Origin of the sequence: Agrobacterium sp. SORGH_AS_0440, assembly GCF_031453135.1 — a bacterium.
GTDB classification, from domain to species: domain Bacteria; phylum Pseudomonadota; class Alphaproteobacteria; order Rhizobiales; family Rhizobiaceae; genus Agrobacterium; species Agrobacterium pusense.
Genome location: NZ_JAVIYR010000003.1, coordinates 1 through 111,398, shown reverse-complemented (window position 1 = coordinate 111,398; position 111,398 = coordinate 1). Strand labels below are relative to the sequence as shown.

General features: G+C 58.4%; 116 protein-coding genes, 6 pseudogenes and 1 other annotated feature (1 of these 123 running past the window's edge). Of the genes and pseudogenes, 75 read left to right on the top strand and 47 right to left on the bottom strand.

Translation table 11 applies throughout. The features are described from left to right. The 3 genes from QE453_RS23355 to QE453_RS23345 all read left to right on the top strand — a co-directional run. Positions 1 to 417, top strand: the 3' portion of a protein-coding gene (locus tag QE453_RS23355) for a nitrate reductase cytochrome c-type subunit (RefSeq protein ID WP_034499927.1). It extends 75 nt beyond the left edge of the window; 417 of the gene's 492 nt are visible here — the last part of the coding sequence; its start codon lies off the left edge, out of view; it ends in the stop codon at positions 415 to 417. Continuing rightward, on the top strand, positions 414 to 1,115 hold the full coding sequence (locus QE453_RS23350; RefSeq protein WP_081859578.1) for a cytochrome c3 family protein: 702 nt from the start codon (positions 414 to 416) through the stop codon (positions 1,113 to 1,115). Before QE453_RS23355 ends, QE453_RS23350 begins: the two co-directional genes overlap by 4 nt. A 660-nt stretch (positions 1,116 to 1,775) precedes the next feature. Continuing rightward, positions 1,776 to 2,018 (top strand): hypothetical protein, encoded by a 243-nt coding sequence (locus QE453_RS23345; protein ID WP_182591045.1) that lies wholly within the window; start codon positions 1,776 to 1,778, stop codon positions 2,016 to 2,018. Between the two features lie 1,385 nt (positions 2,019 to 3,403). On the opposite strand, the gene QE453_RS23340 is transcribed toward QE453_RS23345, so the two are convergent. The 4 genes from QE453_RS23340 to QE453_RS23325 form a co-directional block, all read right to left on the bottom strand. Continuing rightward, positions 3,404 to 3,817, bottom strand: coding sequence for a hypothetical protein (locus QE453_RS23340; RefSeq protein WP_182591046.1), 414 nt, complete (start codon positions 3,815 to 3,817; stop codon positions 3,404 to 3,406). Between the two features lie 90 nt (positions 3,818 to 3,907). Continuing rightward, the gene (locus QE453_RS23335; RefSeq protein ID WP_309778287.1) at positions 3,908 to 4,684 is read right to left on the bottom strand and encodes an SOS response-associated peptidase; all 777 of its coding nucleotides are present in this window, start codon (positions 4,682 to 4,684) and stop codon (positions 3,908 to 3,910) included. A 294-nt stretch (positions 4,685 to 4,978) separates the two neighbouring features. Continuing rightward, positions 4,979 to 5,935 (bottom strand): DUF808 domain-containing protein, encoded by a 957-nt coding sequence (locus QE453_RS23330; protein ID WP_006699059.1) that lies wholly within the window; start codon positions 5,933 to 5,935, stop codon positions 4,979 to 4,981. Positions 5,936 to 6,010: 75 nt separating this feature from the next. Next, positions 6,011 to 6,976 (bottom strand): magnesium and cobalt transport protein CorA, encoded by a 966-nt coding sequence (locus tag QE453_RS23325; protein ID WP_006699058.1) that lies wholly within the window; start codon positions 6,974 to 6,976, stop codon positions 6,011 to 6,013. Between the two features lie 675 nt (positions 6,977 to 7,651). On the opposite strand from QE453_RS23325, the gene QE453_RS23320 reads away from it, so the two are divergent. The 4 genes from QE453_RS23320 to QE453_RS23305 are packed head-to-tail and all read left to right on the top strand — an operon-like array spanning position 7,652 to position 13,539. Continuing rightward, complete coding sequence (locus QE453_RS23320) at positions 7,652 to 8,416, top strand: ImuA family protein (protein WP_044460192.1); 765 nt, start codon at positions 7,652 to 7,654, stop codon at positions 8,414 to 8,416. Further along, positions 8,337 to 9,848: a DNA polymerase Y family protein gene (locus QE453_RS23315; protein WP_182590861.1), complete on the top strand. Its 1,512-nt coding sequence runs from the start codon at positions 8,337 to 8,339 to the stop codon at positions 9,846 to 9,848. Before QE453_RS23320 ends, QE453_RS23315 begins: the two co-directional genes overlap by 80 nt. Then, positions 9,845 to 13,102, top strand: coding sequence for an error-prone DNA polymerase (locus QE453_RS23310; RefSeq protein WP_309778285.1), 3,258 nt, complete (start codon positions 9,845 to 9,847; stop codon positions 13,100 to 13,102). Before QE453_RS23315 ends, QE453_RS23310 begins: the two co-directional genes overlap by 4 nt. Continuing rightward, the gene (locus QE453_RS23305) at positions 13,099 to 13,539 is read left to right on the top strand and encodes a hypothetical protein (protein WP_142187750.1); all 441 of its coding nucleotides are present in this window, start codon (positions 13,099 to 13,101) and stop codon (positions 13,537 to 13,539) included. Before QE453_RS23310 ends, QE453_RS23305 begins: the two co-directional genes overlap by 4 nt. On the opposite strand, the gene QE453_RS23300 is transcribed toward QE453_RS23305, so the two are convergent. After that, positions 13,536 to 14,120 (bottom strand): DUF3800 domain-containing protein, encoded by a 585-nt coding sequence (locus QE453_RS23300; RefSeq protein WP_182590859.1) that lies wholly within the window; start codon positions 14,118 to 14,120, stop codon positions 13,536 to 13,538. The genes QE453_RS23305 and QE453_RS23300 overlap by 4 nt on opposite strands. Positions 14,121 to 14,317: 197 nt before the next feature. Here QE453_RS23300 and QE453_RS23295 point away from each other — a divergent pair, with 197 nt between their 5' ends. Together QE453_RS23295 and QE453_RS23290 are read left to right on the top strand one after the other, a co-directional pair. Beyond that, positions 14,318 to 14,563, top strand: coding sequence for a BrnT family toxin (locus tag QE453_RS23295; protein ID WP_077986022.1), 246 nt, complete (start codon positions 14,318 to 14,320; stop codon positions 14,561 to 14,563). Continuing rightward, complete coding sequence (locus QE453_RS23290; RefSeq protein WP_142187748.1) at positions 14,563 to 14,886, top strand: BrnA antitoxin family protein; 324 nt, start codon at positions 14,563 to 14,565, stop codon at positions 14,884 to 14,886. Before QE453_RS23295 ends, QE453_RS23290 begins: the two co-directional genes overlap by 1 nt. Positions 14,887 to 14,969: 83 nt before the next feature. On the opposite strand, the gene QE453_RS23285 is transcribed toward QE453_RS23290, so the two are convergent. From QE453_RS23285 to QE453_RS23270, 4 genes and pseudogenes are all read right to left on the bottom strand, one after another. Further along, positions 14,970 to 15,179, bottom strand: coding sequence for a phage holin family protein (locus QE453_RS23285; protein ID WP_286086147.1), 210 nt, complete (start codon positions 15,177 to 15,179; stop codon positions 14,970 to 14,972). A gap of 6 nt (positions 15,180 to 15,185) precedes the next feature. Beyond that, a pseudogene (locus tag QE453_RS23280) lies at positions 15,186 to 15,629 on the bottom strand (MFS transporter); the annotation flags it as partial. After that, positions 15,626 to 16,312, bottom strand: a complete 687-nt coding sequence (locus QE453_RS23275; RefSeq protein ID WP_142187747.1) for a YbhB/YbcL family Raf kinase inhibitor-like protein — start codon at positions 16,310 to 16,312, stop codon at positions 15,626 to 15,628. The pseudogene QE453_RS23280 and the gene QE453_RS23275, both read right to left, overlap by 4 nt. Positions 16,313 to 16,417: 105 nt before the next feature. After that, positions 16,418 to 17,233 carry a helix-turn-helix domain-containing protein gene (locus tag QE453_RS23270; protein ID WP_142187861.1) on the bottom strand — a complete coding sequence of 272 codons (816 nt, stop codon included), beginning with the start codon at positions 17,231 to 17,233 and terminating at the stop codon, positions 16,418 to 16,420. Between the two features lie 314 nt (positions 17,234 to 17,547). On the opposite strand from QE453_RS23270, the gene QE453_RS23265 reads away from it, so the two are divergent. The 7 genes from QE453_RS23265 to QE453_RS23235 all read left to right on the top strand — a co-directional run bounded on the left by QE453_RS23265 (position 17,548) and on the right by QE453_RS23235 (position 24,950). After that, the gene (locus tag QE453_RS23265) at positions 17,548 to 19,671 is read left to right on the top strand and encodes a ParB/RepB/Spo0J family partition protein (protein WP_142187746.1); all 2,124 of its coding nucleotides are present in this window, start codon (positions 17,548 to 17,550) and stop codon (positions 19,669 to 19,671) included. Positions 19,672 to 19,772: 101 nt separating this feature from the next. Then, the gene (locus tag QE453_RS23260) at positions 19,773 to 20,429 is read left to right on the top strand and encodes a hypothetical protein (protein WP_309778282.1); all 657 of its coding nucleotides are present in this window, start codon (positions 19,773 to 19,775) and stop codon (positions 20,427 to 20,429) included. 72 nt (positions 20,430 to 20,501) lie between these two features. Further along, positions 20,502 to 21,692, top strand: a complete 1,191-nt coding sequence (locus QE453_RS23255) for a DUF932 domain-containing protein (protein WP_182590857.1) — start codon at positions 20,502 to 20,504, stop codon at positions 21,690 to 21,692. A gap of 104 nt (positions 21,693 to 21,796) precedes the next feature. Continuing rightward, positions 21,797 to 22,051: a DUF6117 family protein gene (locus QE453_RS23250; RefSeq protein ID WP_142187744.1), complete on the top strand. Its 255-nt coding sequence runs from the start codon at positions 21,797 to 21,799 to the stop codon at positions 22,049 to 22,051. Positions 22,052 to 22,177: 126 nt separating this feature from the next. Then, on the top strand, positions 22,178 to 22,630 hold the full coding sequence (locus QE453_RS23245; protein ID WP_142187743.1) for a hypothetical protein: 453 nt from the start codon (positions 22,178 to 22,180) through the stop codon (positions 22,628 to 22,630). A 12-nt stretch (positions 22,631 to 22,642) separates the two neighbouring features. Further along, on the top strand, positions 22,643 to 23,680 hold the full coding sequence (locus QE453_RS23240) for a toprim domain-containing protein (protein ID WP_142187742.1): 1,038 nt from the start codon (positions 22,643 to 22,645) through the stop codon (positions 23,678 to 23,680). Positions 23,681 to 24,008: 328 nt separating this feature from the next. Then, the gene (locus tag QE453_RS23235; RefSeq protein ID WP_309778280.1) at positions 24,009 to 24,950 is read left to right on the top strand and encodes a DUF2493 domain-containing protein; all 942 of its coding nucleotides are present in this window, start codon (positions 24,009 to 24,011) and stop codon (positions 24,948 to 24,950) included. A gap of 439 nt (positions 24,951 to 25,389) precedes the next feature. Here QE453_RS23235 and QE453_RS23230 read toward each other — a convergent pair whose 3' ends face one another. Together QE453_RS23230 and QE453_RS23225 are read right to left on the bottom strand one after the other, a co-directional pair. Next, positions 25,390 to 25,809, bottom strand: coding sequence for a type II toxin-antitoxin system VapC family toxin (locus QE453_RS23230; RefSeq protein ID WP_309778279.1), 420 nt, complete (start codon positions 25,807 to 25,809; stop codon positions 25,390 to 25,392). Then, on the bottom strand, positions 25,806 to 26,060 hold the full coding sequence (locus QE453_RS23225; RefSeq protein ID WP_006699039.1) for a FitA-like ribbon-helix-helix domain-containing protein: 255 nt from the start codon (positions 26,058 to 26,060) through the stop codon (positions 25,806 to 25,808). The genes QE453_RS23230 and QE453_RS23225 overlap by 4 nt, the downstream gene beginning before the upstream one ends. 168 nt (positions 26,061 to 26,228) lie before the next feature. Here QE453_RS23225 and QE453_RS23220 point away from each other — a divergent pair, with 168 nt between their 5' ends. Then, positions 26,229 to 26,459 (top strand): hypothetical protein, encoded by a 231-nt coding sequence (locus QE453_RS23220; protein ID WP_142187739.1) that lies wholly within the window; start codon positions 26,229 to 26,231, stop codon positions 26,457 to 26,459. A 51-nt stretch (positions 26,460 to 26,510) separates the two neighbouring features. Here QE453_RS23220 and QE453_RS23215 read toward each other — a convergent pair whose 3' ends face one another. Next, on the bottom strand, positions 26,511 to 27,017 hold the full coding sequence (locus QE453_RS23215) for an RES family NAD+ phosphorylase (protein ID WP_006699037.1): 507 nt from the start codon (positions 27,015 to 27,017) through the stop codon (positions 26,511 to 26,513). Next, complete coding sequence (locus QE453_RS23210) at positions 27,014 to 27,499, bottom strand: antitoxin Xre/MbcA/ParS toxin-binding domain-containing protein (protein ID WP_077986010.1); 486 nt, start codon at positions 27,497 to 27,499, stop codon at positions 27,014 to 27,016. The genes QE453_RS23215 and QE453_RS23210 overlap by 4 nt, the downstream gene beginning before the upstream one ends. A gap of 405 nt (positions 27,500 to 27,904) precedes the next feature. Between QE453_RS23210 and QE453_RS23205 the strand changes: the two genes are divergently transcribed. Then, positions 27,905 to 28,228 carry a DUF736 family protein gene (locus QE453_RS23205; protein WP_006699035.1) on the top strand — a complete coding sequence of 108 codons (324 nt, stop codon included), beginning with the start codon at positions 27,905 to 27,907 and terminating at the stop codon, positions 28,226 to 28,228. A gap of 102 nt (positions 28,229 to 28,330) precedes the next feature. On the opposite strand, the gene QE453_RS23200 is transcribed toward QE453_RS23205, so the two are convergent. Both QE453_RS23200 and QE453_RS23195 read right to left on the bottom strand, forming a co-directional pair. Beyond that, complete coding sequence (locus QE453_RS23200) at positions 28,331 to 28,561, bottom strand: hypothetical protein (protein ID WP_182590855.1); 231 nt, start codon at positions 28,559 to 28,561, stop codon at positions 28,331 to 28,333. 123 nt (positions 28,562 to 28,684) lie between these two features. Continuing rightward, a complete protein-coding gene (locus tag QE453_RS23195; RefSeq protein ID WP_175477733.1) occupies positions 28,685 to 28,978 on the bottom strand; it encodes an HU family DNA-binding protein in 294 nt (97 codons plus the stop codon). A gap of 376 nt (positions 28,979 to 29,354) precedes the next feature. On the opposite strand from QE453_RS23195, the gene QE453_RS23190 reads away from it, so the two are divergent. Beyond that, positions 29,355 to 29,519, top strand: a complete 165-nt coding sequence (locus QE453_RS23190) for a hypothetical protein (protein WP_022557193.1) — start codon at positions 29,355 to 29,357, stop codon at positions 29,517 to 29,519. Between the two features lie 190 nt (positions 29,520 to 29,709). Here QE453_RS23190 and QE453_RS23185 read toward each other — a convergent pair whose 3' ends face one another. Next, positions 29,710 to 29,913 (bottom strand): WGR domain-containing protein, encoded by a 204-nt coding sequence (locus tag QE453_RS23185; protein WP_376784495.1) that lies wholly within the window; start codon positions 29,911 to 29,913, stop codon positions 29,710 to 29,712. 1,668 nt (positions 29,914 to 31,581) lie between these two features. Here QE453_RS23185 and QE453_RS23180 point away from each other — a divergent pair. The 14 genes and pseudogenes from QE453_RS23180 to QE453_RS23115 all read left to right on the top strand — a co-directional run. Then, positions 31,582 to 32,043 (top strand): hypothetical protein, encoded by a 462-nt coding sequence (locus QE453_RS23180; protein WP_142187738.1) that lies wholly within the window; start codon positions 31,582 to 31,584, stop codon positions 32,041 to 32,043. Between the two features lie 120 nt (positions 32,044 to 32,163). Beyond that, positions 32,164 to 33,336 (top strand): lytic transglycosylase domain-containing protein, encoded by a 1,173-nt coding sequence (locus QE453_RS23175; RefSeq protein ID WP_309778276.1) that lies wholly within the window; start codon positions 32,164 to 32,166, stop codon positions 33,334 to 33,336. Next, complete coding sequence (locus tag QE453_RS23170; protein ID WP_142187737.1) at positions 33,333 to 33,692, top strand: TrbC/VirB2 family protein; 360 nt, start codon at positions 33,333 to 33,335, stop codon at positions 33,690 to 33,692. The genes QE453_RS23175 and QE453_RS23170 overlap by 4 nt, the downstream gene beginning before the upstream one ends. Positions 33,693 to 33,694: 2 nt before the next feature. Further along, positions 33,695 to 34,021, top strand: coding sequence for a VirB3 family type IV secretion system protein (locus QE453_RS23165; RefSeq protein WP_142187736.1), 327 nt, complete (start codon positions 33,695 to 33,697; stop codon positions 34,019 to 34,021). A 3-nt stretch (positions 34,022 to 34,024) separates the two neighbouring features. After that, positions 34,025 to 36,544, top strand: a complete 2,520-nt coding sequence (locus tag QE453_RS23160) for a VirB4 family type IV secretion/conjugal transfer ATPase (protein ID WP_142187735.1) — start codon at positions 34,025 to 34,027, stop codon at positions 36,542 to 36,544. Further along, positions 36,522 to 37,694, top strand: a complete 1,173-nt coding sequence (locus QE453_RS23155) for a lytic transglycosylase domain-containing protein (protein ID WP_142187734.1) — start codon at positions 36,522 to 36,524, stop codon at positions 37,692 to 37,694. The genes QE453_RS23160 and QE453_RS23155 overlap by 23 nt, the downstream gene beginning before the upstream one ends. A gap of 23 nt (positions 37,695 to 37,717) precedes the next feature. After that, positions 37,718 to 38,509 carry a conjugal transfer protein gene (locus QE453_RS23150; RefSeq protein WP_142187733.1) on the top strand — a complete coding sequence of 264 codons (792 nt, stop codon included), beginning with the start codon at positions 37,718 to 37,720 and terminating at the stop codon, positions 38,507 to 38,509. 211 nt (positions 38,510 to 38,720) lie between these two features. After that, positions 38,721 to 39,797 carry a type IV secretion system protein gene (locus QE453_RS23145; protein ID WP_309778272.1) on the top strand — a complete coding sequence of 359 codons (1,077 nt, stop codon included), beginning with the start codon at positions 38,721 to 38,723 and terminating at the stop codon, positions 39,795 to 39,797. 102 nt (positions 39,798 to 39,899) lie between these two features. Beyond that, entirely contained in the window at positions 39,900 to 40,634 is a 735-nt protein-coding gene (locus tag QE453_RS23140) for a virB8 family protein (RefSeq protein ID WP_100911733.1), read from the top strand. After that, on the top strand, positions 40,631 to 41,464 hold the full coding sequence (locus tag QE453_RS23135; protein ID WP_142187731.1) for a TrbG/VirB9 family P-type conjugative transfer protein: 834 nt from the start codon (positions 40,631 to 40,633) through the stop codon (positions 41,462 to 41,464). Before QE453_RS23140 ends, QE453_RS23135 begins: the two co-directional genes overlap by 4 nt. 10 nt (positions 41,465 to 41,474) lie before the next feature. Next, positions 41,475 to 42,791, top strand: a complete 1,317-nt coding sequence (gene virB10, locus QE453_RS23130; RefSeq protein WP_309778268.1) for a type IV secretion system protein VirB10 — start codon at positions 41,475 to 41,477, stop codon at positions 42,789 to 42,791. Continuing rightward, positions 42,788 to 43,837 (top strand): P-type DNA transfer ATPase VirB11, encoded by a 1,050-nt coding sequence (gene virB11 / locus QE453_RS23125; protein ID WP_142187729.1) that lies wholly within the window; start codon positions 42,788 to 42,790, stop codon positions 43,835 to 43,837. Before virB10 ends, virB11 begins: the two co-directional genes overlap by 4 nt. Beyond that, a complete protein-coding gene (locus tag QE453_RS23120; RefSeq protein WP_142187728.1) occupies positions 43,806 to 46,589 on the top strand; it encodes a type IV secretory system conjugative DNA transfer family protein in 2,784 nt (927 codons plus the stop codon). Before virB11 ends, QE453_RS23120 begins: the two co-directional genes overlap by 32 nt. Before the next feature lie 199 nt (positions 46,590 to 46,788). Further along, positions 46,789 to 46,912, top strand: a pseudogene (locus QE453_RS23115) (helix-turn-helix domain-containing protein); the annotation flags it as partial. A 255-nt stretch (positions 46,913 to 47,167) separates the two neighbouring features. Here the strand turns inward: QE453_RS23115 and QE453_RS23110 are convergent. Continuing rightward, positions 47,168 to 48,076, bottom strand: a complete 909-nt coding sequence (locus QE453_RS23110; RefSeq protein WP_142187727.1) for a LysR family transcriptional regulator — start codon at positions 48,074 to 48,076, stop codon at positions 47,168 to 47,170. A 371-nt stretch (positions 48,077 to 48,447) separates the two neighbouring features. Here QE453_RS23110 and QE453_RS23105 point away from each other — a divergent pair. From QE453_RS23105 to QE453_RS23050, 12 genes and pseudogenes are all read left to right on the top strand, one after another. After that, positions 48,448 to 48,669, top strand: a pseudogene (locus tag QE453_RS23105) (aldo/keto reductase); the annotation flags it as partial. A gap of 76 nt (positions 48,670 to 48,745) precedes the next feature. Then, a complete protein-coding gene (locus QE453_RS23100; RefSeq protein ID WP_309776123.1) occupies positions 48,746 to 49,132 on the top strand; it encodes a transposase in 387 nt (128 codons plus the stop codon). Next, the gene (tnpB, locus tag QE453_RS23095; protein WP_309776121.1) at positions 49,129 to 49,473 is read left to right on the top strand and encodes an IS66 family insertion sequence element accessory protein TnpB; all 345 of its coding nucleotides are present in this window, start codon (positions 49,129 to 49,131) and stop codon (positions 49,471 to 49,473) included. The genes QE453_RS23100 and tnpB overlap by 4 nt, the downstream gene beginning before the upstream one ends. Before the next feature lie 73 nt (positions 49,474 to 49,546). Next, positions 49,547 to 51,136: an IS66 family transposase gene (gene tnpC, locus QE453_RS23090; RefSeq protein ID WP_309776119.1), complete on the top strand. Its 1,590-nt coding sequence runs from the start codon at positions 49,547 to 49,549 to the stop codon at positions 51,134 to 51,136. Positions 51,137 to 51,273: 137 nt separating this feature from the next. Continuing rightward, a pseudogene (locus tag QE453_RS23085) lies at positions 51,274 to 51,935 on the top strand (aldo/keto reductase). Positions 51,936 to 52,181: 246 nt separating this feature from the next. After that, positions 52,182 to 52,799 (top strand): NAD(P)H-dependent oxidoreductase, encoded by a 618-nt coding sequence (locus QE453_RS23080; protein WP_142188019.1) that lies wholly within the window; start codon positions 52,182 to 52,184, stop codon positions 52,797 to 52,799. Positions 52,800 to 52,848: 49 nt separating this feature from the next. Further along, entirely contained in the window at positions 52,849 to 53,625 is a 777-nt protein-coding gene (locus QE453_RS23075; RefSeq protein WP_309778263.1) for a carboxymuconolactone decarboxylase family protein, read from the top strand. A gap of 76 nt (positions 53,626 to 53,701) precedes the next feature. Next, entirely contained in the window at positions 53,702 to 54,163 is a 462-nt protein-coding gene (locus tag QE453_RS23070; protein WP_142188018.1) for a cupin domain-containing protein, read from the top strand. Positions 54,164 to 54,328: 165 nt separating this feature from the next. After that, positions 54,329 to 54,799: a cyclophilin-like fold protein gene (locus QE453_RS23065; protein ID WP_309778260.1), complete on the top strand. Its 471-nt coding sequence runs from the start codon at positions 54,329 to 54,331 to the stop codon at positions 54,797 to 54,799. 32 nt (positions 54,800 to 54,831) lie between these two features. Beyond that, complete coding sequence (locus QE453_RS23060) at positions 54,832 to 55,206, top strand: DUF2255 family protein (RefSeq protein ID WP_142188017.1); 375 nt, start codon at positions 54,832 to 54,834, stop codon at positions 55,204 to 55,206. Between the two features lie 11 nt (positions 55,207 to 55,217). After that, positions 55,218 to 56,207, top strand: coding sequence for an aldo/keto reductase (locus tag QE453_RS23055; RefSeq protein WP_142188016.1), 990 nt, complete (start codon positions 55,218 to 55,220; stop codon positions 56,205 to 56,207). A 386-nt stretch (positions 56,208 to 56,593) separates the two neighbouring features. After that, positions 56,594 to 56,935, top strand: a complete 342-nt coding sequence (locus tag QE453_RS23050; RefSeq protein ID WP_142188015.1) for a helix-turn-helix domain-containing protein — start codon at positions 56,594 to 56,596, stop codon at positions 56,933 to 56,935. Between the two features lie 32 nt (positions 56,936 to 56,967). Here the strand turns inward: QE453_RS23050 and QE453_RS23045 are convergent, their stop codons facing one another. The 6 genes from QE453_RS23045 to QE453_RS23020 are packed head-to-tail and all read right to left on the bottom strand — an operon-like array spanning position 56,968 to position 60,114. After that, positions 56,968 to 57,501 (bottom strand): hypothetical protein, encoded by a 534-nt coding sequence (locus tag QE453_RS23045; RefSeq protein WP_309778695.1) that lies wholly within the window; start codon positions 57,499 to 57,501, stop codon positions 56,968 to 56,970. A 27-nt stretch (positions 57,502 to 57,528) separates the two neighbouring features. Beyond that, the gene (locus tag QE453_RS23040) at positions 57,529 to 57,903 is read right to left on the bottom strand and encodes a hypothetical protein (RefSeq protein ID WP_142188014.1); all 375 of its coding nucleotides are present in this window, start codon (positions 57,901 to 57,903) and stop codon (positions 57,529 to 57,531) included. An 8-nt stretch (positions 57,904 to 57,911) separates the two neighbouring features. Next, positions 57,912 to 58,226, bottom strand: coding sequence for a hypothetical protein (locus tag QE453_RS23035; protein WP_309778257.1), 315 nt, complete (start codon positions 58,224 to 58,226; stop codon positions 57,912 to 57,914). Then, positions 58,227 to 58,850: a thermonuclease family protein gene (locus QE453_RS23030; protein ID WP_142188012.1), complete on the bottom strand. Its 624-nt coding sequence runs from the start codon at positions 58,848 to 58,850 to the stop codon at positions 58,227 to 58,229. Continuing rightward, positions 58,847 to 59,482 (bottom strand): thermonuclease family protein, encoded by a 636-nt coding sequence (locus tag QE453_RS23025; RefSeq protein WP_142188011.1) that lies wholly within the window; start codon positions 59,480 to 59,482, stop codon positions 58,847 to 58,849. Before QE453_RS23025 ends, QE453_RS23030 begins: the two co-directional genes overlap by 4 nt. A gap of 17 nt (positions 59,483 to 59,499) precedes the next feature. Then, entirely contained in the window at positions 59,500 to 60,114 is a 615-nt protein-coding gene (locus tag QE453_RS23020) for a nuclease (RefSeq protein ID WP_309778255.1), read from the bottom strand. Positions 60,115 to 60,304: 190 nt separating this feature from the next. On the opposite strand from QE453_RS23020, the gene QE453_RS23015 reads away from it, so the two are divergent. From QE453_RS23015 to QE453_RS22990, 6 genes are all read left to right on the top strand, one after another. Further along, the gene (locus tag QE453_RS23015; RefSeq protein WP_142188009.1) at positions 60,305 to 60,706 is read left to right on the top strand and encodes a hypothetical protein; all 402 of its coding nucleotides are present in this window, start codon (positions 60,305 to 60,307) and stop codon (positions 60,704 to 60,706) included. Between the two features lie 122 nt (positions 60,707 to 60,828). After that, positions 60,829 to 61,575 carry a ParA family protein gene (locus QE453_RS23010; protein WP_142188008.1) on the top strand — a complete coding sequence of 249 codons (747 nt, stop codon included), beginning with the start codon at positions 60,829 to 60,831 and terminating at the stop codon, positions 61,573 to 61,575. Position 61,576: 1 nt separating this feature from the next. Beyond that, the gene (locus QE453_RS23005) at positions 61,577 to 61,981 is read left to right on the top strand and encodes a hypothetical protein (protein WP_142188007.1); all 405 of its coding nucleotides are present in this window, start codon (positions 61,577 to 61,579) and stop codon (positions 61,979 to 61,981) included. A gap of 24 nt (positions 61,982 to 62,005) precedes the next feature. Beyond that, positions 62,006 to 62,380, top strand: a complete 375-nt coding sequence (locus tag QE453_RS23000; RefSeq protein WP_309778252.1) for a hypothetical protein — start codon at positions 62,006 to 62,008, stop codon at positions 62,378 to 62,380. Then, positions 62,370 to 62,717 carry a hypothetical protein gene (locus QE453_RS22995; RefSeq protein WP_309778251.1) on the top strand — a complete coding sequence of 116 codons (348 nt, stop codon included), beginning with the start codon at positions 62,370 to 62,372 and terminating at the stop codon, positions 62,715 to 62,717. The genes QE453_RS23000 and QE453_RS22995 overlap by 11 nt, the downstream gene beginning before the upstream one ends. Further along, on the top strand, positions 62,671 to 64,362 hold the full coding sequence (locus QE453_RS22990; protein WP_309778249.1) for a relaxase/mobilization nuclease domain-containing protein: 1,692 nt from the start codon (positions 62,671 to 62,673) through the stop codon (positions 64,360 to 64,362). Before QE453_RS22995 ends, QE453_RS22990 begins: the two co-directional genes overlap by 47 nt. On the opposite strand, the gene QE453_RS22985 is transcribed toward QE453_RS22990, so the two are convergent. Continuing rightward, positions 64,359 to 65,045, bottom strand: a complete 687-nt coding sequence (locus QE453_RS22985) for a hypothetical protein (RefSeq protein ID WP_309778247.1) — start codon at positions 65,043 to 65,045, stop codon at positions 64,359 to 64,361. The two genes, QE453_RS22990 and QE453_RS22985, sit on opposite strands and share 4 nt — an antisense overlap. Next, a complete protein-coding gene (locus QE453_RS22980; protein WP_022557226.1) occupies positions 65,042 to 65,260 on the bottom strand; it encodes a helix-turn-helix domain-containing protein in 219 nt (72 codons plus the stop codon). The genes QE453_RS22985 and QE453_RS22980 overlap by 4 nt, the downstream gene beginning before the upstream one ends. A 262-nt stretch (positions 65,261 to 65,522) precedes the next feature. Here QE453_RS22980 and QE453_RS22975 point away from each other — a divergent pair, with 262 nt between their 5' ends. Beyond that, positions 65,523 to 65,765 (top strand): helix-turn-helix domain-containing protein, encoded by a 243-nt coding sequence (locus tag QE453_RS22975; RefSeq protein ID WP_142188003.1) that lies wholly within the window; start codon positions 65,523 to 65,525, stop codon positions 65,763 to 65,765. Between the two features lie 25 nt (positions 65,766 to 65,790). Here the strand turns inward: QE453_RS22975 and QE453_RS22970 are convergent, their stop codons facing one another. After that, positions 65,791 to 66,012 (bottom strand): helix-turn-helix domain-containing protein, encoded by a 222-nt coding sequence (locus tag QE453_RS22970; RefSeq protein WP_111814975.1) that lies wholly within the window; start codon positions 66,010 to 66,012, stop codon positions 65,791 to 65,793. 128 nt (positions 66,013 to 66,140) lie between these two features. On the opposite strand from QE453_RS22970, the gene QE453_RS22965 reads away from it, so the two are divergent. Genes QE453_RS22965 through QE453_RS22940 form a run of 6 tightly spaced genes read left to right on the top strand, consistent with a single transcriptional unit; the run spans position 66,141 to position 72,310 of the window. Continuing rightward, positions 66,141 to 66,941, top strand: a complete 801-nt coding sequence (locus QE453_RS22965; protein WP_142188002.1) for an IclR family transcriptional regulator — start codon at positions 66,141 to 66,143, stop codon at positions 66,939 to 66,941. Continuing rightward, a complete protein-coding gene (locus tag QE453_RS22960; protein WP_142188001.1) occupies positions 66,928 to 68,118 on the top strand; it encodes a Xaa-Pro peptidase family protein in 1,191 nt (396 codons plus the stop codon). Before QE453_RS22965 ends, QE453_RS22960 begins: the two co-directional genes overlap by 14 nt. Beyond that, positions 68,115 to 69,398 carry a threonine synthase gene (locus tag QE453_RS22955; RefSeq protein ID WP_142188000.1) on the top strand — a complete coding sequence of 428 codons (1,284 nt, stop codon included), beginning with the start codon at positions 68,115 to 68,117 and terminating at the stop codon, positions 69,396 to 69,398. The genes QE453_RS22960 and QE453_RS22955 overlap by 4 nt, the downstream gene beginning before the upstream one ends. 34 nt (positions 69,399 to 69,432) lie before the next feature. Then, on the top strand, positions 69,433 to 70,377 hold the full coding sequence (locus QE453_RS22950; protein WP_404977903.1) for a tripartite tricarboxylate transporter substrate binding protein: 945 nt from the start codon (positions 69,433 to 69,435) through the stop codon (positions 70,375 to 70,377). Beyond that, complete coding sequence (locus QE453_RS22945) at positions 70,374 to 70,802, top strand: tripartite tricarboxylate transporter TctB family protein (RefSeq protein WP_142187998.1); 429 nt, start codon at positions 70,374 to 70,376, stop codon at positions 70,800 to 70,802. Before QE453_RS22950 ends, QE453_RS22945 begins: the two co-directional genes overlap by 4 nt. Continuing rightward, entirely contained in the window at positions 70,802 to 72,310 is a 1,509-nt protein-coding gene (locus QE453_RS22940) for a tripartite tricarboxylate transporter permease (protein ID WP_111815065.1), read from the top strand. The genes QE453_RS22945 and QE453_RS22940 overlap by 1 nt, the downstream gene beginning before the upstream one ends. 275 nt (positions 72,311 to 72,585) lie before the next feature. On the opposite strand, the gene QE453_RS22935 is transcribed toward QE453_RS22940, so the two are convergent. Beyond that, positions 72,586 to 72,915 (bottom strand): hypothetical protein, encoded by a 330-nt coding sequence (locus QE453_RS22935; RefSeq protein ID WP_142187997.1) that lies wholly within the window; start codon positions 72,913 to 72,915, stop codon positions 72,586 to 72,588. 323 nt (positions 72,916 to 73,238) lie between these two features. Beyond that, on the bottom strand, positions 73,239 to 73,562 hold the full coding sequence (locus tag QE453_RS22930) for a hypothetical protein (RefSeq protein ID WP_142187996.1): 324 nt from the start codon (positions 73,560 to 73,562) through the stop codon (positions 73,239 to 73,241). A gap of 111 nt (positions 73,563 to 73,673) precedes the next feature. Here QE453_RS22930 and QE453_RS22925 point away from each other — a divergent pair, with 111 nt between their 5' ends. Further along, on the top strand, positions 73,674 to 73,922 hold the full coding sequence (locus QE453_RS22925) for a helix-turn-helix transcriptional regulator (protein ID WP_142187995.1): 249 nt from the start codon (positions 73,674 to 73,676) through the stop codon (positions 73,920 to 73,922). Positions 73,923 to 73,974: 52 nt separating this feature from the next. Here the strand turns inward: QE453_RS22925 and QE453_RS22920 are convergent, their stop codons facing one another. Together QE453_RS22920 and QE453_RS22915 are read right to left on the bottom strand one after the other, a co-directional pair. Beyond that, positions 73,975 to 74,979 (bottom strand): PLP-dependent cysteine synthase family protein, encoded by a 1,005-nt coding sequence (locus QE453_RS22920; protein WP_280171435.1) that lies wholly within the window; start codon positions 74,977 to 74,979, stop codon positions 73,975 to 73,977. 2 nt (positions 74,980 to 74,981) lie between these two features. After that, entirely contained in the window at positions 74,982 to 75,950 is a 969-nt protein-coding gene (locus tag QE453_RS22915; RefSeq protein WP_142187993.1) for a kinase, read from the bottom strand. Between the two features lie 828 nt (positions 75,951 to 76,778). Between QE453_RS22915 and QE453_RS22910 the strand changes: the two genes are divergently transcribed. Beyond that, entirely contained in the window at positions 76,779 to 77,279 is a 501-nt protein-coding gene (locus QE453_RS22910) for a hypothetical protein (RefSeq protein ID WP_309778240.1), read from the top strand. Here QE453_RS22910 and QE453_RS22905 read toward each other — a convergent pair. Next, positions 77,276 to 77,920, bottom strand: a complete 645-nt coding sequence (locus tag QE453_RS22905; protein ID WP_135856911.1) for a response regulator transcription factor — start codon at positions 77,918 to 77,920, stop codon at positions 77,276 to 77,278. The genes QE453_RS22910 and QE453_RS22905 overlap by 4 nt on opposite strands. Continuing rightward, on the bottom strand, positions 77,917 to 79,350 hold the full coding sequence (locus tag QE453_RS22900; RefSeq protein WP_142187991.1) for a sensor histidine kinase: 1,434 nt from the start codon (positions 79,348 to 79,350) through the stop codon (positions 77,917 to 77,919). Before QE453_RS22900 ends, QE453_RS22905 begins: the two co-directional genes overlap by 4 nt. 276 nt (positions 79,351 to 79,626) lie before the next feature. On the opposite strand from QE453_RS22900, the gene QE453_RS22895 reads away from it, so the two are divergent. Next, complete coding sequence (locus QE453_RS22895) at positions 79,627 to 80,268, top strand: hypothetical protein (protein WP_309778236.1); 642 nt, start codon at positions 79,627 to 79,629, stop codon at positions 80,266 to 80,268. A 250-nt stretch (positions 80,269 to 80,518) separates the two neighbouring features. On the opposite strand, the gene QE453_RS22890 is transcribed toward QE453_RS22895, so the two are convergent. Continuing rightward, positions 80,519 to 81,715: an IS256 family transposase gene (locus QE453_RS22890; RefSeq protein WP_037095158.1), complete on the bottom strand. Its 1,197-nt coding sequence runs from the start codon at positions 81,713 to 81,715 to the stop codon at positions 80,519 to 80,521. A gap of 818 nt (positions 81,716 to 82,533) precedes the next feature. Beyond that, positions 82,534 to 82,589 (top strand) — a sequence feature (sul1 is cis-regulatory element that is thought to sense ions involved in sulfur or methionine metabolism; They are found in Alphaproteobacteria). Positions 82,590 to 82,664: 75 nt separating this feature from the next. Here QE453_RS22890 and QE453_RS22885 point away from each other — a divergent pair. Continuing rightward, entirely contained in the window at positions 82,665 to 84,152 is a 1,488-nt protein-coding gene (locus QE453_RS22885; protein WP_309778235.1) for a SulP family inorganic anion transporter, read from the top strand. Positions 84,153 to 84,599: 447 nt separating this feature from the next. Beyond that, positions 84,600 to 84,992 carry a GFA family protein gene (locus QE453_RS22880; RefSeq protein WP_309778693.1) on the top strand — a complete coding sequence of 131 codons (393 nt, stop codon included), beginning with the start codon at positions 84,600 to 84,602 and terminating at the stop codon, positions 84,990 to 84,992. Positions 84,993 to 85,080: 88 nt separating this feature from the next. Here the strand turns inward: QE453_RS22880 and QE453_RS22875 are convergent, their stop codons facing one another. Continuing rightward, positions 85,081 to 85,731 (bottom strand): LysE family translocator, encoded by a 651-nt coding sequence (locus QE453_RS22875; protein WP_064263073.1) that lies wholly within the window; start codon positions 85,729 to 85,731, stop codon positions 85,081 to 85,083. A 489-nt stretch (positions 85,732 to 86,220) separates the two neighbouring features. Next, positions 86,221 to 87,015: a DUF2243 domain-containing protein gene (locus QE453_RS22870; protein WP_309778234.1), complete on the bottom strand. Its 795-nt coding sequence runs from the start codon at positions 87,013 to 87,015 to the stop codon at positions 86,221 to 86,223. A gap of 432 nt (positions 87,016 to 87,447) precedes the next feature. On the opposite strand from QE453_RS22870, the gene QE453_RS22865 reads away from it, so the two are divergent. Beyond that, the gene (locus QE453_RS22865; protein WP_135856918.1) at positions 87,448 to 87,885 is read left to right on the top strand and encodes a hypothetical protein; all 438 of its coding nucleotides are present in this window, start codon (positions 87,448 to 87,450) and stop codon (positions 87,883 to 87,885) included. Between the two features lie 364 nt (positions 87,886 to 88,249). On the opposite strand, the pseudogene QE453_RS22855 reads toward QE453_RS22865, so the two are convergent. The 3 genes and pseudogenes from QE453_RS22855 to QE453_RS22845 form a co-directional block, all read right to left on the bottom strand. Then, positions 88,250 to 88,798: pseudogene (locus QE453_RS22855) on the bottom strand (ABC transporter permease); the annotation flags it as partial. After that, complete coding sequence (gene oppB, locus QE453_RS22850; protein WP_309778233.1) at positions 88,791 to 89,714, bottom strand: oligopeptide ABC transporter permease OppB; 924 nt, start codon at positions 89,712 to 89,714, stop codon at positions 88,791 to 88,793. The gene oppB and the pseudogene QE453_RS22855, both read right to left, overlap by 8 nt. A 51-nt stretch (positions 89,715 to 89,765) precedes the next feature. Then, positions 89,766 to 89,936 (bottom strand): annotated as a pseudogene (locus QE453_RS22845) (peptide ABC transporter substrate-binding protein); the annotation flags it as partial. 630 nt (positions 89,937 to 90,566) lie between these two features. Between QE453_RS22845 and QE453_RS22840 the strand changes: the two are divergent. Beyond that, the gene (locus QE453_RS22840) at positions 90,567 to 91,676 is read left to right on the top strand and encodes a PAS domain-containing protein (RefSeq protein ID WP_309778231.1); all 1,110 of its coding nucleotides are present in this window, start codon (positions 90,567 to 90,569) and stop codon (positions 91,674 to 91,676) included. Positions 91,677 to 91,895: 219 nt separating this feature from the next. Here the strand turns inward: QE453_RS22840 and QE453_RS22835 are convergent, their stop codons facing one another. The 4 genes from QE453_RS22835 to QE453_RS22820 form a co-directional block, all read right to left on the bottom strand. After that, entirely contained in the window at positions 91,896 to 92,897 is a 1,002-nt protein-coding gene (locus tag QE453_RS22835) for an IS30 family transposase (protein ID WP_309777454.1), read from the bottom strand. A 387-nt stretch (positions 92,898 to 93,284) separates the two neighbouring features. After that, entirely contained in the window at positions 93,285 to 93,740 is a 456-nt protein-coding gene (locus QE453_RS22830) for a Rid family hydrolase (RefSeq protein ID WP_112540347.1), read from the bottom strand. Between the two features lie 262 nt (positions 93,741 to 94,002). Beyond that, positions 94,003 to 95,376 (bottom strand): ISNCY family transposase, encoded by a 1,374-nt coding sequence (locus QE453_RS22825; protein ID WP_182590814.1) that lies wholly within the window; start codon positions 95,374 to 95,376, stop codon positions 94,003 to 94,005. 107 nt (positions 95,377 to 95,483) lie between these two features. Beyond that, positions 95,484 to 95,855 carry a hypothetical protein gene (locus tag QE453_RS22820; RefSeq protein ID WP_309778230.1) on the bottom strand — a complete coding sequence of 124 codons (372 nt, stop codon included), beginning with the start codon at positions 95,853 to 95,855 and terminating at the stop codon, positions 95,484 to 95,486. Between the two features lie 1,169 nt (positions 95,856 to 97,024). Here QE453_RS22820 and QE453_RS22815 point away from each other — a divergent pair. The 6 genes from QE453_RS22815 to QE453_RS22790 all read left to right on the top strand — a co-directional run bounded on the left by QE453_RS22815 (position 97,025) and on the right by QE453_RS22790 (position 103,284). Further along, positions 97,025 to 99,583: a PAS domain S-box protein gene (locus QE453_RS22815; RefSeq protein WP_309778228.1), complete on the top strand. Its 2,559-nt coding sequence runs from the start codon at positions 97,025 to 97,027 to the stop codon at positions 99,581 to 99,583. After that, positions 99,583 to 99,945 (top strand): response regulator, encoded by a 363-nt coding sequence (locus QE453_RS22810; protein WP_309778226.1) that lies wholly within the window; start codon positions 99,583 to 99,585, stop codon positions 99,943 to 99,945. Before QE453_RS22815 ends, QE453_RS22810 begins: the two co-directional genes overlap by 1 nt. A gap of 189 nt (positions 99,946 to 100,134) precedes the next feature. Then, complete coding sequence (locus QE453_RS22805; RefSeq protein WP_309778222.1) at positions 100,135 to 100,431, top strand: hypothetical protein; 297 nt, start codon at positions 100,135 to 100,137, stop codon at positions 100,429 to 100,431. 15 nt (positions 100,432 to 100,446) lie between these two features. Then, positions 100,447 to 101,421 carry a TIGR03885 family FMN-dependent LLM class oxidoreductase gene (locus tag QE453_RS22800; protein ID WP_309778221.1) on the top strand — a complete coding sequence of 325 codons (975 nt, stop codon included), beginning with the start codon at positions 100,447 to 100,449 and terminating at the stop codon, positions 101,419 to 101,421. A gap of 58 nt (positions 101,422 to 101,479) precedes the next feature. Beyond that, positions 101,480 to 101,755, top strand: coding sequence for a SemiSWEET transporter (locus QE453_RS22795; protein WP_309778220.1), 276 nt, complete (start codon positions 101,480 to 101,482; stop codon positions 101,753 to 101,755). Between the two features lie 365 nt (positions 101,756 to 102,120). Beyond that, positions 102,121 to 103,284, top strand: coding sequence for a DUF1214 domain-containing protein (locus QE453_RS22790; RefSeq protein WP_309778218.1), 1,164 nt, complete (start codon positions 102,121 to 102,123; stop codon positions 103,282 to 103,284). A gap of 465 nt (positions 103,285 to 103,749) precedes the next feature. Here the strand turns inward: QE453_RS22790 and QE453_RS22785 are convergent, their stop codons facing one another. Next, entirely contained in the window at positions 103,750 to 104,574 is an 825-nt protein-coding gene (locus tag QE453_RS22785) for a manganese catalase family protein (protein WP_309778216.1), read from the bottom strand. A 165-nt stretch (positions 104,575 to 104,739) separates the two neighbouring features. Here QE453_RS22785 and QE453_RS22780 point away from each other — a divergent pair, with 165 nt between their 5' ends. Next, on the top strand, positions 104,740 to 105,249 hold the full coding sequence (locus QE453_RS22780; protein WP_309778215.1) for a ferritin-like domain-containing protein: 510 nt from the start codon (positions 104,740 to 104,742) through the stop codon (positions 105,247 to 105,249). Positions 105,250 to 105,387: 138 nt separating this feature from the next. Further along, the gene (locus QE453_RS22775) at positions 105,388 to 105,639 is read left to right on the top strand and encodes a hypothetical protein (protein WP_309778213.1); all 252 of its coding nucleotides are present in this window, start codon (positions 105,388 to 105,390) and stop codon (positions 105,637 to 105,639) included. Between the two features lie 583 nt (positions 105,640 to 106,222). On the opposite strand, the gene QE453_RS22770 is transcribed toward QE453_RS22775, so the two are convergent. Next, a complete protein-coding gene (locus tag QE453_RS22770; protein WP_309778210.1) occupies positions 106,223 to 106,627 on the bottom strand; it encodes a VOC family protein in 405 nt (134 codons plus the stop codon). A 336-nt stretch (positions 106,628 to 106,963) separates the two neighbouring features. Beyond that, on the bottom strand, positions 106,964 to 107,233 hold the full coding sequence (locus tag QE453_RS22765) for a hypothetical protein (RefSeq protein WP_309778208.1): 270 nt from the start codon (positions 107,231 to 107,233) through the stop codon (positions 106,964 to 106,966). 400 nt (positions 107,234 to 107,633) lie between these two features. Between QE453_RS22765 and QE453_RS22760 the strand changes: the two genes are divergently transcribed. Both QE453_RS22760 and QE453_RS22755 read left to right on the top strand, forming a co-directional pair. Then, positions 107,634 to 107,924, top strand: a complete 291-nt coding sequence (locus tag QE453_RS22760; protein ID WP_156510787.1) for a hypothetical protein — start codon at positions 107,634 to 107,636, stop codon at positions 107,922 to 107,924. 782 nt (positions 107,925 to 108,706) lie between these two features. Further along, a complete protein-coding gene (locus QE453_RS22755) occupies positions 108,707 to 109,273 on the top strand; it encodes a DUF1003 domain-containing protein (protein WP_309778205.1) in 567 nt (188 codons plus the stop codon). Positions 109,274 to 109,706: 433 nt separating this feature from the next. Here the strand turns inward: QE453_RS22755 and QE453_RS22750 are convergent, their stop codons facing one another. Then, on the bottom strand, positions 109,707 to 110,006 hold the full coding sequence (locus QE453_RS22750) for a DMT family transporter (RefSeq protein ID WP_309778203.1): 300 nt from the start codon (positions 110,004 to 110,006) through the stop codon (positions 109,707 to 109,709). A gap of 423 nt (positions 110,007 to 110,429) precedes the next feature. Continuing rightward, positions 110,430 to 111,398 (bottom strand): sensor histidine kinase (locus QE453_RS22745; protein ID WP_309778201.1); only part of this gene is annotated, 969 nt, incomplete at its 5' end.

Sequence of the window (111,398 nt, the reverse complement as noted above, 5' to 3'; positions counted from 1 at the left end):
TTGGCGACGGGGGCCGTTGCGCAGATGGTGCCGGAATTGTCCGGCCCACGCGGTGACGCCATGCAGACCGAACCCGCCAAACCCCTGCCGAAATGGGTGGTCGACGATTTTAGACGCATGCGCGCTTACCCGGAGCAGCCGCCGGTCATCCCGCATTCGATCGACGGTTACCAGCTTTCGGTCAATGCCAACCGCTGTCTTTCCTGTCACAAACGCGAGTTCACGCAGGATTCCGGCGCGCCGATGATCAGCGTCACCCACTATATGACGCGCGAAGGCCAGATGCTGGCGGACGTTTCGCCACGCCGTTATTTCTGCACCGCCTGCCATGTCCCGCAGGCTGATACCCGACCGCTTGTGCCCAGCACGTTTGAGGACATGAGCACGATGGGCGTCAAACCGGCGGGTAGCGAATGATGATTACCCGTGTGAAGAAACTTCTCGCCTGGTTATGGGCGGTTCTGACGACGCCGGCTGGCACGCTCAGCCTCGCCTTCCTGACGCTAGGCGGCTTCGTCGGTGGCGTGATGTTCTGGGGCGCCTTTAACACCGCGCTCGAGATGACCAACAAGGAAGCCTTCTGCATTTCCTGCCACGAGATGCGTGCCAATGTGTATGAGGAGCTGACTCGAACGGTGCATTTCTCCAACCGTTCCGGCGTGCGCGCCTCCTGTCCCGATTGCCACGTGCCGCATGAATGGACCGACAAGATCGCCCGCAAAATGCAGGCCTCCAAGGAAGTCTGGGGCAAGATTTTTGGCACAATCGACACCCGCAAGAAGTTTCTAGACAAGCGGCTGGAACTTGCCCAGCACGAATGGTCGCGCCTCAAGGCCAATGACAGTCTGGAATGCCGCAACTGCCACTCCTCCGTCGCCATGGACTTTACCAAACAGACACAGCGCGCCGCCGATATCCATTCCAAATATCTGCTGACGGGCAAGGCCACCTGCATCGACTGCCACAAGGGCATCGCCCATGAACTGCCGAACATGGAGGGCATCGACCCGGGTTGGAAAATGCCGCCGGCCCTCAACGATGAACCAGGACAGACGGCATCTGCGATCGATGATCTGCGGCGGGCGATGAGCGATGTGCACCGCAACGTATTCTAGGCCCCCTGGTTCCAAAGAGAGCCTTCGATCGCCGCGCCGTCTGTGCGGGCGTCGAAGCCTATGAGGCAGCCGGGCCGTGCGGTCATGCGCGATCCGTTCGAACAGGACACCGGTGACGATCGTTAAACCGGAAATCCTCCGCCAGGAGGGAAGCTGCGCGAACTATGGCCCGGAACCCGTGCTGATCTGCTCGAGGTCGGGTGCAATCGTCTTGAAAAAATAATCGTCTTTCAGGAGGACGGTAGCGGCATTCGGCTCACCATCGAGGCGATATATCCATAATAGTGATATCCAGCTCATGCGCAGGCGAGACCAGTTCGTTTTACCGGATTTCTCACAAGCAAAATCGAGGGCAGTAACAACCGTTTATCAGGACATCGCTGATGAACATGGTTCTTCGCATGAAATCCTGGTAACGCCGCTTTGCGTAAGGTCGGCGTGGGTACTTGCTGGACAAGCACATGCGGTTCGCGAATTTTCGAGAGAGACGGCAATCCATGAATTTCCAACGGGTCTCCGCCAAGACTAATCTGACGGAGCCCGGGTTAGCCGCACTTCGGAATTTTGCCGTGGTGTTAACCATACATAAAATCGCCGCTCCAAGGTCTCTTCGGTTATGTTAACAGTTGGTGAAAATCCCGATCGGGTTGGACCAACGACGTGAGCTTTGTGCTGGAGAAACACTGGGATCGGCTCCTTAAGGAGATTGCAGCGTGTGAAGTGGCGGTTCGAGAAATCGAAACCGACCTTCGACTTCGTGCTATGTCGAACGACGCCAGCGACAAGGAGTTGGCTCTCTTGCGGCGGCTGAAACATGAAAAGGCCGATTTGCTTTATCGTTGCCAAAACCTCCGAGAAGCCTTCATCGCGTTGCTGGATAAAAGCAGTATCGCGGCCGAATAGGTTCAAGGTCGGAGTTGCGGCTAACTTTGGACCTACTTTTATCGATTTTGTCAGGCGTTCGTCGTCCCGGCTTTGGAGACGTGGCCCGAAGCTCGCACTGGGTCATCCCTGCCAAGCTCTCCGGCTGGCCCTGGGCGGCTTGCAGTTTCCAAATCGGCAACCATGCCGGCGCGAGGCGGCGATGGGCCGAGGCTGGCAGCGTCTGCCCTGGAGGCTCGGCAGAACGCGCGCATAATTAATACTGCCTCATGCAAACAGTCGCGAGGCGTTCCCCATACCCGAGCCACGCTCCGCCTCGAGCCACCTGAGGATATGCCCGTGTTGCGAGCGTTTCGTGGGAAGCTGTTCATCGTAGAGCAGCGCCTTATACACACATTTGCGTGCCGTCAGCGGCTGCAGGCAGCAGCAGCCATCGTCCTGGGCTCGGTTCGATCAACACGATGCGTGCTCAGTCCGTTACTGGAGTGGGACGTTGACGCCGCAATCGTTGACGTGGAGATCCACGATCAGACACTACTGAATGTGTCGATTGTACTGGAGAGACGTCAAAATGCCGTTCGTTTTCGCGAACCGGGCCAAATCGAACGACTGCGGTTAACTCTATGACCGGCGATAGCGCGGAGCTTCGCAATTAGCCGATGCGCTTTTCGGTCCACCCGGAACGTCGTCCGCTATCACTGACAGTCGCTCGACAATCGATCGTTGTCGGAACGACGCTCAATGCCTGGGCGAGGATGAGTAGTGAATTCCCGCAAAGCGACGCCTCGCAATGTCGCGAGTAACTCTACATCGATCCTGGAGTCGGGATCGGCGCCCGGAAAATCCCGGATGACCTCGCCTATCGTTTTTTCAACAAGCCGGCTCTGCATCCGCTCGTCAGCGGTAAACCGCGCGGCCCAGCGAAAAAGGAGGCGTCGAAGTGGACATTCCTGGAAATTGGATGGTTTGGGCACGCAGCCGTCCTCCACACGATATAGGCGGGAGCACGTAGTAACCCTCAGGTGCCACCGCCTATGTATTCGGTTGGCGACAATGCAAAAAGTGTAACACGTCTCGTGGAAGAGTCGAGCGATTAGATTTCAAGGATACGGAGTTGCAGCCCTGTAGCAGGCCGTCGCTGGCGGTCTGAACCGCTTTTGAAGGCATAACTTGCTTGCGATGTGAGCAAAAGGAAACCCTCCAGAGCGGAGGGTTCGAAGGTGTGCAACCATGACAGGCTGCAAGCGCATGGACGGGGGAAAGACCATCCGCCTACCCAACCGTCGCTGTGATGATTTGTTCCTAAAAATTCGATCCTCAATTGAGGTTATTGCGGCGCTTGCAGCCGGTATGCTTGCACCACTGGTTCTCATGAATGCCCTTGCCGGCCTTACTGCTCTCAACGTTCATTGATGGGCATCTCCGATTATATCGACTGGCCCTCTCGATGTTTCCATCAGCGGCCAGCGGACCTTCTTCTTCCATTCAGTCAAGGCATCGGCGGGTGAGGTGCAGAATACCCACTCAATGAAAGCATCGGATATGTTGGGATGGTCATAGAGGAGGGCGGCGATGCCTTTCCGGTCGCTGAACAATATCTCAATCCTCGCTCCCGTCGGAATGTCGTCATCATCTGCCCAGAGTTCCATGGCGACATATCCGGAATAGGCAGTCAGGTCGGATTCCCGGTCGACTTCGGCGACCAGCCTTTGGTCGAGATTATCGTGAGTGGATTTCCGCACGCCGAAGAATTGACCATCCTCCAGAAATCTCTTGGGATAGACACCATGATTTTCGAGAATGTAAGGGTGGATATGCATCTTCCTTCTCCTCTCTCCGAACAGTTCGGCGGGTTTAGTCTCCTCACGACAGGGCTGTGGCCCAGGCAGTGGTGAGGTAATGGCCGCCGATTATAAAAGGCGTCCTTGCTCCTCCACCGGTTCTCCACTTTGCGAAACGATCGTTGATCCGTACGGTTCGCGTGACGAAATGATCAGCGCGCCATTCGGTAGCGGGCGGGCGAGCTCCTTTGCCTCATTCCACGGAGCCCGCATCCAGACTTCGGTTTCTTCCCTCGTCAGCAGCAGGACCGGCATGGCCTTTTCATGGATTGGCTTGACGAGGTCATTCGGATCGGTCGTCAGGAAACCGTATAGGTCGTCGGTTGTGAGCCCATCCCTGACCTTGCGGACGCTTTTCCATTGCGGCACGTGGACGCCGGCAAAGAACATCAGCGATTTCGCATCATCACGGGCAAACCAGGCGTTGGGCACATTGCCACCCTCCTGTTTGCTCATCGGATCCGGTTCGGCAAAGCTTGTGACCGGAACAAGGCACCTGTGCTCGACGCCGAACCATCGCGTCCAGTGAGGGAGATTGAGTTTGCGCACATTCGTCACGCCACGGTCCGGTTCCATGCGGATGAGTTCATCCATATCGACGGCCTGACCTTTGGCCTTCAGTTTTCCCGCTCTCGCTTCCGCAGCTTTCTTCTGCACAAAAATCGGCGAGGGCAGGCCCCATCGTGCATGAACCAGCTGCTTCTTGCCGTCCGTCGTGTTTCGGACGATCGGCCCCATCTGGTCGGGGTTCATCTGATAGGCCGGCATCAGGTTGATCAGGCTTTCGGCGTCCTGGGCCCACTTCGAGACCCCGTCCTTGTCTTCCATCCGATAAAGGTTGCACATGCTGGCAGTTCCCCTTGGTCCGGATGCAATGTGTTCACCGCATCACGTGCGCTTCACTAGTGGAGCATATAAACGCGGGTATTGTCATGCCGTTCCCCCATACCTGGTAGGAGCCCGTCGCACTTTTGTCGTAAGCCGTCCACAAGTGCGGCCACTGTGGCGCCGGACATAACCCAATGCGGAAGGCCCTTGCGCCTCCGTCAAGTCTGGCAAGGTCGGTCCATCCAGAACGACCATAGCAGCGACACGTGCGTAATCCACCGCACCTGGTTCTATGAAACCAGCGACGGAACGCTAGCTGGTCCTGGTGTCGCCAGGAATGAGTTGCTTCCAGATAGACAGGAGCAGGATTGCAATTGCGCCTGTCGCAATGCCGATGATTGCCTGGGCCAAAGAGGTGGCCAGCCACTTGGTGATTTGCGGAAGAACCGCCACTGTGTGTTCGATATTAGATGCAAACGTTTCAATCAGATGCTCTGGTTGATGCAATCCAAGCCCCGCCAGACTGTGCACGATGATGCTTCCACCTACCCACAGCATTGCCGCAGTCCCGACGATAGCCAATGTCTTCAAAAGCACGGGCACGCCTTTCACGAGGCCCGCTCCGACTTTGCTTGCTAAAGGGCTTCCTGCCTTTGCCAGGTGCAGTCCCACATCGTCTGCTTTGACGATGATGGCCACGACACCATATACTGCAGCGGTGATCAGGATGCCGACGGTTGCCAGCACCGCGGCTTGCGAATAGATGCTCAATGTCGAAACCCCGGCAAGCGTAAGCGCCATGATCTCGGCTGAGAGGATAAAGTCGGTCCGGATCGCGCCGGAAACTTTGCGGTTTTCGAGATCCGCCGCGTCGAGCGCCGCGTTCTGAGCCTGATCGTGCTTCGTGACGTGAGGAAAGAAGGCCTCGTGAAGCTTCTCCGCGCCTTCAAAGGACAGATAAATTCCGCCGATCATGAGCAGGGGGGTAATGAGCCATGGAGCAAAATATCCAAGCACAAGACAGATCGGCAGGAGAAAGATCAGCTTGTTTTTCAGCGATCCGAGCGCAATCTTTCCGATAATCGGAAGCTCACGTGCAGGAGCCAGGCCGATAACATAGGTCGGAGTAACGGCAGTATCGTCGATCACAACGCCCGCCGCCTTCACGCTGGCTTTCGCTGTCTGCGTTGCGATGTCGTCCAACGAGGCAGCTGCCGCCTTCGCGATGGCTGCAACGTCGTCAAGCAATGCGATCAGTCCAGTGGCCAAATCCAACTCCTTTACGGCTTCAGTGCGATGCGATTTTAGGCTGTGCGCTCGATAGTCTTGAGAGACGGGATTACACTACAGCCACCCTGTTTTTTTGAAACTGGAATACAGGATAGCGCAAAGTGTAAGAATGACACCGATTACGACATAATAGCCATATTCCGATTTCAGCTCCGGCATATGCTCAAAATTCATTCCATAAATGCCAGCTATCGCCGTAGGCACGGCGAGAATCGCGGCCCAGGCAGCAAGCTGCCGGGTGATTGTTCCCTGACGCTGCTGTTCCAGAAGGTTTGAGGCTTCGAACACGGAGGTGATGATTTCTCGCAGACCTGACATCATGAACTCGACGCGCCGAACGTGGTCGAGCACATCCCGGAAATAGGCCTTGGCATTGTCGTCGATACAGGGCAGTTCGAGGTTTGTCAGCTTGCCCACGACCTCGGCCATCGGGCCGAGGATGCGCTGAAACCGGATGACCTGTCGGCGCATGCGAAAAAGCCGTCTGATCTGCTCGCGTTCGAGAAAGGAGATCAGCATATGCTTTTCCATCTCGAGCACCTTGTCCTCCAGAGCCTCGACCATCGGAAGATAGCCGTCTACCACGAAGTCGATGATACCGTGCAGGACATAGTCGGGCCCGTGATCCAGGAGTTGTGGAGACTGTTCGAGCTGTTCCCGTAACTCCCTGTGTGAGCGCGCGGAACCATGACGAACGGAGATCACATGGTGCCGGCCGACAAAAATACAGGTCTCGCCATAGGCAATCTTGTCTCCTTCGAGATGGGCGGTCTTGATGATGACGAACAGCTGGTCGCCATAGACTTCGACTTTGGGCACCTGTTTGCCATTGAGGGCATCTTCTACCGCCAACGGATGCAGATCGAACATCGACTTGAGGCATGCCATTTCATCGGGTGTCGGGTCGGCAATGCCGATCCAGGCAAATTCGCCGTCGGTCTCTTGGAACGGGTCGCCCGTCAAGGGGAGTTTCTCAGTGCGCTCGCCGAGCCGATAGATGTAAGAGGCTATAACTGTCATGAAGGTCGCTCTCTAATGGCAATGGCTTGCGATGTGGCACCCAGCTACAGCCGTGGCAAGAGGGCGACGCAAAGTCTAAATGCCAGGACTGTGTCCATAGGGCGTCATCAGCCACTTTGCTACTGCATCGAAGCAGGGAAACGCTGCTGCAAATCTGAAGTTCGTTAAAGGGAAACCGGCTTCAAACTGATCTCGATGCGGAACAGGCACTTTAACGAGACGTTTCGACAGCGATGGAGTACGGCCAATGTCAGCTTCGTTCAGTCCCCTAAACGACGTGAGACGGGTCGCGCCCCGCAAGGTCTTCCGGTTCGAGATCCGCAGGATCGCGTTTCGTTGCCCGCAGAACCCGTTGAAAAAGAGAAATCCGGGGACATCGCGCTGTACCCAACGCCAATGTAATCGCCGCAACGTGCACTTTTCGCACTGGCGACAACCATGTCCGTCGCCGCGACAATACCGCGTGGGGTCGACAATAGGCACATGCCAAAAAAATTCTTTTGCTTCCTACGTGCTTGAATCTTTTTCGAATCTTCGATCTTGCTAATATTGGGATAATATTCCTCAACTTTGTAGTGCTTGACTCTTTTGCACTATAGGAACAAACAATGAACAGATAGCCCGTACGACATGATGTCGATCCTTTGAACACGACCTTGAAGGGAGCCGTGAACGATGACTGCTGCCCGCCCCAAGGGGGTAACAGATCTGATCTGTGACTTGCGTGACCGCATCGCCTCGATGGAGGGCGCAGCCGCGAAGCGGGCCGGAACGCTCGCCTTCGGTGTCCCAAAGATCGATGCGGCCTTGCCTGGCGGCGGGCTTGCCTATGGAGCCCTGCATGAGTTTGCGGGCGGAGGATCCGGTACGGTCGATGGCGCAGCAGCAGCGCTTTTTGTGGCGGGCATTGCCGCGCGAACCAGAGGCCCGGTCATCTGGTGTCTGACGCGACCGGATCTGTTTTTTCCGGCGCTTGCCCAGGTCGGTCTCCATCCTGACCGCGTTATTTTTGTCGAGTCCGACAGGGAAGAGGATGTTCTGGCCAATATGGAGGAGGGACTGTCGTTCGGCGGTCTCGGGGCGGTCGTCGGCGAACTTGTCCGCCTGCCGATGGTCAGTTCCCGCCGATTGCAGCTAGCCGCCGAGCGAACCGGGACGATGGCTCTTGCCGTCCGGCGATGGCGACGGCAGACCGAGGCGAATGATTTTGGCCAGCCGACGGCGTCAACAACCAGATGGCGGGTCAGTGTGATGCCATCGGAAGAGCTGCCGGTACCGGGGGTGGGCAGGCCTCAATGGTTTCTTGAATTGATGCGCGTGAAAGCGGGTGAGTGTGCTGAGTTTCTCGTGAGGGCGTGTGATGACAAGGGTCGTCTCGATCTATCTTCCGGATCTGCCGACGGATCGTATTCGGCGGGCGGATCCCTCCATTTCGCCTGAACAGCCAATTGCCGTGATCGCAAGAAGCGGGTCGAAGCGATGGGTTTCGGCTGCCGACCTGGCTGCCAGGGCGGCAGGCGTGCATGTCGGCATGCCGGCGGCAAAGGCGCAGTCGCTGTTTCATGGCCTGATGATGGTCGACGCCGATATCGAAGCCGATCGGGTAGCTCTCGAACGCATCACACTGTGGGCACTGACGATCTATTCACCAATCGTTGCCGTCGACGGGAACGATGGCATCGTGATGGATACCGAAGGCGCCGACCACCTGCAGGGCGGCGAGCTGCCAATGGTGACAAAGATCGCCAACCAGTTTCTGGGCAGGAAGCTGACTGCCCGCGTGGCGGTCGCCGATAGCTGGGGTGCAGCCCATGCCTGCGCCCGCGCCATCAACCGCGAGACGATCGTCATTCCGCCGGGTGAGACAGTGCGGGCCGTTGAAAAGCTGCCGATATCGCTCCTGCGTCTGCCGGCAAAGATTGTCAGCGATCTCCGCATTCTCGGATTTCAGACGATCGGGGAGCTTGCCAATACCCCGCGCGCGCCGCTGACGTTGCGCTTTGGACCGGAGGTTGGGCGCCGTCTCGATCAGATGCTCTGTCGCATCGCCGAGCCTATCGAGCCGATCCGCACGCCTGAGCTGGTCGAGGTTTCGAAAGCCTTCGCTGAACCGATTGGCGCTGCCGAAACGATCAACAAATATGTCGGCCGCCTCGTCGTCCAACTGGTCGATGAGCTTCAGAAGCGCGGCCTTGGGGTGCGCCGCGCCGACCTGATCGTCGAGAAGGTCGACGGCACCAGACAAGCCATTCGCGCAGGCACTGCCAAACCTGCCCGCGACGTTGCCTGGCTGACGAAACTGTTTCGGGACCGGACGGAAAAGATCGAGCCGGGTTTCGGGATCGAGAGGCTCACCCTTGTCGCCGTCATGGTAGAGCCATTGGAGGAGGCGCAGAAAGTCTCTGCTCTGGTCGAGGATGACATCACCGATGTGACACCGCTCATCGATATCTATGGAAATCGGGGCCAGCGGGTCTATCGCGTCGCGCCGGTTGCATCCGATGTGCCGGAACGTTCCGTCCGGCGGATCAGTCCCGTTGCTGAACCGATCCCTGTTGCCTGGGTGAGCCATTGGCGCCGTCCAGTCCGGCTTTTGCCACGACCCGAACTGATCGAGGCGATTGCGCTGATGCCGGACCGGCCGCCTGTTTCCATCGTCTGGCGCGGCAAGCGCCGTAAGGTCAAACGCGCCGACGGCCCGGAACGCATCTTCGGGGAGTGGTGGCAGCGCGACGCCGAAATGGACGCGGTACGGGACTACTTTGTCATCGAGGACGAGGCAGGCGAGCGCTTGTGGGTGTTCCGCTCCGGCGACGGAGTGGATCCCGAGACCGGGTCCCATCGCTGGTTCTGCCACGGGATCTTCGCATGAGCTACGCCGAGCTCCAGGTCACGACCCACTTTTCCTTTCTGCGCGGCGCCTCCTCTGCACAGGAATTGTTCGAGACGGCGAAACAGCTGGGCATCGAAGCACTCGGCGTCGTCGATCGCAATTCGCTGGCCGGGATCGTCCGCGCCCTGGAAGCATCTCGCGCCACCGGTTTGCGCCTGGTCGTCGGCTGTCGGCTCGATCTCGCGGATGGGATGTCTGTGTTGGTCTATCCCATGGACCGATCCGCCTATTCGCGCCTCACTCGCCTCATCACGCTGGGCAAATCGCGCGGCGGCAAGAACAACTGCATCCTGCACTGGGACGATATCGTCGCTTACTCCGAGGGGATGATCGGCATTCTGGTGCCGGATCTGCCGGATGATCTTTGCGCGATCCAGCTTCGAAAAATGGCTGAGGTGTTTGGTGATCGCGCTTACGTCTCTCTCTGTCTGCGTCGGCGACCGAACGACCAGCTGCGGCTGCATGAGATTTCCAACATGGCGGCTCGGTTCAAGGTCAGAACCGTCGTCACCAATGATGTGCTGTTTCATGAGCCGGGCCGGCGGCAATTGCAGGACATCGTTACCTGTATCCGGCACAACACCACGATCGACGATGTCGGTTTCGAGCGCGAACGCCACGCCGACCGCTACCTCAAGCCACCGGAGGAAATGGCACGCCTGTTTCCGCGCTACGCGCAAGCACTCGCGCGAACCCTGGAAATCGTGCATCGCTGCAAGTTCTCGCTTGAGGAGCTGACCTATCAGTACCCGGAGGAAGCCATCGTTCCGGGCAAGGATGCTCAAGGATCGCTCGAGCATTATGTCTGGGAATGTGCGCCGGACCGGTACCCGGAAGGTCTGCCGCCGGATGTGTTGAAGACCGTACGCCACGAGCTCGATCTCATCCGCACCATGAAATACGCCCCTTACTTCCTGACGGTGTTTTCGATCGTGCGCTTTGCCAGAAGCCAAGGCATTCTCTGTCAGGGAAGGGGATCGGCAGCCAACAGTGCTGTTTGCTATATTCTCGGCATCACCTCAATCGATCCCTCGACCAATGATCTGCTCTTCGAGCGTTTCGTCAGTCAGGAGCGCGACGAGCCGCCGGACATTGATGTCGACTTTGAGCATGAACGGCGCGAGGAGGTCATCCAGTGGATCTACAAGACCTACACCAAGGATAAGGCGGCCCTCTGCGCCACCGTTACGCGGTACCGCGCCAAGGGCGCGATCCGCGATGTCGGTAAGGCACTTGGCTTGCCGGAGGATGTCATCAAGGCGCTATCGTCAGGCATGTGGTCGTGGTCGGAAGAAGTACCCGACAGAAACATCCGTGAGCTCAATCTCAACCCCGACGACCGGCGCTTAGCGCTCACCCTGAAACTCGCGCAGCAGCTGATGGGTGCTCCGCGGCATCTGGGGCAGCACCCCGGCGGTTTTGTTCTTACCCATGACCGGCTGGACGATCTCGTGCCGATCGAGCCGGCGACGATGAAAGACCGGCAGATCATCGAATGGGACAAGGACGATGTCGAGGCACTGAAGTTCATGAAGGTGGACGTGTTGGCGCTCGGGATGCTCACCTGCATGGCCAAGGCCTTCGATCTGATCCGCGAACACAAGGGCGAGGATCTCGATCTGTCGAAAATCAGCCAAGAGGATGCCGCAACCTATGCGATGATCCGCAAGGCCGATACGCTCGGCACGTTCCAGATCGAAAGCCGCGCGCAGATGGCGATGCTGCCGCGGTTAAAACCGCGCACCTTCTACGATCTCGTCGTGCAGGTGGCGATCGTGCGGCCGGGTCCAATCCAGGGTGACATGGTGCATCCCTATCTCCGTCGTCGCGAAGGCAAGGAACCGGTCGAATATCCGACCCCTGAGCTGGAGGCAGTGCTCGGCAAGACACTTGGTGTGCCGCTGTTTCAGGAGAGCGCCATGCGTGTTGCCATGGTCTGTGCCGGCTTTACCGGCGGTGAGGCCGACCAGCTACGCAAATCCATGGCGACCTTCAAGTTCACCGGCGGCGTCTCGCGCTTCAAGGACAAGCTGGTGTCAGGCATGGTCAAGAACGGATATTCGGCCGAGTTCGCCGAAAAGACCTTTTCGCAGCTGGAGGGCTTTGGCTCATACGGCTTTCCGGAAAGTCATGCGGCCTCCTTTGCGTTGATTGCCTACGCTTCGAACTACATCAAGTGCCATTACCCCGACGTCTTTTGTGCAGCCCTTCTCAACAGCCAGCCAATGGGATTTTATGCTCCGGCCCAGATCGTCGGGGACGCGATCAAGCATGGCGTCGAGGTGCGGCCGGTCTGCGTCAACCGCTCGCGATGGGACTGCACGCTGGAAAGGATTGGAGGCAGCGATCGTCATGCTGTGCGCCTCGGGTTTCGGCAGGTGAAAGGGCTGGCTGTCGCGGACGCCGCACGGATCGTTGCAGCGCGCATGAACAACCCGTTCGCCTCAGTCGATGACATGTGGCGCCGATCCAGCGTGCCGACCGAAGCGCTTGTTCAACTCGCGGAGGCCGACGCCTTTCTGCCATCGCTGAAACTCGAACGACGCGCTGCGCTCTGGGCGATCAAGGCGCTGCGCGACGAGCCCTTGCCGTTGTTTGCAGCCGCAGCCGAACGCGAGGCGACGGCGATTGCCGAGCAGCAGGAGCCAGAGGTGGCGCTTCGGCAAATGACGGACGGCCATAATGTCATCGAGGACTACAGCCACATCGGGCTGACTTTGCGCCAGCATCCGGTCGCCTTTCTGCGCAAGGACCTGTCGGCACGCAACATCATCACCTGTGCTGAGGCAATGAATGCGCGGGATGGGCGTTGGGTTTATACGGCTGGCCTTGTTCTTGTGCGGCAAAAGCCGGGATCGGCCAAGGGTGTGATGTTCATCACCATCGAGGACGAGACCGGACCGGCCAACGTCGTTGTCTGGCCCACCCTGTTCGAGAAACGCAGGCGCATCGTGCTGGGATCTTCGATGATGGCGATCAACGGACGGATTCAGCGGGAAGGGGAGGTCGTCCATCTCGTCGCCCAGCAACTCTTCGATCTCTCAGGCGATCTGGTTGGCCTTGCCGATCGAGATACGGAGTTCAGGCTGCCGGCTGGTCGCGGCGATGAGTTTGCCCACGGAGGCGGCGGGCCGGATTCACGCGATCGGCCGAAGCCCGTTGTCCCGCGCGACATGTTCGTGCCTGATCTCCATATCGAAACGCTCAAGGTGAAGAGCCGGAATTTTCAATGAATTATTGCCGCGCGAAAATTTCCTGCGAACAAACCCGGCTATCGGCTGCGGCGTTTGTGCCTGAAAACCTGCTTGCAAGCTCGACGCCTGCGATGCCAACGCCGCCCATGGACACCTGTAAACGATCCTGGCGCAAAGCGATGGCGGCCTCCGTACGGGCCGCTGATTCTAAACGAAATCAGCGGCTTGGTCGCCGTCTGGACTTCTTTTTTTCCACGCAACCATTACGCTTCTTTAAAAAGTGTCGAATGCCTGCCGCCCTGACTGTTGTTGTACCACTAAGCTCACGACAGACGACGCGGAACGAGATTGTTACTCTAGGGGGATGGCAGATCGAAATGGTCAGGCCCATGCCAAACTTCGTCAGTTCATCGAACAACGATTCGCCTAAACTTCACATCAACGAGCAAACAATGGTGCGCGCTCGGTTGATCTAGACCTTCCTAGGCAGAGAATCTTGCACTACGACCGTGGTTTTTTCCGCTACGACCAATGTTTCTTTTTGAATAATTGCCTGTTGCAAAACGGCACCTAAGGAGCCGATTTTTCCTTTCGATCCTGAAAATGTTGGCGCAGACTTCTTGGGCCGGGTCATGACTGTGCTATGCGTCGTAACTGCATGCAGCCTCTGCCAGTAGTATTTTTCATAGGGCTCAAGCATTTTGTAATCATCAGTGCAGATGCGGTACGACCACAGGCGCCCTACGATAGTGGCAATCCAATCTGCAGCCTGCATGTTCTGATTAAGGTAACTCTCAACTTCAAATGGCGGACTCAAAAGCTTCCGCGTCGGAGCATTCCCGTACATAGTTTTAGCGGCAGTCTCCAATAGTTCTTTCCGAGCAGAATGCTCGTCAACGATCAAAACGAAGTTCTGTCCGATGCTCTCACAATAAGCATCGATCTGCCGTATTGCATGCGAAAATACGGTTGTGTAAAGACCATTTGCATTCACAACATCGGTATCTCTTATCTTTTCTCTGCCGTAATAAAATATTTTTCCGTCCTGGTGCTGCAAACGCGTGGGTATGCTGGACGGGTGCGCGTTACAGCCTCGCTACGGCAAACTCCGGCCGATCATATCCATGGAGCCACTCTTACCGTGTCTTGGCTGCGGCGGCGGATGATTGCCGCACGAAACGGCACGAGCTAGATTGTATATTGTGTACGTACAAAAAGCTTGCGCGGGCCGCGTAATTATTGTACGTACAGATTATGAAAATCACTTATGACGAAACGAAACGGCTGACGAATCTCGAGAAACACGGTCTCGATTTTGCCGATTTGACGATTGAGTTTTTTGCGGGCTCTATTGTCCTTCCTGCCAAGGAAAACCGCTTCATGGCCGTAGGTGAGTTTCAGGGCCGCATCATCATCGCAGTGGTGTTTCGCCCGTTAGGTTCGCAGGCTCTGTCCGTCATTTCCATGCGGCCAGCCAGCGCCAAGGAAAGGAGGCTCTAATGCCCGTAAAGTTTTCTTCGAAACGCCCCCTCACTGAGAAGGAAGAGGTGGAAATTCAGCGGATGATTGCGTCGGACCCCGACGCGCCCGAAGCCACGGATGAAGAGATGGCGCAAGCCAAGCCCTTTGGCGAAGCATTTCCCGACCTTGCCAAGAGCATCGACCGGGAGATTGCGCGCCGTGGTAGGCCGAAGGCGGACGCACCTAAAACGCCGGTTACTATCCGTCTCGACCCTGATTTGGTGGAGCATTACAAGGCGATGGGCAAGGGATGGCAATCACGCATCAATAGCGATTTGCGAAAGCTATCTGGCCTTCGCTGACGACCGAAACGCAAAAAGCCGCCCGGCGCGAACCGGACGGCTTTGACGATACTAACAGAGTTGATCAACCGGCCATGCGTCGGTCAAACCATATGGAAGAGCGCTTCGACACCACGCGGCCCGAGATAGGCCAAAAGCGCAATCAGCCCGGTTGAGGCAGGCTGACCAAGATCGGCATAGGCGGCGGCACTTTCGCCGATGACTGCCATGCCGAGAGCGACAGGCAGTTCCCAAAACAGTTCAATGCCGAAGAACTTACGGCGACCTTTCCGCGCCTCGTTGCCGTGCCACATGAAGCGACCAAACAGGGAGGCAATAATGGTGGTGAAGGCGCCGGCGGATAGCGTGCCCAGCGCCCAGGCGGAGCGATGCTTCGGCGTTTGCGCCGCCACCAGCTGCCAGACATTGCCCGCCACGCACATTAGCGAGATGGCAACTGTCATGCCGAGGCTGGTGCGGATCAGCATCAGCTTTCGGCCATAAATATCGCCAAGCCGTCCCCAGAGCGGCGCTACGAACGCGGCGGCAAAGAAGGTGGCGCCATAGGCGATGCCCGACCACTGCACGATCGCGGCCTTGTCGCTGACGCCGAGCTCCTCGACATAGAGCGGCAGGAAGGGGAGCAGGAGCGTCATCGCCACGATCGTCGTGAACGAGCCAACGAGGCAAACAATCAGATTTCGCATCCAATGCGCGGTTTCCGGCTCGGCCCGCGCTTCGGCATCCCATCTCGTCCCGGTCATTTCCCAGCATTTGCATTCAATGTGTAAAACAGGTCCCTGCTGCCCGATGCCAAGATATGCTCCTTCGCGGCAGCGATGAGATCGGCGCTGGTGAAGAGATCGGGAAGGTTCAGCCGGTCGACATCGAGCGCATAGACCGTAACGTGGTAGCTGTGGACACGCTCGTCGTTCCACGGCGGGCACGGGCCCACATAACCACCATGTGGTCCATCCTCCAGGTTGCCGCCGCCGGTGCCGTTCTGCCCGCGCCGCCCATGGGCCGTGCGCTCGAGCGGCAGGCCATTGGCGGACGGACCGTTTCCGTCCGTGCCTTCACCAAGGCTCGTGCGCGATGGAGGAATATCGGCCAGCACCCAGTGAACGAATTCCATCCGCCTGAAATCCTCCGGGATGATTTTATCCGCCCTGTTGAACAGCGAGAAATCAGCGGGTACGTCCGGGTCGACCATCGTCAACGCATAGGATCGCGTGCCCCTGGGGCCATTCGACCAGGAGACGGCAAGGCTCTTGTTGGGGCCGGGTACTGACTTGCTGGACGATGTCGAAATGCAGGAGGCATTTTCCGGCGACAGCATCGGGCCATTGCTCTTTGAAAACGTCACCTTGAGATCGGCCGACAGGGCCGGGGTGGCGATGATTGCTGCGACGACGGTGACGTTCAGAAGTATGAGCATGGATTTCATGATGTTGCCCTTTCGCGTTTGCTTCGGTGAGCTGCAAGGGCATGGTCTAACAAAGTCGTACCGGCTGGCGGTGCACGAAAACGCTCAATATGGAGCTGCAAACGCTCACGCGCTGCGAAGCCGATCGGTGAAGCGGCGCGGCGAGCGATAGCCTGTGGCGAGCGCGGCTTCCCGCAGCGACAGCCCGTCTTCTGCAAGGAGGGTCTTTGCGAGGGCCACCCGTTCGCTCGCCACAACATCTCGCAGGGAAGCACCCTCGCGTGACAGGCGGCGACGCAGCGTGGCGTTGCTCGTGCCGAGCTCCTCGGCGATCAGATCGGCGGTCCAGGCGCGATCCGGCTGCCAGCGCACCAGCGCTCGCACCGCCTCGGCGGTCGTTTCCGGCAAACCGGGCAGGGCGCCGCGTACCGCGAGCACCATCAGGATTTCGAGAAGGCGGTGCTCGAGCAGAGGGACCGGCACATTGCCGTTGGCGATGCCCTGGCCGGCGTGGTTGATGGCCGCGGCCAGTAACGGGTCGAGCGTCAACTCTGTCTGGCAAGCGATCCGGCAAGGTGGAAAAGCCTTCGCTGCCCGCCGTGTCAACTCGTTTGGGAAGGCGATGAAGATCGCCCGATAGACACCAGTCTGCGGATCGGGATCATTGACGACATCGCCGCGCCAACCGGCTGGCAGCACGAGGGCCGTGCCGGCCGAAAAGCGTCGCTGCCGTCCCATGCTCACGACTTCCTTTGACCCTTCCAGGATGGTGACGATCGAAACCTGTGAAAAGGCCGAGCCAGCGATGCGTTCGCGTTCGCGCGTGACAAAGGTAAAAAGCGTGGAATAGCTGCCGATCCCGTCGGGCGCGACGGTCGGGCGGCGATCCTTCGCCGCCAGGCGGCGCAGCTTTTCCAACATGTCGTGATGAGCCTCGGGCACTGCAACGGCTTCCTGCAATTTGTTTGCCGGAACAGTCTGGACCACCTGGGCGGCGGTGCCAAGTCCGCAAGGCGTCCTGTCGGTTCGGCCCGCTGATATTATCGACGGACTGAATGAGCTCATCGACCATGAATTCTCGCCGGCGCCCAGACAGTTCCGGGAAGTCGGGTTAAAACGGCCTTATCAGTCAGGTGATGAGCGTGAGGTACGGCGAGCTCCAGGCGGGCGGCATAGAGGGAGAGGAGGGAAGTGGGATTTGTGGCGGGTTAGGAGGCTGGAGATGGTTCCGGCCGGTCCGCCATGGAGAAACTGATATGGCACAAGCCACCCAGAAAATCACCCTTAGTGCAGCCCGGGATATTCCCTTCAACAAGCTGGTGCTCAGCCAGCAGAACGTCCGCAAGATCAAAGCGGGCATCTCGATTGAGGACCTGGCGGAAGACATCGCCCATCGCGGTCTGCTCACCAGCCTCAACGTCCGCCCCGAACTCGACGGCGATGGCAACGAGACTGGCATCTACCGCATTCCCGCCGGCGGGCGCCGGTATCGCGCCCTCGAGCGCCTGGTTGCGCAGAAGCGTTTATCCAAGACGGCAGGCGTTCCCTGCATCGTCAGCAAGGGCGAAACGCTTGAAGTCGAGGACTCCCTTGCCGAAAACGTCCAGCGCGTCAGCCTTCATCCGCTCGATCAGTTCCGCGCTTTCCAGACCTTGGGCGACCAGGGTCTCGGCGAGGAGGAGATTGCCGCGCGCTTCTTCGTCTCGGTTACCACCGTCAAGCAGCGGCTGCGGCTCGCCTCCGTCTCACCACGGCTTCTCGATCTTTATGCGGAGGACGAGATGACGCTCGAACAGATCATGGCCTTCTCGATCACCAACGACCATGTTCGCCAGGAGCAGGTCTGGGATACGGTCTCCCGCTCCCATAGCCGTGAACCTTATTATATCCGCCGATTACTGACGGAGACCGCGATCCGCGCCAGCGACCGCCGCGCAGTCTATGTCGGCATCGAATCCTACGAGGCCGCGGGCGGCGTCACCATGCGCGATCTGTTCGACCAGGATCAGGGCGGCTGGCTGCAGGATCCGGCGCTGCTCGAGCAGCTCGTGATGGAAAAGCTGAAGGCCGACGCCGAGGCGATCCGCGTGAGCGAAGGCTGGAAGTGGGTGGAGGCGGCTTTCGACTTTCCCTACGGTCACACGTCCGGCCTGCGCCGCTTCTACGGCGAGCAGGCGGAAATGACGGAAGACGAACTGGCGCGCTATGATGCCACGCGTGCCGAATACGACAAGCTCGACGCGGAATATTCGGAGGCAGATGAGTTCTCGGAAACGACCGAACAAAAGCTGGACGAGCTCGGCGCAGAGCTCGACCGGCTCAACGATCGCCCATATCTGTTCGATCCGCAAGAGATCGCCCACGGCGGTGTCTTTGTGTCGCTCGGCGCCAGTGGCGAGCTCAAGATCGAGCGAGGCTTCGTGCGGCCCGAGGACGAACTGAAGAGTGAAGCCGATCTCTCGAGTGATGTCGGTCACGATCGTGACGATCGTGGCAATGAACTCTCGGTAAGAGGCGCCGCCGGTGGCGAGGACACCCAACCAGACGACGAGGACGAAGCGATCAAGCCACTTCCCGACCGCATGGTTCTCGATCTGACGGCGGCGCGCACGGTCGCTTTGCGCAACGCGCTCGCAAACGATCCTGTCATCGCCTTCATTGCGGTCCTGCATGCCTTCGTCCTGAAGACCTTCTACGTCTACGGCTCAGATTCATGCCTGGAGGTGACGCTGCAAAGCGCTCGCTTCGCCCAGACGCCCGGCCTCGGAGATACGGTCTGGGCGAAAGAGATAGAGCAGCGGCACGAAGGCTGGGGCCAGGATCTTCCCAAGAATCCGAATGATCTCTGGGACTTCCTGATCAAGCTCGACGAGGTCAGCCGGCAAGCTCTTTTTGCCCATTGCGCTTCGCTATCGGTCAACGCGGTGATCGAACCCTGGAACAAGCGGACCCGGGCGATCGCTCATGCCGATCAACTGGCTCGCTCGATCGGTTTCGACATCGTGAGAGCCGGCTGGACTCCGACCGCCGAGAACTATCTTGGCCGCGTCACCAAGGCGCGCATCCTCCAGGCGGTCCGAGAAGCCAAGGGCGACCAGGCGGCCGAGTTGATCGGCCATCTCAAGAAGACCGACATGGCCCGCGAGGCCGAACGACTGATGACAGGTTGCGGCTGGTTACCGGAACCGCTTCGCATGACGAGTGACGACGGCATCAGCGAAAGCGATGCCCTCAGAGAGACCGTCGGTTCCGATCATGCTGAGACTGGGGAAGCTCAGGACCTACCGGCTTTCCTGCTCGACCAGCCGGAAACATCGGACGATGACACCGGCGATACCGAAAGTGGCATGGACGGCGAGCATCTCGCGGCGGCCGAGTAGGTTCACCAGCATCCATCAGCCTGACCCGATCGCGTTGCGGTCGGGTCTTCTTCCAAACAGCCCGGCCATCGCGCCGGGTTTTTCCGTTTCAGGAGGCATCTATGCCTGACTTCACGATCGAGACCACCTACCACCTGCCGGTCTTCCGGCACCGCACCTACGCGGCCGACACGCTGGAGGCGGCCTGCCGTGCCGCCATTGACGACGACAGCTGGGAGATCGCCGAGAAGGACTTCGACTCCTCCGGTCCAGTTCATGTCACCGGCATCTGGGACGGCACACATGCGGCCTATGCGGGTCCGCCGCTCCAGATCCCGCAGCAGTTCGACGAAAATGTCCAGCGCCGGGCGCGTCATTTCGAGATCCTGCTCGGACTGTTGAAGATGTTGTTGGATGACATCAGTTCGGCCCGGCCGCCATCGCTCGAATGGCTAGCTCGATCTGCCTGGGCGATTGCCCGAGGAGAAGCCATTCTCACCGAAGAACCAGATCCTGAAGAGCCGGTCGCCCGACCAACGCCTTCCCACGTCCTGGCCAGGCTTCAGGAGGCTGGCGTGCGCGACGCAATCGCCGCCCTGCTCGAAATCGATCCGGCCTTCAAAGCTCTATCACCCGAAGCGGTGACCGACGATGAAGTCCACGCCGCCTGCCTTTCCATCGCCACTACGATGGATTTTTCCGACGTCATTGGCACTGCCGAGTTCCAGGCGGCGCTCTCGGCGATCCGATCGGCGCACCACCGGCTAACGTCCGATTGATCTTTCCTCTTCCCACTTCCCTCAACCTCGCCCGGCCATCGCGCCGGGTTTCCGTTTCATGGAGACAATGCAATGACCCCACTTGCTTCCAATGCCCAACCGGCTTCCTCCAGCTTCAAGGTCGATATCTCGCGCGGTGAGCGGATCGGCCGCGTTTCCTCGGAATGGTTTTCGCGCCCTGACGACGAACGCTTCCTGTCACTCACAGATCTCTACGACACCGTTCGATCCCGCGCCGAACGGGCTCATGCTCGCACCATCGAAAGCGCTGCGATCCGTGTCGAAGCAACCCGCGACAATGCGGAGCGGCTTGAACTTCTCGTTCCCGGTCGGCGACAACCGATCGCTCCGACCCACTGGAGCTATGGCCAGCTCTGCAGCCTGGTTGGCGCACCGGCCACCTATATGCGCCAACTGCCGGCCCCGCTTGCGGCGATCAACCTGCAGCATGGCCTGCTCAATCAACGTGCCGAGCTCGTCAAGACCCTCGAGATGGACGATGGGCGCCTTGAACTGCGCGCCGTCACCGGACCGAAATACGGCCGCATCTGGGATCATGAACTGGTGTCCGCCGTGATGAGGGTAGCCGGCAATGGGACCGGTGACACCATGTGGAAAGTGCCCGGCGTCCTGGATTGGGCGAAGATGACGCACAATCCCTTCATCGACATCAGCAAGGATACGACCACGCTCTACGCCAGCGACCGAGACGTTTTCCTGTTCCTGGTGGACGACACCCATCCGATTGAAGCCGGACGACTGCCGAACGGCGAACCCGATCTCTATTTCCGCGGCTTTTATACCTGGAACTCGGAAGTTGGATCGAAGACCCTCGGCATCGCCTCCTTCTATCTGCGGGCGGTCTGCGCCAACCGCAACTTGTGGGGAACGGAAAATTTCGAGGAGATCACCATCCGACATTCAAAGTTCGCCGCCCAGCGCTTTGCGCATGAAGCAGCACCCGCGCTGACAAGCTTCGCCAAATCCTCACCCGCTCCGTTCATCGCCGGCATCAAGGCGGCGCGCGAGCGGATCGTCGCGCGCAAGGATGACGACCGTGAGAGCTTCCTGCGTCGGCGCGGCTTCTCGAAAGGCGAGACCGGCAAGGTGATCGAAATGGTCTTGTCGGAAGAGGGGAGGCCGCCGGAATCGATCTTTGATTTCGTGCAGGGTATCACCGCGCTGGCGCGCACCAAGACCAATCAGGACACGCGTCTCGAACTCGAAGGCAAAGCCAAGAAGCTGCTGGAGAGCGCCTCCTGACATGTTCATGCGCGCGCCTGGCTCAGAGCCGGCCGCGTCTGCAAAACCCATCGTCATCCCAGAGCCCGGTCAAGCGCCGGGCCTCTTTTCGTCTGGAGCACCCAATGGCTATTCCCGATCATGCCCGCGCAAATTTCGACACGCTGCTGCGCGCCGCGTCCGATGGTAATCTTGCTCTCATGGAATGCCTCGATGCCACTACACGCGAGCCGCGTTACGTGCTCTGCGGCGTCGGCCGCAGTAACGGCGAATTTTTCTTCACGCCGTTTGGTCATCTGGCCGACGGCAATCCTTACGACGCCTACCTGCCACCGGATCGAGAGAATCCCGCTGGCTTCATCGTAAACCCATCGTGCTAGGCGCGATCGCCGGCGGTTCAACCTGCCGATCCCCGACTCTTCCACGGCCGCCCCGATGTGGCCTCCGACCTAGTCGGCAGGACACCGGACCTTGCAGTTCTTTCCTCACTCCTGGAGCGTCCCCCTATGAATATCATTTCGCATCCTCAAAACGTTTCCACCTCTCCGCGTCCTATGGCCAGAACCAGCGCCGGGGCACTTATTCATGGTGCCGAACAGATCAGGTCGCTGGAGCAAGGTAAAGGCATCGCCACCGCCGACCTGAGACAGGTCATGGCGGAGGTTTTCGGCGGCAGCGACGCCGAAGGCCGCTGGCTCCGGAAGGATGCCTATAAACCAACAGAGGTCGCCCAGGTCTTGTTTCTATCCCGCTCAATCACCTCCCGGGTCCAGTCGCCTCAATCGGCGCGTGCGATGCTGATGAAGGTGGCCCGGCTCTCGCCGACCCACACGCGCCGATCCGAGGAGATGATCAGTTGGAAGCTCCGTTCCTTTGTGCCTGTCGCAGGTGATGGCACGGCGATCCTGTCGAAGCTGAATGATCGTCATCGCCTTGTCGATGTCGCACACCGGTCATGATGGAGGTCTGCCATGCACTCCGCCTCGGATCTGGCGGGCCGTCTCGCGCGGGACGCGGAGGCGGTCTGCCGGCACTATCTCTCCGCCGGCCGTCGTGCCGGCAACTACTGGCTCGTTGGCGATGTCAGCAACAGAATGGGCCGGTCGCTCTATGTGCACCTCGTCGGCCCGCGCGCCGGCCGCTGGACCGACGCGGCGACAGGCCAGTTCGGTGATCTGCTCGATCTGATCCGGGAGACTTGCGGTCTCGTCGACTTCCGGGACGTTGCAGACGAGGCGCGTCATTTCCTCAGCCTGCCTCGACCAGAGCCGGTGTCCTCTCGCGGGACCGATGCTTATGATTTCGCCCCGGTGGAACGGCGTACGGGCGTGCAGGCACAGCGGCTGTTCCGGATGACGCAGCCTCTGGCGGGCACGCTTGCCGACACCTATCTGCGCGGGCGCGGCATCTTACGGGCATCGACGCATGCGGCGCTGCGCTTCCATCCGTCCTGCTACTATCGTGATCTCGTCACGGGCCATACGAGCAGCTATCCGGCCCTGATCGCAGCGGTGACCGACCCCGCCGGCGCAATCACCGGCGTGCATCGCAGCTGGCTGGATCCCGACGGCGCCGGCAAGGCGAAGGTCAACGGTCCGCGCCGCGCACTTGGCGGGCTTCTCGGTAACGGCGTCCGCTTTGGCTTTCCGGTCAATGCGCCTGTGCCGGTGATGGCGGCAGGCGAGGGGCTCGAGACCATGCTGTCGCTCGCACACGTGATGCCCGGCATGCCGATAGTGGCGGCGCTCACGGCCAACCACCTTGCCGCCTTCCGTTTCCCGCCCGGATGCCGGCGCATCTATATCGCCGCAGACGCGGATGCCGCCGGCCGGCATGGGATCGAGGGCATGAGCCGCCGGGCGCAGGAGTGCGGGATCCTGCCACTGGTGCTGTCGCCGGAGCTCGGCGACTTCAATGAAGATCTTCGCTGGCTGGGCCCGGACCGGCTGACGGCAAACCTCAGGGCACAACTCGTCCCGGAAGACGCGATGGCTTTTCTTCCAGCCTGACGTCGGGGACAGAGGTTGGGGGAGGGCCCGGCCGCGGCACTGGCGAGGCGCAATCCATTGGCCTCATTCGGGATGGGCGCGCGCCCGCGGGCCTGCCGAGAGGCGACCCTTACCACGCGGGCCCCGGGCCTTCAGCGGGTCGGTCGGGTTTCTTCCCCTGCCAGACCGCGGGTGCGGTCCGTCATTCCGCGCGGATCAAGAAACCCTCCCTCCGCCGCCCGGCGCTTCGCTGGGCCGCGGCACTTCGCTGGCGGTTCCGGCCACGGCCCGCGTGATCGGGTTCGCCGCCAGGCCGCGAGAGGCGCGGCCCAAACCGACGGAGACCACCATGGACCTGATCCTTCACCCCGACGACAGCTTCGAGCCCCACCACGCATCCTCCCCGACCGATCGCTTCATCTACGAGATGCAGGTCTTTGGCTATCGTCGGTTCCAGGACGAGCCTGATCCGCGGCCATTGCCGGAGGAGCCGCAGGTCCGGTCTTCGATCACCACGATCTTCGATGCCTTCGCCGAGATGCTCGGCGACACCCGGCTTGAACCCGATCTCGAAGACCTGCTCTGGTCGATCCCCAATCTCTTCCACCGGGCCGGCGAGCGCATCCAGCGCGAACTCGACCGCAACGAGGAGGCGCAGCGCACAGGCCAGCGCGAGCAGGACGGCTCGGAGGTGAAGAGCGTCGAACTCGAACGCCTCATCGCCGAAGGCATCACGCTCCTGGAACGCCGCAACAGCTTCGAGTTCATGCGCGACTTCAGTGCCGACCTGTACGAGGCGCAGACCGGATCGTCCTGGCGGCCGCGCAGCGGCTCCAAGGTCAACCACGCCAACATGACGGCGGCGATGATCGACAGCCGGGACTTCCTCTCCGCCCGACGCCGCGCCGAAACCGAGGTGCTGATCCCTGCCGGAACCAAGATCGCATTCGCCGGCGGTATGGACTACAACGATCATGAGCGCATCTGGGCCAAGCTCGATCAGGCGCATGCTAAGCATCCCGACATGGTGCTCTTGCACGGCGGCTCGCCGAAAGGCGCTGAACGCATCGCCGCCTGCTGGGCGGAGGCGCGCCAAGTGACGCAGATTACCTTCAAGCCCAACTGGACCAAACATGCCAAGGCTGCGCCCTTCCGGCGCAATGACGAGATGCTTTCAGTCATGCCCGCCGGATTGATAGTCTTTCCCGGAAACGGCATCACCGGCAATATCGCCGACAAGGCACGCCAGCTCGGCATCCCGGTCTGGCAGGCTTCAGGAGACGGCGCCTGATAGCCTGTGTCAAAACGCAAGCATCTCCAAGGTGGGTCGCAGGCGTGCAGGCGCGCCCGACCCACGCCTCCGTCCGGGGTCTCGCTTCGCCAGCCATCATCCTCAGCGGGACCAAAGTCGGGGCGATCCGCCTCCTATCGGAATGAACTGCGGGGCGCTTGTCGTGATTGTTACCGCGCCTTGGTTGGCTCGGCCCCCCGCAGGGCGATTGCGATGATGTTGATCGGCTCGCTTTGAGGACGGGCGAAGGCAGGATCGCGGCACGTCGATCGGTTGTCGCCACCATTAGCGGTTGAAGCCGAAAGCGCGGCCCACACGGCAACGCCGAAACCTCTTTTCAATCGAACGCACAAAGTAAGACGAGGCGACGCTTCAGACGTATACCGCCGGCAACATCGACTATGCTCGGATCATCGCACTTGCCGGTGACGGGTCGCCCTCACTCGACCGTCCAGGGATCGATGACTTCAAGACCGGCGGCATGAAACGCGCTGGCGTCACGGGTCGCGACTGCGAAGCTCTTGGATGCAGCGATGGCCGCAATGTAGCCGTCGGGTGTCGGGAATCCCTTCCCCGATGCACGGGCCGAAGATTCGAGATTGGCATAGTGTTTGGCGGCATCGAGATCGAAGGGCAAAATTCGTCCCTCGAACAGGCCGATCCAGACATCGAGAGCCTCCGCGAGCCTCTGCTTGCGCTGACCATCGGGCATGGTGCGGATGCCGAACATGGCCTCCGCGATCGTGATACTCGAAAGATGGAGGGTCTCGGCAGCTTGCTCGTCGAGCCAGCGCTGTACCATTTGGCTCGGAAAAGGCTTCATCGTCTCCGAGACGACATTGGTGTCTAGCAGAATCATTCGAAGCTCATGGGATGGGCTGGCGTGCGATCAAAGGTCTGCTCAAGGGCATCGACGTCCTCGTTGGTGAGGCCGATGCGACGACTGGCCTCGGCGAGTGCCGTGCCGAGACGGAGACGGGTTGCGGGCCGAACGGCCATTTCCAGAATGTCGCGCATTTCGGCCTCGGCGCTGCGGCCATGCTGTGCCGCACGGATCTTGATGGCGCGATGCGTTTCCTCGGGTATGTTTCGGATTGTTACGGCGGGCATGATAGCACCTCCTGCATAACTGATAGGAATGATGTCAGTATGGAGATTTTGCCATCATATTTCAAGATCATCGTTGAAGAGGGCCTCTGAATCGTAGCCGCCATCATTATGTCTCTCAGGATCGCCCTGTGTGACCTGAAGCCGGGATCACGCATTCAGGACGCCGACGTGTTAGCTGGCATCGGCATGAAGATGCGCTCGATCGGCTGGCGCGCGGCGAAGGCTACGACGATGAGCCATGAACTTCGCCTCAGCCAGCTGACCGGTTATCCCTGTCTTCGGGAATGGCAGGATGTGCGCGGTGAAAAAGCAAGGCAGTCCGATCCTCGGCCGCTTCAGCAAGGCCTTCATGATGTGGCTGCCTTACTTCAGGCGTGGCACTTCAACCGCCTGGACTGATGTCCGTCGCGGCGCTGCCTTCAGAGCAGGCTTCATCCACGTCCCGACGGTCTAGGATCCGGGTGGGTGCAGCCGCGTGTCGAGCGCGAACGCCTCCTGGAATTCGAGAGCATAGGCACCTGCCCCGCCACCCGCTAGAAAGATCAGGTTCCAGCTGTGCGTCGAGACCGCACTGGGGACCGCGACGAACCGGTGTCGGCGCAGCAGCGCGTCTCCGAAGGCCTGTTGTCCCGCGCCGGGAATGCCCGGCCGCAGCCAGTTGGGATTGGGTACGGTCGCCGGATCAACGACGTGGACATCGGTGGGGTCGGCAACGACGGCCGCCGTTATCATGTGGGCGACCGTATCGAGTGCCCGGAATCCCTTGTGCACCGCCACCTCAAGGATCGCCGTCGCTGGATCGAGCGAGCAGTAGACCGCCCGCACGCCCTTGCTGTTCCAGCGTCCGCCAACCCGATAGGCGCCTTCGCCACTATCCCATGTCGCCGCATGGATGGCTTGATCGAGCCGCCATGCCACAAGCCTGGTTCCGCCGAGCGCAATCGGTAGAAGGGTCATGCATAGACGCCGTATTCAAGGCGGTCGAGATGATCCTCGACCAATTCGACGCCGGCGGGCGTGCCGAGAAGATCGATCGGCCGGCGCTGATCAAGCCCGATCGCTGGGCGTTCCAGCCATTGCTCGGCCTCCGCCTGCGAGCCAAAGACATCCGTCGCCTTGGCAAGGATCTCGGCGAACTTCCAGACCCGGCCGCTCTGTTCCTGGCTGAGCGGCTTGGACAGCGCGTCCTTCCGGCGCTGCCAGGTGCGCAGGCTCATGCCGACCGCTTTTTCCAGCGATTCGTTCTTGCCTAGGACAACAAGATTGCCGACAAGGTGATCGAGCGCTAAGGCAGGCAGGCCGTGCAACAGCAGCTCATGCGCATCAAGCGCACTGGTCAGCCGGCGCGCAAGCACGCGCGAACCGCCAAGCAGGGCTTCGATCTTCTGCAACTCCCCACCAGCGACCGTTGTGGAAGGGGTTTTAGCTGCGAGGGCCATCATCGTCCTCCGCGTCAAGTGTCGCGTATAATATGTCATCTGTCGTGGTGTATTTCAAGGCGGGGCGCATCCGGCCCAGCCAGACCGGGATCATGACGTTCCCTGTCGCTCCCGTCCCCTCGGCTTGGCCGGTGGCAGAGGTTCGTTGATCCGAATGCCACTCACGCATGCCACGAGCGCGGTACTTGGCGGGATCCGCAAGGGCAGCCAGGGCGAGGTCTCCCCGCCGCCGTCGCAATCAAGGACCATTCCCGTTCTTTATGTCGCCTTTCTAAGGGACCGGCCGCGATCAGCGTCAACCCCGCAAGGGGGTTCCCCTTCGCTTTGCTTCGGTGACGCCTGCGGCACAGCCCCTTCTTCGGGCGCCATCGGGAATGGTCCCGATGCAACGAAGGAGACAATCCCATGGCTACCACGATCGCAACCCTCACCGAAAAGACCGACGGCACTCTCGAAGGCGTCTTTGCCACCATCCGGGTCAACGCCCCGATCGCCCTCGTCCCGAACGCCAGCAAGGCGAGCGACGAGGCCCCTGATTACCGCATCATCCATCGCAAGACCGGCTTTGAGATCGGCGCAGGCTGGAACCGCATCTCCCGCCAGACTGGCGAGGAATACATCTCCACGAAGATCGAAGCCCCTGAGATCGGCGTGATCTTCGGCAACGTTGCCCCGGCGCCCGGCGGCGAGCCCGGCAAGAAAGTCATCCTCTGGAACAGCCCGGCCTGAACCGGACCGCCGGCCCCGAAATCGGGGCCGGCGCTCCCCGAATTCAAAGGAGGCCGCCTTGAGCCGCTACACGATTACTGTCACCCAACCGCATCCCTCCACTCAGACCCAGATGCGATCATCGGCTACGACCGCCCGCTTCAGACGTTCTTTCTCCAGGCCTTTCCGGATGCCGAAGGCGGGAATTTTGAACTCTGGCTGGGCGCTGAGCTGAAGGAATTTGAAACACTGTCGCAACTGCTGTCCGCAGCAATGGCACGCGGTTTCGACTTCATACCGTTGGCATCGAGCATTCTTCACGAGCTGCTCGACGACCATGTCCGTGAAGCGCATCACGTTATCAGCGATACGATTATCCAGGATCTTATAAACGTGACATCTGCCTGCTGATGCAAGCCTAGAACGAAACAGCCCGGCACGCTTGCCGGGCTGTTTTTTTTGCCTTGCCTTGTAAGATTACTTGTTCAGCGCATCCTTGAGAGCCTTGGCCGGCGTGAAAGCCAGTTTTTTCGCGGCGGCAACTTTGATTGTCGCGCCAGTGGCCGGATTGCGCGCCTCGCGCTCCGGAGTGTCCTTCACCTTGAATTTGCCGAAGCCGGGCAGCGACGTCTCTTTGCCGGCAACCGCGGCCTCGGTGATGGAAGCAATCACCGCCTCGACGATGGCTTTCCCCTGCGCCTTTGTAAGGCTGTGTTCGGCCGCGATCTTGTCGGCGATTTCGTTGGTCGTGGTCATATTCTGTCTCCGCATCGTGTTAGATGCAGAATCACTGCCATTGCCGACCCGACCTGTCATCGACACGCTGCGGCAATTCGTTCGGAAAGCCCCGGATCTCCACAGTTATTCAACGTATCAGTGACCCGAAGACGGGCATCGAGCCCATCTTCGGGTTCGGGTGCGATACGGAGAGGAAATGTCTGCTCAGTCCGTCTGAGGATGCCATGGCGGCATGCCGGCCTCAAGGACGAGCGGTGCCCCCAATTTTGCCTTCGCTCCGGTACCCTGCGCTCCAACAAAATCGGCTCCCCCACTCGCCGGCTCCGCCGGTCGCTGGCGCGATCCTTGACCCCGCCACGCCCCCTTGACCGCGCGCGTCGTCTTTCACAAACTCAAGGAGACGACGACGATGCTTCTGGAACAACACATTGAAGAACTGCGGGCCGAATTGCGAAACGCCGTGTACCGCGACGAACGCCGCGAAATCGAGGTCGAGCTGGAACTCGCATGCGCCGAGTTGGCGGTGATCATGGCCGAGCAGGAGGGTGTCATCGACATCGAGCCGCCCTTCTGAGGCGGCTCTTGCCCTGTCGTCTGGTCTGACGCGCCGGATCGACCGGCGGTTCAAACCCGAAGCTTCGCTTTGCATCCGCGGTCGCCGGAACGGGCCCCGTTTCCTGATTGAGGGAAGCGGTGGGATCCGCATTCGTCTTCAACGCCGGGCCATCCCGTGGGAACAGCGTCGCCCCTTGGCGCACCCTTCGCTATCTGTCAGCGATTTCAGCTTGCCGGACAGGCGGTTTCGGCCTGTATCCGCGCGACCGTCTCTTTCGCAGAAGCTGAAGAAAGAGCCTGACCGCTTCTTCCTCCCGCGCGAAATGATGCTCCCGCCTTTGACCTGCAGCACCGATCCGACCCCATCGACGAATGAGACAGGCCTCGCCGAACAGGTTGGGCTCGATCGACATGGCATAAAAGCGGGCCATGTTTTTCCTGTCGTCGATGCGTTCGACATAGATCTGGTAGGATTGTGCAATCATGAAACGGAGAATCGGACAAGGCGGACTCGGCGTCCAACGACATATTTGAATCGGTCGGCCTTGATTGATTCATGCTGATGATGGGTTTCCGGCGGATAATCTGAGCGAGCCGCCCGCGGCGATAGGTGCAAGCGGGCAATGCTCACTGAGCCCGAGAACGGTCTCCGCCCATTCGCGTCGCGTCCTTCCCGCGGTTGCGGCACAAACGGAGAAGGTTGGGCCGGTCAAGCGGACGCTGCCGCGACTTCTCCACACAAGACCGAGAGAAGGACTGTCTTTGCTGTGCCGTCATGCTCCGGCCCCGGCTTCACGCAATCCTCCCCCCTGCGGCGCGCTCGCCGTCTCCTCGTTCGCCTGCCATCGATGCCGGATCTCAACCGTCACCGACATCCGGGCAGCCCACGACCGCACCCGGTTTCATATCTCCCACCAAACCGGTCCCGCGCCTCGCTGCTGCTCCGGCGCGCATGACATGCCAAGCCTGTGTTCGCTGTTGCTTCGTCTGCCGACCCGCAACAGCATGGGCGCGTCGGGCACGGCGCCCGGACCGCTTTGGTGGGAGATGGCAGGATAGGCTATTGGTATACCAATAGCCGTTCGCCCGAGGGGCGATTGTCTCTAAGGCGAGCGGGCGACCTCTTGGATTATTGACCCCAGACGCGATCGGGAAAGCAGCTCTTCAGCGAATAGGTGAACGGGCGAAACCGCGAATGGGCAAAATGCCGATCCGCCGGTTGAACAACCGGTTGGTTGGGAGGATGGCCAATACAGCGAACAGGGTCTCAGCGCGTCGGCCTTTGAGGGACCAGGCCGCTCGGTGAATCAGCGTATCCCTGAATCAGGTAGCAGGCGTCTGTGCAAATGAGTGAATAGGTGGAGCGCCGATCCACCAAACGACGGTTTGGCTTCTGGGTAAATCGGCCTGTGAGCGAACCAATGGCTGAGCGTCTGGGTGGACGAGTGTTTGCGTAAACAGGTGGACGCGCGTAGCTGCGATTGAATGTTTCGAAGAAGCAGCGGGTGAGTAATCAGGTAAACCCGCGTCCGCGCGAACAGCGCTGATCAATTGTCGGAGTTACGAGGTGCCGGGAAGCAGCGTCACATCGAGTGTGAATATGTGATGGGCGGTCCGTCGTTCGGTACAGCCCGGCCTGTGGGCTCCCTGCACCAGCTTGAAGCCTCGAGTTCACGATGAGGCGATGATTTCGCTGATCTTTGTGCGAAGCATGGCTGATTGTCAGCCTGAAGAGGTCGGCGTTCGGAAGAAAGGATGCCACTGGATTGCTTCGAGGTTGCCGCAGTTCATCGCACTTTCCATTCTTGAGAACCTGGTATATGACTGCTCAAAATTATACTGAAGTACAAGTTTTGCAGCGGTGTCCATCCGTTGCCGGTGACATCTCTCACGTGTTGCACGGTGCCGGGCAGCGGTTCTGCGCAGATAACTGCAAGGTCTTCCGAAGCGAAACAGCAGGACGGTTTCCCACTGACGAGCCACCGCGCAACCGTCGTCATCCTTTTGTGGGCTCGCGCGAGATTTCTATCTCAAGGCTCTCGAATACGCCGGATACCAGCAGGAAACTTAGGAGGTGAGCCGTGGAAATCCTGAAAGCTCTGTTTTGGCCGTTGGCCATTGCGATCCCCTTGGCAGCGTGCGGACAACTTGAGCAGCCGCCCCGGCCGCTGCCGCCAGCGCCCTACGCCTATCTCAGTCTTGCTGCCTGCAAACACTATCCAGCGAATATTGTTGAGTGTCAGCTGGAGTACGGTACGCAGTTTGGGCGCCACCGACTCGGCCCGGTACAGCAGGTCTCACGCGATCTGAAGACGGATCTCGATCGTTCTCCCTATCAGATCTCATCTTGCTGGCCTGCTTCCAGGATCCAGCGGGAACTCCCGAATTTCACGTGCCGAATCTATCGTGCGCATTCAGGGGCCGATGCTGGCTCCTTGCTCGTCAAAGGAGGCACTGCGGTCAGACTTGCTCGTATTTTTGGCGATCGCGAGCAGATTTCTTACCGCTGGAAGCCCGATCAATGGTCACGGGTACGCAACTGAATTCATTGGGCATTTTAGTAACTCTCGGCTCATCCCACAGCAAAACTTGCACTACAGTGCTATTTTTTGATTGATTTCCCGCGCGGATTGCAGTTCAAAACTTGTACGGCAGTATAAGTTATGGACGCGTTCGAAATGGATGACAGCCCGCCTTCTTCTGTGAGCAAACCGACAGCCAGAGCGTCGCGACGGACGGTCTGGTCCGCTGTGACGTCACTGCTTCTGACGACCAGTTTTGTCTCGACTTCCGCCGAGAATGATCCACGCCGGAGAACCGAAAGCCGCGAGCTTAGCGATCGGCCCATCCGTTTTGCCCTCAACCATTCGGAAGAGCGCGCCGCGCCGGCAACACCTGTGGCGGTATCGCTTCTTGGTGTGACGCCCGAACATCTATTGCCGCCAGCCATTGATCTCGCCAATTTCGACGAACGTTATTGGGGGCGGTCCGAAATCAACGCCGCCACCGAAAATCTTTCCTTCGTCGCAAAAGCAAGGACCCGATCCCGGCTTGCCGGTCCTGAACTATCGGGACAATTGGCGCGCGACACGAGAACATTGCGGGACCGCCCCGTGTTCTCACCGATCAGCGTCTTCTCGTTTGAGCCGGGTCGATGGGAACGGGCCGGCGATCCAGCTGTTGAGGCCGGCAACGCCGCGGATCAAACATCGACGCAAGCCCGTCCCAACCTGCTTTCCGGCGTTCCTGAAGAATACGCAACACTCGCGGTGCAGATTGCGGCGGAGGAGAAGGTCGATCCGAACTGGGTGCTGTCGATCATGCGCGCTGAAAACGCGCGTTTCGATCCGGACCTGGTCAGTTCGGCTGGCGCCGTCGGCCTGATGCAGGTGATGCCAAAGATCGGTGAGGCTTTCGGCGCCGATGACCTTACTGACCCCGAACAGAATATTCGGGCAGGAACGCGTTTCCTGGGTGTGCTCATCGACAAGTATAGCAATCCGGTGCTGATCGCCTCCGCGTATAATGCCGGCGAACCCCGCGTCGATGCGCATCAATCCTTGCCGCTGATCCGCGAAACTGCGGACTATGTGACCCGTGTTGTCGGTTACTACACCGGCAAGCCGGCGATCTCCCAGCCTTCAACGCCTGGTCCAACACCTGGCCTTGAATCCAATCCGCACCGCCGCACGGGCCCGGTCGACCGGGCAAGGTCGCCGATGCTTGTCTTCTCGGCCACAAAGCCGCTCGTCTCGGACGACAGCCCGCAACAGCCAATGAAAGCGATCCAACCCGGCGGTCCCGTCAAAACCGTCAAGGAAGAGGAACTTCAATGAGCATGAAAGTCATGGCAATTCTTGTCAGCAGCGTCACCTGCCGCTCCCTGTTTAACCGAAAGTGGGCCGGCAATGTCGCTATGGTATTGCTTGCGGCCTCGATCCTGTTCGTCAGTCAATATGAGCCGGCCGCCGCGCAAAGCCTTGATGCGCTGGAGAATGCTGCAGATAGACTGGTGCAGTTCTTTACCGGCCCCTTCGGCCGTTCGGTGGGCGCGATCGCGTTCATCGGCATGTTCCTGGCTGCCGCTTTTGGTTTCTGGTCCTGGGGAGCGCTCCTGCGGGTCGGTGGAAGCCTTGCAGGCATGTTTGCCGCCGCTGAGCTCGTAGACTTCCTCGCCGGCTCCGGGTCGTGATCATGACGAACTCTGCCAACAAAGCCGCAGGCGGGGACGACTACATCGAATCTTATCCTGTCATCCTTGCCCTCACGCGTCCGCCGACAGTGATGGGGATTCCTTACACCTATTTCCTCGCTGAGTGCTTCATCTCGCTCATGGTGTTCATGGTGCTGGGCTCCATCCTGTGGTTTCCCGTCTCCTTCGTCACCCTGCACGGCATTCTCTACGTGCTGACGGTCAAACTCGACCTCTGGTTTTTCGACATCCTCGGGCGCCTTAGCATGTGCGGCGTCAATCCCCTCGGCCGCAGGTTGGGCGGGGGCATGCGAACCTACGGAGCTTGACCGATGGGCACCACGGCACGGTCGCTTAAGGGAAGCTTGTTGAAGGGCTGGGAGATCTTTGCTGATCGCGGTGTCTCGACCCATGTACCTTTCTACGTTCCGATCGAAAACGGCATCATCCGGCTGAAGAACGATTGCCTGGTATCGACCTTACGCCTTACCGGCTTCTCGTTCGAAACGGCCGATATTGAAACGATCAACATGCTGCAGCGGCAGCGCAACGCTGCATTCCGCGCCATATCCTCGATCGGCAGTTTCGCACTCTACACCCATGTTGTCAGGCGCAAGGTCGCACCGTCGTTGCCGGCGACGTTCACCGACCCTTTCATTCAGCGTCTGGACGATGTCTACCAGGCAAGCATCTCGAGGAACGAGATGTTCGTCAACGACACCTACGTCTCGCTCGTCGTGCGGCCGCTGTTCAGACAAGGGTCCGCGCTTTCCCGCATCATGGGCGTCGGAGGCAATGTCGTGCGTAAAGAGCAGCTTCGATCAATTCGAGACAAACTGGTCGAGGCGACGAAAGCACTGGAGAAGTCACTCGCGGCCTACGGTCCCAAAGTCCTGCGCGACGTGCAGCGTGTCCAGGTTGACCTTGGTAATGGCAAGACGATTTATCGCGACTTTTACGAAAACATGGAACTGGACGAGGGCGCATCCAAAGCCTGGTTTTCAGAGCAATGTGAATTTTTCTACACGCTGCTGAATGGCGCTCGTGTGCGGCCTATCCGGCTCGGCAACCTGCCCGTCGATGCGATGCTGCCAGCGCGTCGCACGTCGATCGGCAACCGCACGATCCACCTTCAGGGGGATACCGCGGGCGATGACCGCTACGCCGCAATGGTGTCCTTGAAGGAATATCCGCCCGAGACCGGCGCCGGCATGCTCGACTACATTCTCAAACTCCCATTCGAGATGGTGCTCACGCAGTCGATGTCCTTCATTGACGACGTCGCAGCAAGAAGCCGGATCGAGCGCCTCGATCGGCAGCTGTCAAAAGCCGACGAGGGCGGCTCCAGCGTTCAGGCCAGTCTCGATATTGCGCGGGACGAGTTGGCGCGCAAACGGGTGGCCTTCGCGGAGCATCATCTGACCGTCATGCCGATTGCGACATCGCCGGCCCAGCTTGACGATGCCGTTGCCCTGATCGGCAACGAACTTGGTGCGTTGGGCGCTTCCTATGTCCGCGAGGACCTGAACGCGGAGCCCGCCTATTGGGCGCAGCTCCCCGGAAATCAGGCCTACATCGCCCGGCGCGCGGTGATCTCGACGCTCAACTGCGCGGGCCTGAGCAGTTTCCACGCCTATCCCTACGGCAAGCCGGACGGCAATCACTGGGGTCCGGCGATCACCATATTCGAGACGACGTCGGGCACGCCGTTCTTCTTCAATTTCCATCAGGGGGATGTTGGACATACGACGGTATTCGGACCGACGGGTTCCGGCAAAACCGTGATCATGGCTTTTCTAATCCTCCAGGCCTACCGGGTCAGCCCGCGTCTGAAGACGATCGTGTTCGACAAGGACCGCGGTCTCGACATCATGGTTCGCGCGGCGGGTGGAACCTACCTGACGCTCGAACCCGGCGAGCCGTCAGGTTGGAACCCTTTGCTTCTTGATGATACCGAGGAAAACCGCGTTTTCCTCTATCAGCTCTTAAGCTTCATGCTGAAGCCGTCGAAGGAAGGCGAGAGCCTGACGCCGCAGGAGGAGACCATCATCCGCACGGCGATCAAGTCCGTCCTTAAGACCAAGGATCGGTCCTATCGCCGCCTGTCGTCGCTTCGCGCCCTGCTCGCCGGAACCGAACGAACCGAGGGAAGCCTGATCGCACGGCTCGATAAATGGGTCGATCATGGCCCCTATGCCTGGCTCTTCGATAACCCCGACGACAATCTCGATATCTCGCGGCCGATGATCGGCTTCGACATGACGTCGATCCTCGACGATCCACCGGTTCGCACGGCAGCACTTCTCTACATGTTCCATCGGCTGGACGAAGTCTACGACGGCAAGGCGCCGATCATCAACCTGATGGACGAAGCCTGGAAGCTGCTCGACGACGACGAGTTCAAGCGCACGATGAAGGACTACTTCAAAACCATCCGAAAGAGGAATGGTCTTGTGATCTTCGGGACGCAGTCCGCTGATGACGTGGTGCAGTCGAGCGTCAGCCGGACGATCATCGAACAGACCTCGACCAATATTTTCTTTGCCAATCCCAAGGCGGACGAAAATTCCTACATGGAGCACTTCGGCCTTTCCAGGGCCGAGTTCGACTGGGTCAAGAATGGCGACCCGGCCTCGCGCTTCATGCTGATCAAGCACGCGAAGAGCAGCGTGATCGCGCGTGTCGACATGTCCCACATGCCAGAGTTCATCAAGGTCCTTTCCGGCCGAGAAGAAACCGTCCGCGAGGTTGAGATGCTTCGCGAGGAATACGGCGACGATCCCAAGAACTGGCTTTCGAAATTCTGCGACTGGGAGGGGGATGCGTCCGATGACCAACGCAAGGCTTCCTGAACTGGCAACCGTCAGTGCCGTGGTACTGGCCAGCGTGTTCGGACCAGTCGCGGTGCTAGCGCAGGTACCGGTGAAAGACGGCGCCCGCCGCGATATCCAGCAGGAGACCGAGAACTGGTACAAGGCCTATCAGTCAGACACGCGAAGCGTGAAGGGCGCGTCGGGCGGAACCACTGACAGCGTTGCGCCCGGGCAGGGCTCTGGAGCGCCGGCCGATTGCTCGGCCGAGGGTATGGGCGGTGAAGCCGCGCCGGCCGGCCCGTTGAAGCGCACCTATAGCCAGCAGGAAGTCGCCCGATTGGTCGCGGACGAGGCGATCCGGCAGGGCGTCGATCCGAACTTTGCGCTGGCGATTGCCGAGCAGGAGTCACGCTTTCGCCAATCGGCGCGCTCACCGGTCGGCGCGACCGGCGTCATGCAGCTGATGCCGGGCACCGCGGCCGGGCTTGGTGTCAATCCTTACGACCTCCGCGACAATATTCGCGGAGGTGTGAAATACATCAAACAGCTGCAGGGCATGTTCGGTAATCGCTACGACCTCGTCGCCGCGGGCTACAATGCCGGGCCCTATCGCCAGTCGCTTGGGAGTGGCCGGATTCCCGATATTCCAGAGACCCAGGATTACGTCAAAAAGGTCTCCTCGTACTATAGCCGGAACAAGGCAGAGAACGGCGACAGACGTCCCCCAGGCGAGGGCGTCGAGACGGAAACCGTCAGTGACGTCACTGGATGCGGCGAGCAGCTGAAAAAGGCGATCGATCGCAATACTGAGGCGCAGGCCGAAAGGGGTTCGGTCTGGAACGAGCTTCTGGGGAAATCGCTGGCAGCCAACCAGCAGTATCTTCAGCGTCTGCAGGCAGGTCTCCAGTCTTCGTCGGCGGGTCTGCGTGGCTCAGGTGGCGGCAACGCCAAGGAGCACGATGGTTCCCTTGTGATGGCCGAGGTTCAGTGCCCCTCGGCGACCATCGATACCGGCAATGTCAAATGCTTTGCCGCGCCATCCACCGCTACCACCAATCAGATCAGGCGCTGGCTCGAAGACCTCCAGGACCAGGCCCGTGCCAGTGGCGATGTCGCGACCTTCTCGGTGGTGGAGGATCCGGCGCTTGGACTGGTGACGGTCGTCGATGCCCGGCCAGTGGCAAATTGAACAGGAAGAGAGAGGACAGGCAGATGAAAAAATTCGTTATCGCCGCACCGCTTGCCATCACCGCAATGTCAAACACCTTTGCGCAGGTGCCGGTCAAAGACGCAGATAATATTGCTGTTAGCAGGGAAATCGAAAAACTCTCGAAGCAGATCCAGGATGACACCTCGATCGTCAAGGATAACACGACGAAGACGCTTCAGGCGATAACTGGCGACCGATCGCAGGATGCCAGCCAATTCGCGAAACTCGCAACAGGCAACGGCTTCAGCATGGGACAGGCGCCTGATTTCAGCAGCATCCTGTCAGGAAACGAAGCGTTGTTCGGCGGCATCAGCGGTGAATTTCAGAACACTGCCGCCAAGCTGATCAACGGGCTCAATCTGGTGAAGATGGCGGTCGATACCGTCAAGGGAGGGGAGCTGTCCGGCGCCAATCAGGCCTACTCGCAAGGCATCAACGCGCTGACGACATTGACTGCCCTTACCGACGCAATGAACAGCGCCACGAAGGAGCGTCAGAACGCCTTCATGCAGGCGACGGAGCAGATCGGCACGGCACAGGATTTGAAGGGCGCGCTCGAACAGAATACCCAGATGGTGCTCCAGGGCAACCAGACCGCAAACGAAGCTGTCGGCTCCCTCAACAACCAGGTGATGTTGCTGAACCAGCAGTACAAGGCGGCACTCGCGACCTCTTCCCAAAACCTTAAGACCTTCGCGACGCTTCCGGACAACGTGATGCGCGATGGCGGCGGTGGCGCTGACGGGGCATCGGTCCGCGACCAGCTCAAGGCATTCGAGGAGCAGACCCAGTGAGGTTCGTCCCGTTGCTGATATTGGCCACTGCGACCTTGTCCGGATGCGGCGGCAAGTTTGAACAGCTGGCGAAATGTTCGGCTGACGAGAACCCCGTCCCAGCCCTCGGCTACGCGGAACAGCAGAAAGCGGCGCCGCCGCAACAGGCGCTTGCGCGGATCGTCAGCAACGATTGCGGTCCGATGCGGCCCGTTAATTCCTAAGAGGGGGGATGATGGATCCGGTCAGTTACGCGATCAACTTCTACGGCGACGCACTCCGGTATTTCGACAGGATCAACGAGGCCTCGCTGGAGAGAGCGTGGGGTCTGTTCGCCGAGAATGGCGATCTCGTCTCATCCATCCTGGCCTTGTTCCTCATCCTCTATTTTCTCTGGGCCGCGCTTGGCTTTTCGAGCGTCTCAGTTCAGGACATGGCGATCACTGCCTCAAAGCTCGCGCTTGCCTATGCGCTGGTCATGTCCTGGGCCACCTTCTACGACAATATCGGTCAGTTCATTTTGACGTCGCCTCAGGATCTGGGTGCTGCCATTTCCTCCGCGATGGGCGGGCAGTCCGCCGGCTCCGATCTTGCCGCGCAGGTCGCCAGCATGTCGCGCAAGGTCTACGACTTCGCCATGCAGCTCTTCAATTCCTACGAATCCGGATGGCTGCCGAACGTCACCGGTGCGGTTGTCGTCTTCATAGTTCTGGTCTTCGGTCTCTTGCCGATGCTGCTGATCCTGACCGGCGTAACGCTGTTTGCCAAAATGATCACCGCTGTCATGCTGGCGATCGGCCCGATCGCCATCCTCTCCTATTTCTTCCGGATCACGCGGTTCGTCTTCGACGCCTGGGTGAGGGGCATCGCCTATGGCATGTTCATGCTGCTTTTCACCTATGTCATGGCCGGACTGTCCTTCGGGTTTCTGATTGGCATGATGGACACGATAAACGGCGACATGGCGACGAGGGAAAACGCGCTAGCGATCGTGCTCGCCATGGTGCTCTATCTGGCGCTGATCTCCTATTTCATTTTTCAGGTTCCGGAATTCGCGCGAACATTCGCCTACGGCACAATGACTGCAGTCACTCCCGGCGGAGGCGGCGCCAGTGCGCTATACGGCGCTGCCCGCGAAAGATTAGGTTCCAGCACCTCGCGAGGCGGGCAGGCCGGAGCGGTGGCCCTTGCCATGCTGGCGGGTCCAAAAGGCGCGTTGACGGCGGTTTCGCTCTCGGGCCGCGGGGCAATGACGGGCGCTGGCGCGCTCGGCCGGATGCTGACAATGCGCCGGCGAAACCGCGAGTGAGGTGAGACACCCTCTGGTCATTCAGGTTTTTCATGCGGACAGCGCATCCGTTCTTCAAGCGGGCCGCAACATTAACGACGATCATGATTTTGGGGACAGAACTTGACATTGTTCAGAAGACAATTGCGATCAGAGCCGGTCGACCAGATGGCCGGTCCGGAGGATCTCTACGATCAGCACCTTTCATGGGGTGAGAAGAACCGCTCTCTCCGCACCTTGATCGGTTTCATCCTTCTGCTGTTTGCCTTGGCCGGCTGGACTGTTGCTGGCGTTCTGTCGTTCTCAGTGGCGCAGCTCTTTCCGCTGGTGCGCACTGAGGTTGTACCTCTGATCGTTGACCGGAACACCGGCTATATGGAAACGGTGACCACGCTTGATAAAGACCGTGCGACGGTCTCGGAAAACCAGGCCGTCCGCGCCGCCTTCGCCGGCAATTACGTCATCCGACGCGAAACCTACGATCCCCGTTATCTTTCCGACAATTTCGACATGATTGCGCTGTGGTCGGAACCGGGCTCGCAGGCCTTCAAGGACTACGAGGATTGGATGAACCCCTCCAATCCCCGAGGCCCCGTCAAGTTGCTTGGTGCGACCGGCGAAATCCGGCCGGAGATCCTCTCGGTCAATCCGCTCAATCCATCGACCATGTCTGTTCGTTTCGAGACACGTGAACGGCGTCGCGGTGGTGACGTCGTTACGCGTTGGTCGGCGACCATACGCTACCGGCAGATCAACCTGCCCGCCAGCAACCGCGTCCGCCTCTACAATCCACTCGGTTTTGTCGTGACCGAATATGCGAAAGTCCCCGAGACCATGCCCTCAGGGATTACGCCATGATGAGGCAGACGGTTTTTGTTTCTCTTTTTATGCTGCTGTGGCCGTTGGCCGTACATGCCGAACTGGTCGCGAGGCCAGGACGCCTCGATCCGAGAATACGATCGCTTCCTTATTCGGCCGAGCAGGTGTTCCTCGTGACAGGCACCTATGGACTGGTGACGACAATCCTCTTCGGAGCCGATGAGGAAATAACCCAGGTCGTAGCCGGTGACACAATCTCTTGGCAGATCCTCACCTCGGCTGATCAACGCTCCCTGACCCTGAAGCCGATGGAGAAGGATGCGGCCACCAATCTGTCCGTCGTCACGACGAAGCGAACCTACTCCTTCGACCTGCGTGTCAACGACACCAAAGCCATGCAAAACCAGACGTTCAAGCTGCGGTTCACCTATCCGGAGGATGCCGGACTAAAAGGTACGGCAGAGCTGTGGAAGCAGGCGCAGGACGCGCAATCAAACCCAAACATCAAAAACATCCGCCGTGACAAGGTCAATTACGACTACGGCTTCAAGGGAAGCGATGGAGCCAAACCGCTCTGGGTTTTTGACGATGGATTGAAGACCTTCATGAAATTCACTGGCGACATCCCGGCGATCTTCATTGTCGACGGCATGCGTCGCGAGAGCCTCGTGAACTACCGCCGCGAGGCCGATTACATCGTCATCGACAAGGTCTCGCGGCAATGGACGCTGCGTTTCGGCACCGAGAGCGAGACTTGCCTTTTCAATCTCCGCACCGCCCCTGCCGATATCCCGGCGCCAATTGAAGGCGCGGTATCGCCGAAGCGAATTGGCAGCGGAACATCCCACCAGCAATCGCTATCAAGATAGGAGGCGCGCCATGTCGGACCCCAACTACCATTCGATCGACACCGATACGTCCATTGGCGGGCAGGTGAGGCGCGGTGGAATAGGCCTGATGCGGCCGTTCGCAGTCGTTGCCGCTATTGCTGGCGTTGGTGTTGTCCTTTACTTCCTTCTGGCGGGTGGGGAAGAAGAACCGACAATCGACGCGACGCCCCGTGAGGAGTTCCGGCCGGTGCAGACGCCGAGAAACGAAGGCTTCAGGACCCCCTCACCACCGCCGCTGCCTACGGTCCAGGTTCCGGAAGCGCCACCGCCGCCGCCCCCGGCCCTGCGGGTGCCCGCCGCCGCCCCTGTCGCGCCTCCTGCCGAGGCCGATTGCTCCCGAGGCAAAAACCCGGACGACCCCAAATGCATTGAGCTGGAGCGAAAGGCCAAGCTGCTGGAACGCGTCCGCTCGTCTGCAATGGTATTCGATCAGTCGGACCAGACCAGAAGAACGTCCGCGACGTCGTCCGATGCATCAGCGAGTATGTTCGGTGCGAACAGCAACACTGGTCAATCAGGCGCCACGAGCGGAGATGCCGTCGATAGCGATCGTGCCTTCCTGAAGTCGATGAGTGGACAGGGTGTAGAGGTGTCGGCCGCCACGGAGAACCGCCGCACGGATGCCTGGATACCACAGGGGACGATGATCCGAGGGACGCTTGAGACAGCTATCAATTCCGATCTCGCCGGCATGGTGAAGGGGATTGTGCGGGAGGATGTCTATTCCTTCGATGGCCGCCGGATTTTGATTCCGGCTGGCTCATCACTGATCGGCGATTACAAATCCGGTGTCCAAAGGGGACAGGAGCGCATCCTGATTGTCTGGACACGAATGATCCGCGGCGACGGTGTCTCGGTGCAGCTCGGCTCCTATGGCACTGACCGTCTCGGCCGCTCGGGTATGACCGGCATAGTCGACAGAAAGAACTGGGAGCGGTTCGGGCCGCCGGCACTGATGACGCTGATAGGCGGCGCAACACAGTACATCGCGCAGCTTGGTCAGAGGCAGGATCGCGATGTTACCATTATCAACGACAATGGCAGCGTGACCCGAATTCCTCAGGACAATGGCGAGACATCCCAGGACCGCGCTCGCTCGATTGCCGCCGAAACCATCGCCTCGGGTATCCAACAAATGGCAGTAACGGCGTTTGAGGATTCCCGCAATATTCGTCCGACCATCCACATTCCTCAAGGTTCGGATATCAACGTCTTCGTGACGCGGGATCTCGATTTCGCGGGTCTCTATCCCGACCCGGTGCGCGAAGAGTTCGAGCGCCTTCGCAGGGTGAGATACGGGAAATGAACGCGCGTCCGCAGATCTCTGCCGAACAGCACTTTCTTGCTGAGGCACTCGAACCCATACGGGTCTTCCTCGACGACCCTGCTGTCGTGGAAATCTCCTGCCAGCGCAGCAATGAAATCTGGCTGGAGAAGATCGGTCAGCTTCGGATGGTGCGCCACGAGATCGGGGGCCTCGAACAGGACGTGATCCGCCACATGGCGTCTCGCGCCGCCTCCTTCACCAAGCAGACGGTCAATGCCGAGAATCCACTTCTGTCGGCCACGTTGACGGGTGGCGAGCGCGTTCAGTTTGTCCTGAGTCCGACCTCTGCGACCGGCCACGCATTCTCGATCCGCAAGCAGTTCATCCGACGGTTCGACCTCGACGACTATGAGAAGGCGGGGGCCTTCCACTTCACGAAGGTAACCGGAGACGATTATCTCGATGATGTCGATGTCGAACTCTCGCGACTGTTGCGGAAAGGGAAGGTACGAGATTTCCTGGAACAGGCAGCCGCCAACCATCGAAGCATGCTGATCTCCGGTGGCACGTCAACTGGAAAGACGACTTTCCTTAACACGATGCTGACTGCGATCCCGAACCACGAGCGCTTCGTCCTCATGCAGGATACGGCCGAGCTCGAGCCAAGCCAGGAAAACGTTGTTTCGTTGCTGGTTTCGAAGGGCGGGCAAGGCGAGGCGCGGGTGACGATGAGTGACCTTCTGGCCGCGGCCCTTCGCCTGCGGCCCGACCGCATCTTCATGGGCGAGCTGCGTGGCGACGAGGCATTCGACTTTCTGAACGCCATCAACACCGGTCACCCGGGCTCTATGTCAACAATCCATGCCAACTCGCCGCACCATGCTTTCAACCGGCTGTCGACGCTGGTTCTCAACAGCAATGTCCGCATGGAGCGTGACGACATCATCCGCTATATCCGCTCGATCATCCCGATCGTTGTCCAGTTGAAAAAGAGCGATGCCGCCGGCGGGCGCGGCGTCAGCGAGATCTATTTTGCCGACGAGGTTGACGAACATGGCCAGCGTGTACACGGACGGAGAGATTGACCGCCCGAAATGGACGAGCTTGCAGAAACTGTCGTTCCTGACACTGCCCGTCGCGCTTGCGGGCGTTGTCGTGATTTGGCTTGCCTTCTTCACCTTGATCTACGACGCCTATGCCGTCTCGTTCGGATCAACGTCGTATTTCGACTATGTCAGCCAGGTGCGCTTTGCTGACGCCCTTCGCTATACCTGGTCGATTATTCATACCCGCAACACTGCCGGATTGTCGCTTCTCGCATTCGCGCTTGCCTCACCATTCCTGTTCTTCCTGATGTGTCTCTGGATGCTGAAGGGCGGAAGGGCGCTGTCGCGCAAGATCCTCTACCTCCTGCATGTCCGGTCGATGTTCAGCCTGATCGCCTCAACGGCCCTCGTTTTTGCCGCAGCTTATGCCGCCGTCGCTGTTTATGGACTTGCGTTTTACCTCGTCGTCACCCGAGCTGGCGAACATGCGGAGATCGCCGGCTACTATGGCAGCCATCTCGCTGCAATGTACCAGGCTCCGTTCGGGGCGACCGACGTCGATGGCGTCTATCAGAAACCCACTCGACAGACCGTGCTTGCGACGCTTGCCGGTCTTGCCGCCGCCGCCGGGCTTGTCGGTTTTCCGATCGGCGCGACGATACAGAAGCGTCAACGGATGATCATGGGCACGGCCCGACTAGCGACCCTGAAGGATGCGGCGGACTTTCGCCTGCGCGACAAGCGCGGGATCGTACTTGGGCTGAAACAGGGGCTTCTTCTGCGCAATGACGGCGACCAGCATGTGATGCTGATCGGCTCGCCGGGCCAAGGGAAGTCGCGCGGCTTTGTCATCCCATCGATGATGAGTTTCGAAGGCTCGCAGGTCGTGCTCGACATGAGCGGCGAACTGTACGACGAGACTTCCGGTTTCCTAAAGGACAAGGGTTTTGAGACTTTTCTGCTGGCGCCGGGATCGAAATTTACCGACGGTTACAATCCGCTCGACCTGATCAGTCAGGATCCGCACCAGCGGATCACCGACTTGCAGAAATTGACCCAGATGTTGCTGCCGGAGCGGCTGCGCTCGGATTCATCCGACTTCTGGGAAGAAAGCGCGAGGATCTTGCTGACGGCCATGCTTGGCTTCGTGCTCGAATGCCCCGACACCCGCAAGTCTCTAAGCGAACTATACCGGATTCTCAACTCCATGTCCGACGAGCGCAAGGCGATCGTCCAGTTGCTTGAAAACTATGAAACGGTCCTGTCTGACCAGACGCGCATGCAACTCACCAAATTTGCCGGGCGTCATGAGAAGCTGGGAGAAGGGATTGCAGCCGAAATCGTCGCAAAGCTGAACTTCCTGCAAAACCCCCTGGTAGAGGCGCTGACCTCGATCACCACCATACCAATCGATCGCATTCGTCGCCGCAAGATGGTCATCTATATCCAGGCTGACTGGAACGCGATGCAGATCTATGAGCGGCTGATCTCAATGTTCATCCAGCAAATGGCCGACAAGCTGGTCCAGATGGGACCGTTGCCCAATGGCGAGCATGAGGTCATGATGATGCTTGACGAGTTCGGCAATGGCGGCCGCATCGACACAGTGCTGACGCTCGCCCCTCTGATCCGCAAAAACGGCGTGCGTTTCGTTTTCATTCTTCAGGATGGCGCCCAACTCGAGCGATTGTATCAGCGGTCTGGACAAAAGATCCTGATGGGGGCATCGACGATCAAGGTCTTCATGAATTTTCAAAATCAGGACGATGCGCTGGCCGTCTCGCTCGCAGCCGGGAAAACCACCGAATGGATCGAACAGTCATCCTACTCTTATCGCCATGGCCGCAGGCAGCGGTCGATCTCCAAGGTACCGGTGTCAGTCGATCTTCTTCCTGTGAACACGCTGATGATGATGAAGCCGGAAGAGGCGATCCTCCAGGTGACCGGCATGCCGGTGATGCGCATCATGAAACTGGATGGAGGCGGCGAGCGGATGTTTGCCAAAGTGCGACGGTTCAAGCCGGTGCCGAGGCCATGCCTGAAGCCCGTTGAGTGGACGATCGCTGACAGTGACCGCCTGGGTTTTCGCGCGCCGCCGGTGAGTGCTGCCACGCCGCGTGATAGGACGAGTGCCGTCGAACTTGGAGCTGATCTCAATCTTGCAGCGATCAAGCGCGCCCGAAAGCCACAAGATTTGAGCTTCATCGTTAAAGAAGGCGTTCGTCACGTTTATATTTCTTCCCTCGATGAGCTGCGACGCAGGTTGGACCTCGATGAGACTCGCCAATCTGGAGTGTCGGAGGAAAATGTAGGCGATCGGCAACAGCAGTCAGAGCGCAAGTCCGCGGATGGTGCGGCTGTGGGCAAAGATAGGCATGGTGGGGCCAAAATCGTACGCCCAAAAACTGCAGACAAGATTGATCTCGATGACGATGAAGAAAAGCTCGGCAGGAGCGTTTATTTCGGACCGCCGCCGACGCGTCGAAAGCATCACGACGGCTCATTCACAGGTGAGTCCCGCGACGGGTTGTCAGGTTCGCCCATTCTCCGACGGCAGGAAGTAAGAGAGGCATTCGGAAGCGACCTCCAGGCCTTGACTGACATCGTTTTTCGGCAGGCAGACCCAGATGTGATTGAGCCAGAAGCTCTGAATTCGGACATTGAGCTTATGTTAGACACTCTATCCCGCAGGCTCACCGAGGCCGAATCCAAAGCATGGCTTCGGGAGTACGCAGACACGGCAAGCGATCCGTTGCGCGAAGATGACGCCGAGTTCACAGGTAGTAAATGAACGCGAACTGGAATACGTGCCGCACTCCAGCGCGCCGGCGCGGATGACGAAGAAGGCCTTGTCGGAGTGCGCAGGAGAACTAGTGACGTGCATGCTCGAAAGGAGGATTTCTCCGTTTATCAAGGGCGTAGTTTTGGCTGTCATCAAAAAAAATATCCGCAAGCCTCGGGCGGGTTCAGAGCGTAACCGCCAGCGTCTGATGGAGTTTGCCAAAGCGGCCTTTGCGGAAAAGGGAACATCGGCAAGCCTTGACGATATCGCCCACGCCGCTGGTTTTGGTGTTGGCACGCTTTATCGCCATTTCCCGACACGGGAGGTGCTGACTGGCCAACTTTACGAGAAAGGGAGCTTGCGAGCCTTCGCGGTAGAATTTCATGATCTGCTTCCTCATCCTGAAATCGAGAAGTCCATTTCCGTGCCAAAATTAGCCCTCCAATATGCGATGGCTACCGGTGTTCATTTTCATGTTGTCGTGAGCAGAACTCAGTAATGAACCTTCGGCGCGGCGATTTGGCCCGCCTCTTCGTTTGGAAAGTCATCACGATCATCGCAAGCTCGCGCCCTTGATTGCGGTACACTCACAGCCCCATTGGCCGCAATTCGCGAATGAGGTCGATTAACAGCCGCAATCCTGTCGGCATCTGGTGTCGGCTCGAATAGTAGATGTGGAAGCCATCGCCCATCGAGGCCCAGTCCGACAGCACCAGCCGCAGCCGCCCGTCTGCGACGTAGGGCGCGACGAGGGGTTCGGGGAAGTACATGAGGCCGACACCGCCGAGGACCGCGATCAGTCCTGTCTCCGCCAGATCGACGGTGATCGACGTCGGGACAACAATCTGCAGCTCCTCACCGTGGCGCTCGAATTCCCAACGATAGACCCGGTCGTCGCCGAGCCGGTTGCTGATGCACCGATGCTGAAGCAGGTCGTTCGGATGTTCGGGAACGCCGAACCGATCGAGATAGTCGTGCGAAGCCGCCACCACCCAGCGCACGTCGGCCGACAGTCTTTGAGCGATCATATCCTCGGGGACCGTGCCGCCATATCGGATGCCAGCGTCGAACCCCGCATCCGTCACATCGACCATGCGATTGCTGGCCACGATATCGAGTTCGACGTCCGGGTAGCGTTCGACGAAAGCGGGAAGCACCGGGGCGAGCAGCAAATTCGCGGCTTCGACGGCAACGTTGAGGCGGATGCGGCCCGTCGGCGCATCCCGAAATCGGTTCAGCGTCTCCATCGCCGTGTCGATCACTTCGAACGGCTCGCCAATCGCGGCGGCAAGCGCTTCGCCCGCGGCGGTAAGCGTGACGCTCTTGGTCGTTCGGTTCAGCAACCGGACGCCGAGCCGGCTCTCCAGACCCTTCAAGGCATGGCTTAGAGCCGACGCGCTCACGCCGATTTCGATGGCGGCGCGGCTAAAACTGCGATGCCTGGCGATGGCCAGGAAGTAGGTCAGGTCCGCGATATCGGCGCGATTTGTCTGCATGCTACGCTCTTTCGTACGTGCCACTCATATTTGCATTCCCATCGTGAATTCCCTTCGACACGACGCCCGATGGAACGGACTGCCCCTTTGCAACGTGCCGCGCTTGTGATGCGACCGGACTGCGAAGCCACGAGCCGACGCCCGTTCGTTTCGCTCAGTTCAGCATGAAACACTGCTGAATTGCTCTCACAAGACCATGCAACGGAACCCTGTGACGCAAGCGCCGGTTCCGGTTTAGGGTCCGCGTCCGAGAGAGGCTCCGGTCAAGTCATACGACTTTGTGTCGGTCAACGGTGTTCAGCCAAAGAGTTTTGCCGCATCCGGCGCGTCACATGAAACGTCTCCCCAAGAATGACGAAAGGAAAACTGTTATGCAATACGCTCATTTGGGCCGTTCTGGCTTGAAGGTCAGCCGGCTGTGCCTCGGCATGATGAATTTCGGCGAAATAACCGATGAGCCGACCAGCTTACAGATTCTGAATGCGGCTGTGGAGGCCGGCATCAACTTCGTCGATACCGCCGATGTCTATGGCGGCCTGCAATCTCCCGGCATGGAGAAGGGCTTCGGTCTCTCCGAGGAGATTAGTAAGCGGCAAGGAAACCCCATCTGGCGCGGCTGATGCTGAGTAGGGTATTTCGGGCGTAGGAGTTCTCTGAATGTGAGGATCTATGTCTAGACCTGCGGCTAGCCTTGGGTTGATGCGAATGATCGAGGCGGTGCCCGATCGTCTTGACGGGTCGCCGCGACAGTTGCGACGGTTCTGGTCCGACGAATTCAAGGCCACAGCGGTTGAGCAGGCTTGTCAGCCCGGTGTGAACATGTCGGCAGTGGCGCGGCAGATCGGGATCTTGCCGTCTCAACTCTACCGCTGGCGTAGAGAATTGTTGGGCAGTGATGAGCCTGGACAAGCACCAGCGGCAGTTGATCCGCAGAGCGTCGCACCTGACCCCGACCCCGTCGTCGAAATCGTCATTGACGGTATCGTCGTGCGGGCCGGCCGGCATGTCGAAGAAGTGCATCTGCAGCGTGTCATCCGAGCGGTTCGCTCAGCATGATCCCCGCAGGTGTAAAGGTCTTCCTCGCCAGCCATCCCATCGACTTCCGCAAAGGGCCGGACAGCCTGCTGTCGCTGGTGCGCGATGCTGGCAGTGATCCGTTCAACGGCTCGCTTTATGTCTTCCGGGCCAAACGGGCCGACCGGATCAAGATCGTCTGGTGGGATGGATCCGGGGTCTGCCTCTACTCGAAGCGGTTGGAGAAGGCGCAGTTCTGCTGGCCGCGGATAGGCCACAACCGAGTCCAGCTCAACCATGCCCAGCTCATGGCGCTCGTTGACGGCATGGACTGGAAACGGGTGCGCTCGGTGGCGGTGAAGCCGCCGGAGATTGTTGGGTAAATGCCTGCGGCAAAGTGAATCACCCGCCTGAAAGGGCAGGCAAACCGGAGCAAAATATGCTCTGGTAGACGTCATGACGCCGCCCGATCTGCAGCTCCCGGATGATGTAGATACCCTGAAAGCCATGGTTCTTGCCATGGCCGAGAAGGCCGCGCGCACCGATGCTCTTGAGAGCGAGGTCGCAGACCTGAAAGCCAGAAACGCCGATGCTGATGAACGCATCGAACGACTGACCCAGATCCTGAAAGCCTTCGATCGTGCCCGCTTTGGCCGGCGATCGGAAAAGCTCGGCTCTCCAGGCATCGATGATGAGCAGCAGGCCTTTGTCTTCGAGGAAATCGAGACCGGCATCGCGGCGATCCGAGCCAAGGTGAACAAGGGTGCCGCCCATACCGAAAAGCGTCCGCCGCGACCGCGCAAGGGCTTTGCTCCTCATCTGGAGCGGGTCGAAGTGGTGATCGAGCCGGATGAACTGCCCGAACACATCGGCAAACAGAAGGTGCTGATCGGAGAAGACGTCTCGGAGCGACTGGACGTCGTGCCGGCGAAGTTCCGCGTCATCGTCACCCGCCGACCGAAGTATGCCTTCAAAGATGAAGACGGTGTCATTCAGGCAGCCGCACCCGCGCACATCATCGAGGGCGGCATTCCGACGGAAGCGCTTCTCGCCCAGATCGCGGTCTCGAAGTATGCCGATGGCCTTCCGCTCTATCGGCAGGAGGCAATCTATGCCCGCGACAAGGTCGAGCTTGACCGGAAGCTGATGGCTCAATGGATGGGCAAGCTCGGCTTTGAACTTGATATCCTGGCCGACTACATCCTCGCCGAGATCAAGAAGGCTGAGCGTATCTTCGCTGACGAGACAACGTTGCCGACACTCGCGCCCGGATCCGGATCGGCCAGGACGGCCTGGCTATGGGCTTATGCCCGGGATGACAGACCCTTTGGTGGCAGTAGCCCGCCGATGGTTGCCTATCGCTTCGAAGATAGCCGTGCTGGCGATCGGGTCGCCCGGCATCTGAGTGGCTATCGCGGTATTCTGCAGGTTGACGGACATGGTGCCTATAACAAGCTTGCCAGATCTGACGGAGGCAATGACGGCGTGATGCTGGCCTACTGCTGGTCCCATAGCAGGCGCAAGTTCTACGAGCTCCACGCCTCAGACAGCTCCAGGATCGCCACCGAGACGGTGGAACTGATGGCGAAGCTCTGGCAGGTGGAAGAAACGGCCCGCGGCCAAAGCCCTGACGCCCGTGTCGCCGCGCGCCAGGCGACATCTGCTGCGGTTGTCACGGAGCTCTTCGCCCTCTGGCAGAAGACGCTACCGCGGATCTCCGGCAAGTCGAAGCTGGCCGAGGCGATCCGCTATACCACCTCGCGTCGCTCCATCTTCGAGCGCTTTCTCACCGACGGCCGCATCGAGCTCGACAACAACATAGTTGAGCGCGCAATCAGGCCCCAGACAATTACGAGAAAGAACAGCCTCTTCGCCGGCAGCGATGGCGGCGGCAGGACATGGGCGACAATCGCGACGCTGCTGCAGACTGCAAAGATGAATTCTGTCGATCCCCAGGCCTGGCTGACGCAAACACTCGAGCGCCTCGCAAATGGCTGGCCTAGTAGCGAAATCGATGTCCTTATGCCGTGGAGCTACAAGGCCTGAACGGCCTCAGCTTGCCGCTTACGGAGATTATCGGCCGCTGGACGGCCGAGCGCGGCAGGAAACGACATCGTGCTGGCTACCAAGGTCTATCAGCCGATGGGTCTCGGCCCGAACGACCGGCGGCTGTCGACGCTGATATCCGGCGCGCCTGCGAAGATAGCCTGCGGCGCCTGAAGACGGATCACATCGATGTCTACCAGATGCACCACGTCGACCGCTTCACGCCGTGGGAAGAAATCTGCAGGCGATGGAGCTTCTGGTGCAGCAGGACAAGGTCATCTACGTCGGCAGCAGGAACTTCGCCGGATGGGACATCGCGACGGCCCAGGGCGCGGCGAGCCAGCGCAATTTCATGGGGCTCGTCGCCGAACAGAGCCTCTACAATCTCTCAGCGCGAACCGTCGAGCTTGAGGTGATCCCGGCCTGCCGCCACTACGGCCTCGGGCTCATCCCCTGGAGCCCGCTCGGCGGCGGCTTGCTGGGCGGCATTTTGAAGAAGGCGGCATCGGGACGCCGGGAGCGTCCGGCGATGAAGGAAACGATCGAGCGCTATCGCCCGAAACTGGAGGCGTATGAGGCGCTTTGCGAAGACCTCGGCGAGCAGCCGGTAGACGTCGGTCTGGCGTGCCTGCTTCACAATCCCGTCGTGACGGCCACGCTTGTCGGACCACGCACGGTCGAACAGCTCACGCAGACGCTGCGCGCCGCAGACATCTCACTCTCCGAAGACACGATGAAGTGCCTGGATGAGATCTGGCCCGGTCCCGGCGGAGAAGCGCCGCAAGCCTACGCCTGGTAATCGTTCGGCGGCCATCAAGCCCGCGCTGTTCATGACATTGGAAGTCGAATGAAGCCGGAAGGTTTCGTTTCTTCAGTATCGCGGCATGCGCGGGCTTTTGCTTTCCGATCATCTAATCAACCCGGTCTGCGCTCTCTTCGTTTAATGAGCGCTCTTCAAAGGTCCATGCAGCATTTCAAGGGTAACCGCATCGGCTCTTTCGCACTAACTTTCACAATGAAGCGTGAACAATAAAGGCGGTGCGGGATGAATCGACGCGATTTTTTGAAAGCTGAACTGGAGCTCGCCGCCTCACTTGGCAGCGGCTTGCTTACGGCCAGCCCCGCGCAGGCGCAAACTGCCAGCAAGCCGCATAGAACCGATATCAAGACGCTGCTGATCGCTTCCCACCCGTATCCCGAACGATCCGTCATGATCAAGGGATTGCAGCACGCGGCCGAAAGCATCGACGGTGTCACGGTGCGCAATCTGGAAACCATCTACGGTTTCGACACTCGCGCCATCAAGGACGACGAAGAGCGCGAACTCACCAGGTCGCATGATCGTATCGTTTTCCTGTTCCCGACCCACTGGTTCAACATCACGCCGATGATGAGAGCCTATCTGAACGACGTGTGGGGCAGCGTCGGTCCGGGCTTGTGGCAGGGCAAGGAAATGCTCGTGGTCACGACCGCAGGCGGCGGGGCCTCAACCTACGGCTCTTCGGGCAGGATCGGCATCGATCTTGCGGACGTCTTTTGGCCGATGAAAGCCAGCGCGCTGCATTGCGGCATGACCCATCTGCCGCCACTGGCGTTTCAGGCAGTCACTCCGTCGGAACTACCCCAATATCAGCAGCAATTGATCGAGCGGCTTCAAAGCTGAAGCTACGGCCTCATCGCGAGCGCCAAAACCATAACACCGGGAGACCGAATTGAAACGCTTCATCGCATCAATCTTAGGAGTCATCATCATGGCAACCACCGCACACGCACAGCAGCCCAATCCCGAAGGTCGCCACTTTTCGCCGGATCAGGTCCGGTCCGTTGCCCCGGCGCTTGAGCAATACACGCAGGACCGCCTTTACGGCGACGTCTGGAAGCGGCCCGGCCTGAACCCGCGCGACCGCAGCCTGGTCACGATTGCCGCGCTCATCGCCCGTGGCGAGGCGCCGGCACTGACCTACTATGCCGATCAGGCGCTTGAGAACGGCGTAAAGCCGGCGGAAATCTCGGAGACCATCACCCATCTCGCCTACTATTCCGGCTGGGGCAAGGCGATGGCCGCCATCGGACCGGTTAGCGAAGTCTTCACCAAGCGCGGCATCGGGACGGATCAGCTCCCGAAGGCCGATCCCACACCGCTGCGGCTCGACGAAGCCGCGGAATCCGCGCGTTCGACGAATGTTGGAAACCAGTTCGGCAAGGTCGCGCCCGGCCTCGTCCAGTACACCACCGACTATCTCTTCCGCGATCTGTGGCTGCGCCCGGACCTCGCGCCGCGCGACCGCAGCCTCGTTACCGTCGCCGCACTGATTTCGGTCGGTCAGGTAGAGCAGATCACCTTCCATCTGAACAAGGCGATGGATAACGGCCTCACCGAGGAGCAGGCGGCGGAAGTCATCACGCATCTGGCCTTCTACGCCGGTTGGCCCAACGCCATGTCAGCTCTGCCGGTGGCAAAGACAATCTTCGAGAAGCGGCGCGGCTGATGCGGCCGGGTGGCACAGCGAATCGTTGTGACACCGTGCGCCAGAGATACCCACCCTCGGAAAGGAGCAAAAGGCCATGCAATCCCTCATCGCCCCAACGCTGGTCACTATGGCCAGTATCACACCGACGCTCGCGCAGACCATCGAGATCACCCCGAACGGCTCGACCCCATCGGTCATCGGCACACCTGACCAGTTCACGGGTCAGGTCGTGATCACTCCGATGTTTCCCGCGACCGACGCCACGCGCTCAACCATGGGCGAAGTCACTTTTGCGCCGGGGGCGCGGACCGCGTGGCACACCCACCCGGCAGGCCAGTTGCTCATCGTCACATCAGGCAAAGGGTGGGTCCAGCAGCAGGACGATCCGCGCCGCGAGATGAACGCCGGCGATGCAGTCTGGATTCCTGCTGGCGTGAAGCACTGGCACGGCGCGACCGACACGACTGCAATGCGCCACATCGCGGTTAGCTATATGCATGACGGCAAGAACGTCGACTGGCTGGAGCCGGTAACGGACGATCAGTTCCGCCCATGACGGTCAGGCCGGCCTTCCGGCCAACCTTTACGGCGTGGGTTTGTGAATGCTGCTCACAACCGCATGAACATTGCGGCAGCTAATCAGCAAGGGTTTTGGTTGCTAGATTTCCGGAAATGTTTTCCGCTCATGCGTCGACACGGAACATTCTCGGGAGCAAAGCAGATGGAAGGCGCTCGCAAAGGTGACGCCATGTCGATGATCCGAAGAACCATTCCAATCGCCGCCGCCTGCCTTTTCGCCGGCGCCGCCGCTCACAGCCAGACCACACAAGAAACCATGAAGATCAAATTCACGCTCAACGGCACGCCTGTCGCCGCCGTCCTCGAGGACAACGCCACCACACGCGATTTCCTCGCCTTGCTTCCGCTCAAGGTGAAGCTCGAAGACTATGCCGCGACCGAGAAGATCGCCTATCTGCGGTCGAAGCTCAGCACGCGCGGCGCGCCCTCCGCGACCGACCCCAAAGCCGGCGACGTCACCTACTACGCGCCGTGGGGAAATCTGGCGCTGTTCCACAAGGACTTCCGTCGTTCTCCCGGCCTCGTGAAGCTCGGCCGCATCGTTGAGGGCTTCAACGCCCTCAGGGTCGCCGGCACCTCGGAAGTCACAATCGAGCGCGTCAACGCGCAATGAGCGGGCGACCGCGCGGATAAAGGAAGACCGCTATGACGACATGGCCCAGGGATGAGATCGAGCGCATCGCCGCGACCGATGACCTGCACATCGCCCCGTTTCGGGAGGACGGCAACACCTTTGGCACGCTAACCTGGATCTGGTCGGTGGTGGTCGATAGCGGCCTCTATGTGCGCGGCTACAACGGGCAGGAGTCGCGCTGGTATCAGGCCGCGATCCGGCAGCGTGCCGGGCGCATCACCGCCGCCGGCATGACGAAGGAGATCATGTTCGAGCCGGTCGAAGGCGCGATCAACGACCGGATCGATGACGCCTATCGTCAGAAATACAGCACCAGCCCCTATCTCGCGCCCATGGTCAGCGATCGAGCCCGCGCGGCGACGGTCCGGGTGATGCCGAAAGAATGAGGAGACCTGCAATGGAAAAGCGCAAACTCGGACAGGGCCTCGAAGTCTCGGCGCTCTCGCTCGGCTGCATGGGTTATGGCAAGGCCCGCGAGATACCGGACCGGCCGCAGATGATCGCGCTGCTGCGCGAAGCGGTTGATCTCGGCATGGATTTTTTCGACACCGCCGAGGTCTATGGCCCGTGGACGAATGAAGAAATGGTCGGCGAAGCCTTCGCCGGCATCCGCGACAAGGTGAAGATCGCGACCAAGTTCGGCTGGGACATCGATCAGTCAACAGGCGAGCATCGCGGCGGCGTCAACAGCAAGCCAGCCCAGATCCGCGCCGCCGTGGATGGCAGCCTGAAGCGGCTGGGGACTGATTACATTGATCTCCTCTATCAGCACCGCGTCGACCCGGAGGTGTCGATGGAAGACGTGGCCGACACGGTCAAGGACCTGATCGCGGCCGGCAAGGTGCGCTATTTCGGCCTGTCGGAGGCGAGCACGCAGTCCATCCGCCGCGCCCATGCCGTCCAGCCGGTCGCGGCCTTGCAGAGCGAATATTCGCTGTGGACCCGCGAGCCCGAGGCCGAGATCATTCCGACGCTGGAGGAGCTTGGCATCGGCTTCGTGCCCTTCAGCCCGCTCGGCAAGGGTTTTCTAACCGGCAAGATCGATGTGAACACGACGTTCAGCGACAACGACTTCCGCAACCAGATTCCGCGGTTCGCGCCGGACGCGCGCGAAACCAATCAAGCGCTCGTGGATATTATTCGCTCGGTCGGCGAGCGTATTGGCGCGACCCCGGCGCAAGTGGCGCTGGCATGGATCTTGGCGCAAAGGCCCTGGATCGCGCCGCTGTTCGGAACGCGCAGCAGCGAGCGGTTGCAGGAAAACATCGGTGCGTTGTCGCTAACACTCTCAGCCGACGACCTCAATCATCTCGACACCGGGTCGGCGGCCATCAAGATCGAAGGCGCGCGCTATCCCGAGGCGATGCTGCGGCGTTCGGGTCTGTAACGGGCGAAGACGCCCGAGGAAGAACAATGTCCATGACCATGCCCAAGCGGTCGGCCTCGCCGACCAATCGCTCCCGCTGTCCCTGATGGCGTCGGTCTTCGCCGTCTTCCTGGTCGCGGGCGCAGCACTCCCGGCTTGCCGCTGCACATCCATGACGGGCTCGGCTTCGGTCCCTTCATCGATTGCTTGTGAATTGCATGGTTTGAAGTATGATCAACGACCGGTTTATGCTTTGGACACCGGGGAGCGCAGTCGACATCGGGTGACGGAATGACCTATCGAGTTTCAACGATATTTCGAAGCGCCGTGATGGCGCGCGTTGCCGTCAATTCCTCGGCATCGCTTTCTAGACGCAGGATCGTGATTGCCGTCGGGGATAGTGGCTGATGCCTCGTGTGAAACGCCAGCCTCCGGTCGAGGCCGTCGATATTTCGACACTCGATTCTCTGTCGTTCCAAGAGAGGCTTGCCATTGGCCTCGAACGGCTGAAGGCTGAACGTAAGGTGACGAACCGTGAGTTGGCTGAGCAACTCGGGGTGCACGAAGCATACATTTCGCAGGTGACGCGAGCGATGCGAGACGTCAAGCTCTCGACGCTCGACAAGATGCAGCGAGAGTGGAATGTCCTCATCGAGGATTTGCTTAAGATCACTGAAGATGACCTCCCTCGGATAGCGGTCTGGAAAGCCCGCCGCAAGAAACAGAAAACCGCCGGGACGGACTCGTGATCGCGTGGTCAGCAGATGCCGTCCGGCAGCTGCTAGTGGTTCAAGTTGAACCAGAACCGCTCTTTTATGCCTTCGCTGTTTGGAATATCGAAATAGAAGGGATCCGCGCGGCGGGGGCGGGGAGTTGCAATCTGCTTGGTGCAGCTGTCGCCAACCCCACTCAAATTCCGATTGATCGTCAAACCCCCTGACCTGGTACCGCCGTTACGCTGGCCCGACGGCCGGCAAATATTGACGGTCTCGATGCACTGGTCAGGTTCGCTCCGCGAACTGTTGTCGCCGCCTCGTGACGAATAGCCCACTGTGGTTCCAGAAGGGCAATCCTCGTAATCCTCGTGGCCAGGCTTTCCCGCTTTTGCCTCTTGGCAAATGGGCCAGGAAAAGCCGGGTCTGGACATCGCGTCGATGAGCTTTCGCATCGGTGGAACGCAATAGGGGACACCGTGCCAGGACGGGTTTTTCGATGCGGCACATAGCAGAACTTGGCAACCCCAGTCCGCGCCCTGTGCTTTTGCAGACATCGCCGAAAGTGAGCCTATCAAACCTGTGGCCAAGAACATGACCATTTTCACAGCCGGTCTCCTTTGATTGGTCTACTGCATTTGCACCCAGGCGCCGTCGATTTTTGCAAACGACAGGGTGCCGGGCTGGGTCCCCCCCGCAAATGAGCCGCTTGTGGTGGTGATGACGCCGGTACAGGTGACACCGGGCACCGCCTGCCGAAGCCGGCATTCCGAAATCCGGATCGAACGACCAGATTTGGCGATCGCGGCGCTTGCCTCCGTGTCGCTCGGGAATTCAAACGCCCATTGTTTCTGTCCGAATTCCTTTTCGAGCCGCACGATCTCCTGCTCAAGCTCTGCTGTCCTGTCAGTCCGTTGCAGGTGGCCGACCGTGTAACCACCTGCCGATCCAACAACGAACACGATACCGACGCTCGCAAGCCATCCATGGCCCAGTTTCGTCATGGGCAATTTCAATACCCTTCGATGCCAAGCCGTTTCAGGATCGCTATGGGATTTGTTTCGCAATCCGATTTCCATTCACGTTGCTTGGCGCAGGCATAGGCGTATTGGCTAAGGTCGGCCGAAGACAGGTCTGCCAGCTTGTTGCCGACCGCTTTCCATTGCTGCACGTCCGCCGGATCGCAGCCAGCGCCGCCTGCCCCGCAAAAGTCCGGATCCCGTCGTTCGATTTGTGCTTTGGTGGCGCCGTCCTGCGCGCGGGCTGCATACGGAAGAACTGAAAGCAAGATCAGAATAATAGCCGAAGTCTGGAAAGGGCTTTTCATTTAACCTCCATGCACTCGCGTGAGGGACAAGGCGCTGTTGGGAATGACGGACAAGGGTAGGGGACGGTGCTCTTCGGAGGCCTGCGCCTGGCCGTCGGACTGCTCAACGGGCACCTGCGATACATTGTTGAGCCAGGGAGGAGATAAATCGGCCGAGGACCAGATGCCGAAGCCAAGCCCTCTCGCTCTTCTCTCAATGTCGAAATAAGCGGGGATCTGAGGCTCGTTGGGATAGTTGAAGGCGTAGCCGATCCCTTCCGCAATGGCCGTCTCCGCGAGGTTTGTCTCGCCTACAAAGCAATGGGCGATCAGATTGTTGTTGGTATCGCGACCGATTGGCGCGCAATTGACGTCCTGGCCAAGGGTTCGCAGGATCATCCACGCGCGCGTGACCTCCCCAGCCGGCCATGTTATGCCGTCGCTCGTCGCCACCTGCTTGAGACGAGGGGCTTCGAAGCCGGCCAGCCGCACGAGTTGACGGCTCTTGATGAAATCGAACGTAGTGCCGTCGATAACCTGAACCTTGCCAAATATCTGACGCGGAATGTCGGAGGAACGAGCCTGCCCCAGCGAGCCCGTTGGAGCGAGAGCGAGTAAAATCATCGAGATCGTGATAACCTTCATCGTGACACCCCGGCTTGTTGCATCAGCACCGAAACAGGGTGCGGCATGTCGGGATAGGCCCAGAGCCCTGCGCGGGCCGCACGCGCGCTTTCCTCAGCGATCCTGTAGCCAGGAACAATGAGTTGGCCGGTGATATCGACAGCGGCAAATCCCCATCCTTGCGCTATAATATAGGTCGCGAGATCATAGCGATGCGCGCCCGCCGTCGTCTGGCATGCGACCACCACATTGCTCTGGTCAATCATTTGAATGTTGGTGCAAACAGGTTTTGTGTCTCTGATCAGAGCCTGCATCATGATCACGTTCAGTTCCCCGCAGTCGCGCGAAGCCCCTGCAGACAGGGTGACGGTGGTTCCGCGCACGCATGCCTGCAAACCATAAAGGCGATACCGCTTGCTGCCGGAGATCCAGCTATCGCCGGTCTCGAACTGCGCGTGGCTCGGAAACGGCACGAACGCGGAAGATGGTGGCTGCGCCGCGTCCCTGGTCCCAGGAGAGCTATCTTGCGCCGCCTGAACGCGAACAACTGGTGGAGAAGGAGGGTGCACTTGCCGCAATTCGTTACCGGCAAGCGTCGGGAGGATGACAATACCTGTGTAGAGGCCGGAAGCTGCGATTGTGGACATAAACATCAAGGCTCCGATCCGCATCAATGCCTTGTCGGATTGGCGCGGTAACGCTCACCGTAGGGCTGGAGAAAACTGAGACTGGCCCCGATTTCGGCTTTGGTCGCCCGTGCGGCGTCTTCCACCTGCGAATAAACCGGGAAGACGGGCTGGCCGGCACTGTCACCGAAGGCGAAGGCCACGCCCTTGCTGATCAGCACTTCCGAGAGAGACCGTGCGGTATCTCCATCCATGAAAACGCATTCAGCATATGATACCATTAACCGGCCGCGGGTCCGCCCGAGCTCGTGACAGGGGAATGCGTTTCCGGCGAATTGCTGGACGTCTGAGATGGTCACAGTCATCGCTGCAAGCGAGACGATGGAGCGGGTTGCCACAAAGTCTGCGTATTCGAGCGGCTCGATTGAAAGGCCGCCCTGGACTTCGGCTAGCCTTACGATCTTTCCACCTGCTGCGAGAAATGCGCTTCCGCTGAGCGCGGCGTTTGGGATGACACTCTGAAAATCAAGTTGCGTTGCGGCCGATGACGTGTCGAGCGGTATCGGCGATGCGGGGATCGGATCACGCCCCGACACATAGGCGTTCCGATAGCTGACGAACTCAGCATTCGTGTCGGCCCAGCTTGTCTCGGATTTCAAGATCAGGGCACCAATAGGGCTGAGAATGAAGTGGCATAAGCCCCGCCATGCGTCAATTTTCATGTTCGCACCCGTCACCTGTTGACTTTTTCGAATATGCACGAAATTGTACTGCAGTGCAAGTATTGAGCGGCCGTGAAGTTTGAGGCAAGGTTGGTCACAGGCCCAATTTGCGTGTGGAGACAAGAAGATGTCGATCTATAAAAAAGCTCTCATGGCCTTCACTCTTCCAATCCGCGCCGTCTGGTTGCTGCTCCAGATCGCGTGCTTCCTCCTGGTGTCGATGGCATGCATTTTGGTTGCGGCCTTTGTCGGCTACTGGATTGTGTTGACGTTTTCCTATGCCTTTTTACCGCTGGAAACGACCGGGAGCGTCTGGCAATGGGCCAGCAACCTCTATGCTGAATCTGCGTGGTTTAGAGCCGGGACAATCACATCGTTCCTGCTGCTCGTTTTGCCAATTCTTCGATTTTGGCCGGGGAGGGATCCTGTTTCCGAGGCGGCACGAACGCTCGAAACGATGCGGCTTAATGAGGGGCTTATCGCAGCCCGGCAACAGGAGGAGGCACGGGCAAAGCTTCGTGGCCGGTGAAGGATCGTGTTCCCTCGTATGAGATGGGAGCAACGACAACTGCCAAGCTGGGTTCAGATCTTCCGCTTACGGGCGCGCAAGCGATCGCGATCCAGACGTCGGCAAAATGGGTGAGAAATGTCATGGCAGTAAAACCCCTCTCTCTCGCCATATCGACCTTCAAGGGCGGGGCCGGGAAGTCGACCCTAAACGTCAATCTCGCTGCGGAGTTTGCACAGCAAGGCCACAAGACGCTGCTGATCGATTGCGACGAACAGGAATCGTCGACGCGCTGGTACAATGTCTCCATGAAGCGGGGCCTATTGCCGGCAGACGGGTCATTGTTGCATCTGCGCGTGGCTCCTAAAGACAGGTTTCGTGAGCGGCTGGACAACGCGCCCGAGGCGGCAATCCGGATCTACGATGTCGGCGGGTACGTGCATCAGCGCGCGATCGAAGTCTACCACGAGTGTGATGCTATCCTTATTCCAGTGATTCCCGAGCCAACGGCAGCTACGTCAGCCATCAAGGTGGCTACCATATTAACGGAAATAGGTCGGAAGCGGGATCACGGGCCGATCCCTTACGCGGCGATCTGGAACTACGTGGACATGATTGCCCTCAAGCACAATCGATCGCTTCCCGAGGTTCACGCGATCTTGGCGAGCGGCCGGATACCCGTGGTCGAAACGGTCGTCCGTAAGAGCAATCATTTCAGCGACGTGGGAGCCGGTTACGGTTCCCTTTACTCGAAACTCGCCGGCATCTTGAACAACCCGGCCTTGACGCCGTCAGCCAAACGGCGGGCGTCGGAAAGCGTGCTCGACGCAATCGATCTCGTGAAAAAGATCAACAACGAGTTTATCGGTCTGCTGCAGGCGGAGGCGTAAGATGTCGAGGGAAAGAACGTCGGCCGGCAACATTCTCGCCCGTGTCCAATCAACGGAGGAAAAAGCGAAGGACATCGAGGAGGCAGCAACTTCTTACATGCCAACAAATATAGACCTCGAAACGCTGATGCCCGATGGTTCTGCTTCTGCACAGGCGAAAACCGTTCTTTCGGAGCCAGATTCTTCGAAGACCCGAATACCGGCCAGCCTTGAAAACAAGCGAGGATCGGAGTCCAAGGCGCCCAGGACAGCGGCTCGTGCGTCAGTAAAACGGAAACGGGTATCGCTTTATCTCGATGACGATGTGTTGACGAAGATTTTTTGCGTGTCCTTGGAGCAGCACGAGCAACTGTCCTCAGCGACCCATCGCTTGATTCTGGAAGCCCTTAAAGCAAGGGGGCTGTAGATCGAAATGAGAGGTCCGCCCATTATGTTCCGCCTACCCGATCATGTCCTGGGAAACGTGGAGGCTCTTGCCGGACGGCTTGATATTTCCGTTAACATCGTTGCCAAGCTGATCGTCACCAGGGAGATCATGAATGTTCCAGCCATGCTGGACGAACATGATCGTCAGTTGGCCGACATGCATCGGTTCCTACGTGAGCTGGCCTTCCGTAACGAAGAATTCCTCACAGACGAGGGAAGCCGCGCCGAGACCGTCCGTGTGATCGCGCAGAGACTGGATGACGTGATGGGCGCTCTCGACGCCATTCGCGATGCCGCCTTTGTCCGGCCATCGTCTTATATCGTCGACTTGATCAGGAGGCATGATGAGGGAGCCGTCCAGAAGTCGCTTGAACGCTAGATCCGAAGGTCGCCGGCTGCCAAGCTATTTCGATTTGATCGACGACGAGCTGCGCCGCCGTGGCGCGGGTGGCGGAGGTGGGAAGCGCGCGTCGGCCGTGAAAGATAAAGGAACACCCGCAAAGCACCCTGCTGTCTCCTCGGCGCTTAGCCGCGCGGCGGGTAACAACGCGGTCGTCGTCAAGGTTCTGTCTTATGGTGCAGGCGCCGGCTCTGTGCGCCGCGTCTTGCACTACCAGGCTAAGGAAGAAAAGGCCCACGATCAGGACGACCGGGAGGTATCGGATATCAATGAAGCCGTGCTCATGGGAGAGAGAGTTCGGCCATCGGAAGGGTAGCAGGGACGTTCTTCGTCTGACCTACGAGCTCGAGAACGCAAACCGGGGAGACATCGCTCGTGCAATTTCCTCGCTCGCAGAGGATGGTTTCCGTCGGGTCGGCGACATAGATCGAACATACGCCTTCAGTGTGAGTGATGGCGGGAAGGGACAGACAAGGCTGCACTTCGTTCTCGTCATTGCGCATGAAAAGAAGGATCGGGTGGATCGCAGCAGCAGCAACCGTACACCGGACGAACCAGACGTCGCGGATGCTATCGACCAGCGCCTGGACAAAACCTTGCGGAGAGAGGGCATCACGCCGATCTCGCGCTATCCTGTCGAGTTTTCGTCTGGCCCGAAGGGTTTGATCGCGGCCTTGCACGCCATGCAGCGCAGCGGGACGGAGGTGACGCTTTCGACAAAAGCGCGCATCGAGGAACGGCCAGGCAGAAGCGGGCGGTATTTTCGCGGTGGCGGACGCCGCGAGATCACCACGGCCGATCAAAAGCAGCTAACGGCGGAGGGAAAAATCGTGGGCGCACTTATGCAGACCCGACAGCCACGAGATTTTATGCATTTGTTGCTATCGGGACCGGCGAACGTCGATCGAGACAAGCTCCTCCTTGCTGGCCGCGACTTCCTCAGAGCGCAATTCGCTGGGCATCGCTATTCCTATGCGATCCACAATCGCAACGATCTTACTAAGCATCCACATCTGCATGTGATTGTCGCGTTGCGTGATGGTAGCGGAAAGATGCTCAATCCCAACATTCGCGACTTTACGGAATGGCGGATGCGCTTCGCCGAAATAGCGAGGGAACGTGGAATCCCAGTTGAACGACACAAACGCATCGAACGCGCCGCTCCGCCACCCGCCAAGCGTTGGGAGTGGGAAATGTTCCAGCGAATGGGAGCGACGGCGGCGCCAAACGTGATCGAGAAGGTGATGGCCAAGGTTCGCGACACACCGACGGCGCCGAAGCTTGCGGAAGCCAGAAGGCGGGTGGACCAGAGTCGGCGCTCGGTCGGACTTGTCATCAGGATGCTGGATGGGATTGCGAAGGACCGAAATGCGCCGAGCACGGCGCGCGAGTTGAGCCAGGACCTCTTAACCGGGCTGCAACGTGAGTACCGGCGGCTCGAAACGGCCGTCCACGATGGCCGCGATCCCTCCAGAGAAAAAGGAGAAGAGCATATGTTGCGATCGACCCCCATTAGCGCCGCTCAAGCCAAGACGGCGAAACAAACTCTTGCGAACACCGCCTCGACCATTGCAGCGAGGATCGCCAACCCTTCCGACCGCCTGATCTTCGAGCAAGCGTCCAAGGTAATCGGAAAAGTCGTCGGATTGCAGCTCGACGCGCGTGTCGTGAAAAACCGCAGTCGCGCCGACGAGGGCAAAAACAAGCGCAGCTCCGACAGCCTCGAAACGAAGTCGACCGCGGGGCGCGATCATGTGGCAGAGCAGGGGATCATCAACAAGACCTCGAACGACCGCTCAGTCGATATGGCGCGCATCGCCCGTTCCAATGTTGAGCGTGATCAGACGAACAATGACCGGTCCAACCGCCAGCGTGACAAAGGTCAGCAGCGCGATCGCGAAAACACGAAATCGATCAGGCTTCGTCCGCCCCGGGAGAATGGTAGGGACCGCAGTCGTTAGGGTAACCGCGCCTGTTGGTGGCGAACGTGATCCTCGCGGGCAAAAACCTTACGGATCCGCGCATAAAGGTGTTCGATCTGGACAGTCTCATGTGCCGTCGCTCGTTCCCCTTGCACGGCAGGCCAAAATGTCTGGTCGTAATGAAAGCTCGAATAGGGGACGTGGATCACGCCTGAGCTGCCGATTTCGGCCGGGCCTGTCGCGGAACTGCCTACATAAACCGTTTTTTGCCGTTCGATCCCGTACCACTCTGTCGCTATGCCAATGAAACCGGTGTCGGGAATTTGTCGATTACGGCGTGGGAGTCGATTTTCTGCTTCGTGCTTGCGGTGAAGTTCGCTGCACGCGATCCAAAAATCCGGCATAGCACCTCGTACAGTCAGCAACTGGTCGAGCAGCCTTGTCAGCGCCCGATATTCCGATTCTCCGCGCGAACCGGCGTCCATCCCTCTGTCGGATGATATAAACCCGAAGCGAAGCTCGTGTTCCCGCAGCTTCGCAAGCATGTCGACGAATCGGCTACTGACGTCACCGAGCATAAAATGCCCGGGCGGACGTTTCCGTCTCATAAGCGTGCCGTCTCTCTGGAAGACGATGAGCCCTTTCGAGCCGAGGCTTCGAAATGTGCAATGGGTGCCATGCGCATCTTTAGAGGATCGCGATTGAAAGGCTGGTAATGTCACGAGGGAATTTCCGAACGGCTGATAGCTTCCGCGATCGTTTGGGCGACGTTGGTCGTGTCCAACTTGATCCGGGCGTTTTTCAGATGGGACAGGACTGTAGTTCGTGAAATATTCAGGATCACTGCGGTCTCCCAGGCCGTCTTTCCTTTTGCGGCCCATAACAGGACCTCTTTTTCCCGGCGCGTCAGACGCGTTTCTTTGCCTATTTCCTGCATGCCACTCCGACCTCGTGAAGAAACACCTGTGCGGCTGAAAGGACCGCGTGACGATTTCCCGTCATGTCGAGAGGCAAGCGTAATGAATATACCGGCTCGGCTCCGCCCTGTTAGGGGTTGTATGATCGGCAACGGCACCTCGTGCCCGCCCACTCGACTTACGTAAGGTATGCCTTCCGAAATGGCCTGCGCAACCCGGCCTGATGTCGATTGCGTATTATAGTATGTAGCTTTTATCTGCGCACTCTAGATGGTTTCGCCTATGAAACTTACGGCTGTTTTTGCGAGAAACTTGCGGCTCCGTCGCCGCATTTCAGGCCTCTCCCAGGAGAGGCTGGCCGAATTTGCCGGCCTTGACCGGAATTACATCGGAAAGCTCGAAAGAGAGGAAAGTTCTCCGACGCTCGATACACTTGAAGCCCTGGCGACCGCACTGCAGATCGACGTTGAAAAACTCATCGCCCGTACCATGCCAACAGAGGCGCGGGACAGGACGAAGGACTAATAAAAACATAATTGGAACAAGAAGTTCAGTCGGTTTTCTTCGTCGACCGAACGAGAGATTCAATATCGACGCCGAGAGCCTCTGCCAGCTTGTAAAGCGACACGATTGTAGGGTTCCTGCGACCAGCCTCAAGTCCACTAAGATAAGCACGTGTCAAGCCTGAACGAAACGACAGCTCCTCCTGTGAAAGGCTGCGTTCGCGGCGGATCTTGAGAACATTCAACCCGACAGTTGCACGAATATCCATCCGCCGATGGTCGGCGTCCGTTCACTTTAGTGCGACACACTATAGTGAACATTCGGCTTGACATTGGAGATCAACGGCGGATTAAATGTGCACTATATGGAACAACGTTTCTATTAACGGAACAGCAGATGACCAGCAACCAGTCACTCGAAAATGGGCTCCATATCTTGAGCCTTCTCAAGGACGCCAGAGAACCGCTTGGCGTACGCGAAGTCGCGCGCCGGCTTGATCTCAGTCCGGCGGTCGCGCAAAGACTTCTTAATACTCTTTCCTCGCAAGGCTATGTGGAACACGCCGACAGCAGTCGCCGCTATCAGATCGGTTATGCGGTACTGGGTCTTGCCCAGCACGTCTTCCAGAGAGGCAGATTGCTCGCACTCGCCGAATCCGAGTTGCAGGCAATGGCGGCAGATGGCTGCTTTAATGGCTTCCTCGGTGTCCGAAGAGGTTCATCCGGGATTTACGTCCTTGCGGTGCAGTCGCAAAGCCCGGTGGTCATTCGTGCGCATGCGGGTGAAGCTATGCCATTGCATTCGACTGCGCTGGGAAAAGCGCTTCTGTTCGACCTGTCCGACGAGACGATTGCCGGCTTGCTCGGGACCGGGCCTTACAAACGACTTACCGATCGCACGGTCGTTGATGCTGCCAAGCTTGCCGAGCAACTCCACGTCGCCCGCTCCCTAGGTTACGCGACTGCTATTTCGGAAAACGTCGAGGGTGTCATTTCTGTCGGCGCTCCGATCTATGACGCCAGTGGCACGATTAGTGCAGCCATAAGTGTTGCCTTCCCCCGTGCCGTCTACCCGAAAGTGAAGATTACCGATGTTGCGCAACGAGTCATCGCGGCAGCCAGCCGCATCTCGAAGGGGCTCGGTTTTGAAGCACCCACCGAACAAACGAAGAGAGAACTCGGCAATGTTGTTGAATAGCCCGCGACTGAACGATGCAATGACGACGTACGACTTGGCCGCGATGGTGGCTGTGGCTCCGGAAAACGTGCTTTACACCAGCGGTTTCTGGTGCCTTTCGCAATGGATTCGACGTGGCCCGCAGGCATTTGTCGTTGTCCCGGCCTCTTCGCAAGGTGAGCCGGTCGTCATCACCAGCACGTCCACTCTCGATCTGGTCGCCGATCAAGGCGTGACCGCCCGCGTCAGGCGTTACGGTGGATTCATCGTCGATACCGATCGGTCTACCGTCCTGGATTCCGTCAGCGCCCGCCAGGCCGAACTCTACGGGCTTCTGGCAGACGATAGTGCGGTTAGCGGGCTTGTCGCGGAGATCAGGGCTGCCGGCTTGGCCAATTCGCGCATCGGTATCGATGAAGTGGGGTTGCTACCCGGCGATATTGAAGCGCTGAAAAGTGCACTTCCGGAGGTGACCTGGGTCAGCGCCTCATCGGTGTTTCGATGGGTCCGCGCCGTGAAAACAGCCGCAGAAATCGCGAGGCTGAAAGCGATCGGCGAAATAACCGAAAGATCGATCTCTGCCGCACTTGCAATTGCAAAAGAAGGGGTGACCGAGTTCGACATGGCCCGAGTTTTTCATAGCCACACCGTCGGTGAGGATGCCTTCCCCGTGCTTGGCTGTATCGGTTTTGGCGAGCGTAGTGCGCTGCCGAATGTCCAGCCATCGGATCGCGCTCTAAGAAAGGGTGATGTCATTCGCTTCGATGTCGGCGGACATTTCCGCAATTACCGGGCGGACATCGCGCGCAATGCGTATTTTGGAAAGCCGTCCCGTGACATAGAGATCAAGTACAATGCCCTCAACGAAGGCGTAAAACGCGGGATCGAGCATGTGCGCCCGGGCGTGTCTGCGTCCGAAATCTTCAGGGTCGTGGTCGAGGCCGTGCGTGAGGCGGGCATTCCTCACTACCAGCGCAGTCACGTCGGGCATGGCATCGGGTTGGATGGATACGATTGCCCTCTTCTCTCCGCGTCCAGCGAGGACGTTCTCGACGACGGAATGGTGCTTTGTGTCGAGACACCCTACTATGAGCTCGGGCGGGTCGGCCTCCAGGTTGAGGACATGGTGGTGGTTCGGCCGGACGGTGCTGAAATGCTGACAAACAACGGCGACAGCCTCGTGGTGATTGACCAATGAGAAATGTTGCCGGCTATCGCTGTTACCGTTGTGGCGGGTTCCTCCCGATCGGTCACGCCATCGATTCCCGCGGCTGCCCGTCATGTATCGATGTGGCTCCCTCGAACCTTCACATTGCATATTGCGCTAACACGGACTTGGCGGTCGCGCCGCAGACTACAGTGTCGCTGCCCTCTCTGTGGCGATACGCCAAGCGGCTGCCATTCGATGCGCCGGAGGCTGTTTCCCTGGGGGAGGGCTTGACGCCACTTCTCCCGGCCGAGAGGCTCGCAGCGCAACTTGGTGTCTTCCGGCTCTTCATCAAGAATGAAGGCTATAATCCAACCTGGTCTCACAAGGATCGCTTTTCGACTGTCGCCGTTACGGCAGCCCGAGAGTTGAGCGCCGGCGTTGTAGCGACGAGCTCCACGGGAAATGCCGGAGCCTCCCTTGCCGCTTACGCCGCCAAAGCGGGCCTGACCTGTGTGGTGGCAACCTTGGCTGGTTCGGCGGGCCCAATGCTGGCCCAGATTCGCAAATATGGCGCACAGGTCGTGCCCTTCGACAAAAAGTCCGATCGATGGGCGTTTCTGGAGGAAGGCGTCAAGCGGTTCGGCTGGTACGTGACCTCGCCCTATCGCCATCCTGTCGTTGGTAGTCATCCGGTCGGAATCGAGGGCTACAAGACGATCGCCTTCGAAATTGTCGAGCAAATGCACGGTGCGGTGCCCGACTGGTGTGTGCTTCCCGTCTGCTATGGTGACGCGCTGGCTGGGGTCTGGCTGGGCTTTCGCGAACTGTTGAGCAGCGGGGAGATTGATCGCATTCCACGCCTTCTGGCGGCAGAGGTTCATGGGTCACTACAGAGGGCCCTGGAGCAGCAAACGGACAGCATACCGGACATGCCGGCTTTGTATGAGACGCTCGCCGTATCAGTGGGTGCGACACGTAGCACGTTCCAGGCGCTCAAGGCTCTTCGCGAGACGCGAGGAGTTGCCGTTTCGGTTCCTAATGAGGGCCTGATCGCGCTTCAGGAGCAAGTCGCCGCGACGGAAGGAATGTTCCTCGAGCTGTCCTCGGCGACGTGTATTGCCGCGATTAAAACGGCCCGACGACAAGGAATCATTGAAAAGCACGAATCCGTGGTGGCGGTCGTGACTGCCTCTGGTCTCAAGGACGTGGATCGGTCGTCGTTAACCGGCTCATACAAGACATTTGCTGACGTCGCGGCTGCGCTCGGAGAGTTCGAAGTTCAGGGAGGAGCCCACCCGGTCCATGGACCGCTTTATCTTGGAACCTGAATAATAAGGGAACGATATGAAAAGAAGGACATTCTTGACGGCCACCGCTCTGCTTGCGGCGGCTGCACCCCGTTTTGCGCGGTCGGGACAGGCCGCCTATCCCGCTGGCAATCCCACGATCGTCGTTGGATTTGCTGCGGGCGGTGCGGGTGACATCGCTTCGCGTGTCGTCGCAAATTTTGTAAAAGAGGCCCGCGGTCTTGTGGCTACACCCGACTTCAGGCCGGGAGCTGGCGGTACGATTGCAGCGGATCAGGTACGTCGGGCTGAAGCCGACGGATCCGTCCTTTCGCTCTATTCGGTGAGTCCACTGCTCGTGGCGCCGCATCTCCAGGAGGTACCTTACAATCCCCTGCAGGACTTTACCTATATCGCAAGCTATGCCGGAATCTCCGTGCCCTGCTTCGTGCGCAGCGACAGCCCGTTTGAGAGTTGGGACGCCCTTCTCGAGTATGAGCGGCGGCAACCCTCTAAACTACGCTGGGCGACGGCCGCTCCGCGTGGCCTCGCCCACATTGCGACTGATGCCGCCTTTCGTCGCGAGGGAGTGAGCGCGACGTTCGTACCTTTTCGTGGTGGAGCGGATGCCGTGACCGCGCTGCTCGGAGGGCATATCGACATGGTGGCCTCTTCGGACTTTGGACCCCACCTTGCTGCGGGCACGGTGCGCCTGCTTGCCGAGACGAGTCCCAATTCACAGGCAAACCGTCCCGGCGTGGTAAGTTTCTCCGAGCGGGGATATCCGCTTGCGATTTCGGCATCTTACGGCCTGTTTGGTCCCGCAGGAATGCCGAAGGACGTTGTCATATGGTGGGAGGACGCCATCCGGGATATGACGGGGAGCGCGATGTATGCCGATTTCCTGAAAGTCATCAACGGCTACCGGATGTTTCAGGCGAGCGACGAGTTCACGGCCGTGACGAAACAGGCCTATACCGACATCGCCGCGCAGATCGATGAAATGGGGATACGCCCATGACCACAATCATCCGTCTTGTGCCCTATCTGCTGACCTCAATCGGTCTTGGTGCGGCTGCGCAGGCCCTGCGGCTCGGTCTCTGGGCTTATGGCGAGCCCGCCGCGGGTCTCTTCCCGTTCATTGGAGGTGTGCTGCTGATCTTGACAAGCCTCGTTTGCGCAAGAGAAACGGAGCCGGTGTGGGAGCCGGTCGATCTCACCAGGTTGATGGCCTATTGTGTCGCTCTTGTCATCTTCTGTGTCATGCTTGAGCTGATCGGCTTTGCATTCGCTGCATTTTTGTTTTTGGCCGTCGTTCTCTTGGCCATTGAGCGAATGAAGACGACGACGGCGATTATGATCGCCACTGCCTTCGCCTTTTCTACCTGGGGTCTCTTTGAAGGACTGCTGTCAGTGCCGCTCCCGCGCGGTGTATGGGGTGTGTGATGTTCGATTCCTTTTCGCAACTCTTCATGGGCCTCGGGATCGCCCTTGAACCCACCAACCTTGCGGTTGCCCTGCTTGGTGTGATTTTGGGAACTGCCGTTGGCGTCCTTCCTGGCCTCGGACCGTCGGCCACAGTCAGCCTGTTGTTACCTGTCACCATGGTGCTCGATCAGACGAGCGCGATCATCCTGCTGTCAGGAATTTACTACGGCTCGCAATATGGTGGCTCGATAACATCGGTCCTGATGCGCGTGCCGGGCGAAGCATCAAGCGTCATGACATGCTTCGATGGTTATCCGATGGCGCGGCAGGGCCGGGCAGGCGTCGCTCTCGGTATCAGTGCCTTCGGCAGCTTTATCGCCGGGATCGCCGCGACGCTAGCGATCGCAGTCGTTGGCCCGGCTTTTACCTCGGTGGCATTGGCGTTCGGACCGGTAGAGAAAGCGTCGATCGTCTTGCTCGGCCTGGTGCTGGCGGCAAGCGTCGGGGATGGGTCGCGAGCCCGGGCGTGGGCGATGGTTGCGCTCGGTCTGCTGCTCTCGACCGTTGGCGTCGACCTGATTTCGGGACAAGAACGTTTCGCGTTCGGGGTAAGCTATCTGCGCGACGGCTTTAATATCGCCGTACTGGCAATGGGACTTTTTGGTGTTAGTGAGATGCTGATGCTGATCGAACGCAAGGTAACGGAGGAACAGCCACGGATGCCGTCCTACCGTCTTCGGGACTTGCTGCCTGGTGCAAAGGACTGGAAAGATTCGCGCGGGCCGATCGCGCGCGGAACAGTGCTCGGGTTTTTCCTCGGTCTGTTGCCGGGCGGCGGCGCACTTGTGGCCGGTTTTGCGAGCTATATGCTGGAAAAAAAGCTGTCGCGATCACCGGAGCGTTTTGGAAAAGGCGCAATTGAGGGGGTCGCCGGGCCGGAAAGTGCCAACAATGCCGCCGCCCAAGCCAGTTTCATCCCGATGCTATGCCTTGGCATTCCCGCGAATGCCGTCATCGGCATCATCATGGGCGCCTTGCTAATGCAAAACGTCGTGCCGGGGCCGCAAATCCTGACCGAGCATCCCCAGCTCTTCTGGGGGGTAGTCGCAAGCATGCTTGTCGGCAACGCAATGTTAATCATTCTCAATGTACCGCTGATCCGGGTCTTCGTGATGCTCCTAAAGATTCCCGAATTTATCATGGCGCCGCTCATCGTTCTGTTCTGCGTGATCGGAGCATTCAGCATGAACAACAGCCTGTTCGACGTCGGTGTCGTGCTCGTGTGCGGTTTTGTGGCTTATGGTTTGCGAAAGGCAGGCTTTGACATGGCACCGCTGCTTTTGGCATTCCTGCTCGGGTCACTGCTGGAAGAAAATATTCGGCAGGCGCTTGTTCTTGGTCTCGGAAGCCCCCTGGTTTTTGCGCAAAGTCCCATCAGTCTCACCGTCCTGCTTTTTACGGCCGTGATTATGCTGGTGCCGGTTGTAAAGCGGTTGGGAGCAGGGATGACTGAAAAAAGGTACTGAAACCGACGGGCGCGGTATCATTAAGGCGCCGCGCCCGCAGGACGCCCAAAGTTCGCGTCCGCGGTAAAGCCGTCCTAACGTGATGACGTCAGTGAATGGGGCTTAGACGCACGCTTGCGGTGAATTACGTTGGCCATGGCACGTGTTGCTGACCCTCGGAGAGTATTCCCCGCCTCATCTGGAGGCGGCAGGATTCCGGCAGCGAGGAACCGGATGCAAACCAATCGCTATCCGGTTTGACGTTCCAGGGCAGGGACGGGCATGCATCGGGTCTTTCAGGATGCCGTTCGAAGCTGAGGTTCGCTGATCGTCTCGATCACCTCGCTCGATAGAATGAAACCTCCCAGATCGCCATCAAGGCCGTTGAAGAGATCGACCAGCGCACTCAGTGTGACCGAGCGTGTGCGAAGACGGACAATCTTCATGTCCCGCAACGGTTCTTTGCGCTCTTTTTCCTGAAGGAGCACAATTCTCAGGTTTAACAGGTCACGGCGGGCGTCCTCCGCCGTCTCATAAAACCGCCGGGCATATGTTTGGAGGTCATCGTGGTAGCTATAGGTATAGAAGGTGAAGCCATGTGCGGCTTTTCTTTCGACGTCGGCCATTTCACGGTTTCCACGAAGAGCATCCGCGGTTCGCCCCCGCGCTCATGCTCATTGACCCCTTGGTGATCGGGGAGTTCGAAACCGTGTACCCACAGCCCTGCGGCCTTTAGTTCGGGTGAACCTGTTGCATACGCCACAGGCTCCCCGACCATAAGGTCAAGGAGGTGGGCCTTTCTGGTAGGCCCATACCTTCGGGTACAGGGGTTTCGACGCCCCAGGTAGCGCGTTACTACCTTATGTTCACTTTAGTATGCCAGTAATCGATTGTCTCGCCCTTTCTTCAAATAACTATAACCTTCAACAGGGTAGCTTGACGTGTCATCTCAGTTACACGAGTCCGGCGCCTCATTTCGAATGGTCAACGAGCACAGGAATAGGCGCAGCGAATCGCTAGCGCCATCCTCATCTTCTCTCAGCATCACGCAGAGGTCTGCGGTATCATGAATGAAGGACGCCTTCCGCCGCACAGCGGCAAGAGTTAAGCACGGATGGAGAAGCACGGCACGAGCAGCTGTTTGGTACCCTCCGAAGCACTCACCATCGGATACCAGATCTTCGCCATCTTTGGCGGTCGCCAGCCATTTGTTGCGGCTGTTTATATACTCGAAAATAATTCGTTCGAGTTGTTCCAAGTTAGTATCGGACATCGGCCGCCTTTCACATTGGATTGCGGACTTCCCCAATTGTGAGTTACGTATAATCGGTGAGACGAGCCACGTCAAACTAAAAGGCACATATAATATACTAAAAGTGACAAAATGATTGATTCAGCGCAGATTAAAGCGGCACGTGCCTTGGTTGGTATGACACAAGATGAGATAGCCAAAGCCACAGGGCTCTCTGTGCAAACCATCAAGCGAATGGAAACAGCGGGAACGTTACGTAGTACGGTGGCTAATGTTCTTGAGGTGCAAAGGGCTCTCGAAGCCGCAGGAGTGATTTTCATTCCAGAAAATGGCGGCGGTGCAGGCGTCCGGTTGGCAAAACCAAAAGGTCAAAACCAGTAGAGAGATGCCGACCGCTCGTCACCGATGCTGTCGGCTATTGGAGTCGTGGAGCTTAATTAGAAGCCCGCCGTGACCATTCCAGATAAGTCCAGTCGTCTTCACCGGCTGGCTCATTCTTCAAAAGTTTGATGGGGTCCGTAACTGGGCCAAGTGGTCGCTTCGCTTGAGTTTTCAACCAGTCGTCCGAATAGACCGTAGATTGATAGCGGTATCCTGTGTCGGGCATGATAACCACAATTGTTTCATCTGGATAAGTCCTGGCGTACCAACCGCCCACCAGTGCCGCTGCGCCGCTGGTAGGACCGGCGAAAATTGCATGGCGGCGGTAAAGGTCTCTCGTCGCGGCGAATGCCTGAAAAGCACCGACCCAATGCACGTCGTCTACAAGCGAATGGTCAAGGTTTTTTGGAATGATGCTGTTTCCGAGACCTCGCAAAAGACGGGGGCCGACCGGATGGCCGAACAGAACGCTGTTGTTGGTATCGACGGCGACCGCGCGCATGTTGGGAAAAAGAGAGCGGAGATAGCGAGTTGTGCCGGTGAGCGAGCCACCTGAACCAACGCAGCCGACAATACAGTCAATACGGCCAAGCTTTTCGACGATGATCTCTGCCAGGCGCGCATAGGAAGCAGGATTATCGGGATTGTCATATTGGGCCGGCCAGAATGACTCGGGGCGGGCCTTCATAACGCGGCGCAATTCGATAAGGCGGCCTTCCTGATTCCCTGTGCGGTCCTCGTCCTCCACGAGAATGACGGTAGCGCCGAGTTGCTCGAGCCGCGTTTTAAAGGGAGCGTCCATCAGGCTTGTTGCGCTGACGATGGTGAGTTCATAGCCGCGCACAGCCGACAGCATGGCAAGCGCCATAGCGAACGTACCGGAACTCGTTTCCACAATATGCCCGCCGGGCCTCAGCGCACCCCGTTCCTCCGCTCGGTCCAACATGAATCGTGCTGGAAGAAGTTTCATGAGTTGGAATATGGCCGCATGACAATTGGGGGTGAGCGAAGCCAGCCGCGGCGTTTCGAAGTCGGTTAGGAAGGAAAAGCTGACCATGGTCAACTCCATGCCGGGGTGCCATCGACATTCACAGCAAAACTGACAATGTTGGTAAAGCCGAGATCGCGAGCGGAGGCTGCGATGACCGCTGTCCGCCTCATCGCGTCGCTCGCCTTGGCGTCGACCAGCACACCCATTAACGGACCCGTGTGCGCAACCTGCACGCCGCAGCCACCACTATCGTCGCATATCTGTCGTAATACCCCAAAATGCCGTTTTGGCAGATAGCGCTGATTAATGGTGGCGCTCGCTGTACTGACCCGTCCCAAGAGCGGGGCGTTCTGTTCGCGAATGGCTCTGCGAATAAGTCCGCGCAGGACGCGGAATGTCTCGATCTCCGTGCTTTCGTAGCGCACGGGAGCCATACCCAGCGTGTCGATGGGGGTATCATCATTCGATCTGAAGCCGACAACATAAAGAGGGGGAAAGTCTCCCGGCAGATATTCGATAACTCGGCCTTCGCGCTGGGCGAAAATGACGGCTTGCTCATCGAAGACCAAAGCGTCACTTGCTGTTTCCGCAGCTACAGCGAGGCGGCAGATTGATGAACGATGGAGTACTGAGTTGCTTGCAGCAGCAGCCGCGCGTATCGCGGCTACCACATCGGCCGTCGATGAGCCATAACCGTAACCCATCGGAATAGATGTCTCTATGGTAAGACAACCCGTTGCCTGTGAGCAACCAAGTTCCTGAAATGCAAGCCGTGCTGCATATGCTGCCTTGCTGCGGTTTGCCGGCCGCGTTCGGATGTCTTCGCCATTGTCGGGCCAGAACGTGGCGATGGATTCGACCTGGGGTAGGGGGAGCGTAACCAGGCCGCGGTGGAGTCGTCCTGCGTCATCAGTAAAGACGCCTTGCAGAAGTTCCCCGTGATGGGCGATTGCGCGCCCGACACCTACACATAGTGGGCGAGAGGCGCGCGTCTTTTGAGTATGACTGGCAAATGGAGATGGAAGAGAAAAAGACATGCCTTGCACCGGAATTTGTTGCACTGCACACTAATCTGCAAGAACTGATAGGCTTTAGTCTCTCCTAATTTTTAAGGATAACAGCACTGATGGAGGATCACCCGGAGAGCCTCCTCAGGCGCTTTACCTCGCAGCAAAAATCCGTCATTGCAAAGGCTCGGAGCGTTTGCGGCGGGCCGAAGCAACTGAATGCGACGAGGCAACTCGCCGCGTTCAGTTGTGCCGGCGCAATCAAGGTGATCTGTTTAGGTTGACTTATCGCGGCTATCCTCCGGGTTGGTTTTAAGTGGCAGGGCAGCGCCCAATCGCTTATCTCTCTTTATCCTCCAGTCAGTTCTGGCGTCACCGGTCGGTTAATGCCCATGACCAAAGACCCACGTCGTGAATTGGCGCTCATCCTGATTTTTATTCATCGATTTGAAGCCACCGTCGTCGGGAGCGGCTTCGTGATCTGTTGATACCTGGAGCTCCGCTTGTTGCATCTTGACGAAACGTCGGTTGCAGCAACGGCGTGGCACTGCCCTGCAGGATGATGCGTACCGGTTTACGAAAAACGACAAAGCGTTTTAAATTGCCGGCAGAAAATGCATGGCGACACTCGAATTTGCTATCCGACTTTGGATAACTTCACGTCCGACCTTGGTCTGACCGAAGGGAGACGAAAGTTATTTCGCGTGTCTGCTGAAGTCCCGTCAAACCTTTTGTCACATATTTGGACTTGACGCTCCAAGGTGTAGTGACGACTTGTACGGGCTTAAAGTTTTGCCTATCGGTGCGGTCTGATTTTCGCATCCTTGGCATACAGATCGAACCCGAAGGAGGCTGGAGGTGTTTCCACGCCGCAAACTGATCGCCATTTTCCCGTGTCTGCTCTTGACCCTCTTTAACACGGCTCTTCCCTATACGATTAAAATTCACGGTTTCTCCGCTGCATTTCACGAGCAGATGGCTGAGGCCGGAAACGGGAATGGTGGTGGCAACGGAAATGGCGGCGGTGGAGGCAGCGGGGGAGGTGGCGGCGGCAATGGAGGGGGCAGCGGAAACGGAGGCAGTAACGGTAACAGTGGCGGCAATGGCAATGGTAATTCGGGCGGCAAGGGAAACAATAACAGCCAGTCGTCAGGCACCGGAAACGCTGCGAAAACCCAGGCCGATGTCGACGACGCGGCGAATGCAGGTCGCGGTACTTTGACTGTCCGCCACAAGGATGGCATCAGCGAAGGCGTTCAGCGCGGCCGATACGTGATGAAGGATGCAAAGGGCAGAACAATCGTCAATCGCGATGCAACATTCTCTGACGAGCAGCGGCTTAGGGCCTTCCTCCGCTAACGGCGCCGGTCAATCTCGTCACGAAATGCCATCGCGGCTTCCGTCCGGTTGCTCACGCCGAGCTTGGTAAAGATCTGTGTCATGTGATGTTTTATCGTCTTTTCGTGCAAATCCAGTTTCAGCCCAATATGCTTGTTGCTTAACCCTGCAGATGCCAGCTCGAGCACTTCCCGTTCCCGCTCCGTGAGTGCGACAAAGGGATTGGCTCGGGCACCTGATCCGGTTTGGGAAATCAGACGTGCCGACAGCGTCGGAGCGACGTAACTGTCACCTGCCGCGACGGTTCGAATGATATCAGCCAGTGCACGGGACCCGACTCCTTTCAGGACGTAACCCTTGGCCCCGCTCCTTAGAGCTGTCATGACGTCATCGCCTGCCTCGGAAACCGTCAGCATCACGATCTTCTGGGCCGGGACCTGTTCAAGTATGAGCGGGACAGCTTCCAGCCCGCCTCCAGGCATGGAGATATCGAGCAGCAGGATGTCCGGTCGGTGCTCCGCGGCTATGCGCAGCGCATCGTCCCTGTTGCTACCCTCGCCAACGATCTTGAATTCGTCCATTTCGGTCAGGCTTCGGATAACCCCTTCCCTGAAGAGAGGGTGATCGTCCACAACTGCCAGACTGATCTGCTCCGCGGTCATGCCTGTTCCATTTCCTCGATGTTAAGCGACATCCGCACGATGGTCCCACGATCGGATGAAAAGAGATGGAAGACTCCGCCCAGGCTTTCAACGCGGTCCCTAAGACCGGCGAGGCCGAGTTTCTCGGGTGAAACGTCGCTCATTCTGAAACCGTGCCCTTCGTCCGCTACTTCGACGGTAACCTGGCTGCCTTCGGATGATTGTGTAACCTTTTGTCCAATGCCGCCCGCATGGCGATAGCCATTGTTCAGGGCCTCCTGAACAAAACGATAGATACAGATCTTTGCAGCCCTGGAAAGATACGCAGGTGTTTCGTTGAGTAAGAGGTCGACAGTGACGCCCGTGCGCTGCTCATGGGCAACAATCGCGCGCTTCAGCAGCGCGGCGAGGCTGTCCGTTTCTATGTGCGGTAACATCAGCCCGCTGCAAATGCCCCTGATTTCTGCCATGGCGTCATCGAGGCTTGTCTTGATGTTCGTCAAGGATGCTTCCCGCTCCTCAGCAGGTGTACGAGGATCGGCGAGCTTCGGACTGTCAAGGCGCAAGGATGCATAGGCGACCAATTGTGCGGGACCGTCGTGCAGGTCGGCACCGATGCGGCGCAAGTAACTCTCGTTGAGGGACGTGGCCCTTTGTGTCGCACGTTGAACACGCGCGCGTAAGGCCTCGTTCTGCCGCAGCAGGGCGGAGAGTTCATCGATGCGGTCATTGAGGGCCCTGCGCTGGCTGTCGATGGTTCGGCTTCCACGAAGGACAATAATCGACAAGAGGCCAAAAAATATGGTCGTGAACGCCGCGACCGCGAGCCAGCTCAGGAGGCGGGCCTGTTTAAGACTCCATTCGAATTCATCGGCGACCTCAAAAAATTCAGAGACGGCAACGACCTTGCCCGACCACGGCTGCAAGACCGGATTGTAGATTTGCAGAAGTGGCTTTTCGCTATCGCGTTCTGCGTCGCTCTCCACGCCGTCGATCCGATTGAACCTCGCTGTCATCTGGCCGGTAAAGGCCGTTTTAAGGTCGCCGGACAGTGGGAGCTGCTTGCCGGAAAGGCTTTTTTCGCTGGAATAGAGAATAGTACCGTCGCTGCGCCAGAGCTGAAACGAAAACAGCCGTTTTCCAAGTGCGCCTTGGCCAAGTGTCTCATCCAGCGCCCGTGTTATCGAATCGTCCAGGCTCTGGGTGGTTTGCATGTCAGGCAATAGAGGAGCAATCACGCTGTCGACGTAAAGCGCGGTCGTTGCCGCGGAGTTACGTGTCACGGCGTTTTCGATCAGACTGGCAACGAAATAGCCCACGACCACCATTGCGCAGATCGCGACAAAACCGCCCGCAAGCAGGAACTGCCGTGCGAGTGATTGGGAATTCCAGCGTGCCACCGGGCTCGTTATCGGCGCCTCGTAGTTAGGGCCTGTCCGCAGAATGCGCATTATCAGCACTCATCTCCCAATCCTTTATAGCTACCCGTCAACGCAAGGTGTCCACCATGCCCGCGGGAGGCACCGGTTTCCCCGATGTGAGCTCGTCGTCCGGTCCATACAATCAGCGACCATCGGTCGCGATCAATCGGACTATGGTCCGAATGCCCAGGGCATAGGTCGGAGTGGAGTAGAAACCCGAGATTTCGGCAATATTGTAGTGCGTAACGATTTGCTGGCACCGCGGCTCTGCGCAAGCGGTGACCGACTTTGAGAAAGGACCCGCACATGAAAATCTCCTCGCTGATCGGTACCGCAAGCCTTGGGCTCGTCCTGGCCCTTGCCCCCATGGCGGGAGACACTCCCGGCTTCACGCACGCAGCATTTGCGAAGGACGGGAAGGGCGGTGGTAACGGCGGCGGCAATGGCGGTGGTAATGGAGGAGGAAACGGCGGTGGCAACGGGGGAGGCCATGGCGGAGGGAAATCTGGCGCCGGCGAAAGCCGGGCGTCCTCGAATTCATCCGCGCACAAGGGCTCTTCGGTATCATTGAAATCGCATCACCCCGACAAAACTTCAAAATCTCACGCCGAGAAATCCAAAACGCACAGCGCAAAGCCTGGCACTGGCAGCCTCAACTCGATGAAGAGAAACTACCATGCCTATCTGAATTCCCAGGACCCCAAGATGGCGGCGCTTGCAGCCTACGTGAAGTCATATGCGAAATTCGAAATTCAGTACGGGGTGGGGGCCGTGCCCACGGATCCCGCGCTTAGCGAAGCTGCCCTTGTCTCGGCGCTGGAACAGTTGGCAAACAGGCCGGTCACCGACGGGGAGCTTGCCGAAGCGAAGAGCATTTTAGGCGCTGGAACAGATACAGGGAAAATCGCAGAGGTTCGCGACGCTCTCGAACAAGAAGACGGAAACTGAGAGACACCCGTAAAGGGGTGGCACGCCTGGACCGGCCTTCGTGTGCGATCAGGAACTCACCTACGGCTGCAAGTTTTCTGTTCTGCGCCTTGAGAGTTTGGTGTCGGTCAACCTCATTTAATTGCCGGAGTAATGACCGGCACTATCGCCGGATCAAGTTGCCCGCCGCGAGCTTGATCCGGCGAGATCGTGTCCCGGGGAGTGGTGTAGCTTAGACGACCACGGCTCATCCCAGAGGGGCGGATGAGTGTCAGCTTGCGGCTGGCAGGCTGATGAGCGGATCATCGCTCATTGTGGCGATGGTCTCAAGTGTCATGTAGCGGGATCGCTGAACAGCCCACTCGTCGTTTTGCTCGAGGAGCAAAGCGCCGACGAGCCTGACGATGGCGTCGTCGTTCGGAAAGATACCGACGACTTCGGTGCGCCGCTTGATCTCGCCGTTGAGACGTTCGATCGGGTTTGTTGAATGAAGCTTTGCCCAGTGCTGCTTGGGAAAGGTCATGTAGGCGAGCACATCCTGCTCGGCACTATCCATCAGGGTAGCGAGTTTCGGCACTTTCGGCCTGATCTGGTCGGCGACATTACGCCATTGGGTGCTTGCAGCCTCCGGAGTATCCTGGGCAAACGCCGTGGCGATGAAGGCAGAGACGACACGCCGTCCGCTCTTCCCGGCATGGGCAAGCGCATTGCGCATAAAGTGGACCCGGCACCTCTGCCATGTGGCGGACAGCACCTTCGACACCGCTGCCTTGATGCCCTCATGCGCATCGGAGACAGCAAGCTTCACGCCGCGCAGGCCTCGCCTGGTCAGCTTGCGCAGGAACTCAGTCCAGATCGCTTCTGCTTCTGAAGTGCCGATCTCCATGCCGAGCACCTCGCGTCGACCGTCGGTGTTGACGCCGACAGCGATGATGACAGCGACAGAGACGATGCGTCCGCCGCGACGAACCTTCAGATAGGTGGCATCGATCCAGAGGTATGGCCACTCGCCCTCGATAGGACGGTCGAGGAAGGCCTTCACCTTCTCGTCGATCTCCTCGCAGAGCCGCGATACCTGGCTCTTGGAGATGCCGCTCATGCCCATGGCCTTGACGAGATCATCTACGGATCGGGTCGAAACGCCTTGGATGTAAGCCTCCTGAATGACCGCCGTCAGAGCCTTCTCCGCCATCCGGCGCGGCTCCAGGAAACTCGGGAAGTAGCTGCCTGTGCGAAGCTTGGGAATGCGCAGCTCGACGGTCCCTGCTCGTGTCTCCCAGTCTCGATCGCGGTAGCCGTTGCGCTGGGCAAGTCGAAAGCCGTTCTTCTCGCCATATCCCGCGCCAGTCTTCGCCCCGACTTCCAGTGCCATCAACTTCTCGGCAGCAAAGCCGATCATATCCCGGAGCAAATCGGCGTCGGCACTCTTCTCAACGAGTGAGCGCAGGTTCATCATATCGTCGGTCATCGGTGGTGTCCTTCAGGTTGGATCTAAGCAACCCGACCCTACCGGAAATCACCGATGGCTATGAAATCCAGCTACACCACGCGCTGGGACACGATCTCCGGCGATGTCATGTAGGCGACCCATTTGCCGTGAATATCTAATAATCAGTTGGCCGCTGCTAACATGCGCAAGCTCACGATAACGATCGGCGACAATGGAGTTCTCGTGCGTGGTTACGGCCACTTAAGGCCGATAGCCGGAGATCAGCCCCTGGCCGAAGCGGTCAAATGTGACTGGGCTGGTCTTTTCAGAAGCGTTACGCTCTCTGACACTCGCAAGTCGTCGCATCGCATATCCCATTTTCTCTCGGCTATCCGAAACGATGACGCGTTATCTTCATCGATTCCGTCGGTTCGCTAGAGCAACTGCTCCAGGCGCTGCGCCCGAACGGCAGGAACGATCCCTCGGTCAACCGCGCCCGGCGAGCGTCACGCGTGTTTCGATTAACACTTTCCAATCCCCGTCAGTCCTGCGTTGGGAACTCCTTTTGAAGCCGACCCACGTCCGAGAATGGATGTCGGTTCACGGCCCCTCTTTAGGTTCACAAAAGGGGCGCATCAGCGGACAGATTATCTTCTTCAAAGGTGCGCCGCCACAACCGGCCGCTTCTATGATCGATCAACTGTAGGCGGCCTGTCTGCCGTTGGCCCTTTATGAGGATCATTCCAGGTAAACGGCCTCGCATCTGCAATCTTGACCACCACGTCTGCCTTTCTGGCAGGCTCGGACCGGGTCGATCATTGCAAACCGATCCTGCGTGAGTTAGTTAGCGTCATCCACAAGGACCCGGTGAAACTCCGGGTGGCTCTTCTGGCCGCCGATCCGCCAGACAACACAGCAACGCAACCTATACCATATTCGAGGACCGAGTTTCGCTCGGCCCGTTGCCTCAACTGTGAAAAATATTCCTATGCAAACTCTTTCAAACTACCGTCAGGAGTGGTTCTCCAACATCCGTGGCGACGTACTTTCGGGTATTGTCGTCGCTCTCGCGCTTATCCCGGAAGCGATAGGCTTCTCCGTGATTGCGGGTGTCGATCCCAAGGTCGGCCTCTACGCTTCCTTCGCAATCGCCTGCGTGACGGCCTTCGTAGGCGGCCGGCCGGGCATGATCTCTGCCGCCACGGCGGCGACTGCTGTCGTCATGATCTCGCTGGTCAAGGACCACGGTCTTCAGTATCTCTTCGCCGCCACCATCCTGATGGGCATCATCCAGATCGCTGCGGGATGGCTGAGGCTGGGCCGCGTGATGCGCTTCGTTTCCCGTTCTGTCATCACAGGCTTCGTCAATGCGCTTGCGATCCTGATCTTCATGGCCCAGTTACCCGAACTCCTTGGGGTCCCGACCCTCACCTACATGATGATTGCAGGCGGTCTTGCCATCATCTACCTCTTTCCATACGTGACCAAGGCGATCCCATCGCCGCTTGTGGCCATCGTGGTCCTCACCGCCATGGCGTGGTGGTTCGGCATGGACCTGCGCACCGTCGGCGACCTTGGCGAACTTCCCTCTTCGATCCCATTCATGATGCTTCCTCAGGTTCCGTTGACCTGGGAGACGCTGCAGATCATCTTCCCATACTCGGTAACACTTGCTGCTGTTGGCCTGCTGGAATCGCTGCTTACCGCGCAGATCGTCGACGATATGACGGACACGCCCAGCAACAAGAGCCAGGAATGCGTTGGACAGGGCGCGGGGAATATCGCCTCGGCACTGATCGGCGGCATGAGCGGATGCGCCATGATCGGACAATCGGTCATCAACGTAACATCTGGTGGTCGAGGACGTCTTTCAACGTTCGTGGCTGGTTCTTTCCTGCTGTTTCTGATCGTCGTCCTCAACGATCTCGTCCGGATCATCCCCATGGCCGCGCTTGTTGCGGTTATGATTATGGTTTCAATCGGCACTTTCTCCTGGAGGTCGATCCTCGACCTGAGACGCCATCCGCTTCCGTCATCCGTCGTCATGCTGGCGACGGTCATCACTGTCGTCGCAACACATGATCTGGCGAAAGGCGTGATCGTTGGCGTCCTGCTGTCCGGCATCTTTTTCGCTGGCAAGGTAGCTCGTCTTTTCAAGGTCACGCGTCAGGAGAATCCCGAACAGAATAGTGTCACCTATGAAGTAGTGGGGCAGGTCTTTTTTGCGTCGGCAGAAGCCTTTATCCACGCGTTCGACTTCACCGATAAGGGCAAACGGATCATCATCGATCTCGCCAAGGCTCATCTCTGGGACATCACCGCAATTGGCGCATTGGACAAGGTCGTGCTGAAGTTCCGTCAGGCGGGCGACGAGGTCGAGGTTCTCGGATTCAACGAAGCGAGTGCTGATATGGTTGATCGCTTCGCGCTGCACGACAAGGATGAGCGGCACGCGGCAAGCGCCGCACTACACTGACCGCCTGCATCCGTGCGCCTTGATGTTGTGGGCGAGCGTCATGAATCGAACCGATGGCGCCGTTTACGGCGGACGTTAAGGCGTCGATGGGCGCCGTTGCGTTGCTTTTGCTGTTAGGGTTGCACCCGGGCCTGATGGCTGGCGCATCGACCTGCGCCGATCAAACCGCCCTGACGGCCCCAGATTGAAGGAAGGGAGACTGGTCTTGTTGCCGCTCGAGGAATGCCGGTAGCACGGTCAGGCAAGAAGGTTTAAGAGTGACATTGCGGCAAGATGATCGAGATGGAAACTGACCCTGGCGAGGTCGCAACAGATCACGCGTACTCCTCACAGCGGTCAACGATTGCAGCGCTGTTCAGAAAACAAATGGCTGGTCACTTTTACGCGTGCCGCTTACTTTTTGGAACGTGATTCAGGGTGGAAAAAAGCGCAACCCGGGACAACCACATAATGCGTCTGGCTTATTGCTCATGTCGACAGCTGACACTAACGGCGAATGGCGAACCGGTGAAGGTATCAATTTGCCACTGCCGGGCATGCCAGCGCCGTACCGGCTCCGCGTTCGGCGTTGCCGTGTTTTACGAGGCCGGCCAGGTGACCGCAGCCGGCAACCATAAGGCATTTCTACGCTGGGGCGAAAGCGGAAAGAAGTTGGAGTTCCGCTTTTGTCCTTGCTGCGGATCTACGGTATATTGGCTCCCGGAATTCCGGCCAAACCTCGTCGCGATTGCCCTTGGCTGTTTTGAGGATCCATCAGGCATCGAACCGACACAGAGCGTTTATGACGCAATGCAATTACCTTGGGTCTCTTTGTGTTTGCGAAGTGAGGGATCCCATTGACCGGCCACGTTTGCGACCGCAAGCCTCTACCATCACTCCGGCGCCACGTTAGCTTCCGGCCCTCGTCGCCTGCAGGTATTATCATAACCTAGTTTTTGTGGTTTCCCGAAAATGCGGCCGTCAATCCGAGGCCGATGTAGATGGACCCGCTGACCCAGCGTTCAGCTTTAAGGTAGACCGGGCTGCGCTTCAGCCAATTACCCGCCGTCCCGGCAGCGAGTGCATAGGCGCCGTCCGTGAGCACTCCGATCACTGTGTAAAGAACCCCGAGGAACGCAACCTGCATTGCCACATGGCCACGCTGGGGCTCAACAAATTGCGGCAGAAAGGCGAGGAAGAACAACGCTGTTTTCGGATTGAGGAGGTTGACCAGGAAACCCTCGCGGAAAATGCGTCCGCGACTGCGCGGCTGGTCTGCGCCGTTAAAATCGGGAATGCTCGCGGGACCGAAAAGCTTCTTGAAGCCCAACCAAATCAGGTAGGCCGCGCCGGCATACTTCACCACGCTGAAGGCGATCGCGGAAGACGCCAGGAGCGCCGACAGCCCTGCAGCAGCCGCGGCGACATGCACGAGTGTGGCCGCGTGAATGCCCAGAATCGAGACGAGGCCAGCAGAACGGCCCTGCTCGACCGAGCGGGCGAAGATGTAAAGAACCGCCGGCCCAGGCACGAGAAGCAGAACAAGCGTGGCGCTGACGAACAGGCTGAGATTGGCCGCGCCGGGAATTATCGAATCCATGATCGTGTCACTCCCCTCTGTGGCGATAGCAATAGCATTGAAAAGCGTTCGGTGCGAGACCGGCTTGTTGTGCCGCCATCCAATGGTTCAGTGGGTATGGAGTTCGCACGTCACGTTGATGTCGTCGAAAGAACCAGCTTCAGTGGCGGCTTGAACTACTATGGCAACCTCGATGTGAACCGGTACCTGTGACGCTCGTTCCACGGTTTAAACGTGGGCCTTCCGGCTGTTTATATCGTGGGAGAGCGGTACCCTCGCTTCAATATGCCCGGCCCGCGGCGAGTCATCGACAAATGCCGAAACTGGTACCCAACCTGACGCGGAGCTACGTAATACCGGATTGTGGACATTGGGCGCCGCGGAAAAAACCCGCGGCGTTAGACGCAATGATCACCTTTTCGAGGTCTATATGGGCTTGCGAGTGAGACAGTCGCACAGCAAAATCGCGCGAACCATCGTTAGTTTGTTCCGGCCGGATCACCCTCTTTGCTAGGCTCTGGTCCAGTTGAAACAGCCGAGGGGCAGAGCGGCGTTGCTTACCAACAGTGCACCGTGGCGATAGAGCTCCAAGGGATTTCCATCCGCCGGCATATCCACTGCCCACAATTGGCCCGACGCGTCAGAGGCAATTATCCTGCCGTTTACCGCGGCAATGGCAGCAAACGCATCCAGCTCGTTTGTGCCGGGTGAAAAAAGCACCGCCACCTGTGATTGATCGGACGGCGGCAGCAAAGCGAGCGGCCCCGCGGTCAGTGCCGCCACGACGAGTAAAAACGGCGATCTGGGCACACCACTCCCCCTTTTTGACCCGCTTCGGCGCATTATCCAGCCAATAGTCAGAGGGATAAGTCCAAACATGGCAAACCAGAGCAAATCCCAAAAAAGCGGGTTATCCACGTCCATACGGACCCGGTGAATTCCCAGCAGCCAGTGTGACACAATACTGTCAAGGACATGCCATCCACCGAAGCCGACAACGGCATTGGCAAACATAAGACGATCCGCTCCCGGTGCCGGGAATTCGTTACGGGCTCGCCAGAGCAAGCAAAGTCCAATGATGGCGATGAGGTACATCAGCGCATGAAAAATACCATCCCAGAGAATGAGAAGGCGAATATCCAGGCGTGCCTGCTCAAGACCACTTAAAAGATGGTGCCATTGCAACAACTGGTGCAACACAATTCCATCGAAGAACCCGCCGAGACCAAAGCCCAGCATATAACCGGCCCATCGAAACTCTCCGGAAAAGCGCCGGAGGCTCGTCTCAGCTTTTATGTCTGTCATTGATTTCCCTCCACTCCATCGCCATTCCAACCTCAGGAACGGGCCAATGTTCCACAGCGCCCGTAGTTGACGCGAGCCGGTCGCACGGGCTTTGGAACTGCGGCTGCTTACGCATGAGGAGGCAATCGCAAGGATCAAAACGGGGAGCGGCAAGCGGCTGACTTTGGTCGCGGAAGTGCTTTACACAACACGTGTGCGTAACGGTGCGAATGATCGGAGGCGTCCACAACAAAAAGGTCAAGCCGTTCCATGAATCAGGCGCAGCAAGCGACAGATCGGGCGAGGGTGCTTTGCGACGTTCGCTTCCCCTTGAAGCCGCTTCAGGTGACTAACGGTCGGGGGCGGGCCTACCCGGATCAATGACTTCGGCCGCGTCTAATGACAAGCCAGACGCAAGCGAGCTGCTCCAGGTTGCGAGTAAAGGAGAATCGAATGTCTGCAATCGACCGGATTGGCGGAGCCGCCGCGATTTACACACGTTTACGGCCGCAGGAGGCCACTCACACAGGCCCCGGCCAGGCTGCTGAGCGGCCGGTTGCAACTTCTTTCGGGGGCGCCCCCGCGCCCCTCTCCTCCAATCTTGCAAATGTACTCTGGTCACTCCAGGGAGAACCGGCCGGACACATTGATGAGGCGCCCCTGCAAGACAGCGGGCCAAGCCCGGAGGAAGAACTGAGCAAATGGGCGCATATGAGCCTCGGCGAAAAAATCAGGGCGCAGTATCTGGAGGCGCGCGGATTGACGGAAAGCGATCTTGCCGCAATGTCGCCCGACGAGCGGAAGGCAATCGAAGACGAGATCAAGAACGCGATCGTGGCTGCGATGAACGAGAATAGCAACGATGACGAAAGCCGGCCGGCTGAAATCTAGCCCCCGACGAATTGACAGCATCAACGCCGCGATAACCAAGGTATCGGCCGGCCATGCGCTGTTCATGACCCAGCCGGCTGTTCTCGCCGATACAATCGAACCGGCGGTAAAGTCGGTTTCCACAAAACGGAAATGAACCACTCAGCGCCCTCGGCGGGAACCAGGCACCTGCCGAGGGCCAAACGGTTGGCGTTGCCGTGGGCGTCGTATCGGCGCCCTCAACCCGCCGCTAAAAATGACCAACAAAGAACCGGGGCCCAGAACGACTTGCGATCAATTTTTGATTTATCGCACCACAGCGGCCGAAAAGGCGGATTTGATAAGTGTTCTGGTGTATTCAGCCGCCGGTCGGTTGAAGATGGCGAACACCGACCGCAATCGAAATCTGACCGCCAAGCATGACGCGCGCAAGCATGTCGCGGCCGTTGGAATCTGTACCGAAGAAAAAGTATTCGCGGTTGACGTCGCCTTCCAGCTTCAGCGTGCGTCCGTCGTCTTCGGTCGCAATCACCTTGGTATTTTTGAATTCATTGGCACGGTCGAAGTAGCGTGTTGCGCGCGGATCGATTGCGCTGCTGGAGGCGATGGTCGCCGTGAAAGTCTGGCCTTCAACGGCAAATTCCTTCAGCTCGACGCGGGCCCGGCTCGCAACACCCTCCATCACGTCCTGAAGGTTATTCACATCCGGGCGTGGCTCGAGACTGGGCGCTACCGAGACATAGGAGGAAAACACCTGATCATAGGTATGCGCCAGGAAATGAGGCCCGACGAACGAGAACAGAGTGATAAGGAGCAACATGACGGAACCCGCCATGGCCGCCTTGTTGCGTCTGAAACGCAGGGCTGCCAGCTGGAACAGGCTGCGGCTTTTGATTTGTTGCGAATGAGGGTTAGTGCCGGGGCTATCAGTCATGTCTGACCCTCGGATCAAGAAGGCCGTAGAGAATATCGACGACTAGATTGAACAGGATGACGAAAATGGCGACGAGAACAACGGTTCCCATCACCAGCGTATAGTCACGATTGATGGCGCCGAGAACGAAGTAGCGGCCGACACCGGGAATGGTGAAGATCGTTTCGATGACTGCCGAGCCAGTCAAAAGCGCGGCGGCGCAGGGAGCGAGATAGGAAACGACCGGCAGCATTGCCGCGCGCATGGCGTGGAAAACGACGACGCTGCGCGCGGGAAGGCCATAGGCCTTGGCCGTGCGGATGTGGTCCATTTGCAGTGCCTCGATCATGGCACCGCGCGTCAGCCGGGCAATGACCGCAAGCTGCGGCAGCGCAAGTGCGATCATCGGAAGAATGAGGTAGCGTAGCGACCCGTCACCCCAGCTGCCTGCCGGAAGAAGCCCGAGCAGCACGGCAAATACAAGCGTGAGAACAGGGGCCACGACGAAGTTCGGGACGGTGACGCCCACTGTCGAGATTGACATGATCGAGAAATCGAAAGCGCTGTTTTGCCTGAGTGCTGCGAGCGTGCCGGCGAGCACGCCGCCCACCAGAGCCAGCAACAGAGCATAACAACCCAGTTCGAGCGAATAGGGCAGGCCCTTGCCGATCAGCTGCGCGACGGTGTTGTCCTTATAGATGTAGCTTGGGCCAAAATCGCCGGTGACGGCATTGCCGAGATAGATGAGATACTGGCGCCATAGTGGCTCATCCAGATGATAGGTTCTCATCAGATTTTCCATGGTCTGCGGGGGGAGGGGACGTTCGAGATTGAACGGACCACCGGGCGCAAAACGCATCAGGAAAAACGAGATCGTGACGACGATAAACAACGTCGGCACGGCGCTCGCCAAACGGCGCAGAATAAACGAGATCATGTTTTTGGGCTCCGGCATGGCACGGTGGCGGGGCCACCGTGCCAGTGCTGCTTATTCGGAAACGCTCAGGAAGCGGCTGAGGTGTTGATTGGCAGCGTTGTCCACCCAACCCTTGACGCGGTTGGACACTAGCCAAAGATCGGCCTGCGTCAGAAGCGGCGCTACCGGCTGTTCCTTCATGAGGATCGTTTCGGCCTCGTGCAGCAGCTTGGAGCGAGCTGCCAGGAAGCGCATCCGAGACGAATTCACCAGGGAAAATTGCCACCTGAGAGCTGAGGGTGAGAAACGGCTGGCAACCCGATTGTAGCTCGTGCCCGAGCGGTTGGTGGCCTTCGCGGCACGAGCACGGCGTCTACAGAGACTGAGTTTGCACCTTTTAAACCTGCCGACGATAACGACCAGCTTGCCAGGGTGGCTGGAAACGCCCAAAATGCGCTGAAGCAGAACCGGGAAGGGCTTCATGAGCGTGTACAACCTGTCCATGGGACTCGGTGTCGTAGTGTTGATCGGCGTAGTCCTCAAAGGCTTTTGGGGATGCACCAGGATCAAGTCTGTTGAGCAGCTCGACAACCCACAAAGCGACGGCGTTGCGCCGAACTAAGCGGACGTCTGCAAGGCCGCAATGGCTTTCCAACGTGAGGGCCAGCGTGGCCTGTAGTGACAAACTCAGCCAGAGGAACGCCCCTCCAATTAAGTTTTGCGGACTGGACAGCTTGTCGTCGGCTCATCACAGGCGGAAACATATTTCGCCATTAGCACCCGAGGAGAGATGCAGTTCAGTCTTTTCTCCACACCTTGGGAACAAAATCGGGAGTGGCCCATTTCACCGGCGTACAATCCTCAGGGCGCTGAATGATCGACAACCAGAACTCCGGGCAGGACGCCAAAGACGCCGGTGAGCGTCTTGTGTCAGCGCATGCATCAGAAGATCCGTTTGCGGCGGCGATCAAGGCCACCCGCATGCCGATGCTGATTACGGACCCACGGCAGCCGGACAATCCCATCATTTTCTGCAACAAGGCGTTCTGCACCCTCACCGGCTACGAGGTTGGCGAGCTAATTGGACGCAACTGCCGACTCCTGCAGGGACCACAGACCGATCCGGACGCCGTCACCAAACTTCGTGACGCCGTTGCATCGCAAAAAGACATTGCCGTCGATATCCTCAACTACAGGAAAGATGGGTCCAAATTTTGGAATGCACTTTTCGTAAGCCCGGTGCGCGACGTGTCCGGAGCCGTGATCTACTTTTTCGCCTCGCAGCTAGACTTCACCAATATCAAGAGTAAAGAAGCCGAACTCGCCCGCGCCCGGCACATTGCCGAGGAAGAAGTGGCGCTCAGAACGGCCGATCTGACCGAGGCCTTGCGCGCAAAAACCGCGCTCGTGCATGAGGTCGACCACCGCGTGAAAAACAATCTTCTGACGATCGCTTCCATCGTCAAGCTCCAGGCACGAATGACAGATAACGAGGTCGTCGAGCGGACACTGATGTCCGTGCTGAACCGCGTCGAAGCACTGAGCACCGTTCAGCGCAAACTTCTGAACGATGAGGATGTTGGCCATTTCGACGTGGCGGACTTCGCCAACACCCTGATGCTGGACAAGATCGGTGCCTTGAAACGGACCGATATCAGTCTCACGACAGACCTTCACGAGGTCGTGGTTCCAGCAACCAAGGCATCTCCTCTGGCCTTGATCATCAACGAACTCATTGGAGACGCGATTGGCCGGGGACTGAAAGAAGGCGGTGGTGAACTGCATCTGGAAGTGAAGCGACTCAACGGTCACTTCCTCATCCGGGTCGTTGACACCGTTGTCCCGGTGGAAGTGGATAGCGAACAAGCCGCCTTCAGCAAGAAGATGCTGGAAGCGTCACTAAAGCAGTTGCGTGCAACGATCGTAAGGACCGTCGATGGTCGCCGTACTGACGTGCGGGTCACGCTCTCTGTAAAAGACTGAAAGGATATCGCGTGAAAATCTTGATTGTTGAAGACGAGGCTTTGCTGGCTATGGAGCTTGAGAGCGAGGTCGAAGAGGCCCTTGCTCCCAACGTTGGCGTTGACCAGCGCGTCGAGAGGCGAGACTGTCGCATCTCTAACTGGCCCAACTGTCGCATTACTAAATGGGCGTTGGAGAATCTAACCGAAGTGCATCATGCCTGTTTTTGAGGGTAGGGGATCAGGTCTCTCCTTGCAAATGTTCCATGAACGCTTCGGTTGGCGTCTTGTAGCCTAGGCACTTTCTGGGTTGGTTGTTGAGTATGCGTGTGATCTGGTTCAGCATCGCTTGTGACATCTGGCTGAGGTCCGTGTTCGATGGCAAGAATCGGCGGATGCGCTTGTTAGCGTTTTCCACCGCACCTTTTTGCCAGGGCGCGCTTGGATCACAGAACCAGCTTCGTGCGCCGATCCCATCTTCCAAAGCCCGAAATGCTGCAAACTCTGTGCCGCGATCGAACGTAAAGCTCTGACGTGCGAAAGCGGGCAAGGAGGAGAAGGCACGCACGATCTTGTCCATGATCGGTCGCGAATGTCGGCTCGGGTTTTTGATTAACACCGTGTAGCGGCTCTTGCGCTCAACAAGTGACGTTACATTGGCATGCCCAAACGGACGCTCGAAGATGATGAGGTCACCCTCCCAGTGCCCAAACCGCGATCTGTTTCCAATAAAATCAGGCCTTTGCGAGATGCGATGGCTCGCCGGGAATACACCGTCGCGAGGCTTCCTTGAACCCAATGGGCGACGTTTGCGGCGCGCTTCCGGCAGGTATCTATAGAGGCCGAGTTCGTAATCTTCCTTGCTGTAGATGAACCGGTAGATCGTTTCGGCAGACACGCGAACGGGGCTTATTCTTTCCGACAGTAGACGTCCGGCGATCTGCTCTGGAGACCACCGAGCCTCCAGTTGACTGATAACTTCAGCACGAAGATCTGGATGGCGTCGTAGCTTTCGCAGACGCCGCCGACGTTCGCGAGTAATCTCATCAGCAATGGTCGGAAAGTAGCCGCTGTATTCAGGAAGTTCCTGATCGCGGAACGTGTTTCGACGGATCTCCCGATAGATCGTCGATCGGTGGCGTCCTAGCCGACGGGCCATTTCGTTGACAGCAAGTTTCTGCTCTACGAAGCGATGAAGAAGACGACGATCGGCGAGGGTCAGTTGCTGATAACATTCAGACATGCCAAAATCTCCAAGTGAAGCCATTGAAATTATTGGCATGTCGCACTTGGAAATAGAATGTACCCGGCTACATACAATGTGGCAGCAGAGTTGAATTGTCGCGGATTGCGCAAAGTTAAAATGTCATCTGTCGCTCTACCGGCCGGTTAGAAATGCGACACTGACCGCCTCCTTGCTCTGACGGTCAGCCCCCGACCGGACCGGCTGGGCCGGGTTGCAAGGGTAGGGAGGGGGCGGGTGATAACGCTCCCTTTTGGCTTTAGCTTCCTTCGATCGTCACCCCAGAGGGAGACAATAGAGGAAGTAACCACGCTGCCGTATAAGGCATAGACTTGCGCGATCTTTTTGACAAACCGTGCTTTTCTATCTGAGAACTCGCACCGCCATTTAACGGTCCACGACCGCTCGGAACGTGATCTCAACGAGCTGTTGGGGAAAGGCGAGGCGCGTCACACCAATGATGTTGCTAGCCAGCTGAGGGAGTTCGGAACCGTAGACTTTTTTCCGGATTTCAGAGGCGGGGCCGAAGGCTGCATCGACGTCCAGTACGTAAAGTGTCTCTTCAACGACGTCATCGAAAGTTGCGCCGAATTGTTGTAGGAGGACGCGGGCATTCTCATAAGTTTGGCGAATCTGAGCTTCCATGGTGTCGAACGAAACTGGCTTTCCAGTGGCATCGATTTCGGCAGGTGCGACCAAATTCCCTTGGCTATCGTGGCTCAGCTGACCGGAAACATAGATCGTATCCTTAACCTTGACCGCTTGTGCGTAGCCAAATGCTTTTTCCCAGGCAACACCGTGGTTTGCAGATTCAACGCGTGGTGTGTTTGCTTTGTTCGTCATCGTTGGCTCCTTCGAGAAATGTTTAGAACCCGAAACTGAACGAGTTTGACCGTCTCGTAAATTGCAATAAATCTGACGAGTGTATTGCGTTTGACGCAATGAACGGAGCCGTCTTTGTTGACCACACGATATGGTGGGCGATGCGCTATTCCTGCGGATTGCTCGTCCGGCCACATATGATGGTCTCTCCAACAATCTTGATTACGACGTCTTATGACAGCAATGGGCCAGCTGCAGTCGTCCGCTTTTGGCCGGAAGTGGATCATTCAGCCGCATCTATTTGAGCAAGAGCCTTTTGCCGTCTCGCAATGACGTCCGGATCATTCATGAAATCCGTGCGCGGACCGGGTTTGCGGCCTCTCGGCTTGTAGCCGATCTTCTCACTGTTGGTCTTTGGCGCAGGTGCGTGGTCTCGATCTTGCTGCTCTTTGATATAGGCCAGCACTTCGCCGAGACGCTTGTTCTCGACCACAGCCGCATGGGTCACGCGCTGGTCCTTATCGAATATCTTGTAAGGCAACGAGTGACCTTTCCATCGAATATCCAGTCGACCATCAGCGTAAGCGTATGTCTCGACATACTTTCCAACTAGGCCGCGCGTGACGTCGTTCTCCTCAAGCATGATGCGTTTGCGCTCATAGGAGAATGAAAGCTGTGCGCCGACGTGTCTTTGCTCGCGTTTGCAAAGCACGTCATTCAGCCTGCTTGGCGCCAGATTGACAGGCCGATGGAGGTTGTCGGGGCGGGTAGGGGTCACCGCAAAGCGGTCATTGTATCGCTCGATGAAGGCTGGCAGAAACGCATTGCCGGTCTCCATGTCACTGATATTGGCAAGCCTCAATTCCTTGACCAGCCGATCCTGCAATGTCCTGTTCATACGCTCGACGCGTCCCTTGGCCTGGCTGGAATTGGCACAAAGGATCTCGATGTGCAGCTCCGATAGCGCGCGACCAAACTGCGTCATGCCTTGCCCGCCCTTGGCGTCTTTCTTTGCCACCCGAAAGACCGAATGCTTGTCGGAATAGAAGGCAATCGGTGCGCCATGCTCTTTGAGGTAAAGCGCCAATGCCTCGAAGTAGGTAAAGGCGCTCTCAGATCGAACAAACCGAAGCTGCATCAGCTTACCGGTAGCGTCGTCAACGAATACCAGTAGAGAGCAGGCCGGACCACGATCCTCGAACCAGCGATGCTCCGACCCGTCGATCTGCACCAACTCGCCATAGGCCTCACGCCGCAACCGCGGCTGATGAAACGTTCGCCGCTGCTTTCTCGAAAGCCATATGCCGGCATCCTGCATCCATTTGCGCAGCGTCTCACGCGAGACTGTGACGCCATGCTCTTCCTGAAGCTTCTCGGCCGCGAACGTAGGTCCGAAATCAAGGTAGCGTTCACGCACCAGCATCAAAACGTAATCACGGACGCCGCTGGCAATTTTATTGTTGGACGGTCGACCGATCGCTTTATGTCTGATCGAGCCAGCGCCGGTATGCTCAATTCGATCGACCAACCTTTGGACGTGGCGCGTGCTGATCGCCAGTACATGGGCTGCTGCAACAATGCTCATGCGGCCATCCACGACTTTGGACAGCACCTCGATTCTTTGCAGGTCGCGCTCGCTCATCGTAATCAATCCCATCCGCAATCTCCCAGATGCCAATCAGACCTGGGGAGTGTGACATTCCAACTTTGCAGAAACAGGACACTTTAACTTTGCGGCTACATACAACAATCGCATAAGATATATTATGGAACTAATTGCTGTTTCATTTCAGGTGAGACGCCGGCTTGCCGATATTTAGGCGGAAGTTCTGCGCTAGGCAGATCGTCGGCCTTAAACTGCTTACCAGTGGACCAGGGAAGCATGTTAAGTACCACACCAAGTCCCGCGATGATTGCAGCAACTACGGGCCTGGTTCCGAATTTGTTCAACCCAAACAATTTGAAGCCAGAAACAAGGGCACCGAGCGGTTTAATGATCAAGAACGGTATGAACAAGAATGGCAGAGAGACGAGAAAGAGTACGCCAGGGATCGCCGCCTCCAGCATAGGGTCGCCGCCGTATCGGAGCCGAATATGCGGGTTACGAGCGATCGCAAAAAGAATAAGTTCTTCCATGAAGCGAACGTAATCGGCTGATTGATCAGTTCGTGTCTCTCCCCGCCAATGCAGTGAGGATATCTCCCTCGATGAGAAGAGCATTCGTAAACGCGCGCTGTAGACGGGAAATCCAGTGGAGCCGACCCCGCTCGTTACGTGAACGTGTAGGAACCGAATAGAGGTCCACGGGATGAGACGGGAGGATCCCGCCCGCGTCACCAAAAGGCCTTTGGCGTCGACGACGTAAGCGGTTGTGATCATTGTGGATCCCACGCGAGGCATCACGACTTGCGCGGTAAAGCTGTAGGAAGGAGGTTCGTTCGCCTGCAATGGGGAGCTCTCGTGCGTTTTAGATTTCTTTGATCGTCAGAACGGCCATGAGCCGGCGATGACCAAATAGCAAGATTGCCGATGGACCCGCGAGATTCAAGACTGACTGGATCATCTCCATCTACTCTGGAGAGATGGCTGCAAGGTTTGGATGGAAGACATATTGTCGTCCTCTCGTTGGGCGAGAGTAACCGACCCTCACCCAGCAGTGCCCTTGACACCGCTACTGACACTTTACAGTGCGCCGAATAGTCCAGACGCAAGCGATTACAGTTCTGGAAGAGCCCCAAGCGAAGCTCACCCCCCAGTCACTCGCCATCATTGAGCAGTGGCTGCATTCCAGGGCATGGAATTCCCTTGCTGATGAATCTCAAAACGCGCAGGCTAATTTCTTCGATAGATTTCTAAAGGGCGTTACCGCTCCAAGGTGAAATTCCTCGGCCCCAACGAAAGGATGTCTTCCGCACAAGAACAAGGCCTGATTTCGTCTCGCGGTCTCAATATGCTGCAGTCCCTGTTGGCAGATGCCTGATTTGAAACCGGCGCGTGCCCGGATGACGACCGGTCATTCAACAAGACCTTTTGCAGAGTGATCGATCATTTCGGGCACTGAACCTTGCTATCTCGGCGATGAGCAATGCCGGGGGCGGAAAACGCACAATTCTCCCGACGCAAGGGGAGCTTCGCGCACGACACCGCACCATATCTTGGCGCCACCAAAAAAAGGCACGGTGGCCACCGATACGGCTAACGAAAAAATTTGTGCGACGCTGGAACAATGCGACGCGTCGCGCGTTAGCAAACAGCCTTTTCGTCCGGGGGGATGCACAGACGGGAAACGGCGAATGGGAATCTCAATGTCGAATGCCGAAAATGATACAGATCTACAGTTGAGTGAATACGAGGCTATCATCGCCGGTGGCGGAGCTCTACTGGATGCAGTTCCCGCGGCGGTGTACGTGTGCGACAGGAACGGGCTCCTGATCTCATACAACGCTGAGGCCGCACGCCTTTGGGGTAGATATCCTCGAATACGAGATCCACGAGACCGCTTCTGCGGATCGCTCCACCTTTATCTGCTTGACGGGTCAAGCCTTCCCCATGACAGCTGCCCGGTTGCCGAAGCTGTCCGTTCAGGCAAGGAAACGCGTAACGGCGAAGTGGTCATGGAGCGGCCCGACGGCTCGCGTTTTGAAGCATTGGTAAATGTACGCGCACTGCGGGACCGGGATGGACGCATCGAAGGGGCAATAAACTGCTTTCAGGACATCTCTTCACAGAAGGCTCTTGAACGGCAAGCAAATCGACACGCCGCCGACCTTGAGGACTTTTTTGAAAACGCTGCCGTCGGGCTCCATATCGTCAGCAACGAAGGAATCATTCTGCGGGCAAACAAGGCCGAGCTTGAGTTGCTGGGTTACACTGCGGAGGAATATGTCGGCAAACATATCGCCTCCTTTCATGTGGACGCCCGGGCGATCGCCGATATACTGGACAAGCTGAGCTGCGGCAGAGACCTCGATAGGTACCCAGCCAGACTTCGCGCCAAGAACGGGCAGATCAAGCATGTGTTGATCACTTCGAACAGTCGCTTCGAGGACGGACGTTTTATAAATACGCGCTGCTTTACCACTGATGTCACTGATGTGCATCAGGCAGAACTCGCACGTCTCGAAAGCGAAGAACGTCTTGCGGCAACCTATCAGGCTGCGACGATCGGTATCGCAGAGGCAGATTCAGCTGGACGCCTTCTGCGGGTAAACGACGCGCTTTGTCGGATGCTCGGACGCTCTGAGGACGAACTCCTCGCGATGACATTTCTTGATTACACGCATGCCGAAGACAAAAAGCAAGACGCAGAGCGTTACGCGCAGCAAGTCGAGGGTAAAATCGACAGCTACGTATTGCGCAAGCAGGCGATCAAACCGGATGGCACGTCCGTGTACCTCGACGTTCATAGCTCGTCGGTACGGGACGCCAAAGGAGAGTTTCGTTACGGCGTGCGCGTCCTCATCGACGTCACCAAAGCCAAACGGATGGAAGACCGAATACGAGAGAACGAGAGGAACCTGCGTGACCTTCTCGAGGCGTTACCGGCCGCGGTCTACACTACCGATGCTGACGGTCGCATCACGTTCTTCAACCGTGCGGCGGTAGAGATGGCGGGCCGCGTTCCGGCGTTGGGCGATGAGTGGTGCGTCACCTGGCGGCTCTTCCGAACGGACGGGACCTTTCTGCCGCACGACCAGTGTCCGATGGCGGTCGCGATTAAAGAGGACCGGCCAATTCGCGGAGAAGAGGCGGTTGCTGAAAGGCCGGATGGGACGCGCGTTCCGTTCATCCCCTACCCCACTCCGTTGCATGACAGCGAGGGTAGACTGACGGGCGCCATAAACATGCTGGTCGACATTTCGGACCGGAAGAAAGCCGAAGAGTTTGCGGAGCGGTTGGCCGCGATTGTCACCTTCTCGGACGACGCGATCGTCAGCAAAGACACCCAAGGCATAATCCAGACGTGGAACAAGGGTGCCGAACGACTTTTCGGATACACGGCCGCGGACGTGATCGGAAAACCGATTACGATCCTCATCCCCCCCGAACGGCAGGACGAGGAGCCGGAAATCCTTGCGCGCATCTGCAGGGGCGAGCACATCGAGCACTACGAAACCGTGCGCATGAAAAAAGACGGAAGCCTGATCGACGTCTCGCTCACGGTTTCTCCCTTGAAAGATGGCAAAGGGCAGATCATCGGAGCGTCGAAAATCGCACGGGATATAACGGAGAAGCGCCAGGAGGAGCGGCGCCATCTGTTGCTCATTAACGAGCTGAATCACAGGGTAAAAAACACCTTGGCCACGGTGCAGTCCCTCGCTTCCCAGACCTTCCGCGGCGAACGGGACAATCACGCCTTCCGGCAATTTGAGAGCCGCCTTGTGGCGCTTGCCCGAGCCCATGACCTTCTCACGCAAGAAAGCTGGCAGGGCGCGGATTTGCACGAGATTCTAACCAGATCGCTCCAGGCAGTATGCCTCGATCCGGGGCGCCAGCTCGAGGTATCGGGACCACCCTGCCGGTTGAATCCCAAACTCGCTCTCTCCCTGTCGATGGCCTTCCACGAACTTGGCGCCAATGCAACGAAACATGGGGCTCTCTCGGTCGATGGAGGCAAAGTCGCGGTTCACTGGAGTATTGATGGGAGCGGGGAAGGCAAAACGCTTCATCTCACATGGAGAGAGCTACATGGTCCCAGCGTCACGGCTGCCGAAAAAAGAGGATTTGGCAGCCGTCTTCTTGAACAGGCACTGGCTCGTGAACTGGATGCGCAGGTTCTCCTGTCGTTTCCCGAGTCTGGCGTCAACTTCAGTTTGACCGCGCCCCTGCCCGCCTCACATCCTGACGAACGGAATAAACACTGATGACTATCCCTGAAAGGAAGCTCCGCATTTTCATCGTCGAGGATGAAGCACTTGTGGCGATGCTGATGGAAGATATCGTAACGGATCTTGGCCACGAGGTGATCACGATTGCGTCACGCGTGCAGCAGGGTTGTGAAATCGCGCGTGGCGGAGACTTTGATGTCGCTATTCTTGATGTCAATCTCGATGGACAAACGAGTTATCCGATAGCGGAAATTCTGCGGGAACAACGCATCCCGTTCGCGTTCGCGTCGGGCTATGGTGCCAAGGGACTGGACCGTTCATATGCCGACGTGCCGACACTTTCAAAGCCCTACGTCACAGAGGACGTCGAGCGCCTGATAGCTGGGCTAATTCGTTAGCAATCTGTAAGACGACAAGCAGGTGTGGCGCTACCGGCTCCCTACAAAACCAATGCAAGTGGCACAGTGCGGTGGCCGCGATGTTGGTCGGTAGTGCCCGCGCGTGGAAACAAACCGATAGTTCCTGCGTTTCGGCGAGGGACCAGTAAATGACGGCGACGCTGAGGCCCATTCAACCGGAGCGACCAAATGCCTTATCTTGTTGAGATCCTGCTTCCTGTCACTCCCGCTTTGTCTGACCGCGCGCTTGAAACGGTCCGTTTCGAACTGACCAACCGTTTCGGCGGTGTGATGGTTCATGATCCCGTCCCGGCCGACGGCTTATGGAAGGATGGCAGGAAGGTTGAACAGGACCGTATACTTCTGCTCGAGGTCATGACCGACGAACTCGATCGCCACTGGTGGGCGCAGTATCGCCAAAGTCTTGAGACCCATCTTTCCCAAGATGAAATCATCGTACGCGCATTGTCCATTGAAAGACTGTAGCACAGGAGCCAGGACATGATCATTGGATACCACGCGTCTCACGAGCAATTCGCACCCGCCGAGTTGCTGTCATTCGTCAAACAAGCCGAGCGAGCGGGTTTCGATGCTGTCATGACCTCTGACCATATTACCCCGTGGAGTGAGCGCCAAGGCAACTCCGGCAACAACTGGACCTGGCTGGGAGCTGCCATGGCGGTCACGACGCTGCCCTTTGGCAGCCTCGCCATTCCCGGTGGCTTGCGCTATCACCCGGTTACGCTTGCGCACCTGATTGCTACTCTGTCGGAAATGTTTCCCGACCGGCTGCGCTGGATCGCAGTCGGAAGCGGCGAGGCTGTAAACGAACATGTCGTTGGCAAGGGCTGGCCGAACAAGCACGAACGCGATCAGCGTCTGCAGGCAGGGGCCGACATTATGCGAGGGCTTATGAAGGGTGAGACAGTGTCCCGCGTATTGCCATGGTTCTCAGTCGACAATGCGAAGCTCTGGTCGCTCCCCAGGCGGCCTCCGGCCGTGTTCGGCGCTGCACTGTCAGCGGAGACCGCTGCTTGGATGGGGGTCTGGACGGATGGTCTCCTGACGGTGCACAAGCCGGCTCGGGAGCTGGCGGACATTTTTGATCGGTACCGAGCGACGGGCGGCATTGAAAAGCCGCTCGCGCTCCAGCTGCAGCTCAGTTGGGGGACTACACGGGACGAAGCACGTATCGCTGCCTGGGACCAGTGGCGAACGGCAGCCGCACCGGCAGATCTCCTCGCGGACCTTGCAAGTCCGGCAGATTTTGACAACGTGACGCGCGAGATCCCGCCGGAGGAGATGGACCAGTGCGTCCCCCTTGTGAGCACTGCAGGCGACGTCCTTCGGCTGCTCGATGAATGCCGTTCCTGCGGCGTGGGCGAAGTTTACATTCACAACGTCTCTCGCGATCAGCCCGGCTTCATTCGATTCATGGCGCGCGAGGTGCTCCCGAAATTAGTGCAACGCCGTTAAAGTCATCTCTGTATTCAGGTGACCCGGAAACGGACTGGGAAAAGGAATTCTGTGCCTCATGGACAGCGGTCTGCTCGTTGGTTATCTCGCATCAATATGCTCCGTGGCGAGTTTCATCCCTCAAGTCTGGAAGGTGATGAGGTCAGGCGACACGGAAGCGATTTCAGTGCGCATGTATGTGTTGACTGTGACCGGATTTGCACTTTGGACGACGTTCGGTTTTCTTCGAGGCGAATGGCCCATCATTCTCACCAACTCCGTCTGTTTTTGCCTGTCCGGTATCGTCCTTCTCCAAAAACTCCGCACGCGCCACTCGCCTGAACGCCCATCGTAACGGGGCCACAAACGATGCCAGCTCGGCGAACCGCCGTCCTGGCTTCTCCCACACAAGCTATTTGTGGCACGAGCCGCGAATTTACCCGTAAATTTACCGTTACGTACTTTCCCGGCGCCTCACTATTCTGATTGCTTCTGAGTGAGAAGCTCGACGCGGTCCATGTTAAACGATGAGGCGACCAATGAAGTTTAGTCGACGTACCGGTTTGAAGATGCTCGCTGCGTTATCTGCTTTGGGCGTGACAGGTGTTTCAGGCTTTGCTGGGACGGACGCCCGAAAGCCAAGCGACGAAACGATCGGAGATGCCTACGTGTACCTGCTTGGGCGTGTGCTGGTTTTACGACAGGAGCAGATCGACAGGGGTGGCGACGGATTTACCTACAATCAGATCAAAATACAATCCGCTTGGCTCCGCCGACTTCGTCAATCCCAACTTCGACGTTGCCTATCTTGAGGCATGGATCGCTGTGGACGAACGCACTCCGGTTATCCTGGAAGTGCCTGAAATCACGGGCCGCTATTACACGGCTCAAATCCTGGACGAGTGGGGAGAAGTTGTCAGCAACATCAACGAGCGAACATTTCCATCAATGCCATTCGGAAAATTTGCCCTGGTTCCCCCAGGTTGGCAAGGGATCCTACCCTCGGACACGGCCCGCATCGAGTTGCACTCGCATAAGGCGAAGATGCTCGGGCGGGTCGAGCTCAGAGGCGAGCCGGAAGGTGCTCTGAACCTGCAAAGAAAATTTAAGGTGACCGCGATGGGCAATCCCGTTATAGCACCGCCGCCGTTCGTCCCCATGTTCGACAACAGGTCTCTGATTGGTGCGGAGATTTTCGACGATGCTGAAACGAAGCTGAGCAGCGCGTTTGACGTTTCTCCGGTCGCTGCCAATATGCAGCAGCAGGTACGCTTTGTCGCCGCCTATGTCGCGTCTTCTGCAGAAGCGCGTGCCTCCGTCGACAAGCTCTTGCGCGAGAAGGTCATCCCGCAATTTATCGAATACGCCTTCACAAAAAGCGCACCCTATCGTAATCATTGGGTGGGCGGTGGCCAGACTGGCAACTACGGAAGCAATTACTCACTTCGAACCGTCGTCAATTTTGCGGGCATATGGGCTAATACCAGTGACGAGGTAATTTATTTCGTTGCTACCCGCGACGTAACCGAGAAACCGCTCGATGGCTCAAAAAGCTACGTCATCCATTTTCCCGCCGACAAATTGCCCGACTTAGTGGTCGATGCCTATTGGTCCGTGATCCTCGTCGGCGTTCCTGACTACCGCGTCGTCGCCAACGACCTCAAACGCTACAATTTCAACAGCTATTCTGACCTCAAAAAGGAGAAGGACGGCTCGTTGAAGATTGCCATCGGCCCCCACCCCGTTCGTGGTATTCCGGAATCGAACTGGCTGCCATCTCCCGAAGGTAGACCGTTTTCACTGACGTTCCGAACATACGTTCCGAAAGAAGCCGTTCGGCACGGGGACTGGGCACCTTCTGCTGTCACCCAGTTCGTCCAATGATCCACGCGGGAGCACGAACCGTGGTGCGAGCTCACGCTCCGGGTCCCGTCGAAAGGCCGTTTGAGAACGCGCAGACTCCCCCGGCGGCGGCTGAGGGTGAATAGCGCGGATCTGGTCCGCGCTGTCTTGCTCGACCTCTGGGAAGCGGGAAGGGACCGCGACAAACATCTATGTTTCGGGCACCGTCAGTTCGACAGTGACTCCGTCAGGATGCCTACAATCATCACGAGCTCGAGTACGCCACCAGCCACAAACAGAGCAGACATTACGACCGTAGAATAACCACCGCTTGGCCTTGGCGGGCTACTGTAGCTGACGGCGTTCAACACACCGCCGAAGAGCCAGATTACCAAGCCGGCGACCCCTACCAGCACCCATGTTCCCGATAAAGCTTCCACTGCCATCACTTTTTCCTCTGCGCGCCACCCGCCTCCTGGGAGGCGGGCATTTTGGGTGGAAAGATGCTCACATCTGTTCCTTCTGCGCCCCGCCGCCCGGCTTGGCAGGACCGAGCTCCGGTTTCTGCCCTAGGGGCTCGGAAATCTTTGTCGAGAAATCCCCTCTTCCATCAATGGAGGCTCCTGTGCTCCAGCGGCCCTGAGCCGGCTCGCTCCCATCGTACTGGAAGCCCAGATAGGCGTAGCTGAACTCCTGCTGTTCCAGCTCTTGCGGAAAGCTGTTGGGAATGGGAAAGACACTTTTTGCCCCGCCCAACTCCTCCAGCGCGGCAAGCCACTGGTTTTGATGCATCGTGTCCCTGGCAATGAGGAACGACAGCATGTCCTTCATACCCGGGTCGTTGGTCATGTTGTACAGCCGCACAGCAAGCACCCGGCCTGTCGATTCCGCAGCAACATTGGCGGTCATGTCGGCAGCAATGTTTCCGCTGGCATAAATATGCGACATGTCAAAAGGCACGCCGTCTGAATCGACGGGCATAGCGGCGAGCCCGGACGATAGTATGTTCTTCAGATTGACGCCATTCAGCACGGCTCCTCCCACCGCATCGCCAGAGATTTCCTCCCGCAGCTCAAGGGGCGCGCCTTCAAGATTGAGGGCAACGGCGGTGGCGAGCATTTCGATATGACTGAGTTCTTCCGTGGCCGTGTTCATGAGAAGGTCGCGAAATTTCGGATTCCCGCGCGCGCCGCACGCCTGGAAAAAATATTGCATGGCGACCCGGATTTCTCCTTCCACGCCGCCAATTGCCTGCTGAAGCGCTCTTGCAAACAGCGGGTCTGGTGTCTCCACTCTCACTGGGTACTGCAGCTTGTTGTCGGTATAAAACATTTGATTTCTCCTCGTTTCATCGCCGCCCAACCGGGCGCCGCGGGGATTGTTCCGGCCCATAACGCAGAACGAGCACAACACGCAACGAGCCAGCGCGTGCCCGGATATCGGCGGGAACTTCCGTGGCGAACAACGGTTGGGGGCGCTCAACAAGGAGGATGAAGAATGACAACCGACGTGCGCGAAATTTTTGTGACCGGACTGCGTAATGCCCACGCCATGGAAAACCAGGCTCTGTCGATCATGAAACCGCAGATTTCAAGGATCGAGAATTATCCGGAGGTGAAGGCCCGACTGGAACTTCACTATCGAGAGACGGAGGGACAGATCGCCCGCCTTGAGGAAATCCTCAATGGACTGTCGGAATCGGCCTCGACAATAAAGGACACGGCGCTTTCCATGACAGGCTCTCTCGCAAGCCTCGGGCATACAGTTGCCGGAGATGAGATCATAAAGAACAGCCTCGCGAATTTTGCCTTCGAAAATTACGAAATTGCTGCCTACAAATCTCTGCTGACCCTCAGCGACCATGGAGGCTATCAGGCAGCTTATTCTGCACTCCGAAGCAACCTCGAAGAGGAGGAGAACATGGCGCGGTGGCTGGAAGACAATCTGGATAAAGTGACCCTCGAATTTGTGGCACTCAGTGAACAGGGTCAGACCGCCAAGGTCTGACCTTTCGCTTCGGACCAATCGATGAGTCACGCGGAATTTCATGATATCCGGCGGAGGGGCACGTTGCATTCTGACAACTTCGACAAAGGCGACATCTTGTGCTGCGTTTTTCTTCCTTTTGTAAACGAGGTACGCCGCGTGGCTCATCATCCCGGGCGGATCGAAACAAAACGCCGGCTTGCCGAAAAAGCGGTGGCTTATCTTGATCTGCTCGAACCGGCCTTCAGCCAGCACGGGGGCCTCGCCGTCAGGCAACGGCAAGCAGTGCGCAAGTTCCGCACCTCGCCCGACTCAGTCGGCAAGTCGGAAGCCGATATGGATGAGCTGCTGCGCGAGGCCACGCAGCAAATCGAAGCCATGGTTCTCCTGATGGATGTAAGACCTGGGTAACCTTGGGTAACACGTGTTGATAAAGCGGCGATGTTGTCGTGCTCGCCTTGCGACCCTTCTTCGCAGAGGGACACACATGGGCGGCACCTCGTCAGAGGCGGCAATGCGCGCCGGTCGTGTCACGCTGGACCTGTGTTTCGGGGGCAGGAGAGAGGTTTTCGTCTCCAGTGATCTATATCACGCCCCATAGAATCCTGCGCGCAGGTATGGGTGACTGCGGATACCGGAGAGGCGATATAACTTGGGTCCCTGCACTTGCCACTGCGTCGTCTTCACTATCACGGCAATCGCCGGTGTCGCCAAAGGCATGAACGAGAGCGCAGAAGCTTAAACTCCCGCTACCCGGTCGCGGCACTGCGATTTTCGGACCGTCGAGCATACAGGCAGAAAGGGCGGTGACGGGACGGCTTGTCGCACCGTGGCTTCCTATAGAGGTATTCGTGAGGCCGATCCGTATTGGTGATGCTGCGCAGGCGGCCCCAGCCGGTGATCTGATGCTAAAACGGCACTGTGCCGAACTGTGCGGCTGTGGTTCATCCGCGTGGCAGGTGATCGCCGAACCCTGGACGGGACGCTGTCCGGCCTAGAGTGCGAGATTGTCGGCGTGGACAAAGCATAGCTTGTTGCCTTCCGGATCGCGGCAATAGGCGGCGTAGAAGTCCGCGGCGTAGCGTGGCCGTATGCCGGGAGAGCCTTCACTGATACCACCCATACGGATTGCTGCGTCCCAGGCGTCGTTAACAGCAGATCGCGAAGGCGCAGCGAAGCTGATCTGGACTCCGTTTCCCCAAGTTGCCGGAAGTCCATTGATCGGTTTGCGAAGGGCAAACTGCGGCCACCTCCTGTCACCGCTTTTCCAGATGACGCCTGCGTCCACGCCGGTTTCGGTCTGGAAATCACGTTGCAATGCCAGGGGTGCCAGGACGCAGTCGTAGAAGTCGACCATTTTTTCGAGGTCCCTCGCGCCTAGCATAATATGACTGAACATTCTTTCTCCTCGCTGACCAACATCACGCCTGCCCTTCCCGCGCAAGACATCGTATGCGCTACCTATGTTCATTCGTCTGGTATCGATCGTCGCGCCAAGCGCCGCGCATCGAATGATAAGGTTCCGCTATCAGATGCGACGCGCCGCGCGTCCATTGCACCGGTCGATTAGGCTTCCAGGCCGAAATCGCGCTCCTTGACCTCCGCAAGTGCCGCGTCAATGCGCGATCCATCAGAGATTGCGGCTGCGTTTCCCTCGCATCTGGCGGTTCAGCGCCACGAACTACGCCCGCGACACCTGCGTTGAGAAGTACTTAGACCGTCAAGACTTCGCTGTTCAGTCATAACCCTGAAGCTCGAATGGATGTTCCGGCGAGAATGTTGGATGGTGCGGCAGTTCCCCATGCTCGCAATCGCTCTCCGAAAATTTTGCCGCAAGCGCATAAACTCCTTTGACCGCGACGAGATTAGTTTCCGGCAGTGAGCCCTTTGCTGGATCGTTTATCCAATCGTTGCTGACGCCAATCGGAGCTACATCGAGTGGCTGGCATTTTGCGTTGGCGTCTATTGCCTCCGGACGATGGACGCAATCTGCCACCCCGAACATGTCATGATGGAAGCTGCTTCTCGGATAAAAAGAGGCCCGCAGTGGGCTGGGGTAAACTGCGGGCCTCTGTCAGGCCGCCTGACGCGACCGTACACAGGGTGGCTCGTGATGAATGAACGCCAGATGAACAAACGCGCGCTGGAGGGGGCGAGAACCAACCCGCAAAAAACAGGATCAGTAGCCGAGCACGAGGCTTGCTGCGCCGACTGACGCCGGTCGTATATGTCGCGTGGCCGGACCGCGGCGTCTGGCGGTCAGTCTGCGTGCGCAGGCCGTATAATTTCTACTCCTCAAATCTCAGAGTGGACTCCCTCAAAGATTGCACTAGTGTCTGGCCAATGCATCCGCGCGGTCGCGTCTCGTTCCGAAGCTCGTATACGTCCAGCGCCAGGAGGATAGCATGAAACGACCTGCACAAATCGAAGGCTGCTTGCTGCAGCGAACTCTCGGAAAATGGGCTGCGTGTTTCACGCCCCACCACGCCTTGCAAGTGAAGCTCGTAGAAGACACAATCACCGAGACGTTGAAAACACTGTCTTCACGAGGTGACGAGGCTGCAATTGATGCAGAACTTTTTCTGACGATGCGGCGTCTGGCGTTACGCGCTTTTGGCTCGGCTTATGCGCTGCCGGAAAACTATCCACTGCGCAACAGTTTTCCTCCTGACGAAAACATCTCAGCCAAGCGTTGATGATGGACAGGGGCGTCAATGAGTGCCCGGGATCTCAAGCTTCCTCCCGCCACGCAAGGACCAGCCGCCTCTCGCGCCTGCGATCCCTCTCCAGCGTGGCACAGCGCCGATAATCGGCACTCCGACAGCACCCGTGCGCGCGCGACACGGTAAGGATCGACAGCGCACCGTCACCTTCAGCTTTGCCGCTCAACCCATTTAGTTCCCCGAATCTTTTGGGGTTGCTGTATCGCAAGATGACCGGGCAGCCGCATGTATCTTGCAAGTGCCAGGCTACTGGCGTGTTACGATGCGGTGACCGAAGTCATTTTTGATGATGGCTGGCTCACTGATAACCAGCCAGAGCAGGTAGCCTAACCCACCCAGAAAGGTGGCGCAGCCGACGAGGAGGAACGCGATACCGAGATACAATAGTGCCAGATGTCTTATGCTCATGTTCGCTGACAGCGGGGTTGGGTAGCTGCTAGGATCCGTGGGGCGCAACTACTGGCCAGCCAAGGCCGTCATATCCATTATCAAGCAGTGCAAATTCGTCAAGAAATCCCGGCACCACGCCGCGGAGCACTCAAAATGCGGAACGCCGGATTCCCCGGTGCTGTGGGGATCGAAATCAGAGGTGCCTGGTTTCGGACCTGCGCTCGGACCCTCGCGACAACGATGACGATGGTGCCCGCGTCCCGGGCGGCCTAGGCCGGCAACTGGGCTCGCATGTCCGGTACCGCGGAAGGGAGCCGAGCCGGAACCGGATTCCATCTAGTTGGTTTGGTCGAGCGGAGGGTGAAATGTCAAAGCCCGTCATAAAGCAGCAGACCGTTTCCAGCCGGCTTGACCGTAACATCGCAGCCCTGCTCGAGCGGCGGCGGCAGGAGGCAGCGACGGCTTCGCTTCAGGAGAAGGCGGCGGCAGCCATCACCCGTTTCGCTGGCTCGATGATATTTGTCTACATTCATGCATTGGTGTTTGGAGGGTGGATCGTGATTAATGTTGGTCTGCTTCCCATCCTTCCGGCGTTTGATCCATCGATGGTTGTTCTGGCCATGGTCGCTTCCGTAGAAGCTATTTTCATCTCGACATTCGTTATGATCAGTCAGAACAGGATGGCAGAGGCCGACGACAAGCGCGCGGACCTCAATCTCCAGATATCGCTTCTTGCAGAGCACGAGACCACGCAACTTCTATCGATCGTGACCGCGATAGCGGAAAAACTCGGTCTCGACCTTGCTCAGAAGCAGGAAATTGCACAACTGCAAGAGGACGTTACGCCGGAGGGCGTTCTGGACACCATTGAAAAGATCTCGGGTGGAGAGGACGGCCAGTCTGAGGGAAGAGGACCGCTCGGCAATGTTTAGACGTACCGATCGCAATTTGCTGCTGATGGTTGGGTCCACATGTTGATACGCATTGATCGTCCGCTGACTCAGGCCTCTGGCCGATAACCATTACCCGGCGGTTCACCGCGACATGGCGGATACGACCGCCAAACCGAGCCGCCTCACGGTGCAAAATTGCAAACAGTTACTGGCGGAACAGCAGATCTGGTGTAAGCGCGGCAGTCGTGCATCCGTTCGTCGGCGCAACGGGATGTCGCGCCCGGACTGCGAGTGATTTTTGACCGGCTGTGCCATTTGAATTGCCCCCTGTCAGATTGGGCGCGGCCGGCCTTTGACAACCACGATCCGCCGGAAACACGTCCTCCTCCGACGCTACCGATTCACATCTGCATCCCTCTCACCACCGGCCGCCAGCCGGCTCGCCTCAGGCAAGGCCGGATGTCGTGGCTCGTCATGCATTTGGTGTCTGTGACCTCATGCGTTCGGACATCATTGCCTGGAAATTTGACATCAGAATTATGCATCCGCCGATAACGACCCAGACGTCTATACCTTCTCCGTAGGCGTAGAACCCGACGAGTGCAGCCATGGGCACCCGCAGGAAGTCGACGGGCATGATGACAGAGGCATCGACGCGCTTCAACGCCTGTGCCTGGCAGTAGTGTGCACTCAACGCACCAACGCCGGCAACCATCATCCATGGAACATCGGACAGGCGCAGGCCGGTGTCTGTGGAAAACCGCCCGGCCAAGGCATGTGGGACTGCTTGATGTTAACGATGACGGCTGAACCCCATTCCCTGGTGGTGACAGGCCTTTCCGCGTCCGCTAAGTTTCGCCCCCTCGTTGATGGTGTCGTCTTGGCACATTCACTCTGGAGCTTTCCGTTACGGCCGGCTGCCGGTCAACACGACGACGCGACAGTTGAAGAACCCTTCACCGGGGTCAGTGAAAATGGCGGGGCCGTTCGGCTGCTCGGCGTCCCTTGGTGCGTACCAGACCAGCAAGCGTCACAATCCTGATCCTGCCCGAGCGCCAGGACGGGGGCCTCAGACCCTCGCACCAATCTTCGGGCTCACCATTTCGAACATGTGGAACCGGGGCGCCGGAGGAGGATCGGCTCGTGGCGTCGCGACCGGCGCAATAGGTCCGCATCGTCGGAAAAAAGGCCGCGTCTAGTCCGGCAGTTTTGCAGGTTTTAACTGCGAAACTGGTCCGGCAATGCGACAGCGAAATCCCTGCGTGCCAAACTGCAGTTCAGGCGCTGTACCGAATAATGAGCCTAAAGCTGATCGAATATAGCGCGTCCCGTATCCTTGACGACTGGGGGCGACCGCGGGTGGGCCGCCTCGTTCAACCCAGTGCATGCTGAACAGGGGGTCATTTCCGTCGGTTATTTCCCAAACCACTTCCACGCTACCCTCAGGAACAGAAAGCGCGCCGTATTTAATGGCATTGGTCGTCAATTCATGAATACAAAGCGCGATGGTAGTCCCCGCATCCCGACCGACAACAATATCTGGACCGGAAACCGCGATTCGCGTCCAGCCATCACCGTTATAGGGAGCTATGGTCGTGGCCACAATCAAAGAGAGGCCAACCTCCTCCCCGCCCGCCTCGAAGACTGCCGAATGAACGCCCGAAAGGGCCTGAAGCCGCGCGCCGAAATCACCCGCCAGTTCGTCCACGGTCGTAGCGCGTTTTCGCGTCATCTGGAAAATGGAGGTGACAGTGGCAAGGATGTTCTTCACGCGATGGTTCAGTTCCAAACGCAGTTCTCTCTCCCGTTCGATTGAATTGCGAACTTGCCGCTGCCGTAACCGCACCAGAAGGTTCAACTGAATAGCGTTGACCAGTTCTAGCGGCGCGATCGGACGCACATGGAACAGAAGACGGGATTTCGGCCATGCTGCCTGCAATCGATCCCGGATGCTTTGCACCGGTGCAGCCTTCTCAAGGAGGACGATAATCGGTATTTCTGACCAATCGGGTTGGGATTTCAAGTGATCGGAAACCTTCGTCAGGACAGAAGGGGTGAGCGCTTCGTGCGTGATGGTAATAATGCCGGGTGACGAACAAAGAAGATCTTCAAGGCCATCATCCATTCTGGCCGAGACCGCAGCCACCTGTTGGTCTTGCAAAAG

Bases quoted from the DNA above. Each gene is read 5' to 3' on its own strand.
- QE453_RS23350 (WP_081859578.1), top strand. From the start codon at position 414: ATGATGATTACCCGTGTGAAGAAACTTCTCGCCTGGTTATGGGCGGTT.
- QE453_RS23340 (WP_182591046.1), bottom strand. From the start codon at position 3,817: ATGCATATCCACCCTTACATTCTCGAAAATCATGGTGTCTATCCCAAG.
- QE453_RS23335 (WP_309778287.1), bottom strand. From the start codon at position 4,684: ATGTGCAACCTTTATCGGATGGAAGACAAGGACGGGGTCTCGAAGTGG.
- QE453_RS23325 (WP_006699058.1), bottom strand. From the start codon at position 6,976: ATGACAGTTATAGCCTCTTACATCTATCGGCTCGGCGAGCGCACTGAG.
- QE453_RS23320 (WP_044460192.1), top strand. From the start codon at position 7,652: ATGACTGCTGCCCGCCCCAAGGGGGTAACAGATCTGATCTGTGACTTG.
- QE453_RS23315 (WP_182590861.1), top strand. From the start codon at position 8,337: ATGACAAGGGTCGTCTCGATCTATCTTCCGGATCTGCCGACGGATCGT.
- QE453_RS23310 (WP_309778285.1), top strand. From the start codon at position 9,845: ATGAGCTACGCCGAGCTCCAGGTCACGACCCACTTTTCCTTTCTGCGC.
- QE453_RS23305 (WP_142187750.1), top strand. From the start codon at position 13,099: ATGAATTATTGCCGCGCGAAAATTTCCTGCGAACAAACCCGGCTATCG.
- QE453_RS23295 (WP_077986022.1), top strand. From the start codon at position 14,318: ATGAAAATCACTTATGACGAAACGAAACGGCTGACGAATCTCGAGAAA.
- QE453_RS23290 (WP_142187748.1), top strand. From the start codon at position 14,563: ATGCCCGTAAAGTTTTCTTCGAAACGCCCCCTCACTGAGAAGGAAGAG.
- QE453_RS23285 (WP_286086147.1), bottom strand. From the start codon at position 15,179: ATGTGGCACGGCAACGAGGCGCGGAAAGGTCGCCGTAAGTTCTTCGGC.
- QE453_RS23275 (WP_142187747.1), bottom strand. From the start codon at position 16,312: ATGAAATCCATGCTCATACTTCTGAACGTCACCGTCGTCGCAGCAATC.
- QE453_RS23265 (WP_142187746.1), top strand. From the start codon at position 17,548: ATGGCACAAGCCACCCAGAAAATCACCCTTAGTGCAGCCCGGGATATT.
- QE453_RS23260 (WP_309778282.1), top strand. From the start codon at position 19,773: ATGCCTGACTTCACGATCGAGACCACCTACCACCTGCCGGTCTTCCGG.
- QE453_RS23255 (WP_182590857.1), top strand. From the start codon at position 20,502: ATGACCCCACTTGCTTCCAATGCCCAACCGGCTTCCTCCAGCTTCAAG.
- QE453_RS23250 (WP_142187744.1), top strand. From the start codon at position 21,797: ATGGCTATTCCCGATCATGCCCGCGCAAATTTCGACACGCTGCTGCGC.
- QE453_RS23245 (WP_142187743.1), top strand. From the start codon at position 22,178: ATGAATATCATTTCGCATCCTCAAAACGTTTCCACCTCTCCGCGTCCT.
- QE453_RS23240 (WP_142187742.1), top strand. From the start codon at position 22,643: ATGCACTCCGCCTCGGATCTGGCGGGCCGTCTCGCGCGGGACGCGGAG.
- QE453_RS23235 (WP_309778280.1), top strand. From the start codon at position 24,009: ATGGACCTGATCCTTCACCCCGACGACAGCTTCGAGCCCCACCACGCA.
- QE453_RS23230 (WP_309778279.1), bottom strand. From the start codon at position 25,809: ATGATTCTGCTAGACACCAATGTCGTCTCGGAGACGATGAAGCCTTTT.
- QE453_RS23225 (WP_006699039.1), bottom strand. From the start codon at position 26,060: ATGCCCGCCGTAACAATCCGAAACATACCCGAGGAAACGCATCGCGCC.
- QE453_RS23215 (WP_006699037.1), bottom strand. From the start codon at position 27,017: ATGACCCTTCTACCGATTGCGCTCGGCGGAACCAGGCTTGTGGCATGG.
- QE453_RS23210 (WP_077986010.1), bottom strand. From the start codon at position 27,499: ATGGCCCTCGCAGCTAAAACCCCTTCCACAACGGTCGCTGGTGGGGAG.
- QE453_RS23205 (WP_006699035.1), top strand. From the start codon at position 27,905: ATGGCTACCACGATCGCAACCCTCACCGAAAAGACCGACGGCACTCTC.
- QE453_RS23200 (WP_182590855.1), bottom strand. From the start codon at position 28,561: ATGCGCTTCACGGACATGGTCGTCGAGCAGCTCGTGAAGAATGCTCGA.
- QE453_RS23195 (WP_175477733.1), bottom strand. From the start codon at position 28,978: ATGCGGAGACAGAATATGACCACGACCAACGAAATCGCCGACAAGATC.
- QE453_RS23190 (WP_022557193.1), top strand. From the start codon at position 29,355: ATGCTTCTGGAACAACACATTGAAGAACTGCGGGCCGAATTGCGAAAC.
- QE453_RS23185 (WP_376784495.1), bottom strand. From the start codon at position 29,913: ATGTCGATCGAGCCCAACCTGTTCGGCGAGGCCTGTCTCATTCGTCGA.
- QE453_RS23175 (WP_309778276.1), top strand. From the start codon at position 32,164: ATGGACGCGTTCGAAATGGATGACAGCCCGCCTTCTTCTGTGAGCAAA.
- QE453_RS23170 (WP_142187737.1), top strand. From the start codon at position 33,333: ATGAGCATGAAAGTCATGGCAATTCTTGTCAGCAGCGTCACCTGCCGC.
- QE453_RS23165 (WP_142187736.1), top strand. From the start codon at position 33,695: ATGACGAACTCTGCCAACAAAGCCGCAGGCGGGGACGACTACATCGAA.
- QE453_RS23160 (WP_142187735.1), top strand. From the start codon at position 34,025: ATGGGCACCACGGCACGGTCGCTTAAGGGAAGCTTGTTGAAGGGCTGG.
- QE453_RS23155 (WP_142187734.1), top strand. From the start codon at position 36,522: ATGACCAACGCAAGGCTTCCTGAACTGGCAACCGTCAGTGCCGTGGTA.
- QE453_RS23150 (WP_142187733.1), top strand. From the start codon at position 37,718: ATGAAAAAATTCGTTATCGCCGCACCGCTTGCCATCACCGCAATGTCA.
- QE453_RS23145 (WP_309778272.1), top strand. From the start codon at position 38,721: ATGATGGATCCGGTCAGTTACGCGATCAACTTCTACGGCGACGCACTC.
- QE453_RS23135 (WP_142187731.1), top strand. From the start codon at position 40,631: ATGATGAGGCAGACGGTTTTTGTTTCTCTTTTTATGCTGCTGTGGCCG.
- virB10 (WP_309778268.1), top strand. From the start codon at position 41,475: ATGTCGGACCCCAACTACCATTCGATCGACACCGATACGTCCATTGGC.
- virB11 (WP_142187729.1), top strand. From the start codon at position 42,788: ATGAACGCGCGTCCGCAGATCTCTGCCGAACAGCACTTTCTTGCTGAG.
- QE453_RS23120 (WP_142187728.1), top strand. From the start codon at position 43,806: ATGGCCAGCGTGTACACGGACGGAGAGATTGACCGCCCGAAATGGACG.
- QE453_RS23110 (WP_142187727.1), bottom strand. From the start codon at position 48,076: ATGCAGACAAATCGCGCCGATATCGCGGACCTGACCTACTTCCTGGCC.
- QE453_RS23100 (WP_309776123.1), top strand. From the start codon at position 48,746: ATGTCTAGACCTGCGGCTAGCCTTGGGTTGATGCGAATGATCGAGGCG.
- tnpB (WP_309776121.1), top strand. From the start codon at position 49,129: ATGATCCCCGCAGGTGTAAAGGTCTTCCTCGCCAGCCATCCCATCGAC.
- tnpC (WP_309776119.1), top strand. From the start codon at position 49,547: ATGACGCCGCCCGATCTGCAGCTCCCGGATGATGTAGATACCCTGAAA.
- QE453_RS23080 (WP_142188019.1), top strand. From the start codon at position 52,182: ATGAATCGACGCGATTTTTTGAAAGCTGAACTGGAGCTCGCCGCCTCA.
- QE453_RS23070 (WP_142188018.1), top strand. From the start codon at position 53,702: ATGCAATCCCTCATCGCCCCAACGCTGGTCACTATGGCCAGTATCACA.
- QE453_RS23065 (WP_309778260.1), top strand. From the start codon at position 54,329: ATGGAAGGCGCTCGCAAAGGTGACGCCATGTCGATGATCCGAAGAACC.
- QE453_RS23060 (WP_142188017.1), top strand. From the start codon at position 54,832: ATGACGACATGGCCCAGGGATGAGATCGAGCGCATCGCCGCGACCGAT.
- QE453_RS23055 (WP_142188016.1), top strand. From the start codon at position 55,218: ATGGAAAAGCGCAAACTCGGACAGGGCCTCGAAGTCTCGGCGCTCTCG.
- QE453_RS23050 (WP_142188015.1), top strand. From the start codon at position 56,594: ATGCCTCGTGTGAAACGCCAGCCTCCGGTCGAGGCCGTCGATATTTCG.
- QE453_RS23045 (WP_309778695.1), bottom strand. From the start codon at position 57,501: ATGGTCATGTTCTTGGCCACAGGTTTGATAGGCTCACTTTCGGCGATG.
- QE453_RS23040 (WP_142188014.1), bottom strand. From the start codon at position 57,903: ATGACGAAACTGGGCCATGGATGGCTTGCGAGCGTCGGTATCGTGTTC.
- QE453_RS23035 (WP_309778257.1), bottom strand. From the start codon at position 58,226: ATGAAAAGCCCTTTCCAGACTTCGGCTATTATTCTGATCTTGCTTTCA.
- QE453_RS23030 (WP_142188012.1), bottom strand. From the start codon at position 58,850: ATGAAGGTTATCACGATCTCGATGATTTTACTCGCTCTCGCTCCAACG.
- QE453_RS23025 (WP_142188011.1), bottom strand. From the start codon at position 59,482: ATGTTTATGTCCACAATCGCAGCTTCCGGCCTCTACACAGGTATTGTC.
- QE453_RS23015 (WP_142188009.1), top strand. From the start codon at position 60,305: ATGTCGATCTATAAAAAAGCTCTCATGGCCTTCACTCTTCCAATCCGC.
- QE453_RS23010 (WP_142188008.1), top strand. From the start codon at position 60,829: ATGGCAGTAAAACCCCTCTCTCTCGCCATATCGACCTTCAAGGGCGGG.
- QE453_RS23005 (WP_142188007.1), top strand. From the start codon at position 61,577: ATGTCGAGGGAAAGAACGTCGGCCGGCAACATTCTCGCCCGTGTCCAA.
- QE453_RS23000 (WP_309778252.1), top strand. From the start codon at position 62,006: ATGTTCCGCCTACCCGATCATGTCCTGGGAAACGTGGAGGCTCTTGCC.
- QE453_RS22990 (WP_309778249.1), top strand. From the start codon at position 62,671: ATGAAGCCGTGCTCATGGGAGAGAGAGTTCGGCCATCGGAAGGGTAGC.
- QE453_RS22980 (WP_022557226.1), bottom strand. From the start codon at position 65,260: ATGCAGGAAATAGGCAAAGAAACGCGTCTGACGCGCCGGGAAAAAGAG.
- QE453_RS22975 (WP_142188003.1), top strand. From the start codon at position 65,523: ATGAAACTTACGGCTGTTTTTGCGAGAAACTTGCGGCTCCGTCGCCGC.
- QE453_RS22970 (WP_111814975.1), bottom strand. From the start codon at position 66,012: ATGGATATTCGTGCAACTGTCGGGTTGAATGTTCTCAAGATCCGCCGC.
- QE453_RS22965 (WP_142188002.1), top strand. From the start codon at position 66,141: ATGACCAGCAACCAGTCACTCGAAAATGGGCTCCATATCTTGAGCCTT.
- QE453_RS22960 (WP_142188001.1), top strand. From the start codon at position 66,928: ATGTTGTTGAATAGCCCGCGACTGAACGATGCAATGACGACGTACGAC.
- QE453_RS22955 (WP_142188000.1), top strand. From the start codon at position 68,115: ATGAGAAATGTTGCCGGCTATCGCTGTTACCGTTGTGGCGGGTTCCTC.
- QE453_RS22945 (WP_142187998.1), top strand. From the start codon at position 70,374: ATGACCACAATCATCCGTCTTGTGCCCTATCTGCTGACCTCAATCGGT.
- QE453_RS22940 (WP_111815065.1), top strand. From the start codon at position 70,802: ATGTTCGATTCCTTTTCGCAACTCTTCATGGGCCTCGGGATCGCCCTT.
- QE453_RS22935 (WP_142187997.1), bottom strand. From the start codon at position 72,915: ATGGCCGACGTCGAAAGAAAAGCCGCACATGGCTTCACCTTCTATACC.
- QE453_RS22930 (WP_142187996.1), bottom strand. From the start codon at position 73,562: ATGTCCGATACTAACTTGGAACAACTCGAACGAATTATTTTCGAGTAT.
- QE453_RS22925 (WP_142187995.1), top strand. From the start codon at position 73,674: ATGATTGATTCAGCGCAGATTAAAGCGGCACGTGCCTTGGTTGGTATG.
- QE453_RS22920 (WP_280171435.1), bottom strand. From the start codon at position 74,979: ATGGTCAGCTTTTCCTTCCTAACCGACTTCGAAACGCCGCGGCTGGCT.
- QE453_RS22915 (WP_142187993.1), bottom strand. From the start codon at position 75,950: ATGTCTTTTTCTCTTCCATCTCCATTTGCCAGTCATACTCAAAAGACG.
- QE453_RS22905 (WP_135856911.1), bottom strand. From the start codon at position 77,920: ATGACCGCGGAGCAGATCAGTCTGGCAGTTGTGGACGATCACCCTCTC.
- QE453_RS22900 (WP_142187991.1), bottom strand. From the start codon at position 79,350: ATGCGCATTCTGCGGACAGGCCCTAACTACGAGGCGCCGATAACGAGC.
- QE453_RS22895 (WP_309778236.1), top strand. From the start codon at position 79,627: ATGAAAATCTCCTCGCTGATCGGTACCGCAAGCCTTGGGCTCGTCCTG.
- QE453_RS22890 (WP_037095158.1), bottom strand. From the start codon at position 81,715: ATGACCGACGATATGATGAACCTGCGCTCACTCGTTGAGAAGAGTGCC.
- QE453_RS22885 (WP_309778235.1), top strand. From the start codon at position 82,665: ATGCAAACTCTTTCAAACTACCGTCAGGAGTGGTTCTCCAACATCCGT.
- QE453_RS22875 (WP_064263073.1), bottom strand. From the start codon at position 85,731: ATGGATTCGATAATTCCCGGCGCGGCCAATCTCAGCCTGTTCGTCAGC.
- QE453_RS22870 (WP_309778234.1), bottom strand. From the start codon at position 87,015: ATGACAGACATAAAAGCTGAGACGAGCCTCCGGCGCTTTTCCGGAGAG.
- QE453_RS22865 (WP_135856918.1), top strand. From the start codon at position 87,448: ATGTCTGCAATCGACCGGATTGGCGGAGCCGCCGCGATTTACACACGT.
- oppB (WP_309778233.1), bottom strand. From the start codon at position 89,714: ATGATCTCGTTTATTCTGCGCCGTTTGGCGAGCGCCGTGCCGACGTTG.
- QE453_RS22840 (WP_309778231.1), top strand. From the start codon at position 90,567: ATGATCGACAACCAGAACTCCGGGCAGGACGCCAAAGACGCCGGTGAG.
- QE453_RS22835 (WP_309777454.1), bottom strand. From the start codon at position 92,897: ATGTCTGAATGTTATCAGCAACTGACCCTCGCCGATCGTCGTCTTCTT.
- QE453_RS22830 (WP_112540347.1), bottom strand. From the start codon at position 93,740: ATGACGAACAAAGCAAACACACCACGCGTTGAATCTGCAAACCACGGT.
- QE453_RS22825 (WP_182590814.1), bottom strand. From the start codon at position 95,376: ATGGGATTGATTACGATGAGCGAGCGCGACCTGCAAAGAATCGAGGTG.
- QE453_RS22820 (WP_309778230.1), bottom strand. From the start codon at position 95,855: ATGGAAGAACTTATTCTTTTTGCGATCGCTCGTAACCCGCATATTCGG.
- QE453_RS22815 (WP_309778228.1), top strand. From the start codon at position 97,025: ATGTCGAATGCCGAAAATGATACAGATCTACAGTTGAGTGAATACGAG.
- QE453_RS22810 (WP_309778226.1), top strand. From the start codon at position 99,583: ATGACTATCCCTGAAAGGAAGCTCCGCATTTTCATCGTCGAGGATGAA.
- QE453_RS22805 (WP_309778222.1), top strand. From the start codon at position 100,135: ATGCCTTATCTTGTTGAGATCCTGCTTCCTGTCACTCCCGCTTTGTCT.
- QE453_RS22800 (WP_309778221.1), top strand. From the start codon at position 100,447: ATGATCATTGGATACCACGCGTCTCACGAGCAATTCGCACCCGCCGAG.
- QE453_RS22795 (WP_309778220.1), top strand. From the start codon at position 101,480: ATGGACAGCGGTCTGCTCGTTGGTTATCTCGCATCAATATGCTCCGTG.
- QE453_RS22785 (WP_309778216.1), bottom strand. From the start codon at position 104,574: ATGTTTTATACCGACAACAAGCTGCAGTACCCAGTGAGAGTGGAGACA.
- QE453_RS22780 (WP_309778215.1), top strand. From the start codon at position 104,740: ATGACAACCGACGTGCGCGAAATTTTTGTGACCGGACTGCGTAATGCC.
- QE453_RS22770 (WP_309778210.1), bottom strand. From the start codon at position 106,627: ATGTTCAGTCATATTATGCTAGGCGCGAGGGACCTCGAAAAAATGGTC.
- QE453_RS22765 (WP_309778208.1), bottom strand. From the start codon at position 107,233: ATGTTCGGGGTGGCAGATTGCGTCCATCGTCCGGAGGCAATAGACGCC.
- QE453_RS22760 (WP_156510787.1), top strand. From the start codon at position 107,634: ATGAAACGACCTGCACAAATCGAAGGCTGCTTGCTGCAGCGAACTCTC.
- QE453_RS22755 (WP_309778205.1), top strand. From the start codon at position 108,707: ATGTCAAAGCCCGTCATAAAGCAGCAGACCGTTTCCAGCCGGCTTGAC.